Annotated in this window: 111 protein-coding genes, 1 tRNA gene and 3 rRNA genes (1 of these 115 only partly in view); 81 read left to right on the forward strand and 34 right to left on the reverse strand. The window is 64.2% G+C overall.

The window, feature by feature from the left end; all coding sequences use genetic code 11:
• The 3 genes in view from ACX3PH_RS08890 to ACX3PH_RS08900 are tightly spaced (at most 2 nt apart) and all read left to right on the forward strand, a layout consistent with a single transcriptional unit that may run on beyond the window.
• A protein-coding gene (locus ACX3PH_RS08890) for an FtsK/SpoIIIE family DNA translocase (protein ID WP_459091581.1) crosses the window boundary here: on the forward strand, positions 1-684 show its end. The gene continues 2,046 nt to the left of window position 1, outside the view; the window shows 684 of its 2,730 coding nt (coding positions 2,047-2,730); its start codon lies off the left edge, out of view; its stop codon occupies positions 682-684.
• Between the two features lie 2 nt (positions 685-686).
• Positions 687-1,301, forward strand: coding sequence for a CDP-diacylglycerol--glycerol-3-phosphate 3-phosphatidyltransferase (gene pgsA / locus ACX3PH_RS08895; protein WP_459091583.1), 615 nt, complete (start codon positions 687-689; stop codon positions 1,299-1,301).
• A complete protein-coding gene (locus tag ACX3PH_RS08900) occupies positions 1,298-1,783 on the forward strand; it encodes a CinA family protein (RefSeq protein WP_459091585.1) in 486 nt (161 codons plus the stop codon). The genes pgsA and ACX3PH_RS08900 overlap by 4 nt, the downstream gene beginning before the upstream one ends.
• Positions 1,784-1,832: 49 nt before the next feature.
• Here the strand turns inward: ACX3PH_RS08900 and ACX3PH_RS08905 are convergent, their stop codons facing one another.
• Both ACX3PH_RS08905 and ACX3PH_RS08910 read right to left on the reverse strand, forming a co-directional pair.
• Entirely contained in the window at positions 1,833-2,522 is a 690-nt protein-coding gene (locus ACX3PH_RS08905; protein WP_459091587.1) for a response regulator, read from the reverse strand.
• Positions 2,519-4,153: an ATP-binding protein gene (locus ACX3PH_RS08910; protein ID WP_459091589.1), complete on the reverse strand. Its 1,635-nt coding sequence runs from the start codon at positions 4,151-4,153 to the stop codon at positions 2,519-2,521. Before ACX3PH_RS08910 ends, ACX3PH_RS08905 begins: the two co-directional genes overlap by 4 nt.
• Positions 4,154-4,345: 192 nt before the next feature.
• On the opposite strand from ACX3PH_RS08910, the gene ACX3PH_RS08915 reads away from it, so the two are divergent.
• The 10 genes from ACX3PH_RS08915 (at position 4,346) to dapF (ending at position 13,712) form a co-directional block, all read left to right on the forward strand.
• Positions 4,346-5,383 carry a Bug family tripartite tricarboxylate transporter substrate binding protein gene (locus ACX3PH_RS08915; protein ID WP_459091591.1) on the forward strand — a complete coding sequence of 346 codons (1,038 nt, stop codon included), beginning with the start codon at positions 4,346-4,348 and terminating at the stop codon, positions 5,381-5,383.
• Positions 5,384-5,386: 3 nt separating this feature from the next.
• Entirely contained in the window at positions 5,387-5,959 is a 573-nt protein-coding gene (locus ACX3PH_RS08920; protein WP_459091593.1) for a tripartite tricarboxylate transporter TctB family protein, read from the forward strand.
• Positions 5,959-7,503, forward strand: a complete 1,545-nt coding sequence (locus ACX3PH_RS08925) for a tripartite tricarboxylate transporter permease (protein WP_459092386.1) — start codon at positions 5,959-5,961, stop codon at positions 7,501-7,503. The genes ACX3PH_RS08920 and ACX3PH_RS08925 overlap by 1 nt, the downstream gene beginning before the upstream one ends.
• Positions 7,504-7,617: 114 nt before the next feature.
• Positions 7,618-7,941 carry a helix-turn-helix domain-containing protein gene (locus tag ACX3PH_RS08930; RefSeq protein WP_459091595.1) on the forward strand — a complete coding sequence of 108 codons (324 nt, stop codon included), beginning with the start codon at positions 7,618-7,620 and terminating at the stop codon, positions 7,939-7,941.
• Positions 7,942-7,944: 3 nt separating this feature from the next.
• Positions 7,945-8,166, forward strand: coding sequence for a DUF3046 domain-containing protein (locus tag ACX3PH_RS08935; protein WP_459091597.1), 222 nt, complete (start codon positions 7,945-7,947; stop codon positions 8,164-8,166).
• Between the two features lie 287 nt (positions 8,167-8,453).
• Positions 8,454-9,581, forward strand: coding sequence for a recombinase RecA (gene recA / locus ACX3PH_RS08940; RefSeq protein ID WP_459091599.1), 1,128 nt, complete (start codon positions 8,454-8,456; stop codon positions 9,579-9,581).
• 2 nt (positions 9,582-9,583) lie between these two features.
• A complete protein-coding gene (locus tag ACX3PH_RS08945; RefSeq protein ID WP_459091601.1) occupies positions 9,584-10,279 on the forward strand; it encodes a regulatory protein RecX in 696 nt (231 codons plus the stop codon).
• A 23-nt stretch (positions 10,280-10,302) separates the two neighbouring features.
• Positions 10,303-11,877: a tRNA (N6-isopentenyl adenosine(37)-C2)-methylthiotransferase MiaB gene (gene miaB, locus ACX3PH_RS08950; RefSeq protein WP_459091603.1), complete on the forward strand. Its 1,575-nt coding sequence runs from the start codon at positions 10,303-10,305 to the stop codon at positions 11,875-11,877.
• Complete coding sequence (miaA, locus tag ACX3PH_RS08955; protein ID WP_459091605.1) at positions 11,867-12,829, forward strand: tRNA (adenosine(37)-N6)-dimethylallyltransferase MiaA; 963 nt, start codon at positions 11,867-11,869, stop codon at positions 12,827-12,829. The genes miaB and miaA overlap by 11 nt, the downstream gene beginning before the upstream one ends.
• Before the next feature lie 4 nt (positions 12,830-12,833).
• Positions 12,834-13,712: a diaminopimelate epimerase gene (gene dapF, locus ACX3PH_RS08960; RefSeq protein ID WP_459091607.1), complete on the forward strand. Its 879-nt coding sequence runs from the start codon at positions 12,834-12,836 to the stop codon at positions 13,710-13,712.
• Between the two features lie 38 nt (positions 13,713-13,750).
• Here dapF and ACX3PH_RS08965 read toward each other — a convergent pair whose 3' ends face one another.
• On the reverse strand, positions 13,751-14,359 hold the full coding sequence (locus ACX3PH_RS08965; protein ID WP_459091609.1) for a class I SAM-dependent methyltransferase: 609 nt from the start codon (positions 14,357-14,359) through the stop codon (positions 13,751-13,753).
• A gap of 42 nt (positions 14,360-14,401) precedes the next feature.
• Here ACX3PH_RS08965 and hflX point away from each other — a divergent pair, with 42 nt between their 5' ends.
• Positions 14,402-15,934 carry a GTPase HflX gene (gene hflX / locus ACX3PH_RS08970; protein WP_459091611.1) on the forward strand — a complete coding sequence of 511 codons (1,533 nt, stop codon included), beginning with the start codon at positions 14,402-14,404 and terminating at the stop codon, positions 15,932-15,934.
• On the opposite strand, the gene lexA is transcribed toward hflX, so the two are convergent.
• Complete coding sequence (gene lexA / locus ACX3PH_RS08975) at positions 15,912-16,607, reverse strand: transcriptional repressor LexA (protein WP_459091613.1); 696 nt, start codon at positions 16,605-16,607, stop codon at positions 15,912-15,914. The genes hflX and lexA overlap by 23 nt on opposite strands.
• Before the next feature lie 314 nt (positions 16,608-16,921).
• Here lexA and ACX3PH_RS08980 point away from each other — a divergent pair, with 314 nt between their 5' ends.
• The 6 genes from ACX3PH_RS08980 (at position 16,922) to ACX3PH_RS09005 (ending at position 21,434) form a co-directional block, all read left to right on the forward strand.
• Positions 16,922-17,266, forward strand: coding sequence for a LysM peptidoglycan-binding domain-containing protein (locus ACX3PH_RS08980; protein ID WP_459091615.1), 345 nt, complete (start codon positions 16,922-16,924; stop codon positions 17,264-17,266).
• Between the two features lie 128 nt (positions 17,267-17,394).
• Positions 17,395-18,486, forward strand: coding sequence for a histidinol-phosphate transaminase (locus tag ACX3PH_RS08985; RefSeq protein ID WP_459091617.1), 1,092 nt, complete (start codon positions 17,395-17,397; stop codon positions 18,484-18,486).
• 48 nt (positions 18,487-18,534) lie between these two features.
• Positions 18,535-19,143, forward strand: a complete 609-nt coding sequence (gene hisB / locus ACX3PH_RS08990) for an imidazoleglycerol-phosphate dehydratase HisB (RefSeq protein ID WP_459091619.1) — start codon at positions 18,535-18,537, stop codon at positions 19,141-19,143.
• Between the two features lie 33 nt (positions 19,144-19,176).
• On the forward strand, positions 19,177-19,809 hold the full coding sequence (gene hisH / locus ACX3PH_RS08995) for an imidazole glycerol phosphate synthase subunit HisH (RefSeq protein WP_459091621.1): 633 nt from the start codon (positions 19,177-19,179) through the stop codon (positions 19,807-19,809).
• A gap of 105 nt (positions 19,810-19,914) precedes the next feature.
• A complete protein-coding gene (priA, locus tag ACX3PH_RS09000) occupies positions 19,915-20,664 on the forward strand; it encodes a bifunctional 1-(5-phosphoribosyl)-5-((5-phosphoribosylamino)methylideneamino)imidazole-4-carboxamide isomerase/phosphoribosylanthranilate isomerase PriA (RefSeq protein WP_459091623.1) in 750 nt (249 codons plus the stop codon).
• A complete protein-coding gene (locus tag ACX3PH_RS09005) occupies positions 20,664-21,434 on the forward strand; it encodes an SseB family protein (protein WP_459091625.1) in 771 nt (256 codons plus the stop codon). Before priA ends, ACX3PH_RS09005 begins: the two co-directional genes overlap by 1 nt.
• Here the strand turns inward: ACX3PH_RS09005 and ACX3PH_RS09010 are convergent.
• Entirely contained in the window at positions 21,427-21,798 is a 372-nt protein-coding gene (locus ACX3PH_RS09010; RefSeq protein WP_459091627.1) for a DUF1844 domain-containing protein, read from the reverse strand. The two genes, ACX3PH_RS09005 and ACX3PH_RS09010, sit on opposite strands and share 8 nt — an antisense overlap.
• 279 nt (positions 21,799-22,077) lie before the next feature.
• Between ACX3PH_RS09010 and infC the strand changes: the two genes are divergently transcribed.
• From infC to ACX3PH_RS09095, 17 genes are all read left to right on the forward strand, one after another.
• Positions 22,078-22,821: a translation initiation factor IF-3 gene (infC, locus tag ACX3PH_RS09015; RefSeq protein ID WP_459092388.1), complete on the forward strand. Its 744-nt coding sequence runs from the start codon at positions 22,078-22,080 to the stop codon at positions 22,819-22,821.
• Between the two features lie 67 nt (positions 22,822-22,888).
• Positions 22,889-23,083 carry a 50S ribosomal protein L35 gene (rpmI, locus tag ACX3PH_RS09020; protein ID WP_459091629.1) on the forward strand — a complete coding sequence of 65 codons (195 nt, stop codon included), beginning with the start codon at positions 22,889-22,891 and terminating at the stop codon, positions 23,081-23,083.
• A gap of 27 nt (positions 23,084-23,110) precedes the next feature.
• Positions 23,111-23,497: a 50S ribosomal protein L20 gene (rplT, locus tag ACX3PH_RS09025; RefSeq protein ID WP_459091631.1), complete on the forward strand. Its 387-nt coding sequence runs from the start codon at positions 23,111-23,113 to the stop codon at positions 23,495-23,497.
• Between the two features lie 15 nt (positions 23,498-23,512).
• Positions 23,513-24,328, forward strand: coding sequence for a TrmH family RNA methyltransferase (locus ACX3PH_RS09030; RefSeq protein WP_459091633.1), 816 nt, complete (start codon positions 23,513-23,515; stop codon positions 24,326-24,328).
• A 78-nt stretch (positions 24,329-24,406) separates the two neighbouring features.
• Positions 24,407-25,162 carry an amino acid ABC transporter ATP-binding protein gene (locus tag ACX3PH_RS09035; protein ID WP_459091635.1) on the forward strand — a complete coding sequence of 252 codons (756 nt, stop codon included), beginning with the start codon at positions 24,407-24,409 and terminating at the stop codon, positions 25,160-25,162.
• A gap of 53 nt (positions 25,163-25,215) precedes the next feature.
• Positions 25,216-26,085 (forward strand): glutamate ABC transporter substrate-binding protein, encoded by an 870-nt coding sequence (locus ACX3PH_RS09040; RefSeq protein WP_459091637.1) that lies wholly within the window; start codon positions 25,216-25,218, stop codon positions 26,083-26,085.
• An 84-nt stretch (positions 26,086-26,169) separates the two neighbouring features.
• On the forward strand, positions 26,170-26,817 hold the full coding sequence (locus ACX3PH_RS09045) for an amino acid ABC transporter permease (RefSeq protein ID WP_459091639.1): 648 nt from the start codon (positions 26,170-26,172) through the stop codon (positions 26,815-26,817).
• On the forward strand, positions 26,814-27,749 hold the full coding sequence (locus ACX3PH_RS09050) for an amino acid ABC transporter permease (protein WP_459091641.1): 936 nt from the start codon (positions 26,814-26,816) through the stop codon (positions 27,747-27,749). Before ACX3PH_RS09045 ends, ACX3PH_RS09050 begins: the two co-directional genes overlap by 4 nt.
• Positions 27,750-27,770: 21 nt before the next feature.
• On the forward strand, positions 27,771-28,811 hold the full coding sequence (gene pheS / locus ACX3PH_RS09055) for a phenylalanine--tRNA ligase subunit alpha (protein ID WP_459091643.1): 1,041 nt from the start codon (positions 27,771-27,773) through the stop codon (positions 28,809-28,811).
• Positions 28,811-31,306: a phenylalanine--tRNA ligase subunit beta gene (gene pheT / locus ACX3PH_RS09060; RefSeq protein ID WP_459091645.1), complete on the forward strand. Its 2,496-nt coding sequence runs from the start codon at positions 28,811-28,813 to the stop codon at positions 31,304-31,306. The genes pheS and pheT overlap by 1 nt, the downstream gene beginning before the upstream one ends.
• Before the next feature lie 252 nt (positions 31,307-31,558).
• Positions 31,559-32,605 carry an N-acetyl-gamma-glutamyl-phosphate reductase gene (gene argC / locus ACX3PH_RS09065; protein ID WP_459091647.1) on the forward strand — a complete coding sequence of 349 codons (1,047 nt, stop codon included), beginning with the start codon at positions 31,559-31,561 and terminating at the stop codon, positions 32,603-32,605.
• Complete coding sequence (gene argJ / locus ACX3PH_RS09070; protein WP_459091649.1) at positions 32,602-33,753, forward strand: bifunctional glutamate N-acetyltransferase/amino-acid acetyltransferase ArgJ; 1,152 nt, start codon at positions 32,602-32,604, stop codon at positions 33,751-33,753. The genes argC and argJ overlap by 4 nt, the downstream gene beginning before the upstream one ends.
• The gene (gene argB, locus ACX3PH_RS09075) at positions 33,753-34,709 is read left to right on the forward strand and encodes an acetylglutamate kinase (RefSeq protein WP_459091651.1); all 957 of its coding nucleotides are present in this window, start codon (positions 33,753-33,755) and stop codon (positions 34,707-34,709) included. Before argJ ends, argB begins: the two co-directional genes overlap by 1 nt.
• Entirely contained in the window at positions 34,706-35,902 is a 1,197-nt protein-coding gene (locus tag ACX3PH_RS09080) for an acetylornithine transaminase (protein WP_459091653.1), read from the forward strand. Before argB ends, ACX3PH_RS09080 begins: the two co-directional genes overlap by 4 nt.
• A 38-nt stretch (positions 35,903-35,940) precedes the next feature.
• On the forward strand, positions 35,941-36,957 hold the full coding sequence (gene argF / locus ACX3PH_RS09085) for an ornithine carbamoyltransferase (RefSeq protein ID WP_459092390.1): 1,017 nt from the start codon (positions 35,941-35,943) through the stop codon (positions 36,955-36,957).
• Positions 36,950-38,371 carry an argininosuccinate lyase gene (argH, locus tag ACX3PH_RS09090; RefSeq protein ID WP_459091655.1) on the forward strand — a complete coding sequence of 474 codons (1,422 nt, stop codon included), beginning with the start codon at positions 36,950-36,952 and terminating at the stop codon, positions 38,369-38,371. Before argF ends, argH begins: the two co-directional genes overlap by 8 nt.
• Before the next feature lie 7 nt (positions 38,372-38,378).
• On the forward strand, positions 38,379-38,984 hold the full coding sequence (locus ACX3PH_RS09095; RefSeq protein WP_459091657.1) for a DNA-3-methyladenine glycosylase: 606 nt from the start codon (positions 38,379-38,381) through the stop codon (positions 38,982-38,984).
• 6 nt (positions 38,985-38,990) lie between these two features.
• On the opposite strand, the gene ACX3PH_RS09100 is transcribed toward ACX3PH_RS09095, so the two are convergent.
• The 3 genes from ACX3PH_RS09100 to ACX3PH_RS09110 all read right to left on the reverse strand — a co-directional run bounded on the left by ACX3PH_RS09100 (position 38,991) and on the right by ACX3PH_RS09110 (position 42,360).
• On the reverse strand, positions 38,991-41,099 hold the full coding sequence (locus tag ACX3PH_RS09100) for a RecQ family ATP-dependent DNA helicase (RefSeq protein WP_459091659.1): 2,109 nt from the start codon (positions 41,097-41,099) through the stop codon (positions 38,991-38,993).
• A 65-nt stretch (positions 41,100-41,164) separates the two neighbouring features.
• Positions 41,165-41,719, reverse strand: a complete 555-nt coding sequence (locus ACX3PH_RS09105) for a hypothetical protein (RefSeq protein WP_459091661.1) — start codon at positions 41,717-41,719, stop codon at positions 41,165-41,167.
• Entirely contained in the window at positions 41,716-42,360 is a 645-nt protein-coding gene (locus tag ACX3PH_RS09110; protein WP_459091663.1) for a DNA-binding protein, read from the reverse strand. Before ACX3PH_RS09110 ends, ACX3PH_RS09105 begins: the two co-directional genes overlap by 4 nt.
• A gap of 167 nt (positions 42,361-42,527) precedes the next feature.
• Between ACX3PH_RS09110 and tyrS the strand changes: the two genes are divergently transcribed.
• The 23 genes from tyrS (at position 42,528) to ACX3PH_RS09225 (ending at position 69,114) form a co-directional block, all read left to right on the forward strand.
• Positions 42,528-43,835, forward strand: a complete 1,308-nt coding sequence (tyrS, locus tag ACX3PH_RS09115) for a tyrosine--tRNA ligase (RefSeq protein WP_459091665.1) — start codon at positions 42,528-42,530, stop codon at positions 43,833-43,835.
• A 48-nt stretch (positions 43,836-43,883) separates the two neighbouring features.
• Positions 43,884-45,131, forward strand: a complete 1,248-nt coding sequence (locus ACX3PH_RS09120) for a DUF4190 domain-containing protein (RefSeq protein ID WP_459091667.1) — start codon at positions 43,884-43,886, stop codon at positions 45,129-45,131.
• A gap of 616 nt (positions 45,132-45,747) precedes the next feature.
• A 16S ribosomal RNA gene (locus tag ACX3PH_RS09125) occupies positions 45,748-47,270 on the forward strand.
• Between the two features lie 481 nt (positions 47,271-47,751).
• Positions 47,752-50,875, forward strand: a 23S ribosomal RNA gene (locus ACX3PH_RS09130).
• A gap of 139 nt (positions 50,876-51,014) precedes the next feature.
• Positions 51,015-51,131, forward strand: a 5S ribosomal RNA gene (gene rrf, locus ACX3PH_RS09135).
• The 16S, 23S and 5S rRNA genes sit together here, the layout of an rRNA operon.
• A gap of 212 nt (positions 51,132-51,343) precedes the next feature.
• Complete coding sequence (locus tag ACX3PH_RS09140) at positions 51,344-52,453, forward strand: hypothetical protein (protein ID WP_459091669.1); 1,110 nt, start codon at positions 51,344-51,346, stop codon at positions 52,451-52,453.
• Positions 52,443-53,498 carry an HAD-IIA family hydrolase gene (locus tag ACX3PH_RS09145; protein WP_459091671.1) on the forward strand — a complete coding sequence of 352 codons (1,056 nt, stop codon included), beginning with the start codon at positions 52,443-52,445 and terminating at the stop codon, positions 53,496-53,498. Before ACX3PH_RS09140 ends, ACX3PH_RS09145 begins: the two co-directional genes overlap by 11 nt.
• A 61-nt stretch (positions 53,499-53,559) precedes the next feature.
• Positions 53,560-53,724, forward strand: a complete 165-nt coding sequence (locus ACX3PH_RS09150; RefSeq protein WP_459091673.1) for a hypothetical protein — start codon at positions 53,560-53,562, stop codon at positions 53,722-53,724.
• Positions 53,717-54,556, forward strand: coding sequence for a TlyA family RNA methyltransferase (locus ACX3PH_RS09155; protein ID WP_459091675.1), 840 nt, complete (start codon positions 53,717-53,719; stop codon positions 54,554-54,556). Before ACX3PH_RS09150 ends, ACX3PH_RS09155 begins: the two co-directional genes overlap by 8 nt.
• Before the next feature lie 111 nt (positions 54,557-54,667).
• Positions 54,668-55,600: an NAD kinase gene (locus ACX3PH_RS09160; RefSeq protein WP_459092392.1), complete on the forward strand. Its 933-nt coding sequence runs from the start codon at positions 54,668-54,670 to the stop codon at positions 55,598-55,600.
• Complete coding sequence (recN, locus tag ACX3PH_RS09165) at positions 55,597-57,306, forward strand: DNA repair protein RecN (protein WP_459091677.1); 1,710 nt, start codon at positions 55,597-55,599, stop codon at positions 57,304-57,306. The genes ACX3PH_RS09160 and recN overlap by 4 nt, the downstream gene beginning before the upstream one ends.
• 171 nt (positions 57,307-57,477) lie before the next feature.
• Positions 57,478-59,226 (forward strand): CTP synthase, encoded by a 1,749-nt coding sequence (locus ACX3PH_RS09170; RefSeq protein WP_459092394.1) that lies wholly within the window; start codon positions 57,478-57,480, stop codon positions 59,224-59,226.
• Position 59,227: 1 nt separating this feature from the next.
• Positions 59,228-59,896 (forward strand): NUDIX domain-containing protein, encoded by a 669-nt coding sequence (locus ACX3PH_RS09175; protein WP_459091679.1) that lies wholly within the window; start codon positions 59,228-59,230, stop codon positions 59,894-59,896.
• Between the two features lie 5 nt (positions 59,897-59,901).
• On the forward strand, positions 59,902-60,858 hold the full coding sequence (xerD, locus tag ACX3PH_RS09180) for a site-specific tyrosine recombinase XerD (protein WP_459091681.1): 957 nt from the start codon (positions 59,902-59,904) through the stop codon (positions 60,856-60,858).
• Positions 60,859-60,943: 85 nt separating this feature from the next.
• A complete protein-coding gene (locus tag ACX3PH_RS09185; protein ID WP_459091683.1) occupies positions 60,944-61,843 on the forward strand; it encodes a ParA family protein in 900 nt (299 codons plus the stop codon).
• Entirely contained in the window at positions 61,827-62,696 is an 870-nt protein-coding gene (locus tag ACX3PH_RS09190) for a segregation and condensation protein A (protein ID WP_459091685.1), read from the forward strand. The genes ACX3PH_RS09185 and ACX3PH_RS09190 overlap by 17 nt, the downstream gene beginning before the upstream one ends.
• Positions 62,686-63,309: an SMC-Scp complex subunit ScpB gene (gene scpB / locus ACX3PH_RS09195; protein WP_459091687.1), complete on the forward strand. Its 624-nt coding sequence runs from the start codon at positions 62,686-62,688 to the stop codon at positions 63,307-63,309. The genes ACX3PH_RS09190 and scpB overlap by 11 nt, the downstream gene beginning before the upstream one ends.
• Before the next feature lie 4 nt (positions 63,310-63,313).
• Positions 63,314-64,117: a pseudouridine synthase gene (locus tag ACX3PH_RS09200; RefSeq protein ID WP_459091689.1), complete on the forward strand. Its 804-nt coding sequence runs from the start codon at positions 63,314-63,316 to the stop codon at positions 64,115-64,117.
• Positions 64,117-65,208, forward strand: coding sequence for a prephenate dehydrogenase (locus ACX3PH_RS09205; RefSeq protein ID WP_459091691.1), 1,092 nt, complete (start codon positions 64,117-64,119; stop codon positions 65,206-65,208). The genes ACX3PH_RS09200 and ACX3PH_RS09205 overlap by 1 nt, the downstream gene beginning before the upstream one ends.
• Entirely contained in the window at positions 65,205-65,873 is a 669-nt protein-coding gene (gene cmk / locus ACX3PH_RS09210; RefSeq protein WP_459091693.1) for a (d)CMP kinase, read from the forward strand. The genes ACX3PH_RS09205 and cmk overlap by 4 nt, the downstream gene beginning before the upstream one ends.
• Positions 65,874-65,895: 22 nt before the next feature.
• Positions 65,896-67,401 carry a ribosome biogenesis GTPase Der gene (der, locus tag ACX3PH_RS09215; RefSeq protein WP_459091695.1) on the forward strand — a complete coding sequence of 502 codons (1,506 nt, stop codon included), beginning with the start codon at positions 65,896-65,898 and terminating at the stop codon, positions 67,399-67,401.
• A 140-nt stretch (positions 67,402-67,541) separates the two neighbouring features.
• Positions 67,542-68,606 (forward strand): LLM class flavin-dependent oxidoreductase, encoded by a 1,065-nt coding sequence (locus tag ACX3PH_RS09220; RefSeq protein ID WP_459091697.1) that lies wholly within the window; start codon positions 67,542-67,544, stop codon positions 68,604-68,606.
• A gap of 37 nt (positions 68,607-68,643) precedes the next feature.
• On the forward strand, positions 68,644-69,114 hold the full coding sequence (locus tag ACX3PH_RS09225) for an NUDIX domain-containing protein (protein ID WP_459091699.1): 471 nt from the start codon (positions 68,644-68,646) through the stop codon (positions 69,112-69,114).
• Between the two features lie 68 nt (positions 69,115-69,182).
• Here ACX3PH_RS09225 and ACX3PH_RS09230 read toward each other — a convergent pair whose 3' ends face one another.
• Positions 69,183-70,652: an HNH endonuclease signature motif containing protein gene (locus ACX3PH_RS09230; protein WP_459091701.1), complete on the reverse strand. Its 1,470-nt coding sequence runs from the start codon at positions 70,650-70,652 to the stop codon at positions 69,183-69,185.
• 234 nt (positions 70,653-70,886) lie between these two features.
• Between ACX3PH_RS09230 and ACX3PH_RS09235 the strand changes: the two genes are divergently transcribed.
• The 5 genes from ACX3PH_RS09235 (at position 70,887) to ACX3PH_RS09255 (ending at position 75,673) form a co-directional block, all read left to right on the forward strand.
• Complete coding sequence (locus tag ACX3PH_RS09235; protein WP_459091703.1) at positions 70,887-71,288, forward strand: hypothetical protein; 402 nt, start codon at positions 70,887-70,889, stop codon at positions 71,286-71,288.
• A gap of 102 nt (positions 71,289-71,390) precedes the next feature.
• A complete protein-coding gene (locus ACX3PH_RS09240) occupies positions 71,391-72,608 on the forward strand; it encodes an acetyl-CoA C-acetyltransferase (protein ID WP_459091705.1) in 1,218 nt (405 codons plus the stop codon).
• Positions 72,608-74,827 (forward strand): 3-hydroxyacyl-CoA dehydrogenase NAD-binding domain-containing protein, encoded by a 2,220-nt coding sequence (locus ACX3PH_RS09245; RefSeq protein ID WP_459091707.1) that lies wholly within the window; start codon positions 72,608-72,610, stop codon positions 74,825-74,827. Before ACX3PH_RS09240 ends, ACX3PH_RS09245 begins: the two co-directional genes overlap by 1 nt.
• A gap of 67 nt (positions 74,828-74,894) precedes the next feature.
• Positions 74,895-75,464 carry an LURP-one-related/scramblase family protein gene (locus ACX3PH_RS09250; protein WP_459091709.1) on the forward strand — a complete coding sequence of 190 codons (570 nt, stop codon included), beginning with the start codon at positions 74,895-74,897 and terminating at the stop codon, positions 75,462-75,464.
• A gap of 135 nt (positions 75,465-75,599) precedes the next feature.
• Positions 75,600-75,673, forward strand: a tRNA-Pro gene (locus ACX3PH_RS09255).
• Positions 75,674-75,703: 30 nt separating this feature from the next.
• Here the strand turns inward: ACX3PH_RS09255 and ACX3PH_RS09260 are convergent.
• Together ACX3PH_RS09260 and ACX3PH_RS09265 are read right to left on the reverse strand one after the other, a co-directional pair.
• Entirely contained in the window at positions 75,704-76,912 is a 1,209-nt protein-coding gene (locus ACX3PH_RS09260; protein WP_459091711.1) for a tyrosine-type recombinase/integrase, read from the reverse strand.
• 746 nt (positions 76,913-77,658) lie between these two features.
• Positions 77,659-78,105 carry a hypothetical protein gene (locus ACX3PH_RS09265; RefSeq protein WP_459091713.1) on the reverse strand — a complete coding sequence of 149 codons (447 nt, stop codon included), beginning with the start codon at positions 78,103-78,105 and terminating at the stop codon, positions 77,659-77,661.
• A 180-nt stretch (positions 78,106-78,285) separates the two neighbouring features.
• Between ACX3PH_RS09265 and ACX3PH_RS09270 the strand changes: the two genes are divergently transcribed.
• The 4 genes from ACX3PH_RS09270 to ACX3PH_RS09285 all read left to right on the forward strand — a co-directional run bounded on the left by ACX3PH_RS09270 (position 78,286) and on the right by ACX3PH_RS09285 (position 80,495).
• Positions 78,286-78,651, forward strand: coding sequence for a hypothetical protein (locus ACX3PH_RS09270; RefSeq protein WP_459091715.1), 366 nt, complete (start codon positions 78,286-78,288; stop codon positions 78,649-78,651).
• A gap of 25 nt (positions 78,652-78,676) precedes the next feature.
• A complete protein-coding gene (locus ACX3PH_RS09275) occupies positions 78,677-79,207 on the forward strand; it encodes a hypothetical protein (protein WP_459091717.1) in 531 nt (176 codons plus the stop codon).
• A gap of 24 nt (positions 79,208-79,231) precedes the next feature.
• Positions 79,232-79,768: a hypothetical protein gene (locus tag ACX3PH_RS09280; protein WP_459091719.1), complete on the forward strand. Its 537-nt coding sequence runs from the start codon at positions 79,232-79,234 to the stop codon at positions 79,766-79,768.
• Positions 79,769-80,048: 280 nt separating this feature from the next.
• A complete protein-coding gene (locus ACX3PH_RS09285; RefSeq protein WP_459091721.1) occupies positions 80,049-80,495 on the forward strand; it encodes a hypothetical protein in 447 nt (148 codons plus the stop codon).
• A 336-nt stretch (positions 80,496-80,831) separates the two neighbouring features.
• Here the strand turns inward: ACX3PH_RS09285 and ACX3PH_RS09290 are convergent, their stop codons facing one another.
• Complete coding sequence (locus tag ACX3PH_RS09290) at positions 80,832-80,963, reverse strand: hypothetical protein (RefSeq protein ID WP_459091723.1); 132 nt, start codon at positions 80,961-80,963, stop codon at positions 80,832-80,834.
• Positions 80,964-81,223: 260 nt separating this feature from the next.
• Between ACX3PH_RS09290 and ACX3PH_RS09295 the strand changes: the two genes are divergently transcribed.
• Entirely contained in the window at positions 81,224-81,382 is a 159-nt protein-coding gene (locus ACX3PH_RS09295; protein ID WP_459091725.1) for a hypothetical protein, read from the forward strand.
• Between the two features lie 73 nt (positions 81,383-81,455).
• Here the strand turns inward: ACX3PH_RS09295 and ACX3PH_RS09300 are convergent, their stop codons facing one another.
• Positions 81,456-82,112 (reverse strand): hypothetical protein, encoded by a 657-nt coding sequence (locus ACX3PH_RS09300; RefSeq protein ID WP_459091727.1) that lies wholly within the window; start codon positions 82,110-82,112, stop codon positions 81,456-81,458.
• Positions 82,113-82,273: 161 nt separating this feature from the next.
• Positions 82,274-82,918 (reverse strand): hypothetical protein, encoded by a 645-nt coding sequence (locus ACX3PH_RS09305; protein ID WP_459091729.1) that lies wholly within the window; start codon positions 82,916-82,918, stop codon positions 82,274-82,276.
• Positions 82,919-83,018: 100 nt separating this feature from the next.
• Between ACX3PH_RS09305 and ACX3PH_RS09310 the strand changes: the two genes are divergently transcribed.
• On the forward strand, positions 83,019-83,660 hold the full coding sequence (locus ACX3PH_RS09310) for a hypothetical protein (protein ID WP_459091731.1): 642 nt from the start codon (positions 83,019-83,021) through the stop codon (positions 83,658-83,660).
• 174 nt (positions 83,661-83,834) lie between these two features.
• On the opposite strand, the gene ACX3PH_RS09315 is transcribed toward ACX3PH_RS09310, so the two are convergent.
• From ACX3PH_RS09315 to ACX3PH_RS09330, 4 genes are all read right to left on the reverse strand, one after another.
• Positions 83,835-84,671, reverse strand: coding sequence for a restriction endonuclease (locus ACX3PH_RS09315; RefSeq protein ID WP_459091733.1), 837 nt, complete (start codon positions 84,669-84,671; stop codon positions 83,835-83,837).
• A gap of 334 nt (positions 84,672-85,005) precedes the next feature.
• Positions 85,006-85,467, reverse strand: coding sequence for a hypothetical protein (locus ACX3PH_RS09320; protein WP_459091735.1), 462 nt, complete (start codon positions 85,465-85,467; stop codon positions 85,006-85,008).
• Positions 85,468-85,717: 250 nt separating this feature from the next.
• Entirely contained in the window at positions 85,718-86,446 is a 729-nt protein-coding gene (locus ACX3PH_RS09325; RefSeq protein ID WP_459091737.1) for a DUF6994 family protein, read from the reverse strand.
• Between the two features lie 221 nt (positions 86,447-86,667).
• Positions 86,668-87,771 carry a PD-(D/E)XK nuclease family protein gene (locus ACX3PH_RS09330; protein ID WP_459091739.1) on the reverse strand — a complete coding sequence of 368 codons (1,104 nt, stop codon included), beginning with the start codon at positions 87,769-87,771 and terminating at the stop codon, positions 86,668-86,670.
• Positions 87,772-87,842: 71 nt separating this feature from the next.
• Here ACX3PH_RS09330 and ACX3PH_RS09335 point away from each other — a divergent pair, with 71 nt between their 5' ends.
• A complete protein-coding gene (locus ACX3PH_RS09335) occupies positions 87,843-88,499 on the forward strand; it encodes an HNH endonuclease (RefSeq protein WP_459091741.1) in 657 nt (218 codons plus the stop codon).
• A 49-nt stretch (positions 88,500-88,548) separates the two neighbouring features.
• On the opposite strand, the gene ACX3PH_RS09340 is transcribed toward ACX3PH_RS09335, so the two are convergent.
• Positions 88,549-89,925: a hypothetical protein gene (locus ACX3PH_RS09340; RefSeq protein WP_459091743.1), complete on the reverse strand. Its 1,377-nt coding sequence runs from the start codon at positions 89,923-89,925 to the stop codon at positions 88,549-88,551.
• A 517-nt stretch (positions 89,926-90,442) separates the two neighbouring features.
• Positions 90,443-91,069, reverse strand: coding sequence for a hypothetical protein (locus ACX3PH_RS09345; RefSeq protein WP_459091745.1), 627 nt, complete (start codon positions 91,067-91,069; stop codon positions 90,443-90,445).
• A 356-nt stretch (positions 91,070-91,425) separates the two neighbouring features.
• Between ACX3PH_RS09345 and ACX3PH_RS09350 the strand changes: the two genes are divergently transcribed.
• Positions 91,426-92,091, forward strand: coding sequence for a DUF6226 family protein (locus ACX3PH_RS09350; RefSeq protein ID WP_459091747.1), 666 nt, complete (start codon positions 91,426-91,428; stop codon positions 92,089-92,091).
• A 266-nt stretch (positions 92,092-92,357) separates the two neighbouring features.
• Here the strand turns inward: ACX3PH_RS09350 and ACX3PH_RS09355 are convergent, their stop codons facing one another.
• Positions 92,358-93,638 carry a hypothetical protein gene (locus ACX3PH_RS09355; RefSeq protein ID WP_459091748.1) on the reverse strand — a complete coding sequence of 427 codons (1,281 nt, stop codon included), beginning with the start codon at positions 93,636-93,638 and terminating at the stop codon, positions 92,358-92,360.
• 375 nt (positions 93,639-94,013) lie between these two features.
• On the opposite strand from ACX3PH_RS09355, the gene ACX3PH_RS09360 reads away from it, so the two are divergent.
• From ACX3PH_RS09360 to ACX3PH_RS09375, 4 genes are read left to right on the forward strand one after another with little or no spacing between them, the layout of a single operon-like run.
• Positions 94,014-95,750: a KAP family P-loop NTPase fold protein gene (locus ACX3PH_RS09360; RefSeq protein WP_459091750.1), complete on the forward strand. Its 1,737-nt coding sequence runs from the start codon at positions 94,014-94,016 to the stop codon at positions 95,748-95,750.
• Complete coding sequence (locus ACX3PH_RS09365; RefSeq protein ID WP_459091752.1) at positions 95,740-96,582, forward strand: hypothetical protein; 843 nt, start codon at positions 95,740-95,742, stop codon at positions 96,580-96,582. The genes ACX3PH_RS09360 and ACX3PH_RS09365 overlap by 11 nt, the downstream gene beginning before the upstream one ends.
• A gap of 2 nt (positions 96,583-96,584) precedes the next feature.
• A complete protein-coding gene (locus tag ACX3PH_RS09370; protein WP_459091754.1) occupies positions 96,585-97,859 on the forward strand; it encodes a queuosine biosynthesis protein queC in 1,275 nt (424 codons plus the stop codon).
• Complete coding sequence (locus ACX3PH_RS09375; protein WP_459091756.1) at positions 97,856-98,614, forward strand: TatD family hydrolase; 759 nt, start codon at positions 97,856-97,858, stop codon at positions 98,612-98,614. Before ACX3PH_RS09370 ends, ACX3PH_RS09375 begins: the two co-directional genes overlap by 4 nt.
• A 399-nt stretch (positions 98,615-99,013) precedes the next feature.
• Here the strand turns inward: ACX3PH_RS09375 and ACX3PH_RS09380 are convergent, their stop codons facing one another.
• Together ACX3PH_RS09380 and ACX3PH_RS09385 are read right to left on the reverse strand one after the other, a co-directional pair.
• Positions 99,014-99,655 carry a response regulator gene (locus ACX3PH_RS09380; RefSeq protein ID WP_459091758.1) on the reverse strand — a complete coding sequence of 214 codons (642 nt, stop codon included), beginning with the start codon at positions 99,653-99,655 and terminating at the stop codon, positions 99,014-99,016.
• Positions 99,652-100,821 (reverse strand): sensor histidine kinase, encoded by a 1,170-nt coding sequence (locus ACX3PH_RS09385; protein ID WP_459091761.1) that lies wholly within the window; start codon positions 100,819-100,821, stop codon positions 99,652-99,654. The genes ACX3PH_RS09380 and ACX3PH_RS09385 overlap by 4 nt, the downstream gene beginning before the upstream one ends.
• A 231-nt stretch (positions 100,822-101,052) precedes the next feature.
• Between ACX3PH_RS09385 and ACX3PH_RS09390 the strand changes: the two genes are divergently transcribed.
• On the forward strand, positions 101,053-101,622 hold the full coding sequence (locus tag ACX3PH_RS09390; RefSeq protein ID WP_459091763.1) for a hypothetical protein: 570 nt from the start codon (positions 101,053-101,055) through the stop codon (positions 101,620-101,622).
• Positions 101,623-102,824: 1,202 nt separating this feature from the next.
• On the opposite strand, the gene ACX3PH_RS09395 is transcribed toward ACX3PH_RS09390, so the two are convergent.
• From ACX3PH_RS09395 to ACX3PH_RS09420, 6 genes are all read right to left on the reverse strand, one after another.
• The gene (locus ACX3PH_RS09395; protein ID WP_459091765.1) at positions 102,825-103,742 is read right to left on the reverse strand and encodes an NADP-dependent oxidoreductase; all 918 of its coding nucleotides are present in this window, start codon (positions 103,740-103,742) and stop codon (positions 102,825-102,827) included.
• A gap of 212 nt (positions 103,743-103,954) precedes the next feature.
• On the reverse strand, positions 103,955-104,428 hold the full coding sequence (locus tag ACX3PH_RS09400; RefSeq protein WP_459091767.1) for a GNAT family N-acetyltransferase: 474 nt from the start codon (positions 104,426-104,428) through the stop codon (positions 103,955-103,957).
• A gap of 34 nt (positions 104,429-104,462) precedes the next feature.
• Entirely contained in the window at positions 104,463-104,921 is a 459-nt protein-coding gene (locus ACX3PH_RS09405) for a GNAT family N-acetyltransferase (RefSeq protein ID WP_459091769.1), read from the reverse strand.
• A gap of 40 nt (positions 104,922-104,961) precedes the next feature.
• A complete protein-coding gene (locus ACX3PH_RS09410; RefSeq protein WP_459091771.1) occupies positions 104,962-105,879 on the reverse strand; it encodes an NADP-dependent oxidoreductase in 918 nt (305 codons plus the stop codon).
• Between the two features lie 248 nt (positions 105,880-106,127).
• Entirely contained in the window at positions 106,128-106,613 is a 486-nt protein-coding gene (locus tag ACX3PH_RS09415) for a redoxin domain-containing protein (protein WP_459091773.1), read from the reverse strand.
• Between the two features lie 151 nt (positions 106,614-106,764).
• The gene (locus ACX3PH_RS09420) at positions 106,765-107,220 is read right to left on the reverse strand and encodes a DUF5709 domain-containing protein (RefSeq protein WP_459091775.1); all 456 of its coding nucleotides are present in this window, start codon (positions 107,218-107,220) and stop codon (positions 106,765-106,767) included.
• 265 nt (positions 107,221-107,485) lie between these two features.
• Between ACX3PH_RS09420 and ACX3PH_RS09425 the strand changes: the two genes are divergently transcribed.
• From ACX3PH_RS09425 to trxA, 3 genes are all read left to right on the forward strand, one after another.
• On the forward strand, positions 107,486-108,268 hold the full coding sequence (locus tag ACX3PH_RS09425; RefSeq protein WP_459091777.1) for an SDR family NAD(P)-dependent oxidoreductase: 783 nt from the start codon (positions 107,486-107,488) through the stop codon (positions 108,266-108,268).
• 67 nt (positions 108,269-108,335) lie between these two features.
• A complete protein-coding gene (locus ACX3PH_RS09430; protein ID WP_459091779.1) occupies positions 108,336-108,746 on the forward strand; it encodes a GNAT family N-acetyltransferase in 411 nt (136 codons plus the stop codon).
• A gap of 74 nt (positions 108,747-108,820) precedes the next feature.
• Positions 108,821-109,201, forward strand: a complete 381-nt coding sequence (gene trxA, locus ACX3PH_RS09435) for a thioredoxin (protein WP_459091781.1) — start codon at positions 108,821-108,823, stop codon at positions 109,199-109,201.
• A 668-nt stretch (positions 109,202-109,869) separates the two neighbouring features.
• On the opposite strand, the gene ACX3PH_RS09440 is transcribed toward trxA, so the two are convergent.
• From ACX3PH_RS09440 to ACX3PH_RS09460, 5 genes are all read right to left on the reverse strand, one after another.
• Positions 109,870-110,937 carry a sodium:calcium antiporter gene (locus ACX3PH_RS09440; protein ID WP_459091783.1) on the reverse strand — a complete coding sequence of 356 codons (1,068 nt, stop codon included), beginning with the start codon at positions 110,935-110,937 and terminating at the stop codon, positions 109,870-109,872.
• Between the two features lie 95 nt (positions 110,938-111,032).
• The gene (locus tag ACX3PH_RS09445; protein WP_459091785.1) at positions 111,033-111,371 is read right to left on the reverse strand and encodes a hypothetical protein; all 339 of its coding nucleotides are present in this window, start codon (positions 111,369-111,371) and stop codon (positions 111,033-111,035) included.
• Between the two features lie 30 nt (positions 111,372-111,401).
• On the reverse strand, positions 111,402-111,689 hold the full coding sequence (locus tag ACX3PH_RS09450; RefSeq protein ID WP_459091787.1) for a DUF6510 family protein: 288 nt from the start codon (positions 111,687-111,689) through the stop codon (positions 111,402-111,404).
• On the reverse strand, positions 111,689-112,414 hold the full coding sequence (locus ACX3PH_RS09455; protein WP_459091789.1) for a ferredoxin reductase: 726 nt from the start codon (positions 112,412-112,414) through the stop codon (positions 111,689-111,691). Before ACX3PH_RS09455 ends, ACX3PH_RS09450 begins: the two co-directional genes overlap by 1 nt.
• A complete protein-coding gene (locus ACX3PH_RS09460) occupies positions 112,411-112,992 on the reverse strand; it encodes a sulfite oxidase-like oxidoreductase (RefSeq protein ID WP_459091791.1) in 582 nt (193 codons plus the stop codon). Before ACX3PH_RS09460 ends, ACX3PH_RS09455 begins: the two co-directional genes overlap by 4 nt.
• Positions 112,993-113,016 lie beyond the last annotated feature (24 nt).

Genomic DNA, 113,016 nt, shown 5'->3' on the forward strand with positions numbered 1-113,016 from the left:
GACGTGGTGACCGGGTTGATCAAGGCGAATGTGCCCAGCCGCCTCGCGTTCGCGGTCAGCAGCATGACCGACTCCCGCGTCATCCTGGACCAGCCGGGGGCCGACAAGCTGATCGGCCAGGGCGATGCCCTGTTCCTGCCGATGGGTGCTTCGAAGGCCATCCGGGTGCAGGGCGCCTGGGTGACCGAGGCCGAGGTCAGCGCTGTCGTGAAGCACGTGACCAGGCAGGCGCGGCCGGAGTACCGCCAGGACGTCGCAGTGGCAGCAGAGCAGAAGCACATCGACGCCGACATCGGCGACGACCTCGAGGTATTGCTTGCAGCGGCAGAGCTCGTCGTCAGCACCCAGTTCGGGTCGACCTCGATGCTGCAGCGGAAGCTCCGGGTCGGCTTCGCCAAGGCCGGGCGGCTCATGGACCTCCTCGAGTCCCGCGAGATCGTCGGGCCGTCCGAGGGTTCGAAGGCCAGGGATGTGCTGGTCGCGCCCGAGCAGCTGGCGGATGTCCTGGCCAGGCTCCGGGGGGACGTCGGCACTGCGCCGTCCGCCCCCGCCACCGCCCCGCCAGCCGCGCAGCCACCAGCCGACCGTTACGGTGCCGACGCGGTCGCCGAATCGACCAGCGGGTACGATGAGGTGGAGGTTTCTTCCGACGAGGACGCCTGGAACCTGACCGACAGGGATTGATCGTGGAAGCTCCCAAAGCCCTGCGGGGCCGGTTCGTGCGCTCGGGGGAGACGCCAGCCAGCAACGGCAATCTCGCCAACCTGATCACGGTCATCCGCATCCTCCTCGCACCGCTGTTCTTCTGGCTGCTGTTCCTCGATGACGGAGAGCTCGGTCTCATCCGTTACGCGGCGGCCGCGCTGTTCGTGCTGGCCATCGCCACCGACAGCGTCGACGGCATCCTGGCCAGGCGGCAGAACCTGGTGACCGACCTCGGCAAGATCCTCGACCCGATCGCCGACAAGCTGCTGACCGGCGGCGCGCTGGTCTGCCTGTCGATCCTCGGCGAGCTGGCCTGGTGGGTGACGGCGCTCATCCTGGTGCGCGAATTGGGCATCACCGCCTACCGGATGGCCGTGCTGCGCAACCGGGTGATTCCCGCCTCGCGCGGGGGGAAGCTGAAGACGATCCTGCAGGCCGTGGCCATCGCGTTCTTCCTCACCCCGCTGTGGACCTTCCTGGGTGACTGGATGCACTGGGTCAATGGCGCCCTGATGACGGCTGCGGTCATCGCCACCGTGCTCAGCGGTATCGACTACCTGGTCAAGGCCGTGCGCCACGGAAGACAGGCGCAGTGACCTCAGGACGTGACCTGATCCGGCTGCTCATCGAGCGGCGGATGACGATAGCGGTGGCCGAGTCGCTGACCGGCGGACTCCTCGTCGCCGAACTCATCAACACTCCCGGCGCATCCGCCGCCGTGCTCGGTGGCGTTGTCGCCTACAACACCGAACTCAAGAAGACGCTGCTGGGGGTCGACACCGCCGTGCTGAACGTTCACGGCGCCGTGCACCCGGACGTTGCCATGCAGATGGCCGCGCACGTTCGGGAGGTGCTCGCGGTCGGTGGGGTGGCAGCGGATGTCGGCGTCTCGACGACCGGTGTTGCAGGTCCGGACCCGCAGGACGGGCATCCGGCCGGCACCGTGTTCATCGGGGTGTCCATCACCGGCGATGTGCGCGTGTTGCCGCTAACCCTCAAGGGGGACCGCGAATCGATCAGGCGCCAGGTGGTCGAGTTCGCCATCAACGAGGTCTACGCGAGGGTTAGCGAGCACTGATCAGCGAGCACTGATCAGCGAGCACTGATCAGCGAGCACTGACCCGCCGTCAGGGCTTCGCGCGGTAGCGGTGTTCCGGCCTGCCGGCCGTGCCGTAACGAGGCTCCACCGTTGCGACGCCGGTGTGTGCCAGGTGCTCGAGATAGCGGCGCGCGCCGACCCGGGACATTCCGATCATCTCCGCCACCTCGGTCGCTGACAGGTCGCCGGATGCTGCTTGCAGCGTGTCGGTGACGAACTCCAGCGTGGCAGCAGACAGCCCTTTCGGCGGCAAAGGACGCCGGGCCGGCACCCCGCTCAGGATGTCGTCGACGGTGTGCTGGTCCAGCGGTTCACCACGCCTGGTGCTGTGCAGTTTCGCGTGCTGGAGGGCAACGTCGTCCAGCCGCTCACGCAGCGCTGACGCGGTGAACGGCTTGACCAGGTAATGGCGCACGCCGTTCGCACGGGCTTCACGCACACTGGCCAGGTCGCGCGCGGCCGTCACGGCGATGACTTCGATGTACCTGGCCCTCTCCAGCCGCAATCGGCTCAGCACCTCGAGGCCGGAGAAGTCCGGCAGGTAGACATCGAGGAGCACGAGGTCTGGGTCGAGAGTCTCGATCGCCTCCAGCGCGGCCGCGCCACTGTGGGCCTCGCCAACCGCCTGGAACCCGGAATGGGCATCCACGAATTGGCGATGAATCCGTGCCACGGCGAAATCATCATCGACGATGAGCGTTCGCAGGGGAGCGCTCATGGACGTCCCTCCAGCAACGGCACCCGGGTTCGGGAGTCGACCTGGAACGGCAGGTGGACCGTGATGTCGGTGCCTCCCGACGGCGAGCCGGCGACGACGGCGTCACCGCCGTGTCGTCGGGCGATGCGGCGCACCAGCGTCAATCCGATTCCGCGGGCCGTCGACAGCCGTCCTGGCCCGGGCGGTTTCGACGAGAAGCCAGGGCTGAACACTCGCTCGCGCAGGCGCGCCGGGATTCCCGGTCCGGTGTCGGTGACACGGATCAGGATGCCGTCCTCGGATTCGATGATGGCGACCGTGATGGTGGCACCGCTGGAGCACGCCTCCACCGCGTTGTCGACGAGGTTGCCGACGACCGTCAGCACGTCGTCACGAATCCGGTCCGAGTCGCCGTGGGAGGTAAGCGGTGCAAGCACGGACTCCTGGGCGATTTCCACACCGATGCCGAGTTCGTGCGCCCTGGTCTGCTTGACCAGCAGCAGGGCGGCGATCTCCAGGTCGCGGATGCCGGTGGCGCTGGTCACGCTGGACAGCGTGCCGCCCTCTCCGACCCGCTCGATGAATGCGACGGCATCGTTGATGTGGCCGAGCTCGAGCAGCCCGCTGATCACGTGCAGCTTGTTGGCGAACCCGTGCGCCTGGGCGCGGAGCCCGTCGGCGAGGCTCTGCGCTCCGTCGAGGTCACGCATGAGGGCGTGCAGTTCGGTGTTGTCCCGCAGGATGAACACGGAGCCGATGGTGCGATCGTCGATGCGGGCGGTATCGCGCTGCACCAGCAGTACCCGCTCGCCGGAGAGAACCAGGCGCTGCTGGGAATCCTCCTCGTTGAGCATCCGCACCAATTCGGCGTCGAGTACTTCTTCGGCAGCGCGACCGACGACGTCCTGCTGGCTGTCGAGTCCCAGGAGCCGGGCACCGGCATCGTTCACCAGCGCGATCCGGCCCCGCTCGTCGAGCGCGACCAGCCCCTCACGCACACCGTGGAGCATGGCTTCGCGAGCCTCGAGCAGTCCGACGATCTCATCCGGTTCGAGCCCGTAGATGCGGCGGCGGATGATGGAGCTCACCCAGGCCGCGCCGATCACGCCGAACGCGGCGGCGACCCCGATGGTGATGAAAAGCCAGGTGGCGTTTCCGAGGTAGTCGCTGCGGAGGTCCGACTCCAGGATTCCGACCGACACGACTCCGACCACGCTGTCCCCGGCGATGATGGGCACTTTGACCCGCCACGATTCCCCCAGGGTGCCGGTCTGCGTGCCGACGTAGATCTGCCCGCTCAGGGCGATCGACGGATCAGTCGACACCCGTTCGCCGATCCGGCTGGCATTCGGATGCGAGTAGCGGATCCCGGCATCGTCGGTCACCACGACGTAGGTGACATCGGATGCTTCGCGGACCACTTCGGCGATCGGCTGGATGGTCTCGCTCGGCTCCGCGTCGTCGAGCGCGTCGATGATGGCCGGCAGCGTTGCGACGGATTGGGCGACCGCGATCATCCGGTCCCGGTACGAGTCGCGCAATTGCTGTTCCTGCAGCCAACTGGCCACCAGGCCGGTGCCGAGAACAGTGACCAGCACGATCGCCAACTGCAGCAACAGCAGTTGCGTGCGCAGCTTCATCGACCGGATCACCTGACAAGTGTGACGGACGCGGCGGGTGGTGCGCGATATCCGGTCATGGGTGATCTGTGTCCAGAACGACCAAAACAACCAGTACTTCCGCATCGTTCCCCGCTGGGCGGGCGATCCCTAGCCTGTCGAACGTCGCCATTGCGCATACCGGGGCCCCCGGAGAGGCAGCGCACATCAGCTCGAGGAGGAGCAATGCGAGTTTTCACCACATCACAGCACCGCGGCAGGAAAGGGGTGCTCGCCGCAGTGGCGGGCGCGTCCGTGCTGCTCCTGGCCGGTTGCGCCGCAGGAGCAGCGGATCCGGATGCCGGGAGCGAGGCTGAAGCAGAAGGGATCAGCTCCCTCGGGATCATCGTGCCGGCTGATCCCGGAGGCGGCTGGGACCAGACCGGTCGCGCGCTCGCCGAGGTGGCCGTGCAGGAAGGCTTCGTCTCATCGGCGCCTGTCACCAATATCGGCGGAGCCGGTGGCACCATCGGCTTGTCATCCCTTGCCAATGAGACCGATCCGCTCACCCTGATGCTGACTGGCTTCGTCATGGTCGGCGCGGTGGAGACCAACGGCTCCCAGGTGCGGCTCGAGGACACCACCCCGATCGCCAGGCTCACTGAGGAGGCCGGCGTGATCGTCGTGCCTGCCGGTTCTCCCTACGAGACGCTGGAAGACCTGGTCAACGACATGATCGAGAACGGGAAGGAAGTCACCATCACCGGCGGTTCGGCCGGCGGTGTCGACCACATCCTCGCCGCACAATTGCTCAAGGAGGCGGGCCAGAGCGCAGCCGACATCAACGACAAGCTCAACTACATCCCCAACTCCGGCGGTGGAGAAGCGGTGACGCTGCTGCTCGGCGACAAGGTGTCCGCGGGAATTTCCGGCATCAGCGAGTTCGCCGAGCAGGTCAAGGCTGGGGAGCTGAGGGCGCTCGCCGTATCGAGTGCGGAGCCGAGCGATCTGCTCCCCGACGTGCCGACGATCATCGAGTCCGGCTATGACCTGGAGATCACCAACTGGCGCGGTGTCATCGCACCCGGGAACATCAGCGACGCCGACCGCGAGAAGCTGGTGGCCTTCGTCACCGAACTGACGGCGACCCAGGCCTGGAAGGACATCCTCGAGACCAAGGGCTGGGCTGACGCCTTCCTCGGCGGAGACGAGTTCGACGCCTATCTCGATGAGAACATCACGGACGTCACGGCCGTGCTCAAGGACATCGGCTTGATCGGCTAGCTGATGAATCCGCTGTCCTCCCGCTCGTCCGGTGGCATCCTGCCGCCGGACGAGCGGTACCCTGCTCCCGCCACCGGTGAACGACCGTCGCTGCCGGTCGGCGAGTACCTGTTCTCCCTGGTGTGTGCCGCGCTTGGCATCTACGTCGTGGTGGCGGCCGGCTTCATCCGTGTCCCGGTTTCAAGCAACACCCTGGGCCCACGCGCGTTCCCCTACCTGGTGGGGGCGATCCTGATCATCGCGGCAGTCGCCGTAGTCATCGGCGTGAGCCGCGGCCGCCTGGGTGAGGCCGAGGAGGGTGAAGACGTCGACGGCACCGTTCCGACCGATTGGGTGACGGTCGGCAAGCTGGTCGCATTCTTCACCATCCACGCCTACCTCATCGGGATCATCGGGTGGCCGCTCGCCGCCGCGCTGCTGTTCACCGGGTCAGCCTGGGCGCTTGGCGCGCGCAAGCTGTGGCGCGCTGCCCTCATCGGCCTGGCGCTCGGCTTCACCATCCACGTCATCTTCGGCAGCCTGCTGGGCCTGTCCCTGCCTGCCGGGCCACTCCTCGATTGGATGCCATTCCTCTGATGGACAACTTCGGCGCACTACTAGCCGGCTTCGCGACCGCGATCCAGCCGGAATACCTCCTCTACGCGTTCTTCGGCGTGCTCGTCGGCACAGCGGTCGGCGTCCTGCCGGGGATCGGTCCGGCGATGACGGTGGCGCTGCTGCTGCCGATCACCTACACGCTGGACCCGGCGGCCGCCCTCATCGTTTTCGCCGGCATCTACTACGGGGGGATGTACGGCGGGTCGACGACTTCGATCCTGTTGAACACACCGGGGGAGTCGGCCTCGATCGTCACCGCCCTCGAAGGCAACAAGATGGCAAGGAAGGGGAGAGGCGCATCCGCGCTGGCGACCGCTGCGATCGGCTCGTTCGTCGCCGCCAGCGTTGCCACCGTGGGGCTGACCCTGTTAGCGCCCATCCTGGCGCGGTGGGCCGTGACGCTCGGCCCACCCGACTATTTCGCGCTGATGATCGTCGCGTTCATGACGGTGGGCGCCCTTCTGGGCAGCTCGGTTTCCAGGGGTATGGTTTCGCTGGCGCTCGGCCTGTTCCTCGGGCTGGTGGGTACCGAGGTCCTCACCGGGCAGCAACGCTTCACCGGCGGCCTGCCGGTTCTTGCCGATGGCATCGACGTCGTGCTGATCGCCGTCGGACTGTTCGCGGTCGGAGAATCGCTCTACGTAGCATCCCGGCTCAAGGGCGGTGCCATCGCGGTGATCCCGGTGAGCAAAGGGTGGCGCAACTGGATGACGAAGGAGGACTGGAACTTCTCCTGGCGGCCCTGGCTTCGTGGCACCGCCATCGGCTTCCCGATTGGAACCATCCCGGCCGGTGGTGCAGACGTCGCAACCTTCCTGTCCTACGCCGCGGAGAAACGCCTCGCGAAGGGGGCGCGCAAGGCCCAGTTCGGCAAGGGCGCGATCGAAGGCGTTGCAGGTCCCGAGGCGGCGAACAACGCTGCGGCCGCCGGCGTGCTGGTACCGCTGCTCACGCTGGGGCTGCCGACGACCGCGACGGCCGCGATCATCCTCTCCGCGTTCCAGTCGTACGGCATCCAGCCCGGCCCGCTGCTCTTCCAGAACCAGAGCGCGCTGGTTTGGGCACTGATCGCGAGCCTCTACATCGGCAACGTCATGCTGCTCGTGCTCAACCTTCCCCTGGTCGGCATCTGGGTGAAGGTCCTCCAGGTGCCACGGCCATACCTGTACGCCGGAATCATGCTCTTCGCTGCGCTGGGCTCGTTCGCCATGAACTTCAACTACCTGGACGTGCTCATCCTGCTGGTGATCGGCCTGGTCGGCTTCCTGATGAGGCGGTACGGCTACCCGGTTGCGCCCATGGTGATCGGTGGCATCCTCGGGCCGATGGCCGAGACCCAATTGCGCAAGACGCTCGCGATCAGCCAGGGTGATCTGACCGCGTTGGTGACCAGCCCATTCGCCGCGGTGTCCTACGTCGCACTCATCGTCCTCCTCGGCGTCGGACTGTGGCTCAAGCGCCGGCAGGCCCAGGTGGAGAAGCAGCTCGCCGACTCCTCGGCAGCAGCGGCGGCCCGGGAATAGACCTCACTACGATCGTGTTACAGCCTATGTATTCACAAGGTCCGCACAGACTGTACTGGCTAGAGTTTTCGAAACGGTATGCTTTTCAGTCACTGAACATTTGGGGAGGGTCCAATGGTTCTCGTTCGTCAAGAAATCGGGGACGTACTCCGGGACTTCCGCCTGCAGAAGGGGCGCACCCTCCGTCAGGTCGCAGGCAAGGCAAGCGTTGCGCTGGGTTACCTCAGCGAGGTGGAGCGCGGGCAGAAAGAAGCCAGCTCCGAGATCCTCGCCTCGGTGGCCGATGCACTGGACACCCCCATTTCGGTCATCATGCGCGAGGTAGGAGACCGCCTCGCAGTTCTCGAGGGCCTCGATGTCATTCCGGACAGCGTTCCGGATGACCTGCTCTCGGGCTATACGGCGTCGGGCTTCGCGGCCGACGTGTTGACCCGCTAGCCGGTGCGGCTCAGCGAGTTCCGGGCTGCCGTTGACGATGAGTTCGGCGCTGCCTACGGCCGTACGCTGACGCAGGACCTCGTGTTGACCGAAATGGGTGGGCTGACCGCCGACCAGGCGATCCGCGCTGGCAAGGCGCCGCGCGAGATCTGGGTTGCGCTGTGCCGTGCTTCCGATGTGCCCGCCCAGCGCTGGCACGGTCGGCTCACGACTCCGCCCGGCTGACCTCGCGCCGATATCCGCAATCAGCCGCTTCGACACGCCGTGAGCAGATGTTCGAACATGGCTTCGGATGTTCGCTAGGCTCCCTCCTAGCAGCAGTCGAAAACGAGTTGTGCACAGTCGGCACGTCGATCCGCCTCAATGTCGGACGCCGAGCGTACTGTCGGATCCGTTAGCGACACTGCCAACAATGCCTTGTCGCACACGCTGATTGACCTTGCTTCACCGGTCGGTCAGTGCCAGCGGCAGCCTATAGGCGGACCAACCACGACTCCCAGGGAGCAGAAGAAATGGCATCAGCAACTGATCGCGAGAAGGCGCTCGACACCGCACTCGCACAGATCGACCGGCAATTCGGCAAAGGATCCGTCATGCGCCTGGGAAGTGATGAGCGCGCCCCCGTCGCCGTCATCCCGACCGGCTCGGTGGCGCTCGACGTCGCGCTCGGCATCGGCGGGCTTCCGCGTGGGCGCATCGTGGAGATCTATGGTCCGGAGTCATCGGGTAAGACCACGCTGACCCTCCATGCGATTGCGAACGCCCAGCGAGCCGGCGGTATCGCCGCCTTCATCGACGCGGAGCACGCCCTCGACCCGGAGTACGCCAAGAAGCTGGGTGTCGACATCGACGCCCTCCTGGTGTCGCAGCCCGACACGGGTGAGCAGGCCCTGGAGATCGCGGACATGCTGGTGCGGTCCGGCTCCATCGACCTCATCGTGATCGACTCCGTCGCCGCCCTTGTGCCCCGCGCGGAAATCGAGGGTGAGATGGGTGACTCCCACGTCGGCCTCCAGGCGCGCCTCATGTCGCAGGCGCTTCGCAAGCTCACCGGTGGCCTCAGCCAGACCGGCACCACCATGATCTTCATCAACCAGCTGCGTGAGAAGATCGGCGTGTTCTTCGGCAGTCCGGAGACCACAGCGGGAGGCAAGGCTCTCAAGTTCTACGCGTCCGTACGCCTCGATATCCGCCGGATCGAGACTCTCAAGGAAGGTACCGACGCGGTCGGTAACCGCACCAGGGTCAAGGTGGTCAAGAACAAGATGGCTCCGCCGTTCAAGCAGGCCGAGTTCGACATCCTTTATGGAATCGGCATCTCGCGCGAAGGCAGCCTGATCGACTTCGGGGTCGAGCACGAGATCGTCCGCAAGTCCGGCGCCTGGTACACCTACGACGGCGACCAGTTGGGCCAGGGCAAGGAGAACTCGCGCCGCTACCTGTCTGAGAACCCGGAAGTCGCCAAGGAGATCGAAGACAAGATCCTCACCAAGCTGGGGCTCACCCCCGAAGCGAAGGCCGCCAAGGCTGCGCAGGCTGCAACGGATGCCGCGGCAAAAGCCGAGGCGAAGGCCGCCGCGCTGGAAGGTGGCGGGGTCAGCCCGATCGCCGCGAAGCTGGCAGACCGCAAGGGCGCCTGAGCGTGACAACCTCCGCTGATGGTGGCAACGCTGACGGTGAGACGATCGCTCCGGTGACCTATCTCTTCGGGACCAGCCCCCGAGTTGGCCAGGGCACAAGCGACCAAAGCACATACGACCAAGGCACCGCAGCGTTCGCACCGTCGGCGGAGGAGTCCACGCCTCACGGCGCCGATGGGCAGCCCCCCCAGGCGCCCCAGGGTTCCGAGCGGGCGAGTCGTCGCGCCGAGAACGTGAGCCTGAACGGCTTGACCAGGCGCAATATGTCCCGCTGGGAGATCGAGAAGCTGCTGACCTCGCGCGACCTCTCCGAAGAGGTCATCGCAGCAGAGGTAGAGCGGCTCGAGGGCGTCGGGTTGATCGACGATGCGGCGCTTGCCGAGACTCTTGTGCGCACTCGTCGTGAGCGCAAGGGGCATGGGCGGCAGGCGCTGATCGCAGAACTCCGCCGCCGCCACATCGACCAGGACCTCATCGACGCCGCCCTCCAGACCGAAGACAGCGACGACGACGCCGAACAGGAACGAGCCAACGAGCTGGCGGTGAAGAAGGCGCGGGCGTTGTCGTCCTACGACCAGGCGACCGCGAAACGCCGGCTTACCGGCTTCCTCATGCGCAAGGGGTACTCGTCCTCAGTGGTGCAGGCCGCTGCCGCGGTCGCCCTGGGGGAGCGCGGCAGCGGCGTCCAGTTCCGGTAGCCGCAAGTTAGGCTTGGCGCATCATGACGCAGTTAGCCCCAGTCCCCAGCGCACAACTATCCCGGGTATCAGCCGGTGCCCTGGACGCACCCCGAACCTACGAGGTGCGCACGTACGGCTGTCAGATGAACGTGCACGACTCCGAGCGACTGAGCGGTTCGCTGGAAGCGGCAGGGTATGTCCGCGCTGAGCGCGGGCAGGCCGATGTCGTCGTCATCAACACCTGCGCCGTACGGGAGAACGCCGACAACAAGCTTTACGGCAACCTGGGGATCCTCGCCTCCGTGAAGCGGGAACACGAAGGCATGCAGATCGCCGTCGGAGGCTGCCTCGCCCAGAAAGACAAGGGCGTCATCCTGGCCAAGGCCCCCTGGGTCGACGTGGTCTTCGGCACCCACAACATGGGATCGCTGCCGGCCCTCCTCGAACGCGCCAGGCACAACGGTGAAGCCCAACTCGAAATCCTGGAATCCCTCGAAACGTTCCCGTCCACGCTGCCCACCCGACGGGAGTCGACGCACAGCGGCTGGGTATCCATCTCGGTCGGCTGCAACAACACCTGCACCTTCTGCATCGTCCCGACCCTCCGCGGCAAGGAGAAAGACCGTCGCCCGGGTGACATCCTCACCGAGATCCAGGCACTCGCCGACGACGGTGCGATCGAAATCACCCTCCTCGGGCAGAACGTCAACTCCTACGGCGTCGAATTCGGAGACCGCCAGGCTTTCAGCAAGCTCCTCCGCGCGGCCGGCCAGATCCAGGGCATCGAGCGAATCCGCTTCACCAGCCCGCACCCGGCAGCCTTCACGGATGACGTGATCGACGCGATGGCCGAAACCCCCACCGTCATGCCGCAGCTGCACATGCCGCTGCAATCTGGCTCCGACCGCGTGCTGAAGGCCATGCGCCGCAGCTATCGGTCGACCAGGTTCCTGGGGATCCTGGACCGCGTCCGCGCGAAGATCCCGAACGCGGCCATCTCCACCGACATCATCGTCGGCTTCCCCGGTGAGACCGAGGAGGACTTCCAGGACACCCTGAACGTCGTCGAGCGGGCACGGTTCGCCTCCGCCTTCACCTTCCAGTACTCCATCCGCGAGGGCACCCCGGCCGCCACCATGCCCGACCAGGTGCCGAAGGCCGTCGTCCAGGAACGCTACGAGCGGCTGGTGGCCCTCCAGGACCGCATCTCCTGGGAAGAGAATCAGAAGCTCGTCGGCACCACCGTCAACGTTATGGTCTCGGTCGAGGGCAGCAAGGATGCCGCAACCCACCGGCTGAGCGGGCGTGCCGAAGACAGCCGGCTGGTGCATTTCTCCGTGCCAGACGGGAGCGCAGCCCCACGGCCAGGCGACGTGGTCACGGTGACCGTCACGGATGCCAAGCCGTTCTATCTCATCGCCGACCCGGTCGACGGCACATCGCTCCACACTCGCCGCACCACAGCCGGAGACGCCTGGGACCGCGCTCAGGCCGCCTCCTGCGCCGTTCCGGCTGCATCGCCACAGAGTTCCACTCCGGGGCGGGTGTCGCTCGGCCTTCCGACCCTGCGCGTGGCGACAACCCCGATCTACGACTCGGCCGACGGTGAGCGTTAGGGAGCCGGACCCCGCGACTCCACTCGTTGTCGTCGTCGGAGCAACCGGCACCGGCAAGTCGGAGCTTTCCCTCGGCCTGGCCGAACACCTTGCGGCCAGTGGGCGCACGGCCGAGATCGTCAACGCCGACGCGATGCAGCTGTACCGCGGAATGGACGTGGGCACCGCCAAGTTGCCGCTCGACGAGCGCCGCGGATTCCCGCACCACCTCCTCGACGTGCTCGACGTCACCGAGGAGGCGAGCGTCGCCGGGTACCAGGCGGATGCCCGTGCCGCCATTGCACGCGTGATCGAGCGTGGGAATACCCCGATCCTCGTGGGAGGGTCCGGGCTGTACGTCTCGGCGGTCATCTACGACTTCCAGTTCCCGGGAACCGACTCGGTCGTGCGGGCTCGGCTGGAAAGCGAATTGGCGGAGCACGGACCCGGCATGCTCTACCAGAGACTCCGCACCCTGGACCCGCAGGCGGCAGAGGCCATCGGGCCGCACAACGGCCGGCGGATCGTCCGCGCCATCGAGGTGATCGAGCTGACCGGCGAGCCATTCGGTTCCGGCCTGCCGGACGAGAACGCACATTGGCACCCGAACACCATCGTGCTGGGGCTGAGCGCACCGCGACCGGAATTGGTGGCACGGCTGGATGCGCGGGTGCGGCACATGTGGGACGCCGGCCTGCTCGACGAAGTCGAAGGCCTCATCCCGCTCGGACTGGAACGCGGGATCACCGCGAGGCGGGCAATCGGGTACGCCCAGGCCATGGAACAGCTCGCCGGTGGAATGAGCGAAACCGAGGCGATCGAGCAGACGGCCGCCCTGACCCGCAAATACGCGCGCCGCCAGGTGAGCTGGTTCAAGCGATACCCGAACACGACCTGGCTGGAACATGATGACCCGGCACGCGTCGAGCAGGCCTTCGCCGCCGTCGCTGCCCCCACCCACCAGTATCCTTAGGCGCATGCCAGACATCCACTTCACCAAGGGCCACGGCACCGGCAACGACTTCGTGCTGTTCAGCGACCCGGACGGGGAACTGAACCTCACGCCGGCCCAGCTGGCTGCCATCGCCGATCGCCACTTCGGGGTCGGAGCCGACGGGGTGATCCGGGCGGTACGGTCACGAAGCCTCCCGGAGGGTGAGGCCTCCCTGGCCGAAGACGATACCGCCGAATGGTTCATGGACTACCACAACGCAGACGGAACACCGTCTGAGATGTGCGGAAACGGCATCCGTGTCTACGCCCAATACCTGGTCGAGAACGGGCTGGTCGAGCTCGATCCGACCGACACGTTGTCGATCGGCACTCGCGGGGGAGTTCGCGACCTGCAGCGCAACCTGAAAGGCTTCCAGGTCGACCTGGGGCGCTGGTCCCTTGACGGCGGGGATGCCCTGGTGCGTGCCAGGAACCTCAGTGTCGCCCGCCCTGGGCTCGGCATCAACGTCGGCAACCCCCACGTGGTGGTGGCCTTGTCCAGTGAGGAGGAGCTGGCATCCGCCGACCTTTCCTACATTCCCAAACTCGACCCGGAACCAGCCGAGGGGGCGAACGTCGAGTTCGTCGTCCCGGCTGACCCGATGGTGAAGGACGGCGTCGGCACGATCACCATGCGGGTGCATGAGCGCGGGAGCGGGGAGACCCTTTCGTGCGGCACCGGGGCGGCTGCCGCAGCGCTGGCCACCCGCCATTGGGCGGGCAGCGGGGCGCCCAACCAGTGGAAGGTGCACGTACCGGGAGGCACCCTCGGCGTGCGGATGTGGGCTGCCGAAGACGGCGAGCACGTCTCGTTGAGCGGTCCGGCCGTGCTCGTCTATGAGGGCGACCTCAGCCTCGCCTGACGGTCACCGAGCCTGTCAAAGCGCCCGGCAAGCGGCTTTCAGCGCCGTCGCACCTTCAGCACTCGATATCCCTTGTGCGTCGCCGCCCGCGACACCGGGAAACCCTCCGGAAGGGCGCCTTCCAGCCAGCGCTGCAGCGAGTCCGAGCCGAGGTTGCGCTGCACCACCAGCCAGGCGTCCGCTTCAACCTCCAGCCGGGGGAGCCAGAAGCTCAACATCTTGTGCAGTTCGGCTTTGCCCACTCGAATCGGCGGGTTGGAGCGGATCGACATGAACCCGATGTCGGCGGGAACATCCTCGGGCCGTACAGCGTTGACGTTGGTGAGGCCGAGCTTCTCGGCGTTGCGGCGCACCAGGTCCAGTGCCCGCTCATTCACGTCAACCGCCCACACCGTGGCGCGTGGCGAGTCGATGGCCAGGCTCAACGAAATGGGGCCCCAGCCGCAGCCGAGATCCAGCAGGTCTCCGCCGGGTGGCGGGGGCGGGGTGTTGGCCAGCAACACCTGGGTACCGGCATCGATTCGCTCCGGCGAGAAGATTCCCCCGGCCGTCGTCACCTCAACCGGCCGCCCAGCGAGGACGACCGAAATGTGGCGGAGCTTGAGCTCACTCTCCGGGGTGGAGGAGAAGTAATGCTCATTGGACATGAAGGCAAACTTATCGAAATACCAGGAGCTAGGGTTAACCCGATGACTGAAGTAGAACCAGACGAGAGTCAGGATGTGATCGACCGGGTGCTTGCCCACGCGGGTTCGCGCTCGTCCGGTTACGCCATTTTCACCTCCGGCGCCCAGGCGTTGCAGGCGGATGCCGAAGCGGAGCCATTTTCTGCCGATGGCGACCAATTCGACCGGGAGGACCGCCAGGCGCTGCGTCGCGTCGCCGGCCTGTCCACTGAGCTGGAAGACGTCACCGAAGTCGAGTACCGGCAACTCCGCCTGGAAAAAGTCGTGCTTATCGGGATCTACTCGCAGGGCAACGCGCAGGAGGCCGAGAACTCGATGCGGGAACTCTTCGCGCTTGCCGAGACGGCCGGCGCGGTCGTGCTCGACGGGTTGCTGCAGAAGCGCGCGACCCCCGACCCGAGCACGTTCTTCGGTAAAGGCAAAGCGATCGAGCTTCGCGATGTCGTGGCGGCCGTCGGTGCTGACACGGTGATCGTTGACGGTGAACTGGCACCCAGCCAGCGGCGTGCGCTCGAAGACGTCATCAGGGTCAAGGTGATCGATCGGACTGCAGTCATCCTCGACATCTTCAGCCAGCACGCGAAGAGCCGGGAGGGCAAGGCGCAGGTCGAACTGGCCCAACTCGAGTACCTGCTTCCCCGCCTGCGCGGCTGGGGTGAATCGATGTCCAGGCAGGCCGGTGGCCAGGTGGGTGGTGCCGGGGCGGGAATGGGCAGCCGTGGTCCAGGTGAGACCAAGATCGAGCTCGACCGTCGTCGCATCCACACCCGCATGGCGCGCCTGAGGAAGCAGATCAAGGGGTTCGCTCCTGCGCGGGAGGCCAAACGCGCCAACCGCAACCGCCACGAGGTTCCGTCGGTCGCCATCACCGGCTACACCAACGCCGGCAAGTCTTCGCTGCTGAACCGGATCACCAGCGCGGGGGCGCTGGTGGAGAACGCGTTGTTCGCCACCCTGGACACTGCCGTTCGCCGGAACACGACCGCGGACGGACGCGGCTACACCCTCACCGACACGGTCGGTTTCGTTCGAAACCTTCCGCACCAATTGGTCGAGGCGTTCCGCTCCACGCTGGAAGAGGTGGGAGATGCTGATGTGATCGTGCACGTTGTCGACGCCTCGCACCCCGACCCGGCGAGCCAGCTGGCGACCGTGCGTGATGTCATCGGGGAGGTCGGCGCACGTCACATCCCGGAGATCGTCGCCTTCAACAAGAGCGACCTGGCTGACGACGACCAGCGGCTGCTGCTGCGCGGGCTGGAACCGCGTGCGGTATTCGTCTCGGCGCGCACCGGCGAGGGTATCGATGAACTCCTCGAGCGGATCGGCGAAGAACTACCATCCCCGTCCATCGAGCTGACGCTCCTCGTGCCGTACGAACGCGGCGACGTGGTGTCGTCAATGCATGATCGCGCTGTCGTCCTGTCGACGGACTACGAGGAAGCCGGTACCCGGGTTCGGGTGCTCGTGAACGCGGCCGACGCCTCGCTGCTGCGCGAGTTCACCGTCTCGGCTACAGGGACCGCAGCACCGTAACGACCTTGCCGAGCACCTCGGCATAGTCGCCGACGATCGGCTCGAAAGCACTGTTGCGCGGCAGCAGCCAGGTGTGCCCGTCGCGCTGACGGAACACCTTGACGGTGGCTTCGTCATCGAGCATGGCGGCAACGATGTCGCCGTTCTCTGCGGTCTTCTGCTGGCGTACGACGACCCAGTCACCGTCGCAGATGGCGGCGTCGATCATGGAGTCTCCGACGACCTTGAGCATGAACAGATCGCCCTTGCCGACCAGCTGCCGTGGCAGCGGAAAGACTTCTTCGATCTGCTGTTCAGCCGTGATCGGGATGCCGGCAGCGATGCGGCCGACGAGTGGCACCATGGCGGCGTCACCGATCGGCGTGGGGTGATCTGACTCGACGGCGCCCGCGTCGCGGCCGGGAAGGTCGATCAGCACTTCGAGCGCCCTGGGCCGATTGGGATCCCGGCGAAGGTAGCCGCTCAGTTCCAGCTGGTTCAACTGGTGGGTCACGCTCGACAGGGAGGACAGACCGACGGCGTCGCCGATCTCACGCATGCTCGGCGGATATCCCCGTCCGGCCACTGCTCGCTGGATGAACTCGAGGATGGCCTTCTGCTTCTCGCTCAGGCTCTTTCGACGACGGGTCGTTCCCCGGGGGGCCGGTACTGCGCGGGGTGTGCTGTCGTCCATCTGGGGCTCCTCTGTCGACGGTTCGATCTGAATGTCAGTGGCTGCTGCTTGTGTGGTGTTCAGACAATCGAAACTGTATCCGCGATCTGGCGGATAAGCAAAGGTTTGTTCGAGTGTGTCGGCGGGTTCTTTGGTCAGATATCGAAACTGGGGCTTGAAAGTGGGAGAAATCGAATGTATGTTCGGAACACAGCTTCGCATCCGGTGCTCCCGGCCGAGCACCGGATGCCGAAGTTCAGCCCCGCTCCACCGAATGTGTAACAGCACCCGAACGCGTAACAGCTACCCGAATGCGTAACAGGAAGGCCACGATGATGAGCGACACCCTCCACGCCGGCACGACCCGCGCCACTCCGGTTTCCCGGCTGCGGTTGACCCGCAGGGGGCGCACCGTGCTCACCACGCTTGCGGCGACGCCTCTCGTCCTCGCCGCTCTCGCCTTCGCGCTGAACGGTGGGATGGCGACCGCGACCATGGAAGAGGGGTCGACGACCTACGTCACTGTGGAGGCAGGCCAGTCGCTCTGGCAACTCGCGGAAGAGGTGGCGCCGGGCGAGGATATTCGCGAAGTGGTTGCCCAGCTGCTGCGAGTGAACGCGCTGGAGAGTGCGGAAATCTTCCCCGGGCAGCAATTGGCGCTGCCGAACCAGTACCGCTGAGCTACGTACTGCTGAGCATGTACCGCTGAGCATGTACCGCTGAGTACGTACCGCTGAGTACGTGCCACTGACGAGCCGCCCGACCCGGCACGACGAAAGGCGCTCCCGGCCACAGTTAACATGGCAGGGTGGCTTCCCTTGATGATCTCCCCATCCGCGACAACCTCCGCGGCCTGCGGCCGTACGGTGCACCGCAGAAGGCCGTTCGTACGGCTCTCAACGTCAACGAGAACACCCACGCGATTCCTGAGGCGGTCGCTCACGACATCGTCACGGCCCTGGCCGGCGCAGTGCTCGGCATCAACCGCTATCCCGATCGCGAGTTCACTGCCCTGCGGGACAGCCTTGCCGGATACCTCGGCCACGGCCTGACCCGCGACAACATCTGGGCGGCGAACGGGTCGAACGAGGTTCTCCAGCAGCTCCTCCAGGCGTTCGGCGGGCCGGGTCGCAGTGTCCTGGGTTTCCCGCCCACCTATTCGATGCACTCGATCATTGCCGCCGGAACCGACACCAGGTGGATCGCCGTCGAGCGTGCAGCCGACTTCGAGATTTCACCGGCCCTCGCCGTCGCTTCCATCGAGGAGCACCGGCCCGACGTTGTCTTCTTCTGCGCCCCCAACAACCCGACCGGAACGCCGTTGTCCCTGGAGACGATCGAGGCGGCCTATGAGGCGACCGAGGGCGTGGTCGTCGTGGACGAGGCGTACGTCGAGTTCGCCCCGGCCGAGCGCCCAACGGCACTCAGCCTCCTTCCCGGCCGTGAGCGGCTGATCGTGTCGCGCACCATGAGCAAGGCGTTCGCCTTCGCGGGGGCCCGCGTCGGATACCTGGCCGCCGACCCGGCGGTGACGGATGCCATCCGCCTGGTTCGCCTTCCCTATCACCTCTCTGCCCTCACGCAGGCGGCCGCGGTCGCCGCCCTGGCGCACACCGGCGAGATGCTCGCGATGGTCGACGACATCAAGCGCCAACGCGATCGCCTCCTCGAAGAGCTTCCGAAGCTGGGTTTCACGGTGTGGCCGAGCGACGCGAACTTCGTGCTCTTCGGTGGCGTCGCCAACCCGCACGCGGTGTTCACCGCCCTGCTCGAGCAGGACATCCTCATCCGTGACCTCGGCATCCCGCACCACCTCAGAGTGACGGCGGGGACCGAGGCGGAGACCAGCGCCTTCCTGAACGCCATCGAAGGACTCGGCGCCGCTGTCGGCAGGGAGTAACACACGCGCACGCTGGTTAGACTTGCATAGTGAAAAGAGGACAGCCGAATGGGTGAACCGACCAGAACCGCCCAGCTTTCGCGGGAGACGAGCGAGTCGAGCATCGAACTATCCCTCGATCTCGACGGTACCGGTAGCTCGAATGTGTCGACATCGGTGCCATTCTTCGACCACATGCTCACGGCGTTCGCCAAGCATTCGCTGGTCGACCTCACCGTCCGCGCCAGTGGTGACGTCGAAATCGACGTCCATCACACCGTGGAAGACGTGGGAATCGTCCTCGGCAAGGCGATCAGCTCTGCACTCGGCGACAAGGCAGGGATCTCCCGCTATGGGGACGCCCTGGTGCCGCTGGACGAAGCGTTGGTGCAGGCGGTCGTCGATGTATCCGGGCGTCCCTACCTAGTGCACTCCGGTGAGCCTGCCGGGTTCGAATTCCACCTCATCGGCGGGCACTTCACCGGGTCCATGGTTCGTCACGTCTTCGAGGCGATCACTTTCCACGCCGGCATCACCGTGCACCTGACGGTGCTGGCCGGCCGCGACCCGCACCACATCGCCGAAGCGGAGTTCAAGGCCTTCGCCCGCGCGTTCCGTCAGGCGATCACGCCGGATGCGCGAGTTTCCGGCGTGCCATCCACCAAGGGCGCCCTCTGACCGGCGTCCGCTTCACCAGCTGATCGGATTCGATTGTCTACTCCTTCCGTTGTGGTCCTGGACTACGGCAGTGGCAACATCCACTCCGCCATCAAGGCCCTGGAGCTGGCCGGTGCCAGCGTCGAACTCACGGCTGACCGCCGGAAGGTCGCGGAGGCCGATGGCCTGTTCGTCCCGGGGGTCGGCGCATTCTCCGCCGTCATGGCGGCGCTCCGGTCCGTTGGCGGGCCCGAGCTGATCGAGCGCCGGATTGCCGGCGGTCGTCCTGTGCTGGGTATCTGTGTCGGCATGCAGGTCATGTTCGAGCAGGGGGTCGAGCGGGGGGTCACGACCGAAGGCCTCGGCGAGTGGCCGGGCACGGTCGCGCCATTGGAGGCACCGGTGGTGCCCCACATGGGATGGAACCTCGTACACCCGGATGAGGGCTCGGTACTGTTCTCCGGGTTGGAGCGTGAGCGCTTCTACTTCGTGCATTCCTACGCCGCTCACGATTGGCGGTTGGAGGTCTCCGCACCGTTTCCGCAGCCCAAGCTGGCGTGGGCGGAGCACGGAACACGTTTCCTGGCCGCGGTCGAGAACGGACCGCTGGCCGCCACCCAGTTCCACCCGGAGAAGTCGGGGGAGCCGGGCATCCGCCTGCTGAAGAACTGGATCGACAACCTGTGAGTTCCCGACGCCCACAACTATGAGTAGTATCTATAGCTTGTCCAGCGCGCGGAGCATATGCTGCCCGCACATCGCGCATGACCCATCGGTTTCAGAAGGCGACTCATGTCTGAGTTCAACACCACCCCGAGTTTGACCCTGCTTCCGGCGGTCGACATCTCCGACGGCAAGGCGGTGCGGCTCACCCAGGGGGAGGCCGGCACCGAGACCAGCTACGGCGACCCGGTTGCCGCGGCATCCGATTGGGCGAACCAGGGAGCCGAGTGGATCCACCTGGTCGACCTCGATGCCGCCTTCGGCCGCGGTAACAACCACGCCCTGGTGCGCAAGGTGATTCGCCAGGTCGGCAACAACGTCAACATCGAACTCTCCGGTGGCATCCGCGACGACGAGTCCCTGGAAGCCGCGCTGGCGACCGGCGCCAAGCGCATCAACCTGGGCACCGCGGCTCTGGAGAACCCCGAGTGGTCGGCCCACGTCATCTCCGAGTACGGCGAGGCGATCGCCGTCGGCCTCGACGTTCGGGGCACCGCGCTGGCAGCGCGCGGCTGGACGAAGGATGGCGGCGACCTGTGGATGGTCATGGACCGCCTGGAAGAAGCCGGATGCGCCCGCTACGTCGTGACGGATGTCACCAAGGACGGCACCATGCAGGGCCCGAACCTCGACCTGCTCCGTCAGGTGATGGACCACACGCACAAGCCCGTCATCGCCTCCGGCGGCATCTCGAACCTTGATGACATCGCAGCGTTGCGCGAACTCGTTCCCCTCGGTCTGGAAGGTGCCATCGTCGGCAAGGCGCTCTACAACAAGGCGTTCACGCTGGCTGAGGCGCTCGACATCGCCGGCGATTGATGCACGACCAGCACGGCAGGGCCACCGACTCTGCGGGCCAGCCCTGGGAGGGCCGCTCGTTCGGGGAGACCGCTTTCGCGGACGATGACGGCTCGGCTCCGCCCACGCTGGTGGAGGCGCTGCAGCGGTTCCGTGGGCGCGGCGGCGATGAAGCGGTCGTCGTGGATGCCGTGCGGGCGGTCAGGCTCCTCATTCCCCTGATGGCAACGCTGGGGGAGTCCGGCGTCAACGACCACGGTGTCACTGTCGATAAGAGTGCCGAATTGTCGATCGTGACGGTTTCCGGCCCCGACGGCCGGAATGTCCTGCCGGTGTTCAGCTCTGTAGCGGCCATGCAGCACTGGAATCCGGCCGCGCGACCGGTCCCAGCCGACGGCGTGCGGGTGGCGCTCGCCGCAGCGGATGAGGGAACCGACCTGGTCGTGCTCGACCCCACCTCGGAGACCGAGTTCGTCATCCGCCGGCCAGCGCTCTGGGCGATCGCGCAATCACTGCCGTGGGCTCCGAGCCACGGTGATGCCGAGGTCGCTGCCGAGTTCGAGCGCAGTGTGAGCAGCGAGTCCGCCGTCGTCGCCATCAGGCTGGCGGCGGGGGATCCGGATGCGACACTGCGGGGTCCTGAATTGATCGTCCAGTTGGCGCTTCAGCCGGGCCTGGACCAGTCGGCGCTCACCGGTCTGCTGGAACGCCTGCAGTCGCGCTGGGCTGCCAGCGACCTGATCGCCGCCCGCGTTGACTCCTTGGCCGTAAAGCTGGTTGCGGCTAGCTGACCGGGCCGGTGAACTTCTCCCCGGGACCCTTGCCAGGCGCATCCGGAATAGACGACGCCTCGCGGAACGCCAGCTGCACCGAGCGCAACCCATCACGCAGCGGCCGCGCGTGCGAGTCGGAGAGGTCTGGGGAGGCCGCCGTGATCAGGCCGGCCAGCGCATTGATCAGCTTGCGCGCCTCGTCGAGGTCGAGCTGGTTCTCCGGGTCGTCGGCGAGGCCGCACTTGATGGCTGCGGCACTGAGCAGGTGCACCGCCGCGGTGTTGATGATTTCGATCGCCGGCACGTCCGCAATGTCGCGGGCGGCCTCGTTCTCGCGAGACTCATCGTCCGAATGTGCGTGTGCGTACCCGGTATCACTCATGGAGCTTCCTCTGTTAGACTCGTGCGGGCTCCGAGGCCGTCAAAGGTTTCGGAACGACAAGTGGAGATTCTCCCACCCGCGCTTGACCGCCTGCGTTGTTCATCAACACACGTTCACCAACACGTGTTGATCAACACCTCAAGGTTACCGGGTAGTTGGCACCCCGCCGACGTGCACGCAAGTGCGCTGAGGTAGACCAGGGTGCTGTGCCGGCAGTGATTGCCCGCACAAATTCTCTCCTCTCGTCGCCTGTCGGCATCCGTCGGCAGTTCGGCCACAGTGAAGCCACAGTACGAGGAGAAACGCATCAGCGATCCCAGAACGAATGACCGAATCCGCGTCCCGGAGGTTCGTCTCGTTGGCCCACAGGGCGAGCAGGTTGGCGTCGTCCGCATCGAGGAGGCCCTTCGCCTTGCCCAAGCGGCCGACCTGGATTTGGTTGAGGTTGCTCCCAACTCCAAGCCGCCCGTCGCGAAGATCATGGACTTCGGCAAGTTCAAGTACGAAACCGCGCAGAAGGCGAAAGAGGCCAAGCGCAACCAGACCAACACCATCCTCAAAGAGGTGCGGTTCCGTCTCAAGATCGACAAGCACGACTACGAGACCAAGCGCAAGCGTGCCGAGGGTTTCCTCAAGGGCGGTGACAAGGTCAAGGCGATGATCCTGTTCCGTGGCCGCGAGCAGTCCCGCCCCGAGCAGGGCGTGCGCCTGCTGCAGAAGTTCGCAGAGGACGTCGCCGAGTTCGGCTCGGTCGAGTCCACTCCGATGATCGATGGCCGAAACATGGTCATGGTGATCGGCCCGCTCAAGACCAAGGCCGACGTCAAGGCTGAGACGGATGCCAAGAAGGCGCCGAGCAAGTCCAGGAACTCCTCCGGCGAACCGGATGCGCCAGCCGAGAAGCCGAATGCGCCAGCCGAGAAGACGGACAAGCCCGAGAAGGCCGACAAGCCCGCCAAGGCCGCCAAGCCTGCGACGGATGCCGGCGAAGAGTCGGCAGACCAGGCCACAGCGGCAAGCTGACCCACGAATTTCGTCGGCCCTCTCGGTGCCATGACGATGACCAGTACGACAGTAAACAAGGAGAGAAATGCCCAAGCAGAAGACCCACTCCGGGTCCAAGAAGCGTTTCAAGGTCACCGGTAGCGGCAAGATCATGAAGCAGCAGGCCGGTATGCGCCACAACCTGGAGGTCAAGTCCGGGCAGCGCAAGCGTCGCCTGAACACCGACCAGGTGCTGGCCAAGGCCGACGCCAAGGTCATCAAGAAGCTTCTCGGCAAGTAAGCCGACCGGAACCAGAGGAATACGAACATGGCAAGAGTCAAGAGGGCTGTCAACGCCCACAAGAAGCGCAGGGTCATCCTCGAGCGCGCCAAGGGTTACCGCGGCCAGCGTTCGCGCCTGTACCGCAAGGCCAAAGAGCAGGTCATCCACTCGCTCGTTTACGCCTACCGCGACCGCCGCAGCCGCAAGGGCGACTTCCGTCGCCTGTGGATCCAGCGCATCAACGCCGCATCCCGCGCGAACGGCCTCACCTACAACCGCTTCATCCAGGGCTTGAACCTGGCCGGCGTCGAGGTTGACCGTCGCATCCTGGCCGACCTGGCCATCACCGAGCCGAAGACGTTTGCGGCATTGGTTGCCACGGCCAAGGCCGCCCTTCCCGCTGACACCTCAGCACCGAGGGTTTCCGCCTGAGTTTGGAGCACGACATTGCTTGACAACCCGCGTTCACCTCGTGTCCGCGGCGTGGCCAAGCTCGCCAAGAGAGATGCCCGGTCTGAGACCGGGCACTTTCTTTTGGAGGGCCCCCAGGCTGTCGCCGAAGCGCTCGCGTTCCGCCCGGAGTTGCTGGTCGAGCTTTTCGCGACCCCGACCGCGCTGGAGCGTTACTCGGACCTGTCCGTCGCCGCGGTAGCAGCCGGGCTCGAGGTGGAGTTCTGCACCGAGCAGGTCATCGACTCGATGGCGAACACGGTGACGCCGCAGGGGGTGATCGCGGTGTGCCGGCAGTTCCCGGTCTCCGTGAAGGACATCCTGCGGGCGGATGCCGACGGCGAGGGCCCGAAGCTGGTGGTCATTCTCGAGGAGGTCCGGGACCCCGGGAACGCCGGCACGATCATCCGGGCCGCGGATGCTGCCGGGGCCGATGGGGTGATCCTCACCGGTCGCAGCGTCGACCTTTACAACCCGAAGGTGGTGCGGGCCACGACCGGGTCGATCTTCCACCTGCCGGTCGCCACCGGGGTGGAACTCGAAACGGTGCTGGAGCGTGCCCGGGGCGCCGGCCTGCAGGTGCTGGCCGCCGACATCAAGGGCTCCGACCTGCTGCAGGCCCGCCACGATGGAGTGCTTTCACGGCCGACCGCCTGGGTGTTCGGAAACGAGGCCCGCGGGCTCAGTGACGAACACTTTGCCGCCGCCGACCTGGCCATCACGGTGCCCATCTACGGCAAGGCGGAATCGATGAACCTGGCGACCGCAGCATCCGTCTGCCTCTACGAATCGGCGTTCGCCCAGCGTTCTTAACACCAGGCCTCATCACAGGTCGATTACGGCGTCCGGGTCGGTTGGCTGCGGTGTTCGCATTGTGGTTATGCTTGCGGAATGCAGCCCTCACACAGCGGTGACGCCCTGGTGGTCATTGACCGCATCAACAAGCACTACGGCGACCTGCATGTGCTGAAAGAAATCTCCACAACCGTCGCCAAGGGCGAGGTTGTCGTGGTTATCGGGCCGAGCGGATCCGGCAAGTCGACCCTTTGCCGGGCGATCAACCGGCTCGAGACCATCGACAGCGGCAGCATCACCATCGACGGCAACGTGCTGCCGGAGGAGGGCAAGGGCCTTGCCAGGCTGCGCGCCGACGTCGGCATGGTCTTCCAGTCGTTCAACCTCTTCGCACACAAGACCGTTCTCGAGAACGTCACTCTCGGCCCGCGCAAGGTTCGCGGGACATCCAAGGCAGCCGCCGACAAACGGGCCATGGAGCTGCTGGACCGAGTCGGCGTGGCCAACCAGGCATCGAAGATGCCGTCCCAGCTGTCCGGCGGCCAGCAGCAGCGCGTGGCGATCGCCCGTGCGCTCGCCATGGAGCCGAAGCTGATCCTGCTCGACGAGCCGACCTCCGCCCTCGACCCGGAGATGATCAGTGAGGTGCTGGATGTCATGGTGCAGCTGGCACATGACGGCATGACCATGGTCGTCGTCACCCATGAGATGGGCTTCGCGCGCAAGGCCGCCAATCGCGTGCTGTTCATGGCCGACGGTGAGATCGTCGAAGAGGCGACACCGGAACAGTTCTTCACCAACCCCCAAACGCCGAGAGCAAAAGACTTCCTCTCGAAAATACTTACCCACTAACCCAGCGGGTAAGGACTGCCACAGCAAGAGCACCAGCAATCTAGGAGATAACCATGAGACTGAAAAAGGGTCTAATGATTTCCGCCATCGCCACCGCGAGCATCCTCGCTCTCGGCGCGTGTGCGGGCGGCGGAGCGGAGGAAACTCCCGCGGCGCCGGAAGAGACGATCGAGTTCGAGGCCGGCACGACGATGGCCGATCTGAACGAAGCCGGAAGCATCACCATCGGCACCAAGTTCGACCAGCCGCTGTTCGGTCTCAAGGGCCTCGATGGCAACCCGGTCGGGTTCGACGTCGAGATCGGCAAGATCATCGCCTCAGAGCTGGGGATCGATGAAGGCAACATCGAGTGGGTTGAGACCGTTTCGGCCAACCGCGAGCCGTTCATCGAGAACGGCGAGGTTGACATCGTCATCGCGACCTACACGATCAACGACAAGCGCAAGGAAGTCGTTTCCTTCGCCGGACCGTACTACAACGCAGGCCAGGACATCCTGGTTCTCGAGGGCAACCCCGAGGGCATCAAGGGTCCTGAGGACCTCGAAGGCCAGCCGGTCTGCTCCGTCGCCGGTTCCACCTCCGAGAAGAACATCCTCGAGTACGGCGTCGAACTGATCACGACCGACACCTACTCCAACTGCCTCGAGCCGCTGCGCTCGGGCCAGGTGGTGGCCGTGACGACCGACAACGTCATCCTGGCCGGACTGGCTGACCAGAACCCCGGCGAGTTCGAGGTTCTGAGCAACCCGTTCACCGAGGAGCCGTACGGTATCGGCCTCGCTCACGATGACACCGAGTTCCGCAACTGGATCAACGATGTCCTCGAGGAGATCTACGAGGACGGCCGTTGGGCTGAGGCTTGGGAGAAGACCGCTGGCACGGTCCTGAAGACCCCTGAGCCGCCGGCTGTCAACCGCTACTAGTTAGTTGTCGGGATGCCGACCCACCGGGGAAACCCGTGTGGGTCGGCATACCGCACCACCGTATTGCCCACCAGGAAGTGATTGATGGACGCCATTATCGAGAGCACGCCGCTCTACCTTGAGGGACTTCTCGCGACGCTCCAGTTGCTCATCATCTCCGGCATCGGGGCCTTCGTCGTCGGGGTACTCATCGCGGCGATGCGGATTTCGCCAATTCCGACACTGCGGACCTTCGCCACCGTGTACACGGAGATCCTGCGCAATATCCCGCTCCTGCTGGTTCTATTCTTCTGTGCGTTCGTCCTCCCGATCCTGGGGGTCGACCTCGACTTCTTCGTCCTCGCCTGCATCGGGCTGACGGCATACACCTCGCCATTCGTCGCCGAAGCGGTCCGTTCGGGAGTGAACGGCGTGCCTATCGGACAGGCTGAGGCCGCGCGCAGCATCGGGCTGAACTTCGGCCAAACAGTCTCCCTGGTGGTGCTTCCGCAGGCCGTGCGGATGGTCGTGCCACCCCTCATCAACGTCTTCATTGCGCTCACCAAGAACACTTCGGTGGCGGGGATCTTCTTCGTCGTGGAGCTGTTCGGGGCAGCAAACCGTGCGGCACGGGACCAGAGTGACGCTGTCATTCCGGTTCTTCTGTACGCCGCAGCCCTCTACCTCCTCATTACGATCCCGCTCGGACAGATAGCAGGACGCATCGAGAAGAAAGTTGCGGTGCTGCGATGAGTGCCAGTGTTCTCTACGACGCGCCGGGGCCCAAGGCTCGTCGCCGCAACCGGATCTTCTCCATTGTCGGGGCCGTTCTCATCGTCGCCTTGCTCGCCTGGATCATCCTGACGCTGGCCGCACCGCGGATTTCGGCGAACGGCAACGAGACGCCGGGCATGTTCGCCCCGTCGCGCTGGGACATCGTTTCAGAGCCGCTCCTCTGGCAGCAATTCCTCGAGGGAGTGGTGAACACCCTGCGGATGGCTGCTGTGGCGGCATTCTTCGCCATGGTCGTTGGCATCGCCTTCTCGTTCGCACGCACCGCCCGGTCCCGGTGGGTCCGAGTTCCCACTGCGATCCTGCTCGAATTCTTCCGCGGCATGCCCCTGCTGTTGATGATCCTGTTCATCTTCCTGGTCTTCTCGACCGGGGCGTACTGGGCCGGCGTCACCGCGTTGGCCATCTACAACGGAGCCCTCATCGGTGAGGCGCTGCGTGCCGGAATCGCGTCCCTGCCGCGCGGGCAGCGGGAGTCCGGCCTGGCGGTCGGACTGACCCCGGTGCAGACTCGCGTGTTCATCGAGTTCCCGCAGGCGTTCCGCCAGATGCTTCCGATCATCATCGCTCAAATGGTTGTGCTGCTGAAGGACACCTCCCTGGCCTACGTCGTCGCCTACAGCGAACTGTCGCGCACCATCAAGAACCTGCAGAACTTCCTGGGCAACAATTACCTGTTCACCCTGTTCATCATCGGCCTGGCCATGTACCTGGCGATCAACCTCACGGTGTCGTGGATCGCACGGTTCGTTGCACGTCGCAGCGGGCCCAAGCTCGGCAGCACGACCGTCGGACCAAAGGTTCCCGGAGCGGATGGCACTCAGGCGCTCATCCTCCCGCTGCGGGGGGACGGGCCGGGAAGCGGATATGCGGGCGGCGGAGCGGGCGTCTAGTCCCAGCTAAACTTGGGCCTCGTGTCTGCATCCCCACTTATTACTGAAGAGAACGTCGGCGCCGCGGTTGCCGCAGCCCTCGAGGCCATCGATACGGCGACCGACTCCGCCGCATTGAAGGCGGTGCGTTCCGCTCACCTCGGCGAGGCATCCGAGCTGTCGCGCCTGAACGCGCTGATGCGCGAGGTGCCGAAGGACGAGAAGGCGGCCACAGGCCAGCTGATCGGCACGGCCCGCGGGCGGGTGAACCAGGCGTTCTCCGAGCGGGAAGCCGCGATCCTGGCCGCGGAGGAGACCGAGAAGCTCGCCGCCGAGGCCGTGGACGTGACGGCGCTGGCCAGCCGCTGGACGCCGGGAGCCCGCCATCCGCTCACCCTGCTGCAGGAGCAGATGAGCGACGTGTTCATCGGCATGGGCTGGGAGATCGCGGAAGGGCCGGAGCTCGAGAACGAGTGGTTCAACTTCGATGCCATGAACTTCGACGAGGACCACCCGGCCCGCGCCATGCAGGACACCTTCTTCGTCGAGCCGGTCGACGCGCACCTGGTGCTGCGCACGCACACATCACCGGTGCAGATCCGCTCGTTGCTGGAGCGCCCGCTGCCGGTCTACGTCGTCGCGCCCGGACGCACCTACCGCACCGACGAGCTCGACGCCACGCACACCCCGGTCTTCCGCCAGATCGAGGGCCTCGCCATCGACAAGGGCCTCACCATGGCGCACCTGCGCGGCACCCTCGAACACCTGGCCCGCGCCATGTTCGGTGACGAGGCGATGATCCGCCTGCGCCCCAACTACTTCCCGTTCACCGAGCCGAGCGCCGAGATGGACGTCTGGCAGCCTAATGCCAAGGGCGGCGCCCGCTGGGTGGAGTGGGGCGGGTGCGGCATGGTCAACCGGAACGTGCTTCGAGCGGCCGGCATCGACCCCGAGGTCTACCAGGGCTTCGCCTTCGGAATGGGCATCGAGCGCACCCTGCAGTTCCGCAACGACATGAATGACATGCGCGACATGGTCGAGGGCGATATCCGCTTCTCCCAGCAGTTCGGAATGGTGGTCTGATGCGCGTCCCGATCTCCTGGCTGCGTGAATTCGTCGAGATTCCGGCGGATGCCACGGCCGAAGACATCCAGGCGGCGCTCGTTCGCGTCGGCCTGGAAGAAGAAGCGATCCACCGCAGTGAACTGGTCGGTCCGATCGTGGTCGGGCAGGTCGTCGAGTTCGTCGACGAGCCGCAGGCCAACGGCAAGACCATTCGCTGGTGCCAGGTTGACGTGGGCCAGGGCGACATCAGGGGAATCGTCTGCGGCGCCCACAACTTCTTCGCCGGCGACAAGGTCGTGGTGACGCTTCCGGGCTCTGTGCTGCCCGGACCGTTCCCGATTCTCCCCCGCAAGACGTACGGTCACGTGAGCGACGGGATGATCGCCTCCGTCAAGGAGCTCGGCATCGGCGATGAGCACGATGGCATCCTCCGCCTGACCGAGCTCGGACTTGATCCTCAGGTCGGCTTAGACGCCATCAGCCTCCTCGGACTGGACGACTACTCGGTCGAGATCAACGTCACCCCGGACCGCGGCTACGCCCTGTCGATGCGAGGCGTTGCGCGTGAATACTCCAACTCGACCGGAGCAGCGTTCCACGACCCCGCCCTGCGGACTTCGCTTGTAGAGCTTGCCGGAACCCCGGCAACCGGATTCACCGTCACCGTGGAAGACAACGCCCCGATGCGCGGCCAGGTTGGCTGCTCGGTGTTCATGACCCGCGTCGTGCGCGGCATCGACCCGACCAGGCCGACGCCGTCGTGGATGGCGTCCAGGCTGCGCCTGGCCGGCATCCGGTCCATCTCCCTGCCGGTCGACGTGACCAACTACGTGATGTTCGAACTGGGCCAGCCGACGCACGCCTACGACCTGGACAAGCTCACCGGCGGCATCACCGTGCGCCGGGCGAACGTCGGGGAGACACTGGTCACCCTCGACGACCAGACCCGAAAGCTGCACGAAGAAGACCTGCTGATCACCGACGGGTCCGGCCCGATCGGCCTGGCCGGAGTCATGGGCGGTGCCGACACGGAGATCTCCGACACGACGACGTCGGTGCTCATCGAAGCCGCGAACTTCGACCCGATCTCGATCGCCCGCTCCGCGCGGCGCCACAAGCTTCCGAGTGAGGCCTCCAAGCGCTTCGAGCGCGGCGTCGACCCGAAGGTCGCTGCCGTCGCAGCCGCCCGCGTCGCCGAGCTGCTGGTCGAACTGGCAGGCGGAACCATCGACGCTGTCGGGTCATCGTTGTTCGAGGCGTCGGCGCCCACGCCGATCGTGCTCCGCGACGGCTTCGTTTCAGCCCTCGTCGGGGTCGACTACACAGACCAGGAGATCGGCTCGGCGCTCGAGGCGATCGGCGCCCAGCTGGAAGACGTGGACGGCGGGCTGCAGGCGACACCGCCGAGCTGGCGCCCGGACCTCACCGATGAGCCCACCCTTGCCGAAGAGGTCGCCCGGATCGTCGGCTACGACCGCATCCCCTCCGTACTCCCGGTCGCCCCTCCCGGGCGCGGTTTGACCCGGTCGCAGCGATTGCGCCGGTCGGTGGCGAACATGCTGGCGGCGAACGGACTGACCGAGGTGCAGCCGTACCCGTTCCTTTCCGAATCCACGCACCGGATGTTCAGTGGCGACGCCCCGGCGATGAAGCTGGCCAACCCGCTCGACGCCGAGGTGGCGCTGCTTCGCCGGACCGTTCTTCCCGGCCTGCTCGACGCCGCCCGCCGCAACCTGTCCAGGGGCCTCACCGACCTGGCGCTGTTCGAGGTCGGGATGGTGTTCCTCCCAGAGGCCGATCGTCGTTACGGCAGCGGTCGGTTGCCGGTGGGCAACCAGCATCCGGGTGACGAACGCCTGTCCGAGTTGAACGATGGAATTCCACCCCAGCCGTGGCACGCCGGCGCGCTGTTCCTCGGCGACCGGGTATCCAAGCAGCCGGCGCTCAGCCCGGTCCCGTCATCCGTCGCGGATGCTGTTGCGGCGGCACACCAACTCGCTGCCGCTGTGGGCGCCAGCCTGCGGGTCGAGCAAGGGAATCACCCGGCAATGCACCCCGGCCGCACCGCCGAACTGTATGCCGGTGACACCGTGGTGGGAATCGCCGGGGAACTGCTGCCGTCCATCGCCGACGAGCTCGACCTCCCGCGCGTGGTCGCTGTTCTCGAGCTCGACCTTGACGTGCTGATCGACAGCGGGATGCGCGAGGTGGCGACGAAGCCGATCTCGTCGTACCCGGCGGCCACCCAGGACCTCTCCCTCGTGGTGTCACGCGACATCCCCGCCAGCACCGTGCAAGCGGCCGTCGCGGAGGGAGCGGGCGACCTGCTGGAAGAGGTAAGGCTGGTCGACGACTACCGCGGGTCCGGCGTCGATGGCGACCACAAGTCGCTCACCTTCGCCCTGCGATTCCGAGCCGGGGATCGCACGCTGACAGCCGCCGAGGCAACCGAAGCCAAGTTGGCCGGTGTTGCCCTGGCGACCGAACGCTTCGGGGCGACTCTGCGAGAGTGATCTCACTGTGCTCATTCACGCGTGCTGATCCATGCGTGCTGATCCACACGCGGATTTCGTAATTGCGTGCGGCTGCCGCTAATCTGAATCCGTGGACAACCTTCGCGGAACGATTATGGGCAACCGTCGCCCAGCTGTTCTGCGTGCGCGCCGACTTTCGGCGACGCCGCGCCGCTGACTTTTTCTGTCAGCAGGTCACGCAGCGTCGCCGCCTCCGGCCTCCTGTCCATTCACTCGCATTAAGGTAGAGAAATGTCTCTTTCCGTCGCCGTCGCCGGCGCAAGCGGCTACGCGGGCGGGGAGGTCCTGAGACTTCTTGCAGGCCACCCCGACGTCACCGTCACCACTGTCACCGCGCACTCGAACGCCGGTCAGCCGCTCAGCCAGGTGCAGCCGCACCTGCGGTCCCTCGATCACCTCACCCTCGTCGATACCACGCCGGAGAACCTTGCCGGACACGACGTGGTCTTCGTGGCGCTGCCGCACGGATTGTCCGGGGAGTTGACCGCCGAGCTCGGCGAGAACACCCTGGTCATCGACTGCGGCGCCGATCACCGGCTGACCAGCGAGCATGATTGGGCGGCGTTCTACGGCGGCGACTACTACGGCGCCTGGGCTTATGGCCTTCCCGAATTGTTGCTGGCGGATGGCGGCACCCAGCGCGGCAAGCTGGTGGGGGCCGGCCAGATCGCGGTCCCCGGCTGCAACGTCACAGCCATCACGCTGGCGCTCGCCCCGGGCATCCGCTCGGGTGTGATCCAGGCGGATGACCTGGTCTCGGTTCTCGCAGTCGGCACCTCCGGTGCAGGGAAGGCCCTGAAGCCGCACCTGCTGGCCAGTGAGATCCACGGTTCAGCAGCGCCCTATGCCGTCGGCGGCACGCATCGGCACACTCCGGAGATCATCCAGAACCTGGTCGCGGCCGGCGGCTCTGATGTCACGGTTTCCTTCACCCCGGTGCTGGTGCCCATGTCCCGCGGCATTCTCGCCACCTCCACCGCGAAGCTCGCCCCAGGCGTCAGCGCCGCGGCGGTACGCGAGGCCTGGGAGTCTGCCTACGCCGATGAACCGTTCGTGCACGTGCTCCCAGAGGGCCAGTTTCCCAAGACCGCTGACGTGCTCGGCGCCAACACCGCCATCATCGGCCTGGCGATCGACGAAGCGGTCGGCCGCGTGATCGTGGTCTCGGTCATCGACAACCTGGTCAAGGGCACAGCCGGTGCTGCGGTCCAGTCGATGAACGTGGCGCTCGGGCTGGTCGAGACTGCCGGACTTTCCACGAACGGGGTCGCACCGTGAGCGTCACCGCAGCCCGGGGATTCACCGCCGCCGGAGTTGCCGCCGGACTGAAATCCTCCGGTGGGCTCGATGTCGCCCTCGTCGTCAACCAGGGTCCGCTGAACGCCGCCGCCGCCGTGTTCACCGTGAACCGCGCCAAGGCCAACCCGATCCTGTGGTCGCAGCAGGCGATCGGAGACGGCGTCGCCTCGGCCATCGTGCTCAACTCCGGCGGGGCCAACTGCTTCACCGGAACCGCAGGCTTCCAGGTGACGCACGCCACCGCCGAGGAGACTGCGTCCGCCTTGGGCGTGTCGGCCGGCGACGTGCTGGTGTGCTCGACCGGGCTCATCGGACTGCAACTGGACCGCGAGAAGATCCTGGGCGGCGTGCGCGCTGCAGCGGCCGCCGCCAGCGCTGACGGCGGAACGGATGCCGCCACGGCCATCATGACGACCGACACCCACCCCAAGATGTCCGTCTCGTCGGGCAGCGGCTGGTCGATCGGCGGCATGGCCAAGGGTGCCGGCATGCTCGCCCCCGGACTGGCAACCATGCTGGTCGTCATCACCACCGACGCCGTGCTCGAGGCGAACGACCTCGACACGGCACTGCGGGCGGCCACCCGGCTCAGCTTCGACCGGCTCGATTCAGACGGCTGCATGTCCACCAACGACCAGGTGACCCTGATGGCATCCGGCGCTTCGGGCATCCGCCCACCCCTCGACGAGTTCCAGAGCGCGCTGGACCAGGTGTGCACCGACCTCGCACAGCAGTTAATGGCGGATGCCGAGGGCGCCAGCCACGAGATCACCATCGAGGTGACCGGGGCGGTCACCGAAGACGACGCCATCGAGGTCGGCCGGTCAGTGGCCAGGAACAACCTGTTCAAGGCGGCCATGTTCGGAAACGACGCGAACTGGGGACGGGTGCTCGCCGCCATCGGCACCACGTCGGCAGAGTTCGACCCGTACACCGTCGACGTGTCGATGAACGGGGTCCGGGTGTGCCACGCCGGGGAACCGGACCAGCCCCGCGAACTCGTCGATCTCACCCCCCGAGCGGTTCATCTCGAGATCGCTCTGAACGCCGGCAATGAGACGGCCACCATCCTGACCAACGACCTCACGCACGATTACGTGCATGAGAACAGCGCGTACTCCAGCTGATGGCCGACTCACCGAACAGCCAGGAGATCACCGCGAGGGCGCAAACCCTCGTGGAGTCACTTCCCTGGCTGAAGCACTTCCACGGCCAGGTCATCGTCATCAAGTTCGGCGGAAACGCGATGGTCGACCGCGAGCTGGAGCGGGCGTTCGCGGAAGACATGGTGTACCTGCACCACGTCGGCATCCACCCTGTCGTCATCCATGGTGGTGGCCCGCAGATCTCGGCCGAGTTGGATCGTCGCGGCATCGCCAGTGAGTTCCGCGGCGGCCTGCGGGTGACCAGCCCGGAGGCGATCGACGTAGTCAGGGACGTCCTTGCCGGCCAGGTCAGCCACCAGCTCGCTGAGGCGATCAACCAGCACGGGGACTTCGCTGTGCCAGTGTCCGGAGAGACTTCCGGGTTGTTCTCCGGGCGGAGGAGGGGAACGGTGGTCGATGGCAAGCCGGTCGACCTCGGATTCGTTGGCGATGTCGACGCTGTCGACCCCGATGTTGTGCGCGAGTTGATCGCCGCCGGCAGGATCCCTGTGGTGTCGTCCATCGCTCCGGACGCCGACCAGCCCGGCCAGGCGCTCAACGTCAACGCGGATTCAGCGGCCGCATCGCTCGCCGTCGCCCTGGGCGCTCAGAAGCTCATCATGCTGACGGATGTCGCCGGCTTGTATCGTGACTGGCCCGACCGCGACTCCCTGGTCTCTCAGATCACTGTCTCAGAACTCACCGAGCTGCTTCCGAGCCTGGAAGCGGGGATGATCCCGAAGATGACCGCCTGCCTGGATGCTGTCGTCGGGGGAGTGGCGAAGGCCGCCATCATCGACGGCCGCGTTCCCCATTCCACCCTGGTGGAGATTTTCAGCGACCGAGGCGTCGGCACCGAAGTCGTGCCCGACCAGGCAGGTACAGACCAGTTCAGTAGACCAGCACAGTCCCCATCAGCAGAAGAGAGCAATTCATGAGCCTGCCCGTCACCAGCGACGCCTACCGGGATAGCTATGCCGACGTCATGATGGGCTCATACTCGCGCCCGCTCGCGGTGCTGGAGCGTGGTGAGGGCTGCCACGTCTGGGATGTTGACGGCAAGCGGTACCTCGATTTCCTGGGTGGGATCGCAGTGAACTCACTCGGGTACGCGCATCCGGTGCTGGTGGCGGCCGTGTCCCACCAGATCGCGACGCTCTCGCACGTCTCCAACTACTTCGCGACCCCGCCGCAGATCGGCCTGGCCGCCAGGCTTCAGCAGATCACCGGGGCCGGAGCAGAAGGGCGGGCCTACTTCGGCAACTCCGGGGCTGAGGCGATGGAAGCCGCCTTCAAGCTCGCCAGGCTCAACAGCAGCGGCAAGCGCACCAGGATCATCTCGCTGACCAACTCGTTCCACGGCCGCACCATGGGTTCACTCGCATTGACCGGAAAGCCGGCGCTGCAGGACCCATTCGGTCCGATGCCCGGCGGCGTTGAGCACATCGACAGCACCCTCGAGGCTCTCGAGGCCACGATCAACGACACGGTCGCCGCCCTCATCTTCGAGCCGATCAAGGGCGAGGCAGGAGTAGTCGACCTGCCGGAGGGCTTCATCACTCGGGCGCGTGAGCTGACCAGCCAGCATGGTGCCCTGCTCATCATCGACGAGATCCAGACCGGAATCGCACGCACCGGCGCCTGGTTCGCCTACCAGAAGCACGGCATTGTTCCGGATGCGGTTGCCATGGCCAAGGGGCTGGGTGGCGGTGTTCCGATCGGTGCGCTGGTCACCTTCGGCCGTGCATCCGGGTTGTACCAGGCAGGCCACCACGGCAGCACTTTCGGGGGGAACCCGCTGGTCACCGCCGCCGCGCTCGCCGTACTCGACGAGATCGAACGTGCAGACCTGATCGGCAACTCTGAGCGTCGCGGCAAGCAGTTGAGCGACGGTATCCGGGCTCTCGGCTCGCCGCTGGTCACCGAGGTGCGCGGTCAAGGACTGCTCATCGGCATCGGCCTGGTCGACCCGATCGCCAAGCAGCTGTCGGCGGCAGCCCTGGAGCGAGGGCTGATCATCAACGCGGCCAACGAGTCGAGCATCCGCCTGGCGCCACCCCTCATCGTCGGTGACGACGAAGTGGCGGAGTTCCTGGAACTGTTCGCCGCGACCCTGGAGGCGGCCCAATGAAGACAAACACAGTGAAAACAAACACAGTGAAAAACACCGTGACCCGGCACTTCCTTCGGGACGACGACCTCACCCAGGCCGAGCAGACGGAGATCCTCGAGCTGGCACTGGAGCTGAAGGCCGACCGCTTCTCCCAAAAGCCACTCGCCGGCCCACAGACGGTTGCCGTCATCTTCGACAAGTCGTCCACTCGCACCCGGGTGTCGTTCGCCACCGGGATTGCCGACCTCGGCGGGGTTCCACTGATCTTCGGCATCGAGAGCAGTCAGCTCGGCGGCAAGGAGACCCCGTCGGACACGGCGCGGGTGCTCGAGCGCCAGGTCGCGGCCATCGTCTGGCGTACCTTCGCGCAGAGCGGGCTCGAGGAGATGGCGGCAGGCACCACGGTGCCCGTCATCAACGCGTTGTCCGACGATTTCCACCCCTGCCAGCTGCTCGCCGACCTGCTCACCATCCGGGAGCACCGTGGAACGCTCGCCGGGCTCACCGTCGCATTCCTCGGCGATGGCGCCTGCAACATGGCGCAGTCCTACCTGCTCGCCGGTACGACAGCCGGGATGCACGTGCGAGTCGCGTCGCCGGAAGGCTATGCACCGACGGATGCCGTCGTCGCCTCGGCAAGGAAGGCCGCCGAGAAGACCGGCGCATCCGTCACGCTCTACACAGACCCGGTGAAGGCGGTTTCCGGTGCGGATGTCGTCGTCACCGACACCTGGGTGTCGATGGGCAAGGAGTCGGAGAAGGCCGAACGCGTCGCCCTGCTCGGCGAGTACCAGGTCAACCAGCAGTTGATGTCGCTGGCCAACCCCGACGCGCTGTTCCTGCATTGCCTGCCCGCCGACCGCGGGTTCGAGGTCACGGCAGACGTCATCGACGGGCCGCAGAGTGTTATCTGGGATGAGGCGGAGAACCGCCTCCACGCCCAGAAGGCCCTCCTGCTCTGGCTCCTGGAGAAGAGCGGGTCGAGCGAGCGGAGCGAGGCCTGTGCTGAGCTTGTCGAAGTATCGAGACCAGTCGAGCTTGCCGAGACAGGACAAGAATCAACACATGAGTGACTCCAACCACACCACCAACGCCGGCTCTCTTTGGGGCGCACGTTTCTCCGGCGGTCCGTCTCCCGAGCTCGCCAGGCTCAGCAAGTCGACCCACTTCGACTGGCAACTGGCGCCGTACGACATCGCCGGCTCCCGCGCCCACGCGACAGCGCTGGCGGCCGCCGGCTACCTGACCGGCGAGGAACAGGAGCGGATGCTCGCAGCGCTGAACACCCTCGCCGCGGCTATCGACGATGGCAGTATCACGGCCGAGGAGTCCGACGAGGATGTCCACGGGGCGCTGGAGCGGCACCTGATCGCCATCGCCGGCGCGGAGCTGGGTGGAAAGCTGCGGGCCGGCCGCAGCCGCAACGACCAGATTGCCACGCTCATCCGCCTCTACCTGCTCGACCATGCGTCGACGATCGGTCACCTGGTGGTTGACCTGATCGACGCGATCGCCGCCCAGGCTGATGCGCATCCGAACGCTGCAATGCCGGGCCGCACTCACCTTCAGCACGCCCAACCGGTGCTGTTGTCCCATCACCTTCTCGCCCACGCCTGGCCGCTGGTGCGGGATATCGAACGGCTGCGTGATTGGCGTGGTCGGGCCTCGCTGTCGCCGTACGGCGCTGGTGCGCTGGCCGGCAGCTCGCTCGGCCTCGACCCGGAACTGGTGGCAGCCGACCTGGGCCTCAGCGGTGTCACCGAGAACTCGATCGACGCGACGGCCAGCCGCGACGTGGTCGCTGAGTTCGCCTTCATCGCCTCGATGATCGGCATCAATCTCTCTCGCCTGGCCGAAGAGCTCATCATCTGGAACACCCGCGAGTTCGGCTACGTGACCCTGGATGACGGCTACTCGACCGGATCATCGATCATGCCGCAGAAGAAGAATCCCGACATCGCTGAGCTCGCTCGCGGGAAGTCCGGTCGGCTCGTCGGCAACCTGACCGGGCTGTTGACCACCCTCAAGGGCCTCCCGCTGGCCTACAACCGCGACCTCCAGGAGGACAAGGAGCCGGTCTTCGACTCGGTAGAGACCCTGGAAGTGCTCCTTCCCGCCTTCACCGGCATGGTGGCAACGCTCAGGTTCAATGTCGAACGGATGGCCGAATCGGCGCCGCAGGGCTTCTCGCTGGCCACTGACGTGGCGGAATGGCTCGTCACCCAGCGGGTCCCGTTCCGCCAGGCGCACGAGATCAGCGGTGCACTGGTCTCGTTCTGTGAGGCCAACGGGCTGGAACTGCACGAGCCGAGTGACGAACAACTCGCCCAGGTCGCACCGCTACTCACGCCTGACGTGCGTTCGGTGCTGACGGTTGCCGGGTCCATTGCGTCCCGAACCGGGGCAGGCGGTACCGCCCCGGAGCGCGTGGGTGAGCAGCTCGCTGCGCTCACCGAACGGGTTCGCGTCCTGGTCCAGGGGCAGTAGGGCCGGCATGTCGTTCGATCGTGACTTCCTGGCGCGTTCTCCCCTGGAGGTGGCCCCGCGCATCCTTGGTTCAACTCTCACCGCTGACTCGCCGGAGGGCCGGGTGGCCATTCGAATCACCGAGGTCGAGGCGTACCTCGGGGCGCAGGATCCGGGCTCGCACGCCTTCCGCGGCAAGACGAACCGGAACGCGGTGATGTTCGGCGAGCCCGGGCACCTGTACACGTATTTCACCTACGGCATGCACACCTGCGCGAACGTGGTCTGCTCACCGGACGGGACGGCATCCGGCCTCCTGCTGCGTGCCGGTGAGGTGGTGGAGGGCATCGAGCTGGCCCGCAGCCGACGGCTGACGACGCGCAACGATGCAGACCTCGCACGCGGGCCGGCCAGGCTCACGGTCGCGATGGGGATTGCGCTGAGAGACGGGGGAGTGGACCTGGAGACGGGTCGCATCCGGCTTCAGCTGGCCGACGAGGAGAGCGACTTCCTCACCGGCCCCCGCACCGGGTTGTCCGGGCCGGGCGGGGGAGACGACTACCCGTGGCGCTTCTGGGTTCCCGGGAAGAAGAGCGTCTCGCCGTACAAGCGGCACTCGCCGAAGCTGCGGTAGCCGCGGTCACCCGCGCACTGCCAGGGCGAACGGGAGCACCGCCGGCGCGCCGGCCTGGAGCAGCGTACGAGCCGCGACCGTCATGGTCCACCGGCTGTCCACCAGGTCGTCGATCAGCAGGACGGGCCGCTCCAGGGTCCGGATGTCGTCCGCCAGGTCCTGGGGGACAGCGAACCGGTCCCACACGGCAGCCAGGCGGTACGCGCTGTTGCCGCCCGGCTCACCGCTCGGCCCGCCGCCCGCGTGTTCGAGGGAGCCGAGGTGGGGCAACCGCCCCGCCGCTGACAAGCCGGCAGCCACTGATTCGATGAGGAGCGGATGCGTACGGGAGGGCACCGTGACGATGGCACCCGGGCGCTCCGCCCACCCCCACTCCGCCAGCACCCGCACGCAGGCGTCGATCATGGCGGGGGAAGCGGCGGTATCGACCGCGCCCGCGGCGAAGAGTTCCCGCATGGTGCCGCCCCAGCCGAGGTCGGTGAGCCGGGCGAGCACCCGGCCCTCCAGCATCCGCTCGTCGGCGTTGATGCGGCCCTTCACCGGCACACCGAGCCGATCCGCACCCATGGGCCACTGCGCCCTCGGTTCAAGTGGTACACCGACCTTGTCCAGGGAGGCGCTTGCCGAAGCGGCGGCGGTCGGCTCGACGGACGTCGGGTACCAGGCTCCGGCGCAGTTGTCGCAACGCCCGCACGGTGCCGCGGTCTCGTCGTCGAGTGATCGCTGCAGGTACTCCATCCGGCAACCGTCGCCTCGTTCGTAGTCGACCATGTGACGTTGCTCGGCAACGCGCTCTGCGGCGATCCGCTCGTAGCGTTCGGCGTCGTAGGTCCATGGCTGCCCGGTGGAGATCCAGCCGCCCTGAACCCGTTGAACGGCGCCGTCGACATCGAGCACTTTGAGCAGGAGTTCGAGCGGTGTGCGACGGATGTTCACGCGGGCTTCCAGCGCCGGCGTCGAGGTGGCTGATTGCCGGTCCAGTGCGGCGATGACCCGTTCCGCCCGTTCGCGGTCCGGCATCGAGGCCGTGGCGAAGTAGCGCCAGATCTCGGGGTCTTCGCTTCCGGGAAGCAGCAGCACGTCGGCGTTGTCGGTTGCCCGGCCGGCGCGTCCCACCTGCTGGTAGTAGGCGACCGGTGATGAGGGTGCGCCCAGATGCAGTACGAAACCGAGGTCCGGCTTGTCGAAACCCATCCCGAGCGCGCTGGTGGCGACGAGTGCTTTCACCTCGTTGCGCTTGAGCATGCCCTCGGACTCCTCACGCTCGCCCGTGTCGGTCTTCCCGGTGTAGGCACGCACGGCATGGCCCGCGTCGCGCAACAGGCGTGCGGTGTCTTCCGCCGCACTCACGGTGAGGGTGTAGATGATGCCGGATCCTGGCAGCTGGTCGAGGTGGCTGAGCAGCCAGCCGAGGCGTGTCTTCGAGTCCGGTAGGCGCAGCACGCCGAGGCGCAGCGATGCGCGAGCAAGGGGGCCGCGGATGGTGACGACGTGAGTTCCATCAGCTCCCAGCTGGTCGGCGACATCCGCCACTACCCGGCTGTTGGCTGTCGCCGTCGTGGCGAGCACGGGGATGCCAGGAGGCAGCTGGCCGATGAGGTCGCGCAACCGCCGGTAATCCGGCCGAAAGTCGTGGCCCCAGTCGCTGATGCAATGTGCTTCGTCGACGACGAGCATGCCCATTCGTGCGACCAGCGCCGGAAGCTGCTGCTCCCGGAACTGCGGGTTGTTGAGCCGCTCCGGCGAGACCAGGAGCACATCGACCTCGTCCTGGTCCAGCTGTCGCACCACATCAGCCCACTCGTGGGCGTTGGTGGAGTTGATGGCCACCGCGCGAACCCCTGCGCGGCCGGCCGCCTCGATCTGGTCCCTCATGAGTGCGAGGAGGGGCGAGACCAGCACGGTCGGTCCCGCGCCGCGCTGGCGCATCAGCAGGGTTGCGACGAAGTACACGGCAGACTTGCCCCAGCCGGTGCGCTGCACGACGAGGGCCCGGCGGTGGTCGTCGACCAGCGTCGAGATTGCCTCGTACTGCCCGTCATGGAAGTCGGCGGTATCCGACCCGACGAGCCGTCGCAGGATGGTCAGGGCGGATGCTCGGGTCGCGTCGGTCATGTACCCACCCTGTCAGCGTCCCCTGACAACGGGTGTTGTCGATGCCGCAGGGGAGGGCGACCCAGCTAGTTCAGGGCGAGTACGACGACCGCGGCACTCGCGCTTGCCCAGATCAAGCTGACGAAGCTGCCGATGATGAAACGCTCCCTGGCTTCTGCGGCATCCAGTTCGGTGAACCGCCCGACGCCCTTGACGGCCACGATGACGGCGAGCGCAGCCGGGAGTCCGGCGACGATGGTGCTCGCAACGGCCAGGCGTTCGAGCAGCCCGATCGCGAGACCCCCGCGCAACACCTCTCGAGGCTCGGATTCGACCAGGATTCCGCCGTGCGGGCCGTTCGGCACGCTGCCCCTGGTGGCGAGCCTCAGGCTGGTGGTCGCGGCCGGACCACCGCCGACGACGGCCAGAGCGACTCCCGCGAGGCTCAGGAGGACCGAGAGGATGGGTGTACTGCCAGGGCCGGGAAGGGCAGCCACGATGATCGCAGCCAGGAGGGCGGCCGCGGCTCCGCCGATCAGCCAGTGCGATTTCGCGTTCCACGCCAGGATGGCCAGGGTCAGGGACACCCCGGTGAACAGGAACAGGGCCACCCAGTAGAGGATCGCCAGCCATGTCGTCATGGGTGCTCCTTGGTTTCGGTTGGCCCGGTTACCCGGTCGAGGTTGTGGAGGAGCCTAACAATGGTCGGCAACGCCTGCCGTTCGATTTTTAGCGCGGCGGCGGATGCACGGGCACTGGCCGCGGCCGGGGTGATCCCCAGAACGCGCGCGGCCTCTGCCTGGGTGCTCGTGGTCTCCAACGTGTCGTGGAGCTCCCATCCTTGCTGGCTCCTCTTCTTGCGGACCTCCAGCAGCAGGTCGATCACGCTCTGCACATCCCGGGAGTTCGGCCAGGCGTCAGCGGTTTCGCCGGCGGCGTCGGCACGAACCGCGAAGCGGGTGGGACGCTTTTTGGCCTCGCTCACCGCATCCCGGGCAGCGTTGAACGCGGGTCCGGATGCCTCGCGCGTCTCGGCGGGCAAGGGGCGGCGCACAGCGCCCACCCCGATCCCGACGCTCCAGTTTCCGCTGCGGGCGAGCCGGAGGGCGATCTGCAGCACGGTGGCGGCGTCGTCGGTGAGCACCTGTATCTCGTCACCGGCGTTGCGGTCGGCTGGCAGGGTGAGGGTTTCCGAGTAGTCGTCGTTGAGGACTTCACGCCAATGGCCGACGAGGTCTTTAGTGGTCCGACTCGACTTCTGGTCGGCTGAGATGACGAACATGGAACCTCCAGCATCAAGCCTGCACACCGTACTGCGGCTAAACAAGGCTACATCGCTAACGTCTCCAAATCAAGCCTTAAAGCCTAACCTTCGTGAAGTAAGTCTCCATCCTTGATCGATGGCAGCGTGAAGACGGTACTCGGACAACCTCGGATACCCTGTAACCCGTGTCGACACCCCCATCCGCTGCCCTTGCCCATCAACGCAACGACGAGTCCTTTGCCGACGTCTGGGATGAACTCGTCTGGCGTGGCCATGTTCATGTCTCGACCAATGAGTCCGAACTGAAGAAACTGCTCGCCGGGCCGCCCATCGTCTACTACTGCGGGTTCGACCCCACCGCGCCGAGCCTGCACCTCGGCAACCTGGTGCAACTCCTGGTCATGCGGCGCCTCCAGCTGGCCGGACACAAGCCTCTCGGGTTGGTGGGAGGCTCGACCGGCCTGATCGGCGACCCCAAGCCCACCGCAGAGCGCACTCTCAACGACGCGAACACGGTCGCCGAGTGGGTCGGCTACCTGCAGGGGCAGGTGTCCCGGTTCCTCAGTTTCGAGGGGGACAACGCGGCTCGCCTGGTGAACAACCTCGACTGGACCGCTTCCCTCAGCGCGATCGACTTCCTGCGAGACGTCGGCAAGTACTTCCGGGTCGGCACCATGCTGAAGAAGGATGCGGTCAGCGCCAGGCTGAACTCGAGCGAGGGCATCAGCTACACCGAGTTCAGCTACCAGATCCTGCAGGGCTTCGATTTCCTCCAGCTCAACCGCCAATACGGTTGCGTGCTGCAGACCGGTGGGTCAGACCAATGGGGCAACCTGATTAGTGGGACTGACCTCATTCACAAGGCAGACGGCGGCACCGCCCACGCCATCGGCACTCCGCTGGTCACCAATTCGGATGGCACCAAGTTCGGGAAGAGTGAAGGCAACGCCATCTGGCTGGACCCGAACCTCACCAGCCCATACGCCCTGTACCAGTTCTGGCTGAACACGGACGACGCCGATGTGATCGACCGCCTCAAGGTGTTCACCTTCCTCAGCCGGGCGGAGATCGAACGGCTGGCGGATGCTGTGGTCTCCGAGCCGTTCAAGCGCGAGGCCCAGCGCACCCTGGCGCACGAGGTGACCACTCTCGTTCACGGTGAGGAGGCGACCTCTGCCGCTGTTGCCGCTGCCCAGGCGCTGTTCGGGCAGGGCGACCTCACCACGCTGGATGAGCCGACCCTGGACGCTGCGATTTCGGAATTGCCCACGATCGAGGCTGGCTTGCACGCCACTGTCGCGCAGCTGCTGGTCGACACCGGGTTGACCGCGAGCCTGGGGGAGTCGCGCCGCGCGATCGAGCAGGGTGGCGTGTACCTCAACAACCGAAAGGTGGCCAGTGCCGCGGAAACGCTGGAGGGCAGCCTCCTGCACGGCCGGACCGCCGTGCTGCGGCGAGGCAAGAAGACGTTGGCGGGGGTCACTGTCAGGTGACGCTGAGTTCGATCACTATGATGTGGGCTGGAAGATCTAGGGGAGTTCGTGGACGATCAGACACGCGGTGAGACGCCGGGCTCAGGCCCAGGTCTCGACGTACCCCTCAAACGCGACCGCAAGCGCCTCCGCAGCTCGGAGCCGCCGCCCGAGCGGTCCACTGCCCCGACCGAACCTCCTGCCGCGCGCTCGAGCGTTCCCGTCGAGGAGTTGCGTGAGCCGGAACTGACGCCGGTGGAAGAGTTGTTCGCCGGAGCCTGGACGGCTTCCCTTCCGGCGCAGGCCATGCCGGCGTCGACCATATCGCCGGAACCTCTGGGTTCGGTACCGATGCACCATGTACCGACGAACTCGGTACCGATGAGCGCAGCACCCGCGAGCCTGGACCCGATAACACCCCGAACGGATGCGCCCCGAACGGGTGCGCCCGACCACGACGACCCGAATACGGATGACGCGGAGCCGTCCAACGAGGCGCATCGGGCCAGGCGTTTCCTGAGCTTCGGCAACTCCCGGAGGTCCAGGCAATCCTCTGAGGGTCCGGTTGACGTCGCCGCGGCAGTGCGCGCTCCCGTCCCGGCCCAGCCTTATGTGCCGCCCGGTGGTTTCTCCGGTCCCGGCCATCCGCGGCTCGGCCCGCTGGCTCCGATGCCGCCTGCACGGCATTCCGGGCTGGCCGGCCTCGATGTCGCCGCGCTGGTCATGGCGGTCATCCTTCCGCCGATCGGCTTGATCACCGCGATCGTCGCCCTGGTCCGCGGCAAGCAGCTACGCGGATGGGGGTCCGACCTGGCTCGCGCGGCGATCAGTGTGTCCCTGGTCATGACGGTGGTTTTCGCCGGCGTTGGCGCGTATGTCTGGGCGTCCGAGACAGAGAAGGCGGAGCAGCTGGCCGCGTTGAAGGCCGATCAGCGGGCACATCAGCTCGTCGAGGTCGCCAGCGAACCGTTCTGCGGCGTACTTGCTGCACACCCCACGATCTACGCGACGGCAGACCCGGACTACGGGTGGCCGGCAGTGGATGCGCCGGAAGGCTACAACGCCGCCATCGCGAACTACGCTGCCGTCTGGGCAGAGCTCGCCGCCGTGGCACCCGAAGGCATCGCCGAAGAGACCGCAGCGATTTCCGCCCGAGTGGCAGGAGTGGTCAACATCGCCAACGCCCTGGGCACCAGTAACCGCGCGGGTGACCTGTTGGGGCTGCACGCGCAGAACGACCTCGCCACGGTGGAGTCCTGGTACGTCGAGTACTGCGACGTACCCGAGGTCCCTGCGCCCGAAACCCCCGTGGAATAAGGAAAGCGGGCGGCGACACGCCCGGGATGGCGGCAGATTTGCCACGCCCCGGCCCGCCGCGTAAAGTTCTTACTTGTCACCCCAAAGGTGCGGAAAGCGGAAGAGCTTACCGGCCTCAAGAGGGACTAAATCCGGTCTGATCCACATCTCATCTTGAATGAGCGTGAATCTAGGCATAGGATGAATACCCCACTCTCCCAAACAGTTCGAGATAGATAATTTGCGCTGTCTGGGGCTCGGTCAGGCGACCGATCGGCGGCTTCGAAAGAAGCCGGCGGGTCGATTTGACACTGAGATTCAGAGTGGTAAGTTAGAGAAGTTGCCCTGGCAGCCGAACCGCAAGGTAAAGCACCAGGAGCGTCCGATCCTTGAGAACTCAACAGCGTGCACAATGTCAAATGCCAAAAACCTCGTGCATTGAACCTAGTTTCTAGCTAGGCGAAATGCAGGAGATTCCTTTGGAAAAGATATAAACAAAACAAGCAAGTCAGTAATGATTTGTTCTTGTCAGTTTCAAACTTGTGCCATGTCCGCCCATTCCGGCGGCTTGACACACTAGATGTGCCACTGCGCTGCTAGGGAGCAATCTTTAGCGTGTGGAGTGTGCAATCAAACATTTACGGAGAGTTTGATCCTGGCTCAGGATGAACGCTGGCGGCGTGCTTAACACATGCAAGTCGAACGATGAAAGCCGGAGCTTGCTCTGGCTGGATTAGTGGCGAACGGGTGAGTAACACGTGAGTAACCTGCCCCAGACTCTGGGATAAGCACTGGAAACGGTGTCTAATACCGGATACGAGCTTCAGCCGCATGGCTAGGAGCTGGAAAGAATTTCGGTCTGGGATGGACTCGCGGCCTATCAGGTAGTTGGTGAGGTAACGGCTCACCAAGCCGACGACGGGTAGCCGGCCTGAGAGGGTGACCGGCCACACTGGGACTGAGACACGGCCCAGACTCCTACGGGAGGCAGCAGTGGGGAATATTGCACAATGGGCGCAAGCCTGATGCAGCAACGCCGCGTGAGGGACGACGGCCTTCGGGTTGTAAACCTCTTTTAGTAGGGAAGAAGCGAAAGTGACGGTACCTGCAGAAAAAGCACCGGCTAACTACGTGCCAGCAGCCGCGGTAATACGTAGGGTGCAAGCGTTATCCGGAATTATTGGGCGTAAAGAGCTCGTAGGCGGTTTGTCACGTCTGCTGTGAAAACTGGAGGCTCAACCTCCAGCCTGCAGTGGGTACGGGCAGACTAGAGTGCGGTAGGGGAGATTGGAATTCCTGGTGTAGCGGTGGAATGCGCAGATATCAGGAGGAACACCGATGGCGAAGGCAGATCTCTGGGCCGTAACTGACGCTGAGGAGCGAAAGCATGGGGAGCGAACAGGATTAGATACCCTGGTAGTCCATGCCGTAAACGTTGGGAACTAGATGTAGGGTCCATTCCACGGATTCTGTGTCGCAGCTAACGCATTAAGTTCCCCGCCTGGGGAGTACGGCCGCAAGGCTAAAACTCAAAGGAATTGACGGGGGCCCGCACAAGCGGCGGAGCATGCGGATTAATTCGATGCAACGCGAAGAACCTTACCAAGGCTTGACATATACCGGAAACGGCTGGAAACAGTCGCCCCGCAAGGTCGGTATACAGGTGGTGCATGGTTGTCGTCAGCTCGTGTCGTGAGATGTTGGGTTAAGTCCCGCAACGAGCGCAACCCTCGTTCTTTGTTGCCAGCACGTAATGGTGGGAACTCAAAGGAGACTGCCGGGGTCAACTCGGAGGAAGGTGGGGATGACGTCAAATCATCATGCCCCTTATGTCTTGGGCTTCACGCATGCTACAATGGCCGGTACAAAGGGCTGCAATACCGTAAGGTGGAGCGAATCCCAAAAAGCCGGTCTCAGTTCGGATTGAGGTCTGCAACTCGACCTCATGAAGTCGGAGTCGCTAGTAATCGCAGATCAGCAACGCTGCGGTGAATACGTTCCCGGGCCTTGTACACACCGCCCGTCAAGTCATGAAAGTCGGTAACACCCGAAGCCAGTGGCCCAACCGCAAGGAGGGAGCTGTCGAAGGTGGGATTGGTAATTAGGACTAAGTCGTAACAAGGTAGCCGTACCGGAAGGTGCGGCTGGATCACCTCCTTTCTAAGGAGCACTCGAGGATGCGTCTGTATACAGCGCTATTGACCTCGTAGCCATTTCGGAGACATACGTTCTCCGGTGGCGCTCATGGGTGGAACATTGACATTGTGACCAGGTAAGGATCTTGCCTCTCAGTACGTCATCTTCGGATGACTGGAACGGAAGCGGATGCGAGCCTGGTCTTCTGCACGCTGTTGGGTCCTGAGGGACCGGGCCGGCACGAGGGGAACCTCGGGCTGACTGGAATCTCGGGACCGACGACATCTTCGGGTGTCACGGTCTTCGGACCCTGGTCTGAGTCGCACGTTTGCGACGACGAAGGGGTACCGCCCGTAATTTGAGAACTACACAGTGGACGCGAGCATCTTAGACTCGCAAACGAACTCAGGACTTGTCCTGGGTGACTTTGTGATGTCTATTCAATGATCTAGCAAAATTGCATTGTTTATTCAATGCAACTGCTGGGTCTTTGTGCAAATTTTGTCATCAAGTTTTTAAGGGCAAACGGTGAATGCCTTGGCTTCTGGAGCCGAAGAAGGACGTATAAATCTGCGATAAGCCTCGGGGAGCTGATAATAGAGCTTTGATCCGAGGATTTCCGAATGGGGAAACCCCGCTGGGCGCAGCAATGTGACCCAGTGACTCCCGCCTGAATATATAGGGCGGGTAGAGGGAACGTGGGGAAGTGAAACATCTCAGTACCCACAGGAAGAGAAAACAACAGTGATTCCGTGAGTAGTGGCGAGCGAAATCGGAAGAGGCCAAACCGATCATGTGTGATAGCCGGCAGGCGTTGCATGGTCGGGGTTGCGGGACTTTTCAGCAGTTACTGCCGTACTGCAAGCGTTACAAAGGAATATAGACGAATGGTATTGAAAGGCCAGTCATAGAGGGTGCCAACCCCGTAGTCGAAATGTTCCAATGGCGCGAGAAGTATCCCAAGTATCACGGGGCCCGAGAAATCCCGTGTGAATCTGTCAGGACCACCTGATAAGCCTAAATACTCCCAGAAGACCGATAGCGGACAAGTACCGTGAGGGAAAGGTGAAAAGTACCCCGGGAGGGGAGTGAAATAGTACCTGAAACCGTTTGCTTACAAACCGTTGGAGCCTCCTTAGTAGGGGTGACAGCGTGCCTTTTGAAGAATGAGCCTGCGAGTTAGTGATATGTGGCGAGGTTAACCCGAGTGGGGAAGCCGTAGCGAAAGCGAGTCTGAATAGGGCGATTCAGTCGCATGTCCTAGACCCGAAGCGAAGTGATCTATCCATGGCCAGGTTGAAGCGCGTGTAAGAGCGCGTGGAGGACCGAACCCACTTCAGTTGAAAATGGAGGGGATGAGCTGTGGATAGGGGTGAAAGGCCAATCAAACTTCGTGATAGCTGGTTCTCTCCGAAATGCATTTAGGTGCAGCGTTGCGTGTTTCTTGCCGGAGGTAGAGCTACTGGATGGCCGATGGGCCCTAAAAGGTTACTGACGTCAGCCAAACTCCGAATGCCGGTAAGTGAGAGCGCAGCAGTGAGACGGTGGGGGATAAGCTTCATCGTCGAGAGGGAAACAACCCAGACTACCAACTAAGGTCCCAAAGCGTGTGCTAAGTGGAAAAGGATGTGGAGCTGCATAGACAACCAGGAGGTTGGCTTAGAAGCAGCCACCCTTGAAAGAGTGCGTAATAGCTCACTGGTCAAGTGGTTCCGCGCCGACAATGTAACGGGGCTCAAGCACACCACCGAAGTTGTAGATTTCGTGTATTAGCTAGGCATCCGCAAGGGTGTCCAGGCGCACGGAGTGGTAGGAGAGCGTCGTGTGGCCAGCGAAGCGGCGGTGTAAACCAGCCGTGGAGGCCACACGAGTGAGAATGCAGGCATGAGTAGCGAAAGACGGGTGAGAAACCCGTCCTCCGAATGAACAAGGGTTCCAGGGCCAGGTTAATCCGCCCTGGGTAAGTCGGGACCTAAGGCGAGGCCGACAGGCGTAGTCGATGGACAACGGGTTGATATTCCCGTACTGACGAAAAACCGCCCAAACCAATCCAGTAGTGCTAAGAGTCCTAATCCGGATGACGGATCCCTTCGGGGTGAAGCTTCCGGCCTAACGCTCGACCCCGTTCTGGTGCGGTTAGCGTATTAACAGGTGTGACGCAGGAAGGTAGCTGAGCCGGGCGATGGTTGTCCCGGTGTAAGTGTGTAAGCCGGGGGATAGGCAAATCCGTCCCCCATATAAGGCCCAGGCACGATGCGTACCCCGCAAGGGGGAAATCAGTGATCCTATGCTGCCAAGAAAAGCATCGACGCGAGGTTTTAGTCACCCGTACCCCAAACCGACTCAGGTGTTCAGGTAGAGAATACCAAGGAGATCGAGAGAATCGTGGTTAAGGAACTCGGCAAAATGCCCCCGTAACTTCGGGAGAAGGGGGGCCTGAAGCGTGAAGGGATTTACTCCCGGAGCGCCGTATGGCCGCAGAGACCAGTGGGAAGCGACTGTTTACTAAAAACACAGGTCCGTGCCAAGTCGCAAGACGATGTATACGGACTGACGCCTGCCCGGTGCTGGAAGGTTAAGAGGAACGGTTAGCCGCAAGGCGAAGCTGAGAATTTAAGCCCCAGTAAACGGCGGTGGTAACTATAACCATCCTAAGGTAGCGAAATTCCTTGTCGGGTAAGTTCCGACCTGCACGAATGGCGTAACGACTTCCCAGCTGTCTCAACCGCGAACTCGGCGAAATTGCACTACGAGTAAAGATGCTCGTTACGCGCAGAAGGACGGAAAGACCCCGTGACCTTTACTACAGCTTGGTATTGGTGTTCGGTGTGGCTTGTGTAGGATAGGTGGGAGACTGTGAAGCTGGCACGCTAGTGTCGGTGGAGTCATTGTTGAAATACCACTCTGGTCATATTGGATATCTAACTTAGATCCGTAATCCGGATCAGGGACAGTGCCTGGTGGGTAGTTTAACTGGGGCGGTTGCCTCCTAAAAAGTAACGGAGGCGCCCAAAGGTTCCCTCAATCTGGTTGGCAATCAGATGTCGAGTGTAAGTGCACAAGGGAGCTTGACTGTGAGACTGACAAGTCGAGCAGGGACGAAAGTCGGGACTAGTGATCCGGCAGTGGCTTGTGGAAGCGCTGTCGCTCAACGGATAAAAGGTACCTCGGGGATAACAGGCTGATCTTGCCCAAGAGTCCATATCGACGGCATGGTTTGGCACCTCGATGTCGGCTCGTCGCATCCTGGGGCTGGAGTAGGTCCCAAGGGTTGGGCTGTTCGCCCATTAAAGCGGTACGCGAGCTGGGTTTAGAACGTCGTGAGACAGTTCGGTCCCTATCCTCTGCGCGCGCAGGAAATTTGAGAAGATCTATCCCTAGTACGAGAGGACCGGGATGGACGAACCTCTGGTGTGTCAGTTGTTCCGCCAGGAGCACCGCTGATTAGCTACGTTCGGAATGGATAACCGCTGAAAGCATCTAAGCGGGAAGCCAGCTTCAAGATGAGATTTCCATGACTTAGGTCGAGAGGCTCCCAGCTAGACTACTGGGTTGATAGGCGGGGTGTGGAAGTGCGGACTAACGACGCATGGAGCTGACCCGTACTAATAAGCCGATAACTTGATAACAACTTATTCTTCGTGAATACGAACGATTTGCGTGCTTGCGTCCACTTTGTGGTTCCCGATTTACGGTCGGGAACTGCTGACAATCCTCAGCCCAGGGCTGAGCGCATTGTCCGCGAACTGATTGATAAATCAATAGAGTTTCGGCGGCCATAGCGAGAGGGAAACGCCCGGTTACATTCCGAACCCGGAAGCTAAGACTCTCTGCGCCGATGGTACTGCAGGGGGGACCCTGTGGGAGAGTAGGACACCGCCGGACAATATTTAGAAATGGCCACCACTGTGTTTATTGAACGCAGCGGGTGGCCATTTCGCTTTTAACGAGTCTTCCGCGGGTCGAGCCTTAGGCTGGTCGCGCGAGCGAAGCGAGGCCTGTGCTGAGCTTGTCGAAGCATCGAGACCCCACGGGTCACGCCCATTTACCGGAACCCGCACGACCAGCACCGCACAACAAACTCAACAGGAGCAACCGTGACCGATTCAGGTGACCGCGACCGCCGCCCAGGCGGCAAGCCGGACGGACAGCGCCCTGACCGCAAGGGTCCCGCTCGTGGAGCGCCCCAGGGCGACCGGGGTCCATGGCGCGACGGGGATCGACCCGACCGCGGTGGAGTTGATCGCGGGCGTCCCGACCGCGGTGGAGCAGACCGTGGACGTCCTGAGCGTGGCGGAGCCGGCCGTGGTCGTCCAGGTGAGAAGGGTGCCGACGAGAAGCGCGTCTGGACCCGCGACGGGAAACCGGCACGCGGCGACCGGTCGGCGAGCCAGCGGGAGACTCCTGAGGATCGCGACCCCTACGGCACCAAGTCGGTGCGGTCACGTCACGATGACCCGGAGATCCCGGAAGATGTCACGCCGAACCAGCTGGACCGGGTTGCCCGGGCCCAGCTGAAGACCCTGAGCAAGGACAACGCCGAGGGCGTGGCCAATCACCTGGTGATGGTTGCCCGCCTGATCGACACCGACCCGAAGCTCGCCTACGAGCACGCGGTATCGGCTGCCCGTCGCGCCGGCCGAATCGCAGTGGTGCGGGAAACCCTGGCCATTGCCGCGTACACGATCGGCGACTTCGCCATGGCACTGCGCGAATTGCGCACCTACCGCCGGATCTCCGGACTGAATGACCAACTCCCCATGATGGTGGACAGCGAACGCGGGCTTGGCCGACCCGACAAGGCACTCGAGCTCGGTCGCTCCGTGCCGCGGGAGACACTGCCCGTTGACGTACAGGTCGAATTGGCGATCGCCATGTCCGGCGCTCGGCTCGATCTCGGCCAGACGGATTCGGCACTGACCGAGCTGCAGATCCCTCAGCTCGACCCCAACACCGCGTACTCCTACAGTGCCGCCCTGTTCGCCGCGTACGCCGCCGTACTGGAAGACCTGGGCCGTGCCGCTGACGCCGCAGACTGGTACCGCCGGGCGGATGTCGCTGCCGAGGCGTGGAACCCGGACGAGGAAGACGACTCGGTAGAGGTGTTCGAGGAGGAGCTTGAGGATTCCCCTGCTGAAGAGAAGCCGGCAGCGGTTCAACAGGACTCCGAACCGGACACCGAAGACACCACGCCCGATGAGGCGTAAGGACTCGCTCAGCGGCACCCCGCTGGACGGTGTTGACGCTCTGCTGGTGGACCTGGACGGCGTCGTCTACACCGGCTCGAGCGCAGTGCCGTTCGCGGTGGACAGCATCAACCGGGCGGCCGAACGGATGCGCGTCGGTTACGTGACCAACAACGCCTCCCGAGTACCGGCATCCGTTGCCGACCAATTGAACGGCTACGGCCTCACCGTCGCCCCGGAAGACGTCGTCACCTCGCCGCAGGCTGCCGTGCGGCTGCTCGTGGACCTGGTTCCGGCCGGGTCGACCATCCTGGTGGTCGGGGGAGAGGGCCTCACCACAGCGGTGTCCGGAGCCGGTTTCGCGGTCACCGACTCCGCCCTGGACAACCCGGCGGCCGTGATTCAGGGGTTCTCGCCGGACGTCGGCTGGAAGCACCTGGCTGAGGCGTCCTTCGCACTGGGCAGTGGCAGCACAAGCAGCAACGGCGCCCGCGGCAGCGCGGGTGCCGGCATCCCCTGGGTGGCGACCAACACCGATTGGACCCTGCCGCAGGAGCGAGGGCTGGCACCGGGTAACGGCACGCTCGTTTCCGCCGTCCACCTCGCCGTGGGGCGCCTGCCGGTGGTTGCCGGCAAGCCGGAGACGCCGATCTTCGAGGAGGCGGCGATGAGGTTCGGTGCATCGCATCCGCTGTTCATCGGTGACCGCCTCGACACCGATATCCTCGGCGCGAATCGGGCGGGAATCGCATCCGTGCTGGTCCTCACCGGCGTCGATGGTCCTAAGCAGGTACTCGCGGCCGACGCCAAGTCCCGCCCCACCTTCGTGGTGGACGACCTGCGCCAACTGCACGAACCATACCCGGAGGTCACCGAGACGGTGGACCGCTCAGGATCAAGACTGGTCACCGTCGGAAAATCCAGGGTGCGGATGTCCGAGACGACCGTGCGGATCGAACGCGCCGGCAACCGGCGCATCGACCTTCTGCGGGCCGGCGCTGCCGCAATCTGGGGTTCGGGGCGCTCCATCCACGTGCTCGACGTCGAGCCTGGCCTCTACGAGTGACAGCGTGCAGATCACGGAACGCCATCGCGGGCCTGCTCCCACTGTCGGGTAACGTGGCGGTATGAGCGCTGAAGGCAACGAAATCGACCAGGTCGACGGCCTCGTCTCACAGCTGCGCGTGATCGAGGACCAGCCACTGGACGCCCGGGCGTCGGCGTTCACCCAGATCCACGACCGGCTGCGGTCGACCCTCGAAGGCGGAGACAGTCCACAACGCCATGCCTGACGGCTGGGGAAGCGCACACGCCAAGGCCGAGCCGGCCGAGACCCAGCGAGCGGATGCCGCCCTGGCCGCTCGCGGGCTGGCGCGCTCGCGCACGCAGGCCGCACGGCTGATCGCGGACGGGCTCGTCACGCTCGACGGAGCGCCCGTCGTGAAGGCATCCACCCCGGTCCGTGACGACCAGTCGCTCGCCGTCGTCGGCATCGACCACTACGTCAGCCGGGCGGCGCACAAGCTGAGCGCGGCACTGGACGCCTTCCCGGTACAGGTCGACGGTCGGCAGGCGCTGGATGTCGGAGCGTCCACCGGAGGGTTCACCCAGGTGCTGCTGGAGCGCGGCGCCCGGTCGGTCGTGGCACTGGACGTCGGACACGGGCAACTCGACCCGCTGATCGGCCGCGACGACCGGGTGAGCGTGATCGAGGGGTTCAACGCCCGGGAGCTGACACCCGACGCGCTGCAGGCTGCTGCCGGGCATCCGCTTGACGTCCAGCTTGTCGTCGCCGACCTCTCCTTCATCTCGTTGCCGATCGTGCTGCCGGCCGTCGTGGCGACCGTCGGCCTGACCGCCGACTACGTGCTGCTGGTGAAACCGCAGTTCGAGGTCGGGCGCACCGGGATCCGCGAAGGCATCGTTCACGACCCAGGCCTGCGAACGGATGCCGTCACCGGCGTGCTCTGGGCGGCCTGGGACCTCGACCTTCCCACTGCCGGGGTCATCCCCTCACCAATCGCCGGAACGGCGGGCAACCGCGAGTATCTGGTCTGGCTGAGTGCCGCTGCCGGGAGCAATCCGACAGAATGGTTAGACCGCGTCACCGAACTGTGCCGCTGAGCCGGCTCACCAGTGTTGCCGCGCCCCGCCACCGTTCGACAAATCAGCAGGAGGAGCCACGTGCCAGCAGCGCAGAACCTGCCGTCGCCCGCACCCGACGGTGCGCGCCACATGCTGGTCGTATCGCACACCGGACGGCACGACTCGCTGCTCGCCGCCGCCACGGTCTGCCGCCAATTGGTGGCTGCTGGCGTCATCCCGGTCACCACTGCCGCCGAGCGGATGGACATCCTCGCTCAGGCACCTGAGCTCACCTCCATTGCGGTGCTCGACGATCCGGTCAGGCTCGGCGACCTCGAACTGGTCATCGTGCTGGGCGGAGACGGCACCATTCTTCGCGCGGCAGAGCTCGCCCGCGGCTCATCCGCCCCCCTGCTCGGCGTCAACCTCGGCCACGTCGGGTTCCTCGCCGAGAGTGAGCGCGCAGGGCTCGCCGAGACGGTTCAGAGTGCCGTCGCACGCGACTACCTGGTCGAAGAGCGGATGACGCTCGACGTGCGGGTGAAGGTGAACGCTGAAGTCGTGTTCTCCACCTGGGCGCTCAATGAGGCGACGGTCGAGAAGGCCAGTCGCGAGCGGATGCTCGAGGTCGTCATCGAGGTCGACCACCGTCCACTGTCATCGTTCGGCTGCGATGGGGTGGTGATGTCGACCCCGACAGGATCCACTGCGTACTCGTTCTCCGCCGGCGGTCCGGTGGTCTGGCCCAGCCTCGACGCCATGCTGCTGGTGCCGCTGAGCGCGCACGCGCTGTTCGCCCGGCCGCTGGTGGTCGGGCCAGACTCCGTGTTCGCCGTCGAAGTGCTCGACCGTACGCAGGGCAGCGGTGTCCTGTGGTGCGATGGCCGGCGCACCAGTGACCTGCCGCGCGGCGCCCGCGTGGTTGTGCGTCGCTCGCCCATCCCGGTGCGGCTCGCCCGCCTGCACCAGGCACCGTTCACCGACCGGCTGGTCAACAAGTTCCACCTTCCGGTGACCGGCTGGCGTGGGCCCGTCGGGCCGGAAGAGTCCGCCCTCGACGAGACTCAGGCACCCCGCCCATGATCGAAGAGCTCTCGATACGCAATCTCGGGGTGATCGAGCATGCCGTATTGCCGCTGGGCCCGGGCTTCACCGCGCTGACGGGTGAAACCGGTGCGGGCAAGACCATGGTGGTCACCGCCCTGGGGCTACTGCTGGGCAGCCGCGCCGACAGCGCTGTCGTTCGCCAGGGGAGCGGCGGTGCCGACGTTGAAGGCCGCTGGCTGGTCTCAGCGGAGGGCGCCGTTGCTGACCGTGTCGTCGAAGCGGGCGGCGGGCTGGACGACGCCGGCGCAGCAGGTGCAGAACTCATTCTCGGACGCTCCATCTCCGCTGAGGGCCGCAGCCGTGCCGTCGTCGGTGGACGGAGCGCCCCGATCGGCGTCCTCAGCGAGATCGGTGAGCACCTGGTGGTCGTACACGGTCAGTCCGACCAGATCCGGCTGCGCAGTGCGACCGCTCAGCGTGACGCGCTCGACCGATTCGCCGGCGCGGAACTCGCCGGGGTGCTCGGCGACTACCAGGCCGTGTACCGCCGCTGGCAGTCCAACCAGGGCGAACTGGATGTCCTGATCGCCGAACAGGACCGTCGCACGCGGGAGGCGGAGGAACTTCGCGCCGCCATCGAGGAGATCGAAGCGGTTGCGCCCGGGCGGGGCGAAGACGAGGAGCTCGCCGCCCGCTCCGACCGGCTGAGCAACCTGGAAGACCTGCGGATGGCTGCCGCCCAGGCCCACAGCCTGATCTCAGCAGACACCGTGGACGATGCCGGCGGAGCGGATGTCGTCGGCCTGCTCGATGCGGCACGACGCCAACTCGAGCGCGTCGCCTCGCACGACAGCAGCCTGGCTCCGATCGCTGAGTCGGTCGCGAACGCCTCGTTCGTGGTGTCCGACCTGGCCGTGCAGCTCTCCAGCTACCTCTCCGGGCTCGACGCCGACGGCGGACGGGAACTGGAACTGGTCCAGGAGCGCAGGGCACAACTGGCGACCCTGGCGCGCAAGTACGGTCCGAGCATCGACGACGCCATCGAACTGCTCGACACCGGCAGCCGGCGGCTGCTCGAACTGGACAACGACTCCGACCGCATCGAGCTGCTGCGCGCCGAGGTGGAGGCCGACCGAACGAGGATCGCCGAACTCGGGGAGCAGCTCAGTGGCATCCGCCGCCGTTATGCGACCGACCTCGCCGAACAGGTGAGTGCCGAACTGGCCGCCCTCGCCATGCCGGACGCCCGCCTGGTGGTGGAGGTCGACCCTCGGGACGACTACTCGCTCAGCGGTCGTGACCGGGTGGCGATCCTGCTGCAGCCGCACCCGGGGGCTGAGGCGCGCCCGTTGGGTCGCGGGGCATCCGGCGGCGAACTGTCGCGCGTGATGCTGGCGATCGAAGTCGTCATCGCCGCCAGCGACCCGGTCCCCACCTTCATCTTCGACGAAGTGGATGCCGGCGTGGGCGGCGCATCCGCCATCGAGATCGGCAGGCGACTGGCCCGGCTGGCCGAGACGGCGCAGGTGATCGTCGTCACCCACCTCGCCCAGGTCGCGGCGTTCTCGAACAACCACCTCAGCGTCGTGAAAGACAGCGACGGGCAGGTGACCGCGAGCAGCGTCCGCCGGCTGGACGGGGAGGAGCGGGTGGCCGAGATGGCCAGGCTGCTCTCCGGGCTGCCGGACTCCGAAAGCGGACTCGCGCACGCCCGCGAACTGCTGGAGCTGCGAGTCTCCTAATCCTCAGGCGGGTCGAACCCCTTAAGCGGGTCGAGCTCGTCGAGCGTTGTACTGAGCCCGTCGAAGTGACCAGCCGAGCTTGCCGAGGCGTTCAACTGGTCGGATAACCCCAGCGCGCCGCGCCTCACGTTCGCGCGAAACCCGGTGATAGACTGCAACCCCGTGGTGGACATTTCTCAGACGGGCATAACAAAGCACATTTTCGTCACCGGGGGCGTCGTATCGTCCCTGGGCAAGGGGCTCACCGCAGCCAGTCTGGGCAATCTGCTCACGGCGCGCGGCGTGAGAGTCGCCATGCAGAAGCTGGATCCGTACCTGAACGTCGATCCGGGCACCATGAACCCGTTCCAGCACGGTGAAGTGTTCGTCACCGACGATGGTGCAGAGACCGACCTCGACATCGGGCACTACGAACGCTTCCTCGACATCAACCTCAGCCAGGCGGCCAACGTGACCACCGGTCAGATCTATTCGACGGTGATTGCGCGTGAGCGTCGCGGGGAGTACCTGGGCGACACCGTGCAGGTCATCCCGCACATCACCGACGAGATCAAGCGGCGGATGCGCCTGCAGGCCACCGAGACGGATGAGACCGGTGAGCGACCAGACGTCATCATCACCGAGGTCGGCGGCACCGTCGGCGACATCGAGTCGTTGCCATTCCTGGAGGCCGCACGCCAGGTGCGCCACGAGATCGGCCGGGCCAACTGCTTCTTCGTCCACGTCTCCCTGGTTCCGTACCTGAGTGCTGCCGGCGAGCAGAAGACCAAACCGACCCAGCACTCCGTCGCAGCACTGCGCTCGATCGGTATCCAGCCGGATGCGATCGTGCTGCGCAGCGACCGACCGGTCCCCGAGGCGATGAACCGCAAGATCGCGCTCATGTGCGACGTCGACCCGGAGGCCGTGGTGAACTGCCCCGACGTGGCGAGCATCTACGACATCCCGACGCTGCTGCACTCGCAGGGGCTGGACGCCTACATCATCGAGCACTTCGGCCTGTCGGCCAACGGCGTCGACTGGTCCGGCTGGGAGCAGCTGCTCGAAGCGGTGCACGAGCCGCGCCACGAGGTCACCATCGGGCTGGTCGGCAAGTACATCGACCTGCCGGATGCCTACCTCTCGGTCACCGAGGCACTGAAGGCCGGCGGATTCGCCCAGCAGGCGAAGGTGAAGATCCGCTGGGTTCCCTCGGACAGCTGTGAGACCCCCACCGGCGCCGCACACAACCTTTCCGGCCTGGACGGCATCTGCGTTCCCGGCGGGTTCGGCGTTCGCGGCATCGAAGGCAAACTGGGTGCCCTGAAGTTCGCCCGGGAGAACGCCATTCCGGTGTTGGGGCTCTGCCTCGGCCTGCAATGCATGGTGATCGAGTACGCACGCAACGTTGTCGGCCTGACCGGAGCGTCGTCATCCGAGTTCGACCCGGAGACCGAGTTCCCGGTGATCGCCACCATGGCCGAGCAGGTCGACATCATCGCCGGGGGAGACCTTGGCGGCACCATGCGCCTGGGGCTGTACGAAGCCGCGCTGGTACCGGGCTCGATCGTCGAAGAGCTGTACGGGGCATCCGAAATCTCCGAACGCCACCGGCACCGCTACGAGGTCAGCAATGTGTACCGCGCTCAGATCGCGGATGCCGGGATGGCCTTCTCCGGAACCTCGCCCGACGGCACACTGGTCGAATACGTCGAGCTTCCGCGCGACGTTCACCCGTTCTATGTCGGCACCCAGGCGCATCCGGAACTGCGGTCACGGCCGAACCGTGCGCATCCGCTGTTCCGGGGGCTCATCTCGGCCGCGCTTGCACGGCAGGAGGCCAGTCGCCTGTTCGAGGTGGATGGCGCCGGGTCTCAGGGCGGTCGGCCGAGCAGCGCTGAGCTGAACGCCGCCGAGTTCGCCGAGCCGGCCGGTTTCTAGGGTGACAACACTCGAAGACCAGCCCTTCGCGGCACCGGTGCTCTCGAGTGAAGCCGCCTTCGAAGGCAAGGTCTGGAACGTCAAGCGGGAACGGTTCGAGTACGGCACTGACGAATACGGCGCTGGCGAATTGGTTCGCGAGTTCGTCGACCACCCGGGCGCCGTCGCGGTGCTCGCTGTCGACGACCAGGATCGCGTGCTGCTGATCAGGCAGTACCGCCACCCGATCGGGATGCGCGACCTGGAGCTTCCGGCCGGGCTGCTCGACATCCACGGGGAGAGCCTGTTGGTAGCCGCGCAACGCGAGCTGGCCGAGGAGGTCGACCTCGAAGCCTCCGAGTGGGCGTTGCTCACCGAGTTCTACACCTCGCCCGGCGGCAGCAGTGAGGCGATCACGGTGTACCTGGCGCGTGGGCTGAGCGCGACGCCCACCTTCGCCCGCCACAGCGAGGAAGCAGACATCGAGCTTCACTGGGTCAGCCTCGATGAAGCAGTCGAGGCGGTGCTCGACCGTCGCATCGGCAACGCGATCACCTGCATCGCACTGCTCACGGCGCACGCCATGCGGGGCCGCGGGTGGGTTGGGCTCGGCAATGCTGATTCAAGCGGTGTTGGCCCGGACGGCAGCATTGACGCACCCTGGCCACGGCATCCGAAGCTCCGGGACTGAACCTCGTGGACGGCAGTCCGATACCCACCGGGACCACTGCGCTGGAGCGGGCGGTCAGCAACTACCTGCGGCACGTGACCATCGAGCGCGGGCTCTCCGTGAACACTGTCGCCGCCTACCGTCGCGACCTGGCCGCCTACCTCGCCGTCCTCGACGGTCGCGGTGTGACCACGCCGGAGGGGATCAGCGAGGCGGATGTCACGGCCTTCGCCGCCGACCTGCGCGGCCGCCCAGAGGGGGCGCTGACGGCATCCTCGATGGCCAGGATGCTCTCAACGGTGCGCGGCTTCCACCGGTTCCTGGTCGACGAGAACCTTGCCGAGGCGAACGTCGCGGCCGACACGAAGCCGCCCAAGCTGGCGCAGCGGCTGCCCAAGGCGATCACGGTGGAGCAGATGGGCCGGGTGCTGGATGCGACCGGCGGCGACGACCTGCAATCCCTGCGCGACAAGGCACTGCTCGAACTCCTCTACGCCACCGGCGCCCGCATCTCCGAGGTGGTCGCGCTGAACGTGGACGACGTGCTCGGTACCGAGGATGGGGCATCCGATGTGGTCCGCCTGCTCGGTAAGGGCAGCAAGCAGCGGTTGGTTCCGGTCGGCAGCTTCGCTCGAACGGCTCTCGACGCCTACCTGGTGCGTGCTCGGCCCGCGTTCTCGGTTCGCGGAGCAGCAACCCCTGCGCTGTTCCTCGGAATGCGCGGCCAGCGGTTGTCACGGCAGAACGCCTGGCTGATCATCAAGGCGGCGGCCGAACGCTCGGGGATCGGCGTGGAGATCTCACCGCACACCTTCCGCCACTCGTTCGCGACCCACCTGCTGGAGGGCGGGGCGGATGTGCGTGTCGTCCAGGAACTGCTCGGCCACTCGTCCGTTGCAACGACCCAGATCTACACGCTCGTGACGGCGGACACCCTGCGCGACATGTACACGCAGGCGCACCCGCGCGCTCGCCGCAGCTGAACCTTCAACCTATGGTCGAAGTGACCTGATTTCGGCACGCGCGTGGTGAAATGGCGATCAGGAGAGCGCGGATAGAATCTTGCGCATGGGCACGAAGCGCGAGGACACAGTAGAACTCGAAGGGTTCGACGCTGAGACCGTTACCGTACCCAACGGTCCGACCGGCCGCCCGCGCACCGTCTTCCCGGAACCGAAGCCGCTGAAGGGTCACGGTCCGGCGCGGATCATCGCCCTCTGCAACCAGAAGGGCGGCGTCGGCAAGACGACAACCACCATCAGCCTGGGCGCAGCGCTGGCCGACTACGGTCGCCGGGTTCTTGCCATCGACTTCGACCCCCAGGGCGCGTTGTCGGCCGGGCTGGGCGTTCCCACGCACGACGTACCGAACATCTACGACCTGCTGCTCGGCACGGTGAAAGACCCGGCGGAAGCCATCCAGCACACCTCGACGCCCGGATTCGACGTGATCCCGGCCAACATCGACCTGTCCGCCGCCGAAGTGCACCTGGTCAACGAGGTCGCCCGCGAGCAGATCCTCTCCCGCGTGCTGCGGAAGGTCAGCAGCGATTACGACGTGATCCTGATCGACTGCCAGCCGTCACTCGGCCTGCTCACGGTCAACGCCCTCACCGCCAGCCACGGCGTGCTGATCCCGCTGGAGTGCGAATACTTCGCCCTGCGCGGTGTCGCCCTGTTGGTGGAGACCATCGAGAAGGTCACCGACCGGCTGAACCCGGTGCTGAAGCTTGACGGCATCCTGGCCACCATGTACGACTCCCGCACTCTCCACTCCCGCGAAGTGCTGGAGCGTGTTGTCGAAACCTTCGGTAATCAGGTTTTCGAGACCGTGATCGGCCGCACCGTGAAGTTCCCGGATGCCTCGGTGGCAGCCGCCCCGATCACCCAGTTCGCCCCGGAGCACCCGTCGGCGGAGGCCTACCGTCAGCTCGCTCGAGAGTTGATCGTCCGTGGCGCAGTCGCCTAGGGCCGTGACGGCAGCCGAACCGACCCAGGCAGCATCATCCGCCGAAGAGACAGCCCCGGCCGTACCGGAGGCCGTCAAGTTCTCGGTCACGCTGGGCAACTTCGACGGGCCGTTCGACCTGCTGCTCTCCCTGATCTCCAAGCACGAGCTGGACATCACCGAGGTGTCACTGAGCATCGTGACCACCGAATTCATCTCCTACCTGCGCGGACTGGACAGTCACGAGGAGCTCGACCAGGCCAGCGAGTTCCTGGTGGTCGCCGCCACGCTGCTCGACCTCAAGGTGGCCGGCCTCCTGCCGCAGGGTGAGCTGGTCGATGCTGAGGATGTCGCACTGCTGGAGGCGCGGGACCTGCTGTTCGCACGCCTGCTGCAGTACCGCGCCTTCAAGGAGGCGTCGGGCTGGTTCGGCGACCGGATGTCCACAGAGTCGACGAGGCATGTGCGCTCGGTGCGCCTGGAGGAGAAATACCGCAGGCAGACTCCGGAGCTCGTGTGGACCCTCTCCCTGGACGACTTCGCCGCCCTCGCGGCCCTCGCCATGGCGCCGCGGGAGCTGCCGAGCGTTGGGCTCGGCCATTTGCACGCACCGTTGGTCAGCATCCGCGAACAGGCGGCACATGTCGTGTCGCAACTGCGCCGCGGTGAGCCGCTGACTTTCCGGCAACTGGTCGCCGGCGTCGACGTGAAGGGTGTCGTCGTCGCGCGATTCCTGGCCATCCTCGAGCTGTATCGCGGCGACTACCTGGCCTTCGAGCAGCTGGAACCGCTGGGGGAGCTGACCGTACGCTGGACGGCCGAACAGTGGTCAGAGGAGAGCCTCGCTAATCTGGGAACGGACTATGGGAACTGAGACTGTGAAGACCGAGGACTCCACCCTCACCGATGCCGGGGCCGCGGTGCCGGCTGTAGCGGGGAGCGATATCGAGCGGCGCCTGGAGGCGATCCTCATGGTGGCCGACGAGCCGCAGGGCGTCATCGGCCTGGCCACGGCGTTGTCCGCGCCGGTGAAGGAAGTCACCCGCGCCATCGAGGCGCTGGTCGCCGACTTCGATGGTGTCGAGGGCAGCATCCGCCGCGGCTTCGAGCTTCGGGAGGTGGGGGGCGGATGGCGCATCTATGTGCGTCCAGAGCACGATGAGGCTGTCGCCGATTTCGTGCTCACCCAGAACCCGACCCGGCTGTCGCAGGCCGCCCTCGAGACGCTGGCGGTTATCGCCTACAAGCAGCCGATCAGTCGTGGTGCTGTGGCGTCGATCCGCGCTGTCAACGTCGACTCCGTCGTGCGCACCCTGCTCGGCCGCGGCCTGATCACCGAGGCGTACACCGACAGTGAGACCGGGGCGATCCACTACGCCACCACCGACCTCATGCTGGTGCAGCTGGGCATCAACTCGATCGACGAGCTGCCGAAGATCTCGCCGCTGCTGACCGACGGTTCGGACGGGTTCGACGATGTCCTCTAAACACATGTCCTCCAATGATCCAGACCAGCCGGACGGCATCCGCCTGCAGAAGCTGATGGCCGCCGCCGGTGTCGCCTCACGCCGGGTGAGCGAAGACCTGATCAGCGCCGGGCGCGTCGAGGTGAACGGCGAGGTGGTGACCGAGCTGGGCCGCCGCGTGCAGGAGAGCGACCTGGTCTCGGTCGACGGCGTCGCCATCCAGCTGGACACCAGCCGTCGCTACCTGATGCTGAACAAGCCGGTCGGCATCGTGTCGTCGCTCCAGGATGAGCGCGGTCGCCCCGACCTGCAGCGCTATGTATCGAAGTATGAGGAGCGGCTGTTCAACGTGGGGCGGCTGGATGCGCAGACCTCCGGCCTGCTGATCCTCACCAACGACGGCGAACTGGCGCACGTTCTGGCGCATCCGTCGTTCGGTGTCATGAAGACATACATCGCCAAGGTTCAGGGGCGGATGTCCGCCCAGACCGTCGGCCGCCTGACCACCGGTGTCGAGCTCGAGGACGGCCCGATCACCGCCGACAAGGCGCGCATCCTCAGCGCAGGCAAGACCGAGACCATGGTCGAGGTCACCCTGCACTCCGGACGCAACCGCATCGTGCGGCGGATGCTGGAGGAGGTCGGCCACCCGGTGATCGACCTCGTCCGCAGGCAGTTCGGCCCGCTGCACCTGGGCACCCTGGCGCCCGGCGAAATCCGTGACCTGACCAAGGCGGAGCTCGGGGAGCTGCTCACCATCTCGCGCAACGCGCAGGCGGGCGGCACGCCATCCGGCGGCGAGCCGAACACTGACACGGAGGACTCGTGATGCCTGAGCGACGGCTGAAGGAACAGGTGCGGGTGGTCGGAAGCGGCCTGCTCGGAACCAGCATCGGGCTCGGGCTGCGCGAGCACGGTGTCGACGTCATCCTCGATGACGCGTCGCCTTCCGCCCTGCAACTGGCCATCGACTACGGTGCCGGGCGACTGCCGGGCATCGACGATGCACCAGGACTCATCGTCGTCTGCGTGCCCCCCGATGTCACCGCTCAGGTGGTCGCCCGCGAACTGGCCCGTTACCCGGATGCGCTGGTGACGGATGTCGCGAGCGTCAAGTCGGCACCGCTCGCCGACCTGCGCGACCTGGGGGCCGACCTCAGCCGCTACCTGGGAACGCATCCGATGGCCGGCCGCGAACGCGGTGGCCCGATCGCCGCCCGCGCCGACCTGTTCATCGGCCGACCATGGGTGATCGCCGGGCACGACGACATCAGCTACCAGCGGGCGGCGCCGATCGAGGACATGATCCTCGACCTGGGTGCTGTACCCGTGGAGATGACTGCGGAAAGCCATGACGAAAGTGTCGCGCTGGTGTCGCACGTTCCCCAGATGATCTCAACGCTCATGGCCGTGCGGCTGCGCGACGGCAGCAACGCCGCCCTGGCCCTCACCGGCCAGGGCTTGCGGGATGTGACCAGGATCGCCTCCAGCGACCCGTCACTCTGGGTGCAGATCCTTGGCGCGAACGCGTCACCAGTCGTGGGCATCCTCAAGGAGTTCCGCAGCGACCTGGACGGCGTGATCGCCGCGCTGGAAAACCCCACCGCGACCGGATCCAGGAGGGCGATCGCCGACACCATGTCCGCAGGCAACACCGGCGCTCTCCGCCTTCCGGGCAAGCACGGGCAGGACCGCAAGTTCGCCCAGCTGGTGGTGAAGGTGGACGACACCCCGGGCGAGCTGGGCAGACTGCTCACCGAGATCGGCGAGGCCGGGGTCAACATGGAGGACCTGCGGCTCGAGCACTCCCCGGGCGCGCAGATCGGCCTGGCCGAGATCTCGGTGCTGCCGGAAGCCGAAGAGAAGCTGGTCGCCGAACTCGAGCAGCGGGGTTGGAAGATCGCCGGAGCCTACCTGTGACCGGGCGCATCGCCGTCGCCATCGACGGGCCGGCGGGCAGCGGCAAGTCGAGCGTCAGCCGGGCGGCCGCCCGCGCCCTCGGCTACGACTACCAGGACACCGGTGCTGCATACCGTGCCCTCGCGTGGCTCGCGCTGGAGCACGGAATTGACACGACAGACCCCGACGCGATCATCCGCCTGCTTCCGGAATTCGACTATCACCTGGGAATCGACCCCGACGATTACTACGTGCGGGTGGGAGACACCGACGTTGAGAAGGCCATCCGCGAACCGCGGATCACGGCCGTGGTCAGCAACATCGCCCGGGTGCCCGAAGTGCGATCGTGGATGGTGCAGCTGTTCCGTGACGTCATCGCATCCGGCGCCCGCCCCGGCGTGATCACCGAGGGGCGGGACATCACCACGGTGGTGGCACCGGATGCCCCGGTGCGGATTCTGCTCACAGCCAGCGAGGAAGCTAGAATAGCCAGGCGTGCCGCCGAGATCGTCGGCCAGTCGGCCCAGGATGCCGGCCGGGAGATGACTTCCCGGGACAACCAGGATTCCCGGGTCATCGACTTCATGAACGCCGCGAATGGTGTCACCACCATCGACTCAACAAACCTCGACTTCGACGCGACCATCCAGGCGGTGGTCGACCTCATCCGTTCAACCGCTGGTTGAACCCCCGCAAAGGACCTTCCCCATGTCAGACCAGGACGATTTCCCCGCCCTCGATGAGAAGCTCGCCGAGCGCATCGCCGCCATCAACGAGGAGGATGCGGAGATCCGCACTTCCGCGCTGCGGGCCGGGCTCAGCGACTACGACCTCGAGGACGAAGACCTCGACATCCTCGAGTCTGTCGACGAGGACCCGGATGCGGTCATCTACCTGCCGGCGATGCCGGTGCTGGCGATTGTCGGTCGGCCGAACGTCGGCAAGTCCGCACTGGTCAACCGCATCCTGGGCCGCCGCGAAGCCGTCGTGGAGGACACCCCCGGTGTCACGCGCGACCGGGTCGCCTACAAGGCCGAGTGGAACGAGCGCCGCTTCACGCTGATGGACACCGGCGGGTGGGAGCCGGACGCCAAGGGCATCGACGCATCCGTCGCCATGCAGGCGGAGGTCGCCGTCGAACTGGCGGATGCCGTGCTCTTCATCGTCGACGCCAACGTCGGCGCCACCTCAACCGACGAGCACGTGGTGCGGATGCTGCGCCAGACGAAGAAACCGGTCATCCTGGTCGCCAACAAGGTGGACGACGTCAGGCAGGAGCCGAACGCCACCGTGCTGTGGAGCCTGGGGCTCGGCCAGCCGTGGCCGGTGTCCGCCGTGCACGGGCGTGGTGTCGCCGACCTGCTGGACCACGTGCTGGACGTGCTTCCCGAAGTGTCTGCCGTTGCCAAGGATGAGGTCGGCGGACCCCGCCGTGTCGCCATCCTTGGGCGACCGAACGTCGGTAAGTCGAGCTTGCTGAACCGCGCGGCCGGTGAGGAACGCGTTGTCGTCAATGAACTCGCCGGAACCACGCGTGACCCGGTCGACGAGCAGGTCGAGATCGGCGGCAAGGTGTGGCTCTTTGTCGACACCGCCGGCATCCGTCGTCGTGTGCACCTGTCCCAGGGTGCCGACTTCTACTCCTCGCTGCGCACCAGTGCCGCGCTGGAGAAGGCCGAAGTGGCCATCGTCGTACTCGATGTGACCGAACCGGTTAGCGTGCAGGACCTCAAGATCATCGACCTGGTGCTCGAATCCGGTCGTGCGCTGGTGCTCGCGTTCAACAAGTGGGACCTGCTCGACGAGGAACGCCGCATCTACCTGGAGAAGGAGATCGAGCGGGACCTCTCGCACGTCGCCTGGGCTCCACGGGTCAACATGTCGGCGAAGACCGGGCGACACCTGGAGAAGCTGGTGCCCGCGCTCGAGCTGGCGCTGGAGTCGTGGGACACCCGGATTCCGACCGGTAAGTTCAACGCCCTGCTCGCCGAACTCACCATGGAGCACCCGCACCCGGTGCGCGGCGGCAAGCAGCCGCGTGTGCTGTTCGGGACGCAGGCGACCAGTCGCCCGCCGACATTCGTGTTGTTCACGACCGGCTTCCTCGACCCGCAGTACCGCCGGTTCATCACCAGGCGCCTGCGCGAGATCTTCGGCTTCGAGGGCAGCCCCATCAACGTGAACATGCGAGTGCGGGAGAAGCGCAAGCGCTAACCACCTCTGTGGTCTCGACAAGCTCGACCAACTTAAGTTGAGCTGGTTGAGCTTGTCGAAACCCCACGGATTGCATGTCGCGTCGACAGGCTAAAGCTGGGACCCGGAATACCTGTGCTCGTCCGTGGTTGGCTTAACCGATGACTACTCCGCTGAGCCTCTCCGTGCTCGACCTGATCCCCGTTCGCAGCAACCAGTCCTCGGCGGACGCGCTTGCGGCATCCATCACCCTGGCGAAGCGCGCGGACGAACTGGGGTTCCGGCGCTACTGGGTGGCGGAGCATCACAATATGCCCGCAGTGGCATCAACGAATCCAGCCGTGCTGATCGGCATTCTCGCCGCGAAGACCCAGCGCATTCGGGTGGGTTCGGGCGGTGTCATGCTGCCGAACCATGCGCCCCTGGTGGTGGCAGAGCAGTTCGCCATCCTCGAGGCGGCCTTCCCCGGTCGCATCGATTTGGGGATAGGTCGCGCGCCGGGCAGCGACCCGGTGATCACCTCGTTCCTGCGGATGACCGGCACCACCAGTGATGTGGACGCCTTCCCGCAGAACGTGCAGGACATCGCCGCCCTGATCGACCCCGCGGGTGCGAACCTGCGTCTGCCTTCCGGTCAGGTCTACGGCCTGCGCGCTACCCCGCAGGCGGGATCGACCGCCGACCTCTGGCTGCTCGGTTCCAGCGAGTACTCGGCACGCCTGGCCGCGTCGCTCGGGCTGCCGTATGTCTTTGCCCACCACTTCTCCGGGGAGGGCACCGCGCGCATCCTCGCCCTCTACCGCGATGGATTCGTGCCGTCGACGCAGCTGACAGGCACCGCGCTGAAGGAACCACGCACCTTCCTCACCCTCAACGTGTCCGTCGCAGACACGGCGGCGGAGGCGACGGCGGCCGCCCTGCCGCAGCTGCAGCAGATGGCGCGCCTGCGCAGCGGTCAACCGCTCGGGCCACTCGCCACCATCGAGGAGGCAGCCGCGAACGTTTTGGCGCCCGCCCAGCAGCAGCTGGTCGACGGCATGTTGGAGCGCTGGGTGATCGACGAGCCGGTTGCCGCCGCTACGCGCATCCGCTCGCTTGCCGAGTCCTTCGGTGTCGACGAGGTGATGGTCGTTCCCGGGCTGTCCGCCCATGAGTCTGACGATAGGGCTTCGGCACCGGCGCGGGTGAAGGCGTTGGAGCTTCTTGCTGGGCAATTGCTGGCGTGACCGCTCGACACGCGGAATCGCGTGACAAGCTGGAGGCATGACCCGAAAGCCGCCGATCGTGCCGCGCGACTCCGGGGATGCCTGGGTTCACGGTCCGGATGGGTCGAAGTATTGGGGCAGGTTCGGTGCTGCCGGCCTTCTCGTTCACGACGCTGACCGTGGCATCCTGTTGCAGCATCGGGCAGTGTGGAGCCACTTCGGCGGAACCTGGGGCCTTCCCGGCGGTGCCCGCCACGAGCACGAATCCGCGGTTGAAGCGGCCTTGCGCGAGGCGGGGGAGGAGGCGTCGGTTCCGGCGGATGCCTGCGAGTTGCTGTTCGAGACCGTGCTCGACCTGGGCTACTGGTCGTACACGACGGTCGCGGTGCGGGCGGTGCGCCCCTTCGAGCCGGTGATCGCCGACCCGGAGAGCCTCGACCTGCAGTGGGTCTCGCTCGATGAGGTGAGCCGGTTGCCGCTGCACCCGCGGTTCGAGGAATCGTGGCCGCAGCTGCGGTCCCAGCTCTGAGTATTCAACGCGCCCTGCCGGTTGAGCTTGCCGAAACCTGCGTCCATGGCCTCCCGTTGGGCAGAGCTCTACCCTGTGCGCCGGTGTTCTCGTTGGAGGTCGCCCAGGGCGGCGGAATTGTGGGGCATGAGCCTGGGTGTGCGGGTCGGGTCGATGCTGGTGGGTGGGTGCAGCCAGTAGGTTCCGCCGTCACGGGTGATGTCCCAGTGGTTGTTGTGCAGGAGCATGTGGTGGTGCCGGCAGAGCAGGATCCCGTCGGCGAGGTCGGTTTTGCCGTGGTCTCGGGCCCAGTGGTTGATGTGGTGGGCCTCTGTGTAGGAGGCGGGGCGGTCACAGCCGGGCCACCGGCAGCCACCGTCCCGAGCGGCCAGGCCGATGCGTTGCAGGGCACTGTAGAGGCGTTGTTCCCGGCCGAGGTCGATGCATTGGCCGTCCCGGTCGAAGCTGACCGGTACCATCCCGGACTCACAGAGGTGGCGTTCGACCGTTTCGATCGATACCGGGGCGGTCTGGCCTTCGATCCGGCCGTGCCCGGTGCCCGACTGCAGGCTCGTCTGGGTGACCAGGACTCGGACGGCGGGCCGCCGGGTGCCGAGGACGGAGCGGGTGGCGGTTTTCGCGTCGGTGTCGGCGCCGATCCGCAACACCGCCATCACCCCGTCGAAGGCAAGCTGCTCGGTGCTCCGCGGGTCGGTCTCGATCGCCTCAGCCCGGGTCTTATCGTTCAGGTCGACCATCCGCGGACCGCCGCGGCGGGGTGAGGTCAACGCGTCGTAGATGCCGTCCACATAGGCGGCGTTCTCCGGATCCGCCAGCAACGTGTAGACGGTCATCCCATCGCCGCGCAGGTACCGTTTGAACGAGCGGGCCTGGTGCCGGGCCTTCTCCCGGTCGGCGATCCCCGCCTCATCCAGTTCATCCCGCACGGCGCGGGCCCGCTTCAATAGTTGGTCGGCATTCAACGGATCCGAGACCGGGGCATCCGGGTCGGACGGGGCCGGGTTGGGGTTGGCAAGATCGACCAGGTGGGCGGCGGCTTCGGCGAGCAGGTTCGCCGTGATGTCGTCGGTGGGGGTGCCCAGGCCGACCCGGATCGCCTCGGCCGCATCCAACGACAGGGTGCCGGCGGCGACCGCCCGGCCGACCGGTGCCAGCCACGGCTCGGTCAACTCCGGAGAAACCTCCCCGGTGCGTTCGGCCTCGGTCAGGATCTCCGCCTCGTGGATGATCCCCCCGGTGCGCACCAGCTTGACCGCCTCCCGGCTGGTCGACCCGGTCAAATGCTGCACCAGTTTCTCCGCCGTGCGGAACCCGGTCTTCTGCGCCAGACCGGCATAGCCCAACTCGAAACTGGAGCGGCGGGCGATCTCCCCGGCGGTGGCGGCGATCGATGGTTCCAGCTGGCGGGTGATGTTCGCGAACAAGGCCGGAATGGCCAGCAACTCGTCCTCGGGCAGGCCGGCCAGCGTTACCGAATCCCGGGGCAGCAGGGCGGCGGCGGCCGCGATGCTGCTGAGGGAATCGGTGAACTGGGACATGCTCTTATTCTCCCACATTCGAAGGTTTATTCTAGTGTTTTTGAGTACTTCTTATCCACAGATTTGCTGTGGATAAAGGGAACCAGCGGGGTTGGGGAGGAGAAGACGCGCGATGAGCGCACGCTATCGAACGTTGGCTGAGGAGAGCCATTGTGACGGCACCGTGCCTTGGGTTGGCGTTGGCGTGATGACAATAGGGGCACGTGGTAAAGGCCACGTTGCTACTGTGAACCCGTGCCAGGGACTCAGATAACGATGCAGGTTCGGGACTGGCTGATAATTGATGCCACCATCGACAACACGATTGCGATGGAAGCCGTCGGTGGCGACACCAACGTCGTGCAGCTCGGACGTGGAATCCGTCAGGCGGGTGGTGCGCAGGCTCGTCGACACCCACGGAAGGCCGACGGGTGGGGCAGCTGGCCGCCCCTTGACGATTACCTCGAAATCACGCTCGACCCGAGCACCTGGGTCTTCATCGTGGAACAATTGCGCCGGTGGGCGGCTGTGGGCGAATCGAATTCCGACGACCCCAGGTGGGGACCTGATGAGCGGGGGGCGCGGCGCCGATCCAATGGAAAGGCGAGAGAGCTCGCGGATTCGATCATCCGCCATTTGACTGGCGTTGCTGAATAGGGTCAGCTCGCGGGCGGCATTCGGGACGCTCAACGGGCAGGCAAGTGCAAAGCCGGACCAGCGCAGGCCAGCACTCCCAGAGTCCACCCATAAGCTGGTGGCATGCCCAATGACGCGTACATCTTTGATGCGCTGCGCACTCCGCGCGGCAAAAACAGGGGCGGCTCGCTGCACAGCGTGAAGCCCGTCGACCTCGCTGCTGGCCTGCTTACCGAGCTTCAGCAGAGAAATCCCAACCTGGACCCGAACCTGATCGACGACGTGATCCTCGGTGTGGTTTCCCCGGTCGGCGAGCAGGGCGGCGATATCGCCCGCACCGCCGCCATGGTCGCTGGGCTGCCGGAGTCGGTTGCCGGCGTGCAGGTGAACCGCTTCTGCGCATCCGGTCTCGAGGCGGTCAATATGGCGGCGGCGAAGGTGGCATCCGGCTGGGATTCGCTCATTGTCGCGGGCGGCGTCGAGTCGATGTCGAGGGTGCCGATCGGCTCCGACGGCGGGGCGTTCGCGCAGGACCCGACCACCGCCTACGACACCTACTTCGTTCCGCAGGGCATCAGTGCCGACCTGATCGCCACGGTCGAGGGCTTCACCAGAACGGATGTCGACGAGTTCGCCGTCGCCTCGCAGGAGAAGGCCGACGCCGCCTGGCAAAAGGGCCACTTTGATCGCTCGGTCATTCCCGTTCGCGATATCAACGGGCTGCTCCTGCTAGACAACGACGAGCACCGCCGTCCCGGCACGACCGTCGAGTCCCTCGCGGGTCTCAAGCCGGCCTTCGCCGCCATGGGGGAGCAGGCTGGATTCGACGCTGTTGCGCTGCAGAAGTACCACTGGATCGAGCACATCAACCATGTGCACACGGGTGGCAACTCGTCCGGAATCGTGGACGGCGCATCCGCTCTCCTGATCGGCAGCCGTGAAGCCGGCGAGGCGATGGGGCAGCGTCCGCGCGCCCGCATCGTCGCTACCGCGGTGGTCGGAAGCGAGCCGACCATCATGCTCACGGGCCCCACCCCGGTCACCGAGAAAGTGCTCGCCAAGGCGGGCCTCACGGTGGACGACATCGACCTGTTCGAGCTGAACGAGGCGTTCGCCGCGGTGGTCATGAAGTGGATGCGCGATCTCAGCATTCCGGAGGAGAAGGTGAACGTGAACGGGGGAGCGATCGCCATGGGGCACCCGCTCGGCGCGACCGGCGGGATGATCCTCGGCACGCTCCTCGACGAGCTGGAGCGTCGCGACCAGCGCTACGGCCTGGCCACCCTCTGTGTCGGCGCCGGCATGGGCATCGCCACCATCATCGAAAGGCTGGATTCCTGATGGGCAACAGCATGAACGACAGCTTGAGCGAAGACAGGGGCGACAGCTTGATCAAGAACGAAACGAACATGTTCGCCTGGCAGCAGGACGCCGATGGCATCGTGACGCTGACGATGGACGACCCCGGCGCATCCGTCAACACCCTCAACCACCGCTACGCCAAGGACATGGGCGAGACCATCGACCGCCTGGAAGCGGAGCGCGAGTCGATCACCGGCGTGATCCTCACTAGTGCGAAGCGCAGCTTCTTCGCCGGTGGCGACCTGGCGCTGCTCATCCAGAGCAAACGCGAAGACGTGGAGAGCCTCACCAAAGAGTTCACCGAGATCAAGGACCAGTTCCGCCGCATCGAGAAGCTGGGCATCCCGGTCGTCGCCGCAATCAACGGCGCAGCCCTCGGCGGCGGCCTCGAGGTCGCCCTCGCCTGCCACCACCGCATCGCGCTGCGGGCCAAGAACATGCAACTCGGCTTCCCCGAGATCACCCTCGGCCTGCTTCCAGGCGCGGGCGGCATCACCCGCACGGTGCGGATGATCGGACTCCAGGATGCGCTCACGAAACTGATCCTGTCCGGCACCAAGTACGGCGCGGATGACGCGAAGCAACTCGGTTTGATCGACGAGGTCGTCGACACTGTGGAGGAGCTGCACGAGAGAGCACGATCCTGGATCAAGGCCAACCCGGCCCCGGTGAAGCCGTGGGACGAGAAGGGCTTCCGCATCCCCGGCGGCTCCCCGACGAGCCCGGCGCTGGGCGCGAACCCGCCCGCGTTCCCGGCAAACCTGCGCAAGCAGGTGAAGGGTGCACCGCTGGATGCCCCGCGCGCCGCGATGGCTGCGGCGGTGGAAGGCGCGCACGTCGACTTCGATACCGCGAGCATGATCGAGACCCGCTACTTCGTGCACCTGCTGATCGGGCAGGTGTCGAAGAACATGACCAACGCGTTCTTCTTCGACCTGCAGAAGATCAACTCCGGCGGCAGCCGCCCGAAGGACCAGCCCAAGTGGCAGGCCACGAAAGTGGGCATCCTGGGCGCCGGCATGATGGGCGCCGCGATCGCGTACGTCTCCGCGAAGGCGGGCATCGACGTCGTCCTGAAGGATGTGACGCTGGAAGCCGCAGAGAAGGGCAAGGCCTACTCCGAAGGGCTGGAGCGGAAGGCTCTCGAGCGTGGCAAGACCACGGCGGAGAGGTCTGAAGCCCTGCTGTCACGCATCCGCCCCACCGCTGATACAGCGGACTTCAATGGCGTCGACATCGTGATCGAGGCCGTGTTCGAGGGGGTGGAGGTGAAGCAGCAGGTGTTCCGCGAGATTGAGGACATCGTGCGGCCGGATGCCGTGCTGGGGTCGAACACGTCCAGCCTGCCGATCACGCTGCTGTCGGAGGGCGTCAGCCGCCCGGCGGACTTCATCGGCATCCACTTCTTCTCGCCGGTGGACAAGATGCCGCTGGTGGAGATCGTGCGCGGACGCAACACCTCCGACGAGGTGCTGGCGAAGGTCTTCGATTTCGTGCTGCAGATACGCAAGACGCCGATTGTGGTGGGCGACGGGCACGGGTTCTTCACGACCCGCGTCATCATGACGTTCATCGCGGAGGCCGTTGCGGCCGTCGGCGAGGGCGTCGAGCCGGCGACGGTGGAGCAGGCGGCGACGCAGGCCGGCTACCCGGTGGGCGCGCTGCAGCTGCTCGACGAATTGACGCTGACCCTCGGCCAGAAGCTGACCAGGGAAGCGCAGCATGCGGCGGAGGCGTCCGGCGCCAACTGGGTGGCGCATCCGTTTGCCACCGTGGTCGACCGGATGCTCGAACTCGACCGCAAGGGACGCTCCAGCCACGCGGGCTTCTACGACTACGACGAGAACGGGCGGCGGCTCGGACTGTGGCCGGAGCTGCGCAACGCTTTCAACGCGGGTTCTGTCGACGTTCCGTTGATCGACCTGCAGGAGCGGATGCTGTTCGCTGAGGCCCTGGAGACGGTGCGGTGCGTGGTTGACGGCGTGCTGACATCCGCAGCGGATGCCAATATCGGCTCGATTCTCGGAATCGGTTTCCCCGCGTGGACGGGCGGTGTACTGCAGTACATCAACCAGTACGAGGGAGGGCTGCCGGGCTTCGTGGCGCGTGCGCGCGAACTGGCGGAGTCGTACGGCCCGCACTTCGAGCCGCCGGCATCGCTGGTGGCGATGGCTGCAGCTGGGGAGTCGTTCAAGTAGGCGGCGTCCGTTCCGCTACTCTGACGAGCATGACAACCCGAATCGTTCTCATTTGCGGCACCACCGCATGACCGACGTCCAGCACCGCGACCGTTTCTTCGTCAAGCAGCGGATCACCATGATGGTGAACCGCTACGAGATTCGTGAGGCGAATGCCGATGGGTCTGAGGGTGGGATCGTGGCGATCGCCCAGCAGAAGCGGATGGCGTTCAAGGAGCAGGTCACGTTTTACGCCGATGAGGCGCGCACGCAGGCGGTGTTCTCGTTCAAGGCTCGGCAGGCGCTCGATCTGGCAGCCGTCTACGACGTGACGGATGGTGCCGGCCAGTCGCTGGGCTGGTTCCAGAAGGATTTCGGTGCGAGCCTGCTGCGTTCGACCTTCAACCTTGGCGGGCCGGGCATCGAGGCGCGCGGCCAGGAGCGCAACCAGGCGGTGGCGATCATCCGCCGCTTCGTTGAGGTTCCGCTGGCGTTTCACTTCGACTTCACGGACAAGCAGACAGGTGCGGTCGTCATGTCGAGTGAGCGCCAGTTCTCGCTGCGCGACCGCTACACGGTGACGGTTCCGGATGCCCGGCTCGACTTCCGGCTGGCCGCCGCCATGGCGGTCGGGCTCGACGCCCTGCTGCAGCGGTAGCGCGCGCGGAGGGCTCGCTTCATTAGGTAAGCTTGTCCAGTTGCCAGAGAGCCGCGAGGTGGTCGGTTAGGCGGGTCGAGCTTGTCGAGACCAGTCGAGCTTGCCGAGACCAAGTGAAACTCCAGCAACAAGCCACGGGCTGTGGCGCAGCTTGGTAGCGCACGTGACTGGGGGTCACGGGGTCGCAGGTTCAAATCCTGTCAGCCCGACACGAAAAACCCTGATGGGAGACTGAATTCTCACCAGGGCTTTTGCTCTGTTTTTGGCCGGTCGCCGTTTTGGTCGCCGCTTAGGCCCCTGGCTCTGTGCCTCTGAGGATGCCTTCCAAGGTCGCCGAATTGTCGACCAACCCTTTCTTCCTGCTGCTGGATGTAGAACTCCTCGGTGGTGCTCTCATCCTCGTGGCCGAGTTGCGCGGTAGCCGCTGCCGTGGAGTCAGCCTGCTTCAACCACGTAGCGACGGAGCGCCGGAACGTCTGCGGGGTGAGGAAGTCCAGATGCTCCGGCCGGACCTTTCGGTAGGTGCGCGTGATGTGGCTTTCCGACACCGGCTTCTCCGGGCCGGTTGTGAACACGAAGTCGGGAGACTGGTTAATCTCCATCTGGCGGCGCAGCGCCGCGGCCACTGTGGCCGGGATGGTGATGACCCGCTCACCCGCCGCGGTCTTCGGTTCCTCCTGGTAGGCAATCGGGTAGCCCCGGATTTCGACGAGGGTTCCACGAACGGTAATCGTCGGGGGCTCCGACTGTAGGTCCACGTCCTGCGGGCGAAGGCCCAGGGCCTCGTTGTGCCGTAGCCCAGTGCCGGCGAACACAGCAGTGTCGTCGCGCACAAGATAAGACGCGTCCCTCGGCGCACCGCCCTTACGGTGCTTCTTCGGTTCCTCAACCCAGCGCTCCAGGGCGTCAGCGAACTCGTAGTACTGGCCGATGGTCAGGGCCTTGACCTTCTCACGTCGCTCCGCCCTTGCCTTCCTTCTGGGTTTCGGAATGTTGTGCGCAACGTTGTAGGGCACTGCGTTGTCGAGGACTGCGGCTTCGAGCACCTGGCGGACAAGCATCTTGGCTTTCTTCGCCTGCGACGGAGTCTTCATCTTCACCTTGTTGAGGTATCGGTTCAGCTGCCCGGCGGTGACATCAGAGAGAGCGGTCGACGCCAGCTTCTCGTCCTTGAGTACCGTTTGCCTGGCTACTCGACGCCAGTAGTCGCGCGTCTGACGTTTCCGGTCCGTGTCGGCGGAGACCTCCGCGAGCCACAGCCGGGTGGCCTCGCCGAGCGTGGTCGATGCCACGCTCTCCTCGATGTCGACGTCTACCTCGGGGCCGAGAATCTCACCATCTGGCCCGACCTTCTCCGCCCGCCGCTTCTTCGGCGGAACCCAGGTGTTGAGCTTGGTGAGGAGAGCGTCCTCGGCTTCGAGCTCCGATTGCCCCTGGGCAGTAACCACCTGGGTGCCCTTGCCTCCGTTGACCCGGCACTGGGCGACGAAACCGCCCCTGCGCCGGTTGGGGCGGGTACTGATTTTTCCGTGTCGGACAGCACCGAGGCCGAGTGATTGGCGCGCCACTAGGAGGCCTCCCCTTCGAGCCACAGGTCAACGACCGAGCGCCGGTACCGGATGTACCCGCCGACCCGGTAACCCTTTGGGCCGGTGCCAGGGCTTGTCCGCCAGTTGTAAACCGTGGACCGTGCGACGCCCGCTGGGCGACGATGACCACGTTGTCGACGCTCTTGGAGCCGCTTGGAAGGCAGGTGAAGATGATGAGGTCGTGCTTGCCCGACCACATCTCGTCATCTGAGGTAAGCCCGTTCTTGTCGACCACAGCCGACCCCGTGACGACAAACGGCGCCCCTGCAACGATGACCCGCGTTCCCGGCTCGACGGCAATTGCCGCGCCCGCGGCATCGACGAGCTTGTTGCCCACGACACCTCCACGGCCACTATGCACAGCCAGATAAATCGTGCCTGAGTCGAGAACGCGAGGGTCTCCATAGCCGCGGATGGCATAGACGTCTATGGCCGTGGGCGGGTTGACCCGCCCTTCCGAGTTCACCGACATTGCTTTGAGCTCCGCATCGATGCCGAGCGCGTCTATTCTGAACCGGTCATCGGAAGGACCGAACGCCTCCGGCTCCGCCTCAGCAGCCCCGGCGGTCACGACGGTCACGTCCGAGACCGAGACCCGGTACCCATCACCGCCAAAAACGGTGACACGAAACTCGAAGACACGAGGCTCGCTGGCATGGAAAACGAATCCGCTGCGGTCCGAGACCGGTACGAGACCGACGGGCCTGCAGGCCGTCGGCGGCGATGCTGGTCCCTGTGCTGTTCACGAGCCCAGCCTTGTCGAGGTAGGCGCCGAGGCCCTCAGAGCTGGAGCCGGCGTAGCCGACTGACTGGCTCGTGCTCACCGCTGAGAGCGCCTGCTGTGCTGCCTGATCCTGCGACCAGGGGATGACCGCGAATACGGTCGCGGCGATCACGCCGCCAACGATTCCGATGACGAGTACACCGACCATGATGGATGCGAGGTCGATGGCACCGGTCTCTGCGGCTGTGGCCTTGAAACCGCGGGCCTTGGCAGATGCGAACTTCTGACGAGCTGCGGCGGCGCGGAGGGAGAGCTTGGAGATATTCATTACGGGTATTACCTTTTTCTACTGGGAGTGCACCCGGGCAGAACGAAACGCTTTGTCGGGTGGCAGCCGCAATGCGGCTACAGACGTTATGAGCGCGGCGCCTGCGCATATCACGCATCGGTGTCCCCGGACCAGCAGGTGCACCTCGAATCGAACATGCCTCACCACTAGGCTCCGACTATGGACTTCGAAAGAATCGGCCTCATCGGGGTGCTCGTCGTGGTCTTCCTCGTACTGCCCTGGTGGCTAATCTCCAACGCCATCGAACGCCGAGATCAGCGCCGCGCCGCCGCCGCGGAGCAGGCTGCCTATGAGGAGCGCGCCGAACGCATGGAGCAACTCGGCCAAGATCTCGTGGATCGCTTCGGCCCGCTATCCGCCGCCGAATTGGAGGTGCTTTGGAAAGTCATGCTGGGGAGCATTGCGGTCAGTGGCAGCGTTGGACTACGCCAAGTGGAAGGTTATGTGCCGCTTGTTCGCCAGTTGACGAAGACCGCTCAAGAAGAGCTGATGCAGCAGGGGATTGGTCCCGAGGACGGAAGCTAGCGTCCGGTGTATCTAGGCTTCGGCCATGGAACTTGCCGCGCTGATCATTTCCTTGGGTGTCTTGATTGTCTCGGGCGCAGCCGCCGTGGCCACGGTCGTCCAGGCGCGAATCGCAACCGCCGCGAAGGCTGACTCGGAGGCTGCCCGCGATGAGTCCCGCACAGCCCGCGACGAAGCGGTCCGGCTAAGCAAGGAGGCAAATCTGGCGTTCGTCAGGCAAGCGGAGGCGCAGGAGAAAGCGAACGAGATTGCACTGTCACTGGTGCCCGAACCGGAAGTTTCATGGATGTACGAGAACGTCCGGGGCGTGCAGTGGGTCCTTCACAATAGGGGCACGAAAGTCGCCCGCTCAGCGGTTCTCGTGGACATCACAGAACCCGCAGGCTTCATCCAACCAGAGTCATCGACACCGCGAGATGTTCGTCCTGGGGACTACCTTGAGTTCGTCGCTCTTGCGACTGGTAACGGTCCGACACCGGCGTTCAGAGTCGTCTGGAACGAAGACGACAGCACACAGGAGTTCTCGGACGACACGAAGATGGTCATTCGCTCGTAGACCGCGCTTCGCTAAGCTCCGCCCATGCCCTACTCGATCAGCGACCTGCGCCGCTTCGGATTCGTCGGGTTCGTCCCGCTCTCAACCTGGACTAAGTCCGATGTCATCGGCACAGGGGACGACGTCGAGGGCATCTATGCGATAGTCCGCGAGTCAACGGCCACCCCGACCTTCACCGATGACGTGCGCCCGGTTCCGCACCGCCTGGCCCGAACCGCAGCCGAGGCGACCGAGCTTTGGGTCGAGAACTGTCAGCTCCTCTATTTCGGCAAGGCCCCGCTGCGCAAACCGTCGAAGTCGGGCAAGCGAAAAGGTCTCGCCCAGCGGATCGATGAATATCGGCGCCACGGGCTGGCCGGAGGTTCGAACCACCACGGCGGCAAACTCATCTGGCAGGTCGACGACGTCGAGAGTCTGCTGGTTGCATGGAAGGCAGTTCCCGAAGGTGAGGCCAATCTGATCGAGAGCGCGCTGATTCTCGGATTCATGGAGACGATGAATCGGGCTCCTTACGCGAACACCGGCCCACCGCGAAAGGGTGTGGCGCCGATCTTCCTCTAAGGGCGTTCGCAACTACCCGGGACCTCCGGAGTGGTCCTACCACGGCTACCGGCCCCGGATGCCCCGCCACCTACTTAGCCGCAGTTTCCCCGTCAGCTCAGAGGCGGCGCTCTGATCGCCTCGCCGACCAGCGGCCCGCCCCGTCCCGAAACCCCGACCCGCTTCCTGCAGCCCGCTTCATGTCGCATCCCGGGACGTCTCCTGGCCGCCCAATGCGCCTACCTAACCCGCAGCCGGCCAGAACGCCTGCCACACCAACGGTCGCCGCTAAGCTCGCGCCATGACCCTCTTTGATAACGACGGCTCGATGCCTGTCCGCGACGCACTCTCCACCCCGGGTCCGGGTCCAGCACCGTCTCTAATTCTGATCGCTAGTGGTGGCGTCGCACTTTTCTTGGGCGTTGGTGCAGGTTTCTTCGAGCGGGAGCCCTGCGGCTCTGCCTTCATACCGCGCGACGTATGGTTCGACGTGCTCGGCGACTGCTCTGCGGCGGTTGGAACGCTTAGAGCACTGGCCATCGTCTTGATGGTGATCGGTGTGGCTGCGATCGTGGGCGGAGTCATCCTGCTTGTGCGTCGGAACGGCCGAAATCAACAGGCGGCCGCAGAGCCTGCGCCCTTTACATCGATAGCTAGCCAGATCACGGAACTCAGCCGACTGCACCGTGAGGGGGCTCTCGACGACGCCGAGTTCGCTGCGGCGAAACGGACGCTGCTAGGCGGATAGGTCCCGCCTCGTTAGGTTCCGCCGCGAATGACGTCGGCGAGTTTTACCTTGCCGTTCTCGACGACAAACGTAAAGGTCGGCGTCGCCAGATTGCCCGGAATAATGATTTCTTCGATGAGGTCTTCCCCGACCCTGTTCTTGTCTGAGTTATCGAAATCATAAGCAGAAACAAGCGCGGACCGGAATCGGTTGGGCGGCGCGACGCGGCGGGTGGTTCTCTAAGTCAAGCTCGGCGTCACTGAGACTGATCGGCTTGGCGCGCACGACTACTGCCTCTATCGCACGGTCTAAGCCATGCCCCGGGTAGCGATTATTTTGGCCCATGCTCAGGCGGCACTAGACGTAGACATCGAGCAACGTCCACCCGTCCCGATCGCGTACGACATCGAACACCAGCGTGTCCGAGTCGGACGTAGCCTGGAAGCGCCAGCCGGTGACAGCCGTCGGCGGGTGCGTTAAATGCCTCATGGGCCGCGGTATTTATCTCCAGCTGTGTCGGCATATCTGATACGAGATATTCGCGCCCTTGCCATCCGATAGAACGTGGAACACCTGTGGGGGAGAGGCTGATTGCGACGGCATCGACTACGTGGGGCATAGTTCTCACTCCAAACCTTGATCGAACATATGTTCGATACTAGAGCTTGCGCGGATACCGTTCAAGCGCACGGCCCAGGTAGCGAGCGTCCACTCGCTAGGCTTCGGCAACCAAGGCAAAGGAGCCCCGCATGACGAACCTGCCCAGTGAATTCAAAGTCCCAGCCATCCCTGGCGAATCGGAGGCGGACCTTCAGCGCCGCATCGAGGCGGAGCGCGACCGCATCGCCGACGACGCCATCAGCACAGACGTCGACAACCTGTTGAATGGGCTCGACGGCCTCGGCTAGATCTCTTTCGCTCAAAGTGGGCGAACCGCCGGATGCCCGCATCGACGTCGCAACGGTCGCAAAGCCCGGAGGGCTAGTCCGATTCGACGACCTCAGCCAAGCGGTCAATGTCCTGCGACAGGCCGATCAGTAGCTCGGCCAGAGCATCATGCATCTGGTGGATGGCGTCGGCTGCAGGGTTCGGAACGCTCTTGATTTCATCGGCGAACCTGTACAGGCGGTACTTCTTGACGAGCGGAAGAGCCTTCTCGCTGCCGTCGTAGATCTCGATCAGGTGATCGTCCAACTTCGCTGATTCGTCGGGGAATCGATCGGGATGGGGTCCATTTCTGAGCATGAACCAAGCACGAACCACCTGCTGCGCGTCGATAGAGCCCATGGTTTGAGGGTTCTCGCTGTGGAAAAACTTGTTGCCTTCTGAATGAGCGGCCACTTCGGCTTCGGTGAATCTGGTTTTCTCCGCCTCGCGGTCCGCTTCCCACTTCATTTGCTTGGTGTCGCTGTGTTTGGGGCGGGGGTTCGCCGTCGTCCATGCGTTGAGATGCTGCTCGGTCAGTGCCTGGAAGTGGTCGAGGAAGTCTTTGCGTTGCTGCTCGTTGAACAAGCGCCGGGCCTTGGCAATAGTCGCGTCTGGGATCTCGACGCTTGACCAGAATTCCAGGGCATGTGCCGCGGTAGTGTACATCGGCGGGTTGAAGCACGTGCCAGTTCCCCTGTCGTAGAGCTTCATCAGTTCCTACTCCTCCACAGGTGACGCAGTCGGTAATCCAACCCAGAGGCTATCGCCCTGGCACACCTGCACCGACCAGACGAGCGCCCCAATGCTGGGGGCCTGCGCACTGCCCCGGCAGCGGCGCGTGATCGCCGAGGTGACTCACCGCCACCTGCGGGCTAATTGGCGCCAGCGGGAGCGCTAGCAATTTCCACGACAAGTGCCCGCAATCGACCATCCTCGCCAAAGGTGGAGAACTCCGACCAGTTCATTTCGTAAGTGCCCATGAGCCGCAAGTCCGTCGCGTGCTCATCGCTTGCCGGTGGACGGTTCCACCTACGGTCGCCGTTCAGTACCGCACCGTGGTGGATGTGGAAGTCGTGGTCGATCGCTGTCGAGTCCGGAAAGTGGTTCCAGTAAGTCTTGTCGTTGGTCAACGCGATGACGGCGCCGTTGGACCCTGGGCGATCGCGCACAAACTCTTCGATGCGAGAGATGTCCTTTACGACCCCGTACCGGCCCTGGTCGTGAGCGCTCTGAGCGGTCAGGCGGAACTGCTGGCCGCCAACCGGACCTGCCCAGAACCCCTTGCGGTACTTCAATTCGATCCCCGTGGTGCGTTTCCGGTCGGGAGAAACGAACTCAAGATCGAGGTGAACTCCCGGTCGCTGCGGGACTTCAAGGTGAACCTCGATCTCCGGTCCGGTCAGCTGAACCTGCCAGGCGAACGCGAACTGGAAGTCGCGTTCGGAGTGGAACACTGGGCGCCGTTCTGACAACTTGGCAAGCACTTCAGCGAGGTCCACGGAGCCAGCGATTAACATGGGCGCCACACTATCGCGACGCGTCACTCTGGCGACGAGTTAACCCTTGTGCTCTACGCCGTTGCGATACGGTCAAGCTAATCGACCGCTCGGAGAACCAATGGAATTTCTGCTGCTAGCTGCGGTCGTCGCTGTCGTCGCTCTGCTCCTGTGGAGCTCCCGCACTTCGACGAAGGCCCGGCGCCAAGCACTTGAAGCGCATGAGCGGCGTCGATGGTCCGCGCCGCATGGTCCGGCCGACGAGCCGGAAGCTCCGGACAATCGCCCAAGAGTGGTCGACCCGAAGACCGGCCAGGAGGTGATCGTCGCAGAGGGTGAAACGCCGAGCCGAGCTCTTCAAAGATTCGCCCGGGAGGCCGGGCAGGCATCCGCGCAATATGAGGCACGCCCGGCGACAACCGGCAGTTCCTCAGACTCATTCCGTTTCGCCGGCGTCAGCGTGCGCAACGGCAACATCACGTACGGCGTGGAGATGCAGGCAGTGAGCAGCACACGTGCCACAGTCGAGACGGCGGGGCAGATTCGAGAGCGCACGTCTCTCACCCAGACGGTAGCCGGTGGGCTGCTATTCGGTCCGGTCGGCGCCATCATCGGAGCGCTTGTCAAAGGGAGCATCGACGAGAGAGAGCTCTACCTGATCGTCGAAGGCAGCGAATACGCGTGGGCCGTCGACGTCAACCCGAAGAAGGGCGCAGAGGCCCGGAAATTTGCGGCCCGGGTGAATACGGCAGCACGGCACTAAAGGACGAGAAGAAACAGCAACCACCGGTGTGAGTCACCACGTCCAGCGTCCCTGGGCAACACCGGTGCCTGCGCCAGCCACGCCTCGCCAGCTGCCAGCCGACGGGGAGTCGGCCGCCACAACGGTCCCGTCCCGGCTCCCGCAACGGGGCTAATCGCTAAGACTGCCCGCTCTTCACTCCTCGATATCGCGTTGCTCTGATATCCGCTGCATGACGATTGTTTCGAGGTCGACTGCATCAGATCCGAGAATGCCCTCAGCCCTCAACGAGGCGCCCACTCGCGCCATGTCCTCGTAGGACAGTCCGAAACGTTGCGACAGTGCTTGGACGCGTCCCTCAAGCCGGATAATCGCCTGGACTGCCTGGGAAATGGGCATTTCGTCCTGCCCCACTTCCTGCATCGACTCTTGAAGCGCAAATATCTCGGCCGTTATCTCTGGCAGATTCTCGGGCCTGACGTATTGCCCCTCCTGGCCGTTCTGGATTGTCTCCAGATCGGTCATCATCAGGTTTTGCATGACGTTCAGCACCACAGTCCCGGAATCAATCACACCCTGGCCGAACCGGGAAAGTTCGGCGATGAATTGGAGCCGCGACTCACTAGCCATGCTCACATCAACCGGCACATGATGGTGCTCGACTAATAGCTCTGCCGAGTCGTTCTCCGGTCGGACCACGCCCATGAGGTCATAGGAGAAGAGCGTCACCTCAGCCTCCGTCGCAAACCGCTTTGCCGCCATGGTGTACCCGATCAACGAGTAGAAGATCGCCCGCCTCCCCAACGCAGCACCGTGTAGTCGCTGTATGGCGGGGGACCCGATAGGGGCACTCGAATAGTGCTTTACCTGAGCGACCGCTCCCGTAGCAACTACATCTATTCCACCGTCAGCACCGCCCGCAGTGGTCAATGCGTCAGAAAACCCGAGCTGTCGCATGTGAACACCGGCAAGTAACTCGGCTTCGTACCAAGAAGAAAGTAGTGGTGGTTCTGCGCTCGGCTCATCAATCATGGGATCAGTATGGCGGAGGGGCACGACTTTCTACCCGACACGTGACGCTTGCTCTCGGTGAGGTGATTGGTCTTTCATCAGCGGGGCCGAGCACCAGCGGGGGCGGGGCCCGTCCAGCGGCCGGCGAGCAAACAATCAGCAACGTAGGACCGTGACGAAGGCGGGCCGCCCGCGGAACGGTCGGCGTTGCGCCAGCGGGCCCGAGCCTGGCGAGGGCAGGGGTCGCTGCGCAGGCGCTGGGGCGAGCGAGCAGCACCGTGCAGCCGGGACGTCAGCAGGCAGACAGCGGCGCGGATGGCGTGGAGAGCGCGGGGCCGAGCTTGCGAGGCCGGAGCTACGCTGCGACGACGACAGGTTCGCGGAATACGAAGGCAGCTACCTTGGCCGACGCCTCTACCGGGTGCCCCGCTGCCACGACATTGCGCTGAAGCAGATCCCGCGCCGCCTCTACCAGATCTGGCCCTACCTCTGGCTGCCCCGCACCTGCATTCCAGTACTGGGCCGCCTTAGACGTCCAGGCGGTGAGCGCCGCGGCGTCGCGCGGGATAGGACCGAGTACCCCGGTCTCGAAGCGGAACGCGGCGCGGAACAGCCTGCCCACCTCGCGTGTCTGGTCCAGGCGCAGCGCCTTCTCGGCGCGGAACGCCTCGATCTTGACCCGGTTGGCCGCAGTCTCGGCCGCGGCTTTCACATCACGGGCGGCCCGGAGTTCATACGCGCCTAAGAAGCCCACGAACAACTGGCTGAAAAAACTGACCCCAGAGCAACGGACGAAGCTGACGAAGGGAATCGCCAAGGACAAAAAGCTCAAGCGCAAGAGCTCGACGATAAATACTTACATTGCGGTGCGCTTCGTACAGGGCGGCGCACCCGGTAGCGGCAAGCGGTCGTAGCGGGGGACCTGTGCCATTTTCTGGTCGCCAAGCCAGCGGCGCAGGCAGCAAACGACGGGGGAATCGTACCGCGGAGCGCTGGCCCCGGACGTTTGAGATGTTCTCGGCGCCACCACGGAAGCGGCTCTATCCGCGCAGTATTGGGGCCGCCGCCTATGCCGGCACCGCAGGCATCAAATGGGCCGCATGGTAGGCCTCAATGCGAGTGGTTCTCGCGGCGAGGAAATCGAGCTGCGCTTCTCTGAAGGCGACATACTCGTCGAAGGTTGCGGGCAGCGGCGGCTTTTCGTAGCCATCGAACGGAAGGTAGAAGCGGACCGCCCCTTGGTGGCTGACCAGGTCGTCGAGAAGAAAGAACTGCACGTAGCCCTTGAAGGTCTCGAACAGTGTGAAGAAGTCGCCGTGCCGAGCCAGCACGTCGGCCAATGGCGAAGCCACACCCAAGTAGTGACGACGGATCGCTTCGAGGGTGAGATCGAAGCGGTCCCGAATTGCTCTGCTCATTCCTCGCTCTTGATTGATTGTCCGCTTCCCAGCCACTTGAAGGCTCGGGAACAATAACCGAGCACCGATCGAGCTCCGATGCCACGCACTATTGACCTCCGCTGGCATCTGCTCGTAAAAGGAGTTGAGGGGTCCTTTGTTGGAGTTCAGGATCGTGTCGCTCGACAGTTCGAAGGCACCCAAGTCCGATTCATGTCGGAGCACTCGGTCCAGGCCGGAGGTCTTCTCCGACAGAGTAAACATCGCACCCGTTGGAAGTGGTTTGCTGAACAAGAGCCTCTGGTACCGCTGCAACGTAGGGCTGCGCCGGTCTGGATCCAGCTTGCAGTTTGGCTCCGTCTTGAAATCGAACGAAGTATCAATCGGGCGGATGCTCATGGTGGTAACCCTAGCTGCGGGGTACGTCATTGACGTGGTGACGAGCCGCTTCGGGTCTTCTAATCATGTCGCTACACGAAGTGGAATTGGGCTGGGAGACGATCCATCGCCGTGCCAAGTGTCAGTACCTTTCGATCACCAACTTGACGAGAAGCTTTGTGCCCGGACGTGGAGTACGGGAACGTGTTCGTTGACGCGTTCAGTTGCCGTGGCACCGCGTCTCACCCGCCGGGTGCGAGGCGGGTACCAGCCTTCACCTGATCGAGAATCTGAACAACACGTTCGATGAAGGCGTCGGCGATCTTCTCCTCGCTGTCAGTCCAAGTCAGGCCGAGCGGCTCTATGGTGGAATCCTTGTAGGTGAGTCCACGTCGGTCATAGACGTAGATCATCGGGCGGGACGGGTCGGCTGAGAACTTGAGCTCGACAGTCCAATCTGCGGCTTGAAAGTGGTATGCATTCCAGGTTTCTTCTCGGATGCCACCGTGCGCTTCCCATCCGGTCTCCAGGCCCAGCGCTTCGAGACGATCGGCGATCAGAGGTTCGATCCGCTTCCTTCGATCGCGAATGAGGCGGCCGATACTGCTGCGCGCTTCCTCGAACGCGGTGATCGCGAGCCTGTGTTCTTCGAGGATGCGCCGCCACTCATCGAGCCGCTGTGCTTCATCTTCAAGGTCTGTCATTTCTGTCTCCCCGTGTCGGGCTTCGATGAACTGCTGTAGGAGGTCAAGGCTGCGCCGCTGGTCCCGATCTCCGGGGCTCATCAGGAACTCGACCAACTCTGGTGCACGCTTGATCTCAGCGCTTAGCTCGGCGTATGTAACAGCCCTAGACAAGTAGTTCTTCTGTGCTGGGTCGATGTGCTCTCGCGCTTCGGGGGCGAGCACCGCCACAAGTACTGTGTCGAAACCGTCGTTTCGGGCAAACTCCGCGTACTTCCTCAGAGGGTTATTCAGCACGTGGCCGATCTTGTTCTCCAGTACGAGCGCAATCCCCAGATCCGGGTTCGCCGCGTACACGTCGATGAAATCGACCTGTGCGGCGATCTCCCACGCGTCAGAGCCTTCCGCGTCCTTTGCGATCAGCCTCTTGCTGCTGTGACCGCCAGGGTCAATGCTTGGTGCTCCGTCGAGGAGGCGCAGAAGAGCGTCTATGACGAGGGATCCGAGGCCATGGCGCTCAGTGGGGTCAAGGAAGAACTGCATTGTCATATCGACACGGGTCTCCCGCCACCCCTCACGGAGGATGTCGTACACATTGACCGGCCGCGGGACACTCCGTGCTGGCGACAACGAAACCTCAAGGAACGACAAGTCGAGCGTCATAACGCCCACCGTACTGGACGTGCCAAGAGCGGCGCGGAGTGGTGAGGCGAGACTCTTGTATTCTCGGCCTTATGGTGGACATTTTCAGGTTCGACGACTCCGACATCGATCGGTACGCGACTTGCCTCAACAGCACGGTCGCTGCGGTTCGAGCCGGATCATTGAAGGATGCTACCGGTGCGCTTGAGCCGATTGCCGGTGAGATCTGGATGGGAAATCTGAGGGTGCTCGGTGCCCAGCCGGGCAGGGAAGTGGTCGCTGGCACTCGGTTGCGGAACGAGACGCTCCGCGCTCAGGTTTTTGTTCGCGATCGGTTTCGGTGCACAGCCTGCGGCGGGCGGGCAGTCCCGCGGTGCATCTTGGTCGCAATTCACGACCTGTTTCCCGAGCAGCTGCCCTACGACATTCACTACAAGCGTGGCCATATCCACCCAGTGTTCTGGGCGATGGCTCCGGAAGCCGACCACGTCGTCGCGCACAGCCGAGGCGGTCTGAACGTGCTTGAAAACCTCACAACGCTTCACGCTGCCTGCAATACGCGGAAATCGGACGGCGAAGTTCAGCGGCCGTCACCTCTTCGCCGACACGATGATGGCTGGGACGGTCTTGTTTCTTCGTACCCCGCGCTCATCGCTGCTGGTGCCGGAGATGCCCGCCATAGGTATCACCGCGACTGGTCGCGGCGGTACGTGAAGGCGTGGGAAGAGCATTCCGTCTCTACGGAGTAGGTCACTTCGCGACCGATGCTTTCGACAAACATCTGGGTCCCGGGGAGGATCAAGTCTCTCTAGAAGTGGTCTCTGAGGTCGATTTCTCGGAGGAGGCCCTCTCGGTTGTCTTGCGACTCAGCATCGAGCCAATCGAGCCAGTAACACCAAAAGCGGCACCCTTGACCGCGGCGCTGGCATTCTCGGCAGCAACCACTGCCCGCTGTATATCCGGGATACCATCCCCGTCAATATCGACCGCGCGCAACGCTTCTGTAGCCCGATCGAAGGTTTCGACTCCAACTCGCCCGGCGGCAGAGACTCCTACCGATGCCGTAGCAAGAGCCTTATTACGCACCTCAGCAACGGCCTGACCCCAGCGCTTTGCGACCTTGGGCTCGTGACCTAGCTCAAGCCCAAGCCGTCCACGAAAATCGAGTACGCCGACCACGACTTGGTTGCTCGACTTTACCGCGGCGGGGGAATCGAACGGGTTGAGAAGCACCGCAGCGTTCGCGCGCTGGACGGTCTCGTTCATCTGGGAGAGAATGCGCGCCGTGCTGCGAGCAATGAGTTCAAGACGATTCTGGCGGGCCCTGCTCAAACCGAGTCGGTGGGTTTCCAGGTCATCAGGTGTGGCATCGAGCACCCGATCAAGTTCGAGTATCGAGACGCCGTCCTGGAGCAGAACCGTGCGGGCGAGGACTCCAAGCCATTCGTGAATCCTCGGCTCGGCCTCCTCGGTCGCCTTTGCGATCTCACCGAGGTCGGCTTTCTTCTTGAGTTCTTCGGCGATCGTGTCGAGCTGGCGAAGCGCGTATGCCTGCGTGCGCGCGAGTGTCATCCCAGTCGCTTGAACCTTCGACCAGGTGACCTCAGAGACCCGACCGACGTGGTCACGGACCGTCAGGGCGTCGTCGATGATCAGGTCGACCCCGATCATGTCTGCCAGCACGGCGTCTTTCTGATTCCGCAGGATGTCGTCGACCTTCTCATTGATCTCCTGGAGATACTCGACGATCTCATCCATCTGCTGCTGCATCGCGCGTTGCTGCATCATCGTGGAAAGCGCTGTTAGGGCAAACGGTCCACTAAGCAATATGGACGGGGCTTGCACGATCTGGAGCCACTGCTTGATATCGCCGGGATCGCCGATCATTGCGTGACTGACGCCCGGGGACTTGGTTGGCATCAACCCGTATTTCTTGACGGCCTCGGCGGATCTAGCGGTCAGTTTCACCCAACGTCCTGAATTCGCTGCGATATTCGCGCCGACTTGGACGGCCGTCGCGCCTGTGCCAGAGAATGACCAGAGCCGATGAAGATCAATTTCCCGCGTCGGAGCCTGGTCCAGTCCTGTCGATAGCAAGAACCGTTCGACGTCGGCTGAAGCGCCAAGAGCCACGAGACCGTCGCCGTCGCTCACCAATTCGATCTCGTTGCCCATTCATCGCTCCAGTCGCTCGTGGGTTCTCTCTCACCTTAGGGCCCACGTCGTCGCCGTCGCCTGCGCATGGTCCTCAACTGATCTGTTGGACGTCGTCTCGGGTGTCTCTTGGTGACTTGACCAAAGAGGGCCATCCTCGCCACCCCTTATATGTAGGAGCAGATACCCCGCTTCGGCCTTGTGGCGATATCGCTTGGAACGAGGCGGCGCAACATGCCGGCACGAATCAGCGTGTCCGCGGCCCGCTCGCGGGTAGCGGCAACTCGACTGACGATGTCTTTCTGGATCTACAACTAGCCCACCTTGGCTGAAGGCTTTGCTATCCCGACGCCTCATAGCGCCTCGATACCGGTTGGAACCGATCCGGCTCGAAACCGCCTGTCAACCGGAAGACTTTCAAGCCTGCCGCTTTCAAGCACTGGTCTGCGGGATGCCTTATAGGTGTCACACCACGAATGGGATGCCCGATCCTGTGCTGCGCGCGAGTGGAGGGGGCGAGATGGGGCGCTGCGGGCGTTTACCCTGCGAACTCAAACTCGATGGTGATCTCGGGATCGATGCTCTTGATGATTCCGGAGTAGAACACTTGGGCCTGCTCTTTCAGCGCTGCTTCGTTTTGGGTGATGTATTTCTGCTTGTTCTCGTCGCTGAGAATGTTGTTGATGATGCGAGTTTGAACCGCTGGCGGTGCCAGCCAGCTGAGCGGGTTGTTGCTCTCTATGGGGTCCTCGAACACGGGATCGTCGTAGCCGATGCCAATAAATTCAGGGATAGTCACCCTAAACGACCCTGGTCCGGTTGGGTTGATCTTCACCTGTGACCCATCGATGCCTAGCTTTGCGTCGAACTTGTACTGGATCAGCGTCGTTTTTTCGCTCGCGGGCACGGCGATGCCGAAAATCTCTCCATTGTTTTCGTGCCTATCGACACCCTGGATGTGAAGGCTGAGCAGGGCAACCTCTTGCTGGCGTGTGACGGACTGAATCACCTGCGAATCTCGTTCGTTCGAGCTGCTGGAGAACAGCGAGCCAAGAGCGAGGGCGTTGAATCCACCGAACGTGAAGGCTGCGCCCATTCCTGCGACAACCAGCACGATGACCAGCAGGAGAGGCCAGAGCAGAACCCTTGCTTTGAAAAACGTCATGACGATTCAGTCTCCAGTTTGTTCGACGTCGAAACGCCCTCGGAATTCTGCGGTGTGGAACGGCCGCAATAGATCGCAGCGTCAAGTCCCCTCGAACCATATAGGTAAGCAAGAACTACCAGAGTCTGGCGCGCCCCGCCGACATTGAGTCGGCTGCGAGCCGACGCCCACCGAACAAGAGAGAGGGGCGATGTCCACCGTGACGCTCTAACGCTGTCGACGGACATGCCGACATCGCTATCGGATTCGCCGGTGCAATTAAATAGGTCGAATAGCCCGGGGTGACTCCGATGAAGTCTCTGCTACGAGCTGGAAGCTTGCTCGTTGAAGAGAGTGGTGGCGGCTAGCGTGGGGACATGAACGAGTACCGCCGCCCCGTGCTCCCGGTGGAGACCTACCGCGACGAGCAGGGCAGCCCGATCGACTACGGCAACCGATGGGGAGGAGCGTCTCCGCCTGACGACGCGTATTCGCGTGTTAGTAATCTGCAGCGTTTCGCGCCTCTGCACGCGGTCGCCGGCGCGCTCATCGAATGGCTCCAAGACAACTTCGAGGTGACGGTCGAGCAGACCCCGAGCGCAGCGGCCGACCTTCTCCACATGCCGAATGATGTTATTCGCGCAGTACGGGTTGTGCCTCTCACCCCGACAGCGGCCCCGCTGACATTTGTTCTCACGCGGTTCCTGGGTGTGTATCTTCACGCGGGTGCACTCCACGATTTTCAATTCCCGGTGTGCGGCTGTGATGCCTGCGATGAAGATGTCACGGGTCTGGCGGAAGAACTCGAATGGACAGTGCGCACCGTCGTATCAGGCGGCTACTCCGAGCGATTCGATCCTTGGCCGGGCACATGGGTCGAATACCGGCTCGATGAACCCGGTGTCGGGATGCGATCCGGACGCAGCCGCAGCGATGACCTGCCCGGTGAGCGGGTGGAGCTCGCACGAACCGCACTACCGTCTGCCGGACCGTGGTCACCCTGGGAATCGCTTTCACAGGGCGAGGCCGACACAGTCGACTAATCGCCCGAGACGGGCTAGCGCAACGTATGAGGTCTTATCGGCTTGGAACTCGTGCCCTGCGGCCACGGACGATTCTGACTTAACGGAGTCTCCATATTCGCGACTCGTGGACAGCTCGCTCCGTTTAGTGAGCGTTTCGATGGGTTTGCATCGAAGGAGCGAAGTCAGCATCGCAGTTCGAGTTGGTGCCTTGTTTGAATGCCGGGGGTGCCTAGACGGGAGGAATTTTATCGCCTTGGCGCCAACGTAATTGCGACCCGCCCGACTCAGGTGTGATCCGGGGTGAAGCCGAGCACGACTGGTTTGAGCATGAAAGGAACACCTGACCAGCCTTCGACAACTTGAGGCTCATCGAATTCAAACCCGCTGCTAGTGCGCCTGAAGACCTGCAGCATCTGGCGCGGAGGCTCGTAGGCCGACAGGGCGACAACGCTGAGCGCCTCCCTTCGTCCGCCAACTGGATCCGGGTCATAGTGCACGTATTCCACATCGGATCTTTCGGCTGGCTTCTTCGGCGGAATCGGCGGGATTACGACCTCCGCGTCCTTCCCGCCCCGTCCCAGCCACATCTCGGAGACGAGCATCGCCCCATCGTACTTTGCCCCGTTTAGGGCTTCGATTGCCATCTGTATTTTCACCTCGCGCGGCTGCTCTGAACTGAAACGGACTGGAGCAAACGAGATGACCTTTGGCCCTCGATAAAACATGAGGAACTGAGCCGCAAATCCGTCAGACCTAAGCATGGCGCGCGAGGTGCGTAGTCTCGGCTCCAGATCGTTCATGGGCCCGTGGTTGAAATCTTTGCGATCAGTGCCGTAACGCTGGACAGCGAGGGCGGCGAGTTCGGGGTCGTACTCCACCACAGCAAACGAAGGCTCCGTGACATGTCCCGTTCGACCGTCTAGGAAGATATTTGATCCGTGGACGTATGGCGGAATGCACCTCAACCCCGGATCGATCCTTGAGGTCACGCACTCCCTAGCGAACGCGGGTGCCGCGCAAGCGGACACTCCGGTTTGACGATGAGCCTCCGCGACGATGAGCGCTACCCCTTCATGCACCACCCGGAGCGCGGCGATCAATTCGACGTTCGGTAGTTTTGAGTCGATCCATTTGCGAAATATCCGAAGTGAACCATTGAATCGAGGCGGACTTGAGGTTGATGCGTCCGGCCGACGCGGTGCGGACCCAACAACGATTCGTAGAATGTCTTCTGCGCTAGCGGTTGCAGGCGCGAGGAACACGTCTTCAGCTTCCTTTAGCCTTTCGCCATAAATCGCGACTTCGGCCACGCTGAACGTCGCGAGATCCTCTTCCTTGACTATGCGATTCCGCGATCTAACGCTCCAGGTTAGGACATCGTCAAGCTTGGCTTGTTCGACCCAGGCCCCGTACCACTCGTCGAAGTTCTGCCATTTGGCCTTCCTCTTCTGCAATAGGAAAGTGACACCTCGCGCGTTCTGCAGTGCTGAGTTTAGGTAGCGGCGAAACTCATGTTGATCGTGATAGTGCTCAGCTGCGCGATGGATATCCTCATGCACATCCATTAATCGTCTGTGCGCGTCTATGCAAGGGCAAGCTTGCGGGGTATCCGGCATGGAATCATATTGGCCCACTTCGCGCGAGTTTGGCGTGTTGGCTAGTACTCCCTGTCATCATCAGGCAGAGCCGAACATCGACACGAGGTCGACGGAGCGCATGCTATGGCAGCGCCTAACCACTAGGGTGTTCGCGAGACGGCGGCCAGTTCCCCCAACTAGCCATTGCGGACTCATCGCTGGTTTGCATCGGTGGTCGCCGATACGGTTGGGCCACTGAGGCGGATAAGGTCGCAGAAATGAAACGGAGCGCAGCGATTGGGACTCGACACGGTCTATGCGGCTCCACTCAATGAAGCGTCTGACGTCCCGAGGTGACAACTGATGACTGAAATGACGAAACTCAAGCTGTGGGATGACAACCCAAGCCTCGTGGATCTTCTTGGCTTTGACGCAGTCGTTGAGCCTATCCTCGAAGCGATTGGCACGGCCGACGTCGACCCCCTTGCAATAGGAGTCCACAGTCCGTGGGGCGGCGGCAAATCCACAGTGCTGAATCTATTGGAGGACCAGCTAAAGACGGCTGGCCGCTATGTGGTTATTCGAACTGATCCTTGGCAATACGACAACCACGACGACGTTCGCGGTTCGCTCATTGCGGAAGTCCTCGATCAACTTGGTTCAACCTTCGACTCAGACGCGAAGGTTGCGGGACGCATCACCGATCTGGTCAAGCGAATAAGTTGGACGCGCGTGGGCCTCGCTCTTGGCAAAGGAGCGCTCACGATGAAGTGGAAGCCCGACGAGTTGATCGATGCCTTCAAGCCGAGGGGTCGCTCGGATGACAAGTCGATGGCTGGCTTCAAAGATGGCTTCAATGCACTGGTCAGCGGGCTTCCGAAGGTTGACCGCGTCGTGGTCCTGGTGGACGACCTTGACAGGTGCCTGCCGCCCGCGGTCATGGCGACGCTTGAAGGCATCAAGCTGTTCCTCGCCGTGCCGAAAATGGTCTTTGTCATAGCCGCTGATCAGGAGATGGTGCGCGACTCCATCGCGGTCAGCCTCGGCGAGACAAACCGCAGCGGAGCATTCGCGACCCGATACCTGGAGAAGATCGTCCAACTCCCGGTAACGCTTCCTAGACTCGCCACGGCAGACGCGGAAGCCTACATCGGCCTTCTACTCTCGCGCACCGACGGTGCGACCGGACCTCAACTCGAAGCACTAGCGAAGCATTGCTCCAGTCGAAGACAGCAGGGCCTAGCCCCCCTGCTGGGCGACTTGGCTAGCTTGGACTGGAAGCCGAGCCAGGAGTCATTGGACCTCTCAGCGCAGCTGGGCGAAGGACTCTCCTCCGACCGATTGGCAAACCCCCGGCAGATCAAACGCTTCTTGAACGCGTTTGGAGTGCGATCAATGGTCGCGCGATCCCGAAAAGTTACGATCACGCCCTCGGTTCTGATGAAGATGCTCCTGCTCGAAGATCTCCACCGACCCTCGTTCGAAGCTCTCGCCGCTACTGCGAGGTCGGACCGACCCGCGCTCCTTACCGCGTGGGAAGCCTGGGCGCATGGCGAAGAGAACGCCAACCGTCCGGAGAATATCAACGAGGAGTCTCGCCATTGGGCTGCAAGTGAACCGTCACTCGCCGGCCTTGATCTGGATCTTGGTCTCTATCTTGACCTCGCTGCCTCCCTCTTGAACGTGCGCGCCGGAGAAGAGACCAGTGATGCGGTGATCCGGCTGATCGGCGGTCTTCTCGGCAATGGCACCGCTGCGCGTGCAGCGGCGTTGGTGGAACTAACCGCATTGAGCGAAACAGAGCAACGAGCCGCTATGGAGTTCGCCCTGAGGCAGGGCAGGCGTCTAGAAGACCTCGACGTGCTCTTCGAGATGACGGTCCAATGGGCCGACAAGACGCCTAGTCTTGTGGACCTCGTAATCCAGGGCGCTGGCGAACTACTTCATCGACTAACAACCGGAACCGTCGTGAATATGAACGGCGCCGAGCTCAAGTCGTACTATCAGCCGATAATTCAAAGGCTGGCCCGCGAGGACGGAATCGACAACATGGTGGCAGAGGCCGCCAAGATCGAAATCGAGAGTTCCAATGGGCACTAATGGGGCCTTCGGAGGAAGCGGCGCGGCCGCTTGGGGTCAAGTAAGGGATCAGTGGACTTCCCTTGGCAGCTCATCGCGCGGCGGGAGTGACACGGCTGACGCCGACATCGCGCCCGCGGGGAGCGATTCCGCGTACGACCCGCTGATCTCGGCGATCGCCGCCGCTCTCATCGGCGAAGACCCCGATGCCAGGCGCCCCTCGGTTCCCACGTTTCCACTGTCTGCGACACTTCCGCGCCGCGGAGGCGGCCGCGGAGGAGCAGGTGGTGGCGGTGGGACTGGAGGCGCCGGGGGAGGCTCATCGAGCGGTGGCCGTCGAGTTACCTCCCAGGCTGCTCGTGGCGGCAGCGCAATCGGGGCGGCCGCAGCGTATCGTGATCGCGATGCCGCCGCTCTGGCGGAGTACGGTCTCACCCTTGATGACCTCGATGCCCTGTCGCCTAGAATGCGCTATGCCCGAATCCTTGACGTAGCGATCGGGCAAGCAGGCCACCCCGACGAACAGGCGATGCGGCAGGCATCCCTCGAACAAATCAAGGCGCTACTCGCCGGCGGCCCCGGGGCGGCAAGCATTCCCGGTCTCGTGTCCATCCGAGACTTCATCGGTGAACTCACCGTCCGCCTCGGCCTCATCGAGTTACGAGATCAGATCCTCGCCAACACAGTTACGGCCAAGCAGGCGCATCAGCGCGAGACAGGCCTTCGGCAATGGGTCAAGGCCAAAGTGAGCAGGCTCGACTTAGGCAGATACGGCACGGTCTCCACGCGTGACTTCCACCAAGTTGCCCGGCAGATGAGCGCCGACGTCCTGCGACTCCTGAAGGGCGAATAACCATGCCGACATCCGGCGCCTACGTATTGCAGGCTCAGGGCAACGAGGGAGCGGACGTCGACGGCTACGCGCCCCTCAAGTGGCCCTCGAAGCCGGGCCATACGACATCCGTCGTATCGGACCTCGCCTGGAACCTAGCGCCTCTCCAAGGCATCAGCCGTGAGGTCGCAGACCTCGTTCACATTGCCGCCGGCGCGTACATGGCTGATCGCAGCACGAAACGTGGTGTCCGCTTCAGCCGGGATATCGCACTGCACGTCTCAGTACTCGCGCCCGACGCATGGACAGATGAACTCCTAGACACCACCGCTGACCTTCTTGGCTGGCTGACCGGCGACAACTGGAACCTCACGGTCACAACTGCGCCCGAAATCAGCTTCGAGAACACCTTCGAGATCGGAGGCGGCAGTCCTGTGAGCCTACTCAGCGGCGGGCTCGACTCGTACCTTGGCGCAATCCAACTCCTGAAATCCGGCACGACTCCGACATTCGTTGGGCACAAAGACACGGCCACTTCAATCCGAGGCGCACAGGCTGCTGTCGAAACCTGGCTTGCACAATCCTTCGTCCCCGCGCCTTCCTACACGCGACTCCAACTCGCACAGGCCACTCGACGCCGTGAGCCGAGCAGCCGAAGCCGAGCTTTCATGTTTCTAAGCCTCGGGGTCGCGGTCGCATGCAGTACAGGGTCGAAGAATCTGATCGTTCCCGAAAACGGCTACACGGGAATCAACCTGCCGCTGCGCCCCAATCGCGGCGGCGCTCTTTCCACACGTTCCACCCACCCCGAAACTTTCCGACGAGTCTCCCATATCCTCGCTGCCCTCGACATCGAGTTGACCATCTCGAACCCGTTCGAATGGATGACCAAAGGCGAAGCGATGGAGAGCGTCCGTGACACCCACCCGCCTGCCGGGTGGGAGGATGCAGCAGCGAAGACCCTGTCGTGCAGCAAGCTCGACGGGAACTGGTTCGCCGGATCTCCGAACCTCAACTGCGGTCTCTGCGTTCCATGCATGGTTCGCCGGGCGACCTTCGTCAAAGCAAGCATCCTCGATACCACGCCATATCTCTTCCAGGCCATCGATGAAACGAACCTCAAGAACCTCATCGCGGCTCGCCGAGGTGACATCGAGGCGGTCAGGTACGCCATCGAGGCTGGAGTTGATGCCAACGCCATCGACTCCGGAACATGGCCGCCCGATTACGACCTCGACCGCGCCGAAGACCTCGTGCAACGAGGCCTCAACGAACTGGCACTTCTGGATCTCCCATGACGGCAGACCATCGCGGGCTCCCGAGCTTGGACTGCCACGCCCACGTCGCGCCCGACGTGACCTGCAGTCAACTCGCCACCCTCGGCAACACGCACGTTTTCGCCGTAACTCGCAGCCTGTCGGAGGCGGCCCAAGTAGTCGATCGCAATGACCGCCATTTGACTTGGGGCATCGGAGTCCACCCTGGCGTTCCTACAGCCCGCAAAGGCTACGACCCCGACACGTTCCGCCGGCTACTTCCTCGGTTCGCGCTTGTAGGCGAAGTAGGTCTTGACAAGCGGGGCCCTCGTGAAGAGCAGGAACGGATACTGGTCGATATCCTCGATGCCTGCGCCGACCAGCCAGTATTCATCTCGGTTCACTCAACAGGACGCACCAGCGAGGTCCTTGACCTCATCGAACGTCATCCTCACCCGGGCATGATCCTCCACTGGTTCCTCGGCGCTGCTGAGGAAGTCGCGCGCGCAGCCGCTATGGGCACGTACTTCTCCGTCAATAGCGCCATGAACGAAAACCTTGTTGCGGCCATGCCGCGTGGTCGAGTCCTGTCCGAAACAGATTTTCCGGCCAAGCAAGTTCGAGCAGGAGTTCCGGGGGCGACGTCCGCCATCGAACAACACCTTGCCCGCATCTGGCGAATCTCACCGGATGAGGCGCGACATCAGCTATGGGTCAACGCTAAGAAGCTCGCGATGGACTCGGGCGCAATCGACTCCATCTCAGAGTCCCTTGCCGATACTCTGCTCACCGTCTGAGGCGGCGTGCCAGCGGTCCACGGGTGACCCTAGCCGTCCGCTGCGTCGTAGACCTTGTCCGGCGGTGAGTTGAGCGCGTGGCGGGTCCAACCCTGCAGCCTCTTGATCCTCGGCGGTCTGCTCGGGCTTCCATCGCTTGACCATCCCGGCTCTGGCGGCCGAAGTAGAAGGTCGTCAGCCGATGGCTATCGGATGAGCATCGCGGTTTAGAGGAAAATCTGACACCCCGTGGAGGAAAGTCCTTTTCAGGTGAGAAAATCACCCCAGCAATTCCGGAGCTATTTGAGTTCTTGGAACAGCCCACACTTGGGTCGTCCCAAAAACCGTCCCAAAACTCGACACGTATTCCCTTCCGAAGACTATCGGGAGGGATTTCTGCGTCTATCGATCGCCGTGGGGTCAGCTGACCATCCCGGACCTGTGGGCGAGCACGACCGCTTGCACCCTGTCGCGGACGCCGAGCTTGGCCAGGACACGTGCGACATGCGTCTTCACGGTGGCGTCACCGACGACGAGTCGCCCTGCGATTTCGGCGTTCGAGAGCCCTTCTGCCATGAGGCCGAGGACCTCGGTCTCGCGCGCTGTGAGATCGAGTGGGAGTTGTGGTCGCGGGGGCGGCTGACTGTTTGCGAACCGCGCGATCAACCGTTTCGTCACGCTCGGTGCGAGTAACGCGTCGCCTGCAGTTGCCACGCGGATCGCGTGGACGAGCTGGCTCGCAGGTGTGTCCTTCAGTAGAAACCCGCTCGCACCTGCGGCAAGCGCGGCGTAAACGTGTTCGTCGAGGTCGAAAGTCGTGAGGATGACGACCTTGGGGCCGGACTTCATGGCGCCGATCCGGCGGGTCGCCTCGAGGCCGTCCAAGCGAGGCATCCGGATGTCCATGAGAACGATGTCGGGTGCGAGCTCTTCGGCCTGCGAGACGGCGTCAGCACCGTCGACGGCATCCCCGACGACGATGATGTCTGGCTCGGCATCGAGGATCATCCGGAGGCCGGTGCGGACGAGCTCCTCGTCGTCGGCGAGCAGTATTCGGATCATACGGGTTTCCACTCCAGCGGGATCCGGGCATGGACCGTGAAGCCGCCGCCCCCGCCTGTGGGACCGGTGTCGATGGTGCCGCCGTACAACGAAACCCGCTCGCGCATGCCCACGAGTCCGTGGGAGCCGCTCTCGTCGCCGTTGATCGGCTGCACGCTGTCGGTCGGTCCCTGGTCGGTCACCTCGATGTCGAGCCAGTCCGGCTCGTACCGCAGTCGCACGTTGACCGGGACCGGTCCCGCATGCTTCATGGCATTCGTCATGGCCTCCTGCACTATCCTGTACCCGGTCAGCTCGAGCCCAGCGGGCAGCGACCTGACGGCGCCCTCGACGCGGAGTTCGACCGGCATACCCGTCGTCCTCAGCCGGGCCACGAGGTCCGGAACCTCGTGCAGGGTCGGCTGCGGCACCGTGCCTGCGTCTGCGCCACCGTCGGTGAGCAGACCCAACAAGTGGCGCATCTCGGCCATGCCGCTGCGGCCTGCCGTCTCGATGGAGGAAAGCGCCTCGCGTGCCCGGTCGGGAGAGGTGTCGAGCGCCCGCTGCGCGCCCTGTGCCTGGATCACGATTACGCCCATGCTGTGCGCGACCAGGTCGTGCAGCTCGCGCGCGATACGAGCCCGCTCCTCGGCCACGGCCCTCGCGGCCTGCTCGTGCCTATCCCGTTCTGCCGCCTCGGCTCGCTCGGTCAACGCCACGGCGGCCTGTGCGCGGTGGCCCATCCATCGGCCGAATCCCCAGACGCCGAACAGGATGAACCACACCGGGACCACTTCGTCCCAGCGAGCGCCATCCCGAAGCCGCGGGATGTCGGCGAGGATCGCCTGGAGTACGACGGCCGCCGGACCGACGAAGGTGAACGGTCGCGACCCGTGCGCACCCACCGCGTACAACGCGATGATCACGGCGAAGAAGGGCTGACCGAGCCCACCACCAAGCTCGAACTGCAACCATGCCGAAGCCGCGACGGTCACGAAGACGGTCACCGCGAACCTACGGCGGACGAGCAGCGGAAGCGAGAACGCCGCAACCAGCACCGTATGCACCGCAGCGCCGCCCACCAGTTCCGCCGGAGGCGAGACCCAGAGCTGGGCAACCGCCGTGACCGCGAGCGTCAGCACGACGACGACATCGATCAGCAGCAGCAGCGGGCGCGCACGGGGCATGCACCCACGGTAGTGACTGCGCGGCGGCCGCACATCCACATTGCGGATGATGCTCACCGTTTTGGGTGCGCCACGCGGGGGACCCAAAGACCGTCATCAGTGCTGACGACGCGCGGTACCCGGCATCCCTACCATCGAGGGACCGGCGACGGACGCCGGAGTTGAAGGGAGTTCGTCATGGTATCGAGTGTCCAGCTGACGGGTCGAGCAGCGGCCGCCTCAGGAGTCCTAATGATCGTCGGCGTGGAGGGGGAGTGGCTGTTCAACCCACAACGTGACGACGGCACGGTCACGAACATGCCGGTGTTCGCGCTACTTCTGCTCACAGCCACGGCCGGCTTCGCTCTGCTCCTTGCCGCGGTGAGGAGTCTGCGCGCACAGACGGCCCGTCTCACGAGGCCGGCGCGCGCCGGCGCGCTCATGACCGTGTCCGGTGCAGGCTTGTTGGTCGTCTCCGGGCTGGTCGGTCTGGTCACGTCCTTGCTGACGGGGTCTCCACTGGAGGCGACGTTCGTCGTCTTCCTGCTCGGCTTGCTCCTGTTGTCGGTCGGCCCGGTGACATGGGGTCTGTCGCTCAGGAGGCGCTCGCCGGCTCCCGGTGTCTGGCAGACGCTCCTGCTGTCAGGGGTCGCCTCGTTCGGCGCCCTCGCGATCGAACAGGACCCATGGCATGACATCAGCCTCGTGGTCATGTTCTTGGCCTGGTCCGCACTCGGCGTACTCCTCCTGCTGCAGGCAAGCCAACTGGCGTCCAGGCGCCGCCCGAGCCACGCCGGCCACGGGATGCAGGACCACTCATAAACGCAGGCCGCGGTCGACAGCCGGCGAGTATGTCAACCGGCCAACGAAGGGCGATGCGAAACCGTTTCCGGTCAGGTTGGAGTCGGGCGGCGTATTATCCCGGCCGTCGAGCATGGTGCTCGAGTTTGAAGGCGAGAAAAATGTTCAAGATGTCGATGGTAGGAATGGGCGCGGGAAGCGTCGTTCTCGGTTCGCTTCTGGCGGTCGGACGCCAAAGCCGAGCCGACGTCCCAGGCATTGGGCAGAACGAGTGTCGCATCCATGTAGTGGAGTTCCCGAAACGTGGGCACTGTCCGTCCCATCCCGCACCATCCGAATATGTCAGCTTCGCCCAGCGTACTAGCGTGCGGCGAGCGCGCACTGAACCATGCGCAGGCTCCCGCGCCTCACGAGCGCTCGGTATGCGACCGCCACGGGGTGAGCCGCGGCCACCACCCGGGAACATTGCGCCGGTAATCGCGGTACTGTTCGCCGTGGGTGCGAGTAAGAGTTGGTTCACGATGCGCCGCCCCAGTCATGCCAGCGCCAGCCGGGAACCGCAGCGCGACGCTGAGTTCTGGGGAACTGTTTTGAACCGCCCTCTCGAAAGCGACGGCGGCGAGATATTGCTCGCCGGGGAGTCAGGACAGGTGGGCATCCGGTTTGCCGCTGGCGCTCCTCATGGCGAGGAGAAAAATCGCCGTAACCTTCACCTTGCTGGCGAACCTCGCAATCAAGAAGGACACCATCGCGGTGTGCTTGAAGCACGGGGCGCGGCTTCTCGGCAGCGGCCACGTGCCCGAGAACAGTGACGCGGTCGGGGCCGATGTGGTCGGAGACGAGTTTTGCGCCTCTGGTCATGCCATCGGCAAAGCAGGTAAGACGGGTTCCTGCTCACGACCTAATGCCGGCATTGGTGGGTTTCACAACCGCCGGAATCGCCGGGGCCTACCGGAATCTCAGTCTCTCCTCCCAGTCACCAGCCGCTGCGCGTCGGAGTGTGCCCCTCGCGCGCATTCTCCGGCATTGGCTGTCCCTGCTGCTCGGGCTTACGGCTTCCCTAATGAGACCGACAGCAGGTCCGCGGACGAGCGTCCTAGCCTCGGCGGGTGCGGGCCAGCGGTGTATTGAATAAAGACTAGTTTTCGCAGCTCAAATAGTTTTCGCAGAACGTTCGCCTTCGCCTGTGGGGGTTAACTCTCGAGCTCACAATCTCCATAGCTCTACGGGCGAATGCGGATGATCGTCTTCCCCTTGATCCGCTCGGTCGGGTTGAAGGCGGCGACGGCATCATCGAGAGTGGCCACATTGCCGATGTTCGTTCGCAGCCGTCCGTCTCGCACCCGTCGGACGATCTCGCTCAGTTGGGAGCGATCGGCCTCGACGACGAAATCAATTGCCAGTCCGTCGGCTGGCCGAGCCTCGGGCGGGCCGGCGATGGTCACCAGGGTTCCTCCGGCTCGAACCAGGCCCGCTGACCGCTTCCCGATGTCTCCACCGATGACGTCGAAGACAAGATCGACTCCACCGACGTCTTCCAGTGAGCCGCTGTCGAGGTCGACGAACTCCTGCGCGCCGAAGTCGAGTGCCGTCTCCCGGTCAGCGGCTCGTCCCGTGCCGATGACGTAGGCGCCCGCCTCTCGGGCGAGCTGCGTCACCATCGATCCGACCCCGCCAGCTGCACCGTGCACGAGGACGCTCTGCCCCACCTGGACGCGGCCGTGCACGAAAAGTCCCTGCCACGCAGTCAGGCCCGAGATCGGCAGACTCGCGCCCACCGTGAAGTCGACATCACCCGGCAGCGGAGCTAGGTTGCGAGCTTCGACGGCCACGTACTCCGCCAGGGTGCCGTCGCGAGTCCAGTCCGTGATGCCGAACACCCGTTGTCCCACAGACAGCCCCGTCGTGCCATAGCCGAGCAAGCTGACCACGCCGGCGAGCTCGTGACCGGGGATGGACGGTGTTCGGTCCCTGCCACGCCGATCGGCCCAGGTACCAGGCCACGTCAACTCTCCAGGAGTGAACCCCGACGCATGAACCTCAACAACGACATCATTCTCGGCCGTCACGGGCTCCGGCCGCTCCACCAGCATCATCCCGGCCGTTCCCGCGGCCTGATCCGTCACCACAATCGCCTTCATCTGACTACCTCTTCCCATGAACACCTAGCCTGCACCCGATTCGACGTAACGAGACAGGCTCCGTTGTATCCGTGTCATGGACGAACCGGATGATGGTCTTGCCCTAATCCTTTTCGGCAAAGTTGGAGCGCCCTCACCATCGCCAGGGCCGGGACGTTACCTATACTCATTCGCGCCAACCATCTCGGATCCGTTGGGCGACTGCGGGAAGGCTACGCCAAATCGGATTCGAACGCGGCGATCTGCATCTCATCCTGACTTTCCTCGCGTTCACGGTGTGGGTACGCGCCGGAGCCAGGATGGACCTTGTCGATGAGATCCAGGTATTCCGGGTTGCGGTTAATAAACTCACCCACGACCGGGCAGATGATGGTGATCTTCCTCCCGCTTTCACGGATCTCATCCAGCACGCGAGCGACGAGTTCTGTCGCCACTCGATTGTGGCGGTAGGCGGGGTCGACCCAGGTCGTCAACAGTACGACGCGGCCGCCAACGAACCGATACGGGAGTTCTGCGATCGCGTCGGCACCGAGGGTCGCGATCCAGCGACCGCGCTCGGCATCGTTGATGACATCGAGCTCCCACCTGGACTCGACTTCACTGAGTGGGGTCTCGTCCAAAGCAGCGATGAGTGCTGCATTGTTCTCTTCGCGGGTGACTGCCTCGGCCTCGATATTGGTCGTCATTATCGTACTTTCTGTCAGTGCATCAGTCGGTTGGTTAGGACCGGCGTGATGCTATGGACACGCCCGGATGCTTGGGGTCGATGAGGTCGGCGTATTCAGGGTTGCGCTCGATGAAGGTGCGCACAATTGGACACATGATGGTGACCGTCTTTCCTTGCACGCGAACATCGTCCAGGACGCGTCGGATCAGTTCGGTGGCGATGCCCTGTTTGCGGAAATGGGGAAACACCGAGGTGTCCAGCAGTACGAGTCGGTCGTCGTCGGCAACGTTGTAGGTCAGCCCAACGATCTGGGCGTCGCCGACGATTGCCTCGTAGCTGCTGGTTTTCTCGTCCTTCACAACGTAGAAGTCGAATGCGGGGGCATGTGGATCATCGATCAACTCGTCGATGAGGACTATCTGGTCCTGAGTGAGAGTGCCTTTACCGTCTGGGTATCCGGCCTCGTCGGGGTATTCGAAGGTGTACCGGGTCGGTTCTGTTGGGCTGTTCATAAAGTGTCCCTACGTTGATTTCATGTCCGGAATACGCGCGTCAAGGACGAACGCGGATGATCGTCTTCCCTACGCGGCGCTCGGTGGGGTTGAGGGCGGCGACGGCGTCGTCGAGGGCCGAGACAGTGCCGACGTTTGTGCGCAGTCTTCCGTCCCGCACCCGCTGGACGATCTCACCCAGTTGTCCACGATCAGACTCGACAACGAAGTCGACCGCCAGGCCGTCGGCAGGCCGCGCCTCGGGTGGTCCGATGACTGTCACCAGTGTGCCTCCAGCTCGAATAAGGCCCGCGGACTGCTTCTGGATGTCACCACCGATCACGTCGAATACCAGATCGACTCCACCGACGTCCTTGAGCTCGTCGTTGGCGAGGTCGACGAACTCGTGGGCGCCGAAGTCGAGTGCTTTTTGCCGGTCGGGGCCGCGCCCGGTGCCGATGATGTAGGCGCCAGCCTCGCGGGCGAGCTGCGTCACCATCGATCCGACTGCGCCGGCCGCGCCGTGTGCGAGGACGGTCTGCCCGGGCTGAAGGCGGCCGTGGACGAACAACCCCTGCCACGCGGTCAGACCCGAGATGGGCAGACTCGCGCCCACCGTGAAGTCGACATCACCCGGTAGCGGCGCGAGGTTGCGTGCCTCGATCGCCACACGCTCCGCCAGGGTGCCGTTGCGATGCCAGTCTGAGAGACCGAACACCCGCTGCCCCACAGACAACCCCGTCGTGCCATAGCCGAGCGCGGTCACCACACCAGCCAACTCGTGCCCGATGATTGACGGTGTTCGATCACAGCCGGCGCGATCGGTCCAGGTCGAGGGCCACTCGACCTCCGTGGGGACGAACCCCGATGCATGAATCTCGACAATGACGTCGTTTATCGCTGCCGACGGCTCAGGGCGCTCCACCAGCGCCATCCCGGCCGCTCCCGCGGCCTTATCCATAACCACAATTGCCTTCATCAGACACCTCCAGGTTTCAGTCCTGCCTGCACGGCATTTAGGTTTGCAGATCGTTAGCGACCCCAGGCCGCAGGGTCTTACCGCGCGGGTGGGGAAGAGTTGTAGTCAAGTGCCTCCTCGGGGCGATGCGGCGTTGCGAGTACAGCGTGCCCTGGAGTGTTGGACATGTCTGCGCCATTGCTTCGCGGCGCGAAGTAGTTGTGATCAACGGCGCAGGCACATAGAAATGAGCGCTGACGAACGGGCTCTCAGAGTAGCTCCGGGTGGTCAGCTAGGTCACTGACTAGTTCGAGTACGTCGTCCGGTATAAGCTGCCCGATTGCTCCGCAGGAATAGACGCTGATTATGACGTTTCCAGACGGGCCGAGCACGAACCCGGTCGACTGCAGGAAGGGAGGGTCGAGGCTGACGAATGCACCCGTTGTCTCCGAAATTTCCATTGCATCGGCACCGTGACCGATGGCATAGGTCAAACCGTACATACCAATCAGTTCTCTCGTAGTGTTCTCGTCATCTGCTGACAGTGCAACTACCTTGATACCTGCTCTTGCGAGACGGACAGCGGATCGTTGGAATGCACGCAGTTGCTCAACGCAGTAGCGGCACCACGATCCGCGATAGAACAGCACCACACCGAAGCTGCCAGCGAAGGCATCAGGAAGGGCAAGTGTCTGTCCACCTGGCTGCTTTATCGTGAGAGTTGGGAATGGGTCCCCCGGGTTGAGCAACGGCATCAGTGTCTCCTTACGGGTTGTGCGAACTTAATCAGGACGCGGCCGATGATTTGAATTGGCGCGATTTCCTATGCTTCAGTGGGCCGAAGGGCACTGTGATTGCTACGTGTATCTTGACCGTGCCCTACTTGGTCTTGGTTGGATGTTCACGTCAGTCCAGGTCGTCCTGATCAAGGACGATGTGAACCGCTGCTTCTTCCGCTGATGCAGCGCCTCCGTCAATGCCGACGTCATTCGCCCAGTAGTCCGCGGCCGGGTCGAAGCTGGCCGGTGCAGCCCAGGCTAGACGGCCAGCTCGGACCGAACCCACCTGGTCATCGATGACCTCCCCGTCCGTGTCAGTGGTGTCTCCGATGCCATCTCCGATGATCTCTTCTGTCTCCTCGGGGATCTCGCGGGCGAGGCGGGCGGATAGAGGCTCGTGGGACCGCGCCTCGCGCGGTGTGAACCCCCAGGAGAGTTCGGCTGGGCGCCAATCCAACGGTGAGTATCCCGCTTCGTCTATATCGTCGCCGAGTTCATCGGTGTCGAGGCTCTCGTCGGGTGGAAGTAAGCCGTAGTCATCGGCCGGATTCTCGAAGCCGTTGCCATCATCGGTGTTAGTCATGTCCGTTCGCCTCTCATTTCCGTTTGTTGAAGCGTTAGCGGCGCCAGAGCACGAGGTCTTACAAAGTTCATCGGACGGGTTGTGGTACCTGTGGCCCGGGGAGGACGAACGCGATTGAGGTCTTTTGGTAAGACGGGGCGAAAGGTCGACGCTCACTAAGTGGGCGCAGGTGACATCTGCTGTGCCTTTCCTCTTCGGACCGCATGGTGCGCCATGCGGCTTGGGTGAGGGCGTGCTCCATACCCCGTGAAAGGAACCGTCAAGCATGAGAGCTGGTTTTGTTGGCAAGACGGCACTTATCACCGGTGCTGGCCGGGGCATCGGCGCGGCGATTGCGACTGAGCTGGCCAAGGCTGGAGCTGATGTGATTCTTCTCGCCCGCACCCCAGACCAGCTCGATGAGACCGCTAACACCATTAGGGCGAGTTCTCCGCTTGTTGAAGTTCGCATCGTGGCTGCCGATCTGGCCGACGACTCCCAGCGCGCCACCGCCATCGACGACTTGCTGGCTGGCGGCCCAATTGATGTTCTGATCAACAACGCAGCCACTGTAGAACCCCTCGGTGCCAGTGGCACAATCAGCCCAAACCAGCTACGTCAGGCGTTTGAGCTTAATGTGATCGCTCCCGCAGCGCTTACTGCTGCACTCGCCCCACGGATGGCGCAGGCTGGGTGGGGTCGCATCGTTAACGTCTCGTCAAGCGTCGTCCGTCACCCTGGCTCAATGATCGGTGGCAATACTTACGCAGCGACGAAAGCTGCTCTCGAAATCCATAGTCGCAATCTCGCCGCCGAACTCGACGGGACGGGTGTGACGGTCAACGTCTACCGGCCAGGGGGCGTCGACACCGCCATGCAGGGCTGGATCCGCAAGCAGGATCCCGAACGCATCGGTGCCGGCCTGCGCGACCGCTTTGTCAGCAGGTACGACTCCGGTGGGCTGATCGCCGCGCAGGACTCCGCCCACGCCCTGCTCAGCCATCTCCTCGGCGCGGACGCCCTTCAGACGGGCGCCATCTGGGACCTCGGTGACACCGTCACCCCGTAGAAGAAACGCTTCATCCGGCTGTTCGGGCGCTTCCGGCCGCCGGGCAGACGAACGATTAGGAGGCAGCATGGCAGACAACGCTGAGGGCATGGTCACCCTGACCGGCCTGGATCAAGACGGTGCAGACACGGATCCGTCGGCACCGACGACGCCCGATATGGAAGACCTGATCATCACCGAAAACAGCGAGGTCGGTATCTACGAGGCCACATTGAAAGGTGTGACCGTCGCTGGGGTCGTTTACAGCAAGACGGGTAGCCACATCACCCTGCTGGCGACATCGGTGTTCCCCGAGTTTCGAGGTAGGGGGATCGCTGCAAGGCTCCTCGGCGGCGTCCTTGACAGGCTGCGGGCGCAAGGGGAGAGCGTAACTATCACCTGTCCGTTTGCAGCAGCATTCGTCAGCGCCCATCCCGAGTATGCCGACTTTCGCGATTCGGCCATCCCGGGCAACACCACTGCGAGGCGGAAACATTGACCGCATACGCCCGATTTCACGCCCACAATTTGTGACGAAAACTATATGACCGCCGCATCGAGGAGAAGAACACCATGACAACCGTCGAACTCACGGATGACAACTTCGAGACCACCATCAACGACAACGACATCGTTCTCGTTGATTTTTGGGCCACGTGGTGTGGCCCTTGCCATCAGTTCGCCCCAATCTTCGAGCGATCTGCAGAAGACAATCCCGACGTCGTCCACGGCAAGCTCGACACCGAGGCCGCGCAGCGCATTGCGGCGGCCGCAGGGATCACTGCGATTCCGACTCTGATGGCGTTCCGTGAGGGTATCCTCGTCTTCAACCAGGCGGGCGCACTGCCGGCCCCGGCTCTCGCACAGGTCGTAGAGTCCGTCAGAAACCTCGACATGCGCGAGGTCCGCACAGAGATCGCAGCACAAAACGATAAGCCTGCGTCAGAGCGCTGATGCACTCGAGAGAAGATGCGCTTCCTTTCACAGCTCGAGCCTGATTCACGGTGAGGATGGAAGACATGGACCGATCTCGGGATCAAGAGCTTGACACGCTGATACGGGCTATCCCGGAGGGGTGGTCCCGTGTGCGCATAGCGGGCCGGAGCTGGGGGTTAACGCGTGTCACTCGTGCAGGGGGCAACGTAATCTCGGTGGATGCGGAACGCCTGGGCGACAGCGAACAGTTTGGGGCAAACGTTTGGATCACGTCTGAGGGCGCAACTCTCAGGCCCTGTGAGGTGCCGGCGGAAAAGGTTATGCAGTTTCTACGCGCTGCGGCGACAACATTCTCAGCATGAGCGAACTCGGGCTTCCCGCTTCGTCCCGGCAGCGGCATAGCACCGGGGAGCATCGGCGTGCCAGGTATCTAGCGTCTGGACGATGCCGTCACGTGCGACCCGGGCATATAAGACAAACATCGTTGCTGTGAGATCTCCCACTGTAGAGATAACGCATGAGATTGTGAGTGAGAGGCAATAAGCATGGACGAAGTGCGCTTCGAAAACACGCGATTTGATCCCGATGTGACTGGATTTCACGCGATTGCGCAAGAAATGGCCGCGGCAGTTGGCTATACGGCGACGCTTTCTGTGGACCCGGTTCTACCCTTTCGGCAGGGCGCGTTAAGCTCTGCTGATTGCGAAGAGTCCCGCTATGCCAACTGCGTAAAGGATAAGGACGAGTAGCGAGTCGATTCCCATGCCGAAGACTTTCCGGCGGGGACGAAACGCGATCCCCAGCAGGTAGACGAGTGTGAGCAAAATGGCGAGCGCGGTGAGGTAGATATCGGTGCCCTGCGCCGCGGGCAGGACAGCCTTCCCTGAGATAACGGTCGCGAGGAGGAATAGCACTGGTAGGAACGCGTTTCCGCCGAAGATGTCGCTGACAGCTAGTTTGTAGTCGCCCATCTTAACTGCGGCAAGCCCAGTCGAGATCTCGGGAAGGGACGTGGCAAGAGCCAGCACAGTGGCTCCGAAGAGGATGCCGGAAAGCCCCATCTGGTCGGCCATGGCACTTCCGCTGCGTTCGAGCGCGATGCCTGCTACGAGGGTGACGAGTGCCGCGGCGGTGAAGATGGCGACTGCCTTGGTGGTGCTGGTCCGGGTTGAGGTTGCGATTTCTTCCCGCATCGCACGGCTGTGGCCCATCGGTTCAGGCTGGGAGTCCGGGGCCTGGCCGTCGTCGTGCCATGACATGCCTTTCCCGGCGCGGTTCACCAGCAGGAGACCGATAACCCAGATCGCTGCAATGAGAACGGTGTCCGGGGTGAGACGGAAGAGTATGAGGTCGGCCGGCATCTGGCTGCCTGCGATGACGACGGCAAGGATCGCGATCACCATCGCTGCTTCGACAATGATCGATAGCGACCCGGCTCGATAGCTCAGCGATTTAGCGCCCCGTACCCCGATCAGGTCAATAAGTGCCAGCTCTGCCGTCTGGATGGCGATGCCGCCGAGGATGTTGCCGACAGCGATCGAGAGATCTCCTTGGATTGCGGCACTGACGGTGATTGCCACCTCGGGAAGATTCGTGGTGATGGCGAGAAGGATCAGGCCGCCGAATGCCGCACCGAGATGTAAACGTTCGGCAAGAACGTCGGCGTAGCGGCTAAGTTGAACGCCAGCGCCCCAGATCGCGCCGGCAGCAATGGCGAAGATCAGGACAAGGAGCCAAAACGGAAGCAACAACATCCGCTTTTCACCCTTTCACTTTCCGAATGAGGTGGCCGGGCTCGGCTGCCTCGCAGCGAGCGGGCAACCCAGGTGGCTGGGCCGCCCGCGGATGGTCACGGTTGAAGAGTCCCGCCGCGTTCAAGTGTCTGCACATCCCAGTAGAGGCATGCCACCAACGTTCCCGCCGGGCAATGCGGAGCAGGGTCGGTGTCCGACGCCGACGCCACCCGAGCAAACTCGCCACGGGCCTTGGCGAGCAGGGCCTGAAACTCGTTGTCGCTCACCACGCAACCCACTGCGCTCAGCCACTCCCGCAGCAGTGGCTCCACATCGCCGTGATGAACTTTTGAGTCCGCCCACACCCGCTGGACAATGCCGGCGATTTGATCCTCGCGAGGTGCACCCAGAGCCCCGTCCATCACGGGAAATGTCTGTACTTTCTTCTGCTTCACGTTCGTTGCACCAGCTTCCTATTTGTACTCTCAGTGTTGGATCTCGTCGTCGCCGCGCTCAAGGGAGTCGAGGACTTGCAGCCAACGCAGGCCCCGCATATTGAGCAGTTTCCGTCCGGCGCGTTCGACGATGACGATGAGGACGTCGTCGCAGTTGCGGCAGCGGGCGACGAAACCCATTGGCTGGCCATACACCAAGGCTTGACCCAGCGTTGCGATATCACCACAGGACTGACATTGGCCCTGCGTCGTCGTCGGCTCGAAGACGAAGAGTTCGGTGATCGGGCCAGCGAGAACATTGCCATCGAGGTGATCCATCAGGTTCCTCCGAAACGTTCGGTGCGGATGGTGTCCGGTGCATGCCCGAGGCTGATGAGGGCGCGGGAGACTGTTTCAACGAACCCGGTTGGGCCGCAAACGTAGGTGAGCGGTGCTTGTTCCGGTGGCAGCGTCTCGCCCCTCAGGTCTTCAGCTGTGAGCCGTCCGGCTGATCGAGACCATCCCGGCGGAACGGTGCGGGTGTAGTGCCAGGTCGTCCGAGCGGTAGCGGAGGGCTGGGAGAGTTCATCACGGAAAAACGCGTCATCGGCTGTGCGGAGCGAATAGAGCAGCTGCATCGGCACGGGGCTGGAGGCGTTGGCGTGTGTGCGGATCATCGCGACGAATGGGACAACACCGGAGCCGCCGGCGATCAGTTGGATGGGAGGGGTCTGTTCCGGCCGCCATACAAACCATCCACCGAGTGGGCCCCGGAGCTCGACCGTGTCACCGAGTTCGAGGTCATTGACGAGGAACGGGGAGACCTCACCATCCGGTAGTCGGTCGACTGCCAGTTCGATCTCCTCACCCGGGCCAGCGCTAGCGATGGAGTAAGACCGGACAGCCTGATACCCGTCCGGTGAGGTGAGCCGGACATCGACATGCTGCCCGGCATCGTTACCTGGCCAGCTGGGCACAGCGAAGGTGATGCTCCGCGCCGAGGCGGTTAGCGAGTTTGCGCGCACGAGCCTGCCGGTGAGCCAACCGACGGCCGGGCGGGTCACGCGTAGCGCTCTTCTCGCCAAGGGTCGCCGTGCAGATTGTAGCCATTCTCTTCCCAGAAGCCCGGATTATCCTCGCCTTGCATGACAAGTCCCCGCACCCACTTGGCGCTCTTCCAGAAATAAAGGTGGGGCACAAGGAGGCGTGCCGGGCCGCCGTGTTCCGGGTCAAGCTCGTCGCCGTCGTATTCGTAGGCGATCCATGCCTGCCCGTCGAGGATTTCCTCTAACGGAAGGTTCGTGGTGTAACCACCGTAGGAGTGGGCCATCACGAATTCGAAGCCTGTCTCCACTTCGGCGAACAGGGTGTCTAATGACACTCCCCTCCAGCCGGTGCCGAGCTTTGACCAGCTAGTCACGCAATGGATGTCGACCGTAATGTCCTCGGATGGGAGAGTGAGAAATTGGTCCCAAGTCCACCGGTGGGTCTGTCCGGTTTCGGTACGGATGAAGAACTCCCAGTCCTTCGTATCGATCGAGGGGGTTGGGCCTGCCGACAGCACCGGAAAAGACTTTGTCAAATGTTGCCCAGGTGGGAGCGCAGGGTTGTCGTCGCGCCGGCGACCTCCGAAAGTGGCCATCTTCTCTCTCCCTCAAACAATTCG

The organism is Homoserinimonas sp. A520 (assembly GCF_054489245.1).

Bases quoted from the DNA above. Each gene is read 5' to 3' on its own strand.
- ACX3PH_RS09035 (WP_459091635.1), top strand. From the start codon at position 24,407: ATGCAGCCCTCACACAGCGGTGACGCCCTGGTGGTCATTGACCGCATC.
- miaB (WP_459091603.1), top strand. From the start codon at position 10,303: ATGACGCAGTTAGCCCCAGTCCCCAGCGCACAACTATCCCGGGTATCA.
- scpB (WP_459091687.1), top strand. From the start codon at position 62,686: ATGGGAACTGAGACTGTGAAGACCGAGGACTCCACCCTCACCGATGCC.
- ACX3PH_RS09395 (WP_459091765.1), bottom strand. From the start codon at position 103,742: ATGAAGGCGATTGTGGTGACGGATCAGGCCGCGGGAACGGCCGGGATG.
- ACX3PH_RS09045 (WP_459091639.1), top strand. From the start codon at position 26,170: ATGGACGCCATTATCGAGAGCACGCCGCTCTACCTTGAGGGACTTCTC.
- ACX3PH_RS09080 (WP_459091653.1), top strand. From the start codon at position 34,706: ATGAGCCTGCCCGTCACCAGCGACGCCTACCGGGATAGCTATGCCGAC.
- ACX3PH_RS09400 (WP_459091767.1), bottom strand. From the start codon at position 104,428: ATGACGACCAATATCGAGGCCGAGGCAGTCACCCGCGAAGAGAACAAT.
- ACX3PH_RS08980 (WP_459091615.1), top strand. From the start codon at position 16,922: ATGAGCGACACCCTCCACGCCGGCACGACCCGCGCCACTCCGGTTTCC.
- ACX3PH_RS09105 (WP_459091661.1), bottom strand. From the start codon at position 41,719: ATGACGACATGGCTGGCGATCCTCTACTGGGTGGCCCTGTTCCTGTTC.
- ACX3PH_RS09225 (WP_459091699.1), top strand. From the start codon at position 68,644: ATGACCCGAAAGCCGCCGATCGTGCCGCGCGACTCCGGGGATGCCTGG.
- argB (WP_459091651.1), top strand. From the start codon at position 33,753: ATGGCCGACTCACCGAACAGCCAGGAGATCACCGCGAGGGCGCAAACC.
- ACX3PH_RS08930 (WP_459091595.1), top strand. From the start codon at position 7,618: ATGGTTCTCGTTCGTCAAGAAATCGGGGACGTACTCCGGGACTTCCGC.
- ACX3PH_RS09430 (WP_459091779.1), top strand. From the start codon at position 108,336: ATGGCAGACAACGCTGAGGGCATGGTCACCCTGACCGGCCTGGATCAA.
- ACX3PH_RS09340 (WP_459091743.1), bottom strand. From the start codon at position 89,925: ATGGGCAACGAGATCGAATTGGTGAGCGACGGCGACGGTCTCGTGGCT.
- ACX3PH_RS08915 (WP_459091591.1), top strand. From the start codon at position 4,346: ATGCGAGTTTTCACCACATCACAGCACCGCGGCAGGAAAGGGGTGCTC.
- ACX3PH_RS09265 (WP_459091713.1), bottom strand. From the start codon at position 78,105: ATGAATATCTCCAAGCTCTCCCTCCGCGCCGCCGCAGCTCGTCAGAAG.
- ACX3PH_RS09370 (WP_459091754.1), top strand. From the start codon at position 96,585: ATGCCGACATCCGGCGCCTACGTATTGCAGGCTCAGGGCAACGAGGGA.
- ACX3PH_RS09365 (WP_459091752.1), top strand. From the start codon at position 95,740: ATGGGCACTAATGGGGCCTTCGGAGGAAGCGGCGCGGCCGCTTGGGGT.
- ACX3PH_RS08925 (WP_459092386.1), top strand. From the start codon at position 5,959: ATGGACAACTTCGGCGCACTACTAGCCGGCTTCGCGACCGCGATCCAG.
- ACX3PH_RS09450 (WP_459091787.1), bottom strand. From the start codon at position 111,689: ATGGATCACCTCGATGGCAATGTTCTCGCTGGCCCGATCACCGAACTC.
- pheT (WP_459091645.1), top strand. From the start codon at position 28,811: ATGCGCGTCCCGATCTCCTGGCTGCGTGAATTCGTCGAGATTCCGGCG.
- ACX3PH_RS09220 (WP_459091697.1), top strand. From the start codon at position 67,542: ATGACTACTCCGCTGAGCCTCTCCGTGCTCGACCTGATCCCCGTTCGC.
- argH (WP_459091655.1), top strand. From the start codon at position 36,950: ATGAGTGACTCCAACCACACCACCAACGCCGGCTCTCTTTGGGGCGCA.
- ACX3PH_RS09185 (WP_459091683.1), top strand. From the start codon at position 60,944: ATGGGCACGAAGCGCGAGGACACAGTAGAACTCGAAGGGTTCGACGCT.
- ACX3PH_RS09245 (WP_459091707.1), top strand. From the start codon at position 72,608: ATGGGCAACAGCATGAACGACAGCTTGAGCGAAGACAGGGGCGACAGC.
- ACX3PH_RS09355 (WP_459091748.1), bottom strand. From the start codon at position 93,638: ATGGATGTGCATGAGGATATCCATCGCGCAGCTGAGCACTATCACGAT.
- ACX3PH_RS09150 (WP_459091673.1), top strand. From the start codon at position 53,560: ATGAGCGCTGAAGGCAACGAAATCGACCAGGTCGACGGCCTCGTCTCA.
- ACX3PH_RS09305 (WP_459091729.1), bottom strand. From the start codon at position 82,918: ATGTTAATCGCTGGCTCCGTGGACCTCGCTGAAGTGCTTGCCAAGTTG.
- recN (WP_459091677.1), top strand. From the start codon at position 55,597: ATGATCGAAGAGCTCTCGATACGCAATCTCGGGGTGATCGAGCATGCC.
- ACX3PH_RS09410 (WP_459091771.1), bottom strand. From the start codon at position 105,879: ATGAAGGCAATTGTGGTTATGGATAAGGCCGCGGGAGCGGCCGGGATG.
- ACX3PH_RS09375 (WP_459091756.1), top strand. From the start codon at position 97,856: ATGACGGCAGACCATCGCGGGCTCCCGAGCTTGGACTGCCACGCCCAC.
- ACX3PH_RS09345 (WP_459091745.1), bottom strand. From the start codon at position 91,069: ATGACGTTTTTCAAAGCAAGGGTTCTGCTCTGGCCTCTCCTGCTGGTC.
- ACX3PH_RS09290 (WP_459091723.1), bottom strand. From the start codon at position 80,963: ATGAGGCATTTAACGCACCCGCCGACGGCTGTCACCGGCTGGCGCTTC.
- ACX3PH_RS09385 (WP_459091761.1), bottom strand. From the start codon at position 100,821: ATGCCCCGTGCGCGCCCGCTGCTGCTGCTGATCGATGTCGTCGTCGTG.
- ACX3PH_RS09460 (WP_459091791.1), bottom strand. From the start codon at position 112,992: ATGGCCACTTTCGGAGGTCGCCGGCGCGACGACAACCCTGCGCTCCCA.
- ACX3PH_RS09330 (WP_459091739.1), bottom strand. From the start codon at position 87,771: ATGACGCTCGACTTGTCGTTCCTTGAGGTTTCGTTGTCGCCAGCACGG.
- ACX3PH_RS09155 (WP_459091675.1), top strand. From the start codon at position 53,717: ATGCCTGACGGCTGGGGAAGCGCACACGCCAAGGCCGAGCCGGCCGAG.
- ACX3PH_RS09230 (WP_459091701.1), bottom strand. From the start codon at position 70,652: ATGTCCCAGTTCACCGATTCCCTCAGCAGCATCGCGGCCGCCGCCGCC.
- argC (WP_459091647.1), top strand. From the start codon at position 31,559: ATGTCTCTTTCCGTCGCCGTCGCCGGCGCAAGCGGCTACGCGGGCGGG.
- lexA (WP_459091613.1), bottom strand. From the start codon at position 16,607: ATGGACGACAGCACACCCCGCGCAGTACCGGCCCCCCGGGGAACGACC.
- rplT (WP_459091631.1), top strand. From the start codon at position 23,111: ATGGCAAGAGTCAAGAGGGCTGTCAACGCCCACAAGAAGCGCAGGGTC.
- ACX3PH_RS09425 (WP_459091777.1), top strand. From the start codon at position 107,486: ATGAGAGCTGGTTTTGTTGGCAAGACGGCACTTATCACCGGTGCTGGC.
- ACX3PH_RS09280 (WP_459091719.1), top strand. From the start codon at position 79,232: ATGCCCTACTCGATCAGCGACCTGCGCCGCTTCGGATTCGTCGGGTTC.
- ACX3PH_RS09250 (WP_459091709.1), top strand. From the start codon at position 74,895: ATGACCGACGTCCAGCACCGCGACCGTTTCTTCGTCAAGCAGCGGATC.
- ACX3PH_RS09160 (WP_459092392.1), top strand. From the start codon at position 54,668: ATGCTGGTCGTATCGCACACCGGACGGCACGACTCGCTGCTCGCCGCC.
- ACX3PH_RS09145 (WP_459091671.1), top strand. From the start codon at position 52,443: ATGAGGCGTAAGGACTCGCTCAGCGGCACCCCGCTGGACGGTGTTGAC.
- ACX3PH_RS09100 (WP_459091659.1), bottom strand. From the start codon at position 41,099: ATGACCGACGCGACCCGAGCATCCGCCCTGACCATCCTGCGACGGCTC.
- ACX3PH_RS09440 (WP_459091783.1), bottom strand. From the start codon at position 110,937: ATGTTGTTGCTTCCGTTTTGGCTCCTTGTCCTGATCTTCGCCATTGCT.
- rpmI (WP_459091629.1), top strand. From the start codon at position 22,889: ATGCCCAAGCAGAAGACCCACTCCGGGTCCAAGAAGCGTTTCAAGGTC.
- ACX3PH_RS09010 (WP_459091627.1), bottom strand. From the start codon at position 21,798: ATGAGTGATACCGGGTACGCACACGCACATTCGGACGATGAGTCTCGC.
- ACX3PH_RS08905 (WP_459091587.1), bottom strand. From the start codon at position 2,522: ATGAGCGCTCCCCTGCGAACGCTCATCGTCGATGATGATTTCGCCGTG.
- trxA (WP_459091781.1), top strand. From the start codon at position 108,821: ATGACAACCGTCGAACTCACGGATGACAACTTCGAGACCACCATCAAC.
- ACX3PH_RS09405 (WP_459091769.1), bottom strand. From the start codon at position 104,921: ATGAACAGCCCAACAGAACCGACCCGGTACACCTTCGAATACCCCGAC.
- ACX3PH_RS09110 (WP_459091663.1), bottom strand. From the start codon at position 42,360: ATGTTCGTCATCTCAGCCGACCAGAAGTCGAGTCGGACCACTAAAGAC.
- ACX3PH_RS08965 (WP_459091609.1), bottom strand. From the start codon at position 14,359: ATGTCCAATGAGCATTACTTCTCCTCCACCCCGGAGAGTGAGCTCAAG.
- ACX3PH_RS09325 (WP_459091737.1), bottom strand. From the start codon at position 86,446: ATGAGCATCCGCCCGATTGATACTTCGTTCGATTTCAAGACGGAGCCA.
- der (WP_459091695.1), top strand. From the start codon at position 65,896: ATGTCAGACCAGGACGATTTCCCCGCCCTCGATGAGAAGCTCGCCGAG.
- ACX3PH_RS09205 (WP_459091691.1), top strand. From the start codon at position 64,117: ATGCCTGAGCGACGGCTGAAGGAACAGGTGCGGGTGGTCGGAAGCGGC.
- ACX3PH_RS09095 (WP_459091657.1), top strand. From the start codon at position 38,379: ATGTCGTTCGATCGTGACTTCCTGGCGCGTTCTCCCCTGGAGGTGGCC.
- ACX3PH_RS09050 (WP_459091641.1), top strand. From the start codon at position 26,814: ATGAGTGCCAGTGTTCTCTACGACGCGCCGGGGCCCAAGGCTCGTCGC.
- ACX3PH_RS09310 (WP_459091731.1), top strand. From the start codon at position 83,019: ATGGAATTTCTGCTGCTAGCTGCGGTCGTCGCTGTCGTCGCTCTGCTC.
- ACX3PH_RS09270 (WP_459091715.1), top strand. From the start codon at position 78,286: ATGGACTTCGAAAGAATCGGCCTCATCGGGGTGCTCGTCGTGGTCTTC.
- dapF (WP_459091607.1), top strand. From the start codon at position 12,834: ATGCCAGACATCCACTTCACCAAGGGCCACGGCACCGGCAACGACTTC.
- hisB (WP_459091619.1), top strand. From the start codon at position 18,535: ATGGGTGAACCGACCAGAACCGCCCAGCTTTCGCGGGAGACGAGCGAG.
- ACX3PH_RS09390 (WP_459091763.1), top strand. From the start codon at position 101,053: ATGATCGTCGGCGTGGAGGGGGAGTGGCTGTTCAACCCACAACGTGAC.
- ACX3PH_RS09240 (WP_459091705.1), top strand. From the start codon at position 71,391: ATGCCCAATGACGCGTACATCTTTGATGCGCTGCGCACTCCGCGCGGC.
- ACX3PH_RS09275 (WP_459091717.1), top strand. From the start codon at position 78,677: ATGGAACTTGCCGCGCTGATCATTTCCTTGGGTGTCTTGATTGTCTCG.
- recA (WP_459091599.1), top strand. From the start codon at position 8,454: ATGGCATCAGCAACTGATCGCGAGAAGGCGCTCGACACCGCACTCGCA.
- ACX3PH_RS09005 (WP_459091625.1), top strand. From the start codon at position 20,664: ATGCACGACCAGCACGGCAGGGCCACCGACTCTGCGGGCCAGCCCTGG.
- ACX3PH_RS09315 (WP_459091733.1), bottom strand. From the start codon at position 84,671: ATGATTGATGAGCCGAGCGCAGAACCACCACTACTTTCTTCTTGGTAC.
- ACX3PH_RS09380 (WP_459091758.1), bottom strand. From the start codon at position 99,655: ATGATCCGAATACTGCTCGCCGACGACGAGGAGCTCGTCCGCACCGGC.
- priA (WP_459091623.1), top strand. From the start codon at position 19,915: ATGTCTGAGTTCAACACCACCCCGAGTTTGACCCTGCTTCCGGCGGTC.
- ACX3PH_RS09360 (WP_459091750.1), top strand. From the start codon at position 94,014: ATGACTGAAATGACGAAACTCAAGCTGTGGGATGACAACCCAAGCCTC.
- ACX3PH_RS09415 (WP_459091773.1), bottom strand. From the start codon at position 106,613: ATGCCGTTGCTCAACCCGGGGGACCCATTCCCAACTCTCACGATAAAG.
- ACX3PH_RS09335 (WP_459091741.1), top strand. From the start codon at position 87,843: ATGGTGGACATTTTCAGGTTCGACGACTCCGACATCGATCGGTACGCG.
- ACX3PH_RS09350 (WP_459091747.1), top strand. From the start codon at position 91,426: ATGAACGAGTACCGCCGCCCCGTGCTCCCGGTGGAGACCTACCGCGAC.
- ACX3PH_RS09285 (WP_459091721.1), top strand. From the start codon at position 80,049: ATGACCCTCTTTGATAACGACGGCTCGATGCCTGTCCGCGACGCACTC.
- ACX3PH_RS09295 (WP_459091725.1), top strand. From the start codon at position 81,224: ATGACGAACCTGCCCAGTGAATTCAAAGTCCCAGCCATCCCTGGCGAA.
- ACX3PH_RS09040 (WP_459091637.1), top strand. From the start codon at position 25,216: ATGAGACTGAAAAAGGGTCTAATGATTTCCGCCATCGCCACCGCGAGC.
- ACX3PH_RS09200 (WP_459091689.1), top strand. From the start codon at position 63,314: ATGTCCTCCAATGATCCAGACCAGCCGGACGGCATCCGCCTGCAGAAG.
- ACX3PH_RS09420 (WP_459091775.1), bottom strand. From the start codon at position 107,220: ATGACTAACACCGATGATGGCAACGGCTTCGAGAATCCGGCCGATGAC.
- ACX3PH_RS09300 (WP_459091727.1), bottom strand. From the start codon at position 82,112: ATGAAGCTCTACGACAGGGGAACTGGCACGTGCTTCAACCCGCCGATG.
- ACX3PH_RS08920 (WP_459091593.1), top strand. From the start codon at position 5,387: ATGAATCCGCTGTCCTCCCGCTCGTCCGGTGGCATCCTGCCGCCGGAC.
- hflX (WP_459091611.1), top strand. From the start codon at position 14,402: ATGACTGAAGTAGAACCAGACGAGAGTCAGGATGTGATCGACCGGGTG.